We start from the raw sequence: 115343 nt of genomic DNA, 5'->3' as shown, positions 1-115343 counted from the left end.
CTTACGCCGAACTGCTCCCCCAACTCCATTTCGCCGGGAAGAATGCTTTCCGGCTGATATTCGCCAGTCAGTATTTTTTGGGCGAGCTTTTCGGCCAGTACCCAGGAGATGTTCTTTTGTGCCGCCAGTTGCTGTGCGCTTAAAGACATAAATGCCGTTCCTTTCTTTCCTCTACTCTAACAGTATGCCACCAGGCGCCCCGTTTCGTCGGTTAAAACGGCAAAACGGCGGTTTTTTGCGACATTCCTCGCCGCATTGTTGAAAAAAGAGACGGTTGAAAACTTTTTTTGCATTTCCCCTTGTCACCTCAGAATTACTCCCTATAATGCGCCTCCACTGACACGGAACAACGGCAAACAAGCCGCCGGGTCAGCGGGGTTCCGGTGAGAACCTCGCAGAGAAAAGCAAAAATAAATGCTTGACTCTGCAGCGGGAAAGCGTAATATGCACACCCCGCGCCGCAGCGAAAACGAAGCGGCACTGCTCTTTAACAATTTATCAGACAATCTGTGTGGGCACTCAAAGTGACATGGATTCTTAACGTCCTCGGACGAAAAATGAATACCAAGTCTCAAGAGTGAACACGTAATTCATTACGAAGTTTAATTCTTTGAGCATCAAACTTAAATTGAAGAGTTTGATCATGGCTCAGATTGAACGCTGGCGGCAGGCCTAACACATGCAAGTCGAGCGGTAGCACAGAGAGCTTGCTCTCGGGTGACGAGCGGCGGACGGGTGAGTAATGTCTGGGAAACTGCCTGATGGAGGGGGATAACTACTGGAAACGGTAGCTAATACCGCATAACGTCGCAAGACCAAAGTGGGGGACCTTCGGGCCTCATGCCATCAGATGTGCCCAGATGGGATTAGCTAGTAGGTGGGGTAACGGCTCACCTAGGCGACGATCCCTAGCTGGTCTGAGAGGATGACCAGCCACACTGGAACTGAGACACGGTCCAGACTCCTACGGGAGGCAGCAGTGGGGAATATTGCACAATGGGCGCAAGCCTGATGCAGCCATGCCGCGTGTGTGAAGAAGGCCTTCGGGTTGTAAAGCACTTTCAGCGGGGAGGAAGGCGGTGAGGTTAATAACCTCACCGATTGACGTTACCCGCAGAAGAAGCACCGGCTAACTCCGTGCCAGCAGCCGCGGTAATACGGAGGGTGCAAGCGTTAATCGGAATTACTGGGCGTAAAGCGCACGCAGGCGGTCTGTCAAGTCGGATGTGAAATCCCCGGGCTCAACCTGGGAACTGCATTCGAAACTGGCAGGCTAGAGTCTTGTAGAGGGGGGTAGAATTCCAGGTGTAGCGGTGAAATGCGTAGAGATCTGGAGGAATACCGGTGGCGAAGGCGGCCCCTGGACAAAGACTGACGCTCAGGTGCGAAAGCGTGGGGAGCAAACAGGATTAGATACCCTGGTAGTCCACGCCGTAAACGATGTCGATTTGGAGGTTGTGCCCTTGAGGCGTGGCTTCCGGAGCTAACGCGTTAAATCGACCGCCTGGGGAGTACGGCCGCAAGGTTAAAACTCAAATGAATTGACGGGGCCCGCACAAGCGGTGGAGCATGTGGTTTAATTCGATGCAACGCGAAGAACCTTACCTGGTCTTGACATCCACAGAACTTTCCAGAGATGGATTGGTGCCTTCGGGAACTGTGAGACAGGTGCTGCATGGCTGTCGTCAGCTCGTGTTGTGAAATGTTGGGTTAAGTCCCGCAACGAGCGCAACCCTTATCCTTTGTTGCCAGCGGTCCGGCCGGGAACTCAAAGGAGACTGCCAGTGATAAACTGGAGGAAGGTGGGGATGACGTCAAGTCATCATGGCCCTTACGACCAGGGCTACACACGTGCTACAATGGCATATACAAAGAGAAGCGACCTCGCGAGAGCAAGCGGACCTCATAAAGTATGTCGTAGTCCGGATTGGAGTCTGCAACTCGACTCCATGAAGTCGGAATCGCTAGTAATCGTAGATCAGAATGCTACGGTGAATACGTTCCCGGGCCTTGTACACACCGCCCGTCACACCATGGGAGTGGGTTGCAAAAGAAGTAGGTAGCTTAACCTTCGGGAGGGCGCTTACCACTTTGTGATTCATGACTGGGGTGAAGTCGTAACAAGGTAACCGTAGGGGAACCTGCGGTTGGATCACCTCCTTACCTTAAAGAACCTGCCTTTGTAGTGCTCACACAGATTGTCTGATGAACGTAAAGAAGCAAGGCGTCTTGCGATTGAGACTTCAGTGTCCCCTTCGTCTAGAGGCCCAGGACACCGCCCTTTCACGGCGGTAACAGGGGTTCGAATCCCCTAGGGGACGCCACTTGCTGGTTCGTGAGTGAAAGACGCGTGCCGATGTATCTCAAAACTCATCTTCGGGTGACGTTTGAGATATTTGCTCTTTAAAAATCTGGATCAAGCTGAAAATTGAAACGACACACAGTTAATGTGTGTTCGAGTCTCTCAAATTTTCGCAATCTGAAGACATCTTCGGGTTGTGAGGTTAAGCGACTAAGCGTACACGGTGGATGCCCTGGCAGTCAGAGGCGATGAAGGACGTGCTAATCTGCGAAAAGCGTCGGTAAGGTGATATGAACCGTTATAACCGGCGATGTCCGAATGGGGAAACCCAGTGCAATTCGTTGCACTATCGTTAACTGAATACATAGGTTAACGAGGCGAACCGGGGGAACTGAAACATCTAAGTACCCGAGGAAAAGAAATCAACCGAGATTCCCCAGTAGCGGCGAGCGAACGGGGAGCAGCCCAGAGTCTGAATCAGCTTGTGTGTTAGTGGAACGGTCTGGAAAGTCCGACGGTACAGGGTGATAGTCCCGTACACCAAAATGCACAGGTTGTGAACTCGAAGAGTAGGGCGGGACACGTGGTATCCTGTCTGAATATGGGGGGACCATCCTCCAAGGCTAAATACTCCTGACTGACCGATAGTGAACCAGTACCGTGAGGGAAAGGCGAAAAGAACCCCGGCGAGGGGAGTGAAAAAGAACCTGAAACCGTGTACGTACAAGCAGTGGGAGCACCTTCGGGTGTGACTGCGTACCTTTTGTATAATGGGTCAGCGACTTATATTCTGTAGCAAGGTTAACCGTATAGGGGAGCCGCAGGGAAACCGAGTCTTAACTGGGCGTTAAGTTGCAGGGTATAGACCCGAAACCCGGTGATCTAGCCATGGGCAGGTTGAAGGTTGGGTAACACTAACTGGAGGACCGAACCGACTAATGTTGAAAAATTAGCGGATGACTTGTGGCTGGGGGTGAAAGGCCAATCAAACCGGGAGATAGCTGGTTCTCCCCGAAAGCTATTTAGGTAGCGCCTCGTGAATTCATCTTCGGGGTAGAGCACTGTTTCGGCTAGGGGTCATCCCGACTTACCAACCCGATGCAAACTACGAATACCGAAGAATGTTATCACGGGAGACACACGGCGGGTGCTAACGTCCGTCGTGAAGAGGGAAACAACCCAGACCGCCAGCTAAGGTCCCAAAGTCATGGTTAAGTGGGAAACGATGTGGGAAGGCACAGACAGCCAGGATGTTGGCTTAGAAGCAGCCATCATTTAAAGAAAGCGTAATAGCTCACTGGTCGAGTCGGCCTGCGCGGAAGATGTAACGGGGCTAAACCATGCACCGAAGCTGCGGCAGCGACACTATGTGTTGTTGGGTAGGGGAGCGTTCTGTAAGCCTGCGAAGGTGTGCTGTGAGGCATGCTGGAGGTATCAGAAGTGCGAATGCTGACATAAGTAACGATAAAGCGGGTGAAAAGCCCGCTCGCCGGAAGACCAAGGGTTCCTGTCCAACGTTAATCGGGCAGGGTGAGTCGACCCCTAAGGCGAGGCCGAAAGGCGTAGTCGATGGGAAACAGGTTAATATTCCTGTACTTGGTGTTACTGCGAAGGGGGACGGAGAAGGCTATGTTAGCCGGGCGACGGTTGTCCCGGTTTAAGCATGTAGGCTGGTTGTCCAGGCAAATCCGGATAATCAAGGCTGAGGTGTGATGACGAGGCACTACGGTGCTGAAGTAACAAATGCCCTGCTTCCAGGAAAAGCCTCTAAGCATCAGGTAACATTAAATCGTACCCCAAACCGACACAGGTGGTCAGGTAGAGAATACCAAGGCGCTTGAGAGAACTCGGGTGAAGGAACTAGGCAAAATGGTGCCGTAACTTCGGGAGAAGGCACGCTGGTGTGTAGGTGAAGTCCCTGCGGATGGAGCTGAGACCAGTCGAAGATACCAGCTGGCTGCAACTGTTTATTAAAAACACAGCACTGTGCAAACACGAAAGTGGACGTATACGGTGTGACGCCTGCCCGGTGCCGGAAGGTTAATTGATGGGGTTATCCGTAAGGAGAAGCTCTTGATCGAAGCCCCGGTAAACGGCGGCCGTAACTATAACGGTCCTAAGGTAGCGAAATTCCTTGTCGGGTAAGTTCCGACCTGCACGAATGGCGTAATGATGGCCAGGCTGTCTCCACCCGAGACTCAGTGAAATTGAACTCGCTGTGAAGATGCAGTGTACCCGCGGCAAGACGGAAAGACCCGTGAACCTTTACTATAGCTTGACACTGAACATTGAGCCTTGATGTGTAGGATAGGTGGGAGGCTTTGAAGCGTGGACGCCAGTCTGCGTGGAGCCAACCTTGAAATACCACCCTTTAATGTTTGATGTTCTAACGTTGGCCCTTACCGGGGTTGCGGACAGTGTCTGGTGGGTAGTTTGACTGGGGCGGTCTCCTCCCAAAGCGTAACGGAGGAGCACGAAGGTTAGCTAATCCTGGTCGGACATCAGGAGGTTAGTGCAATGGCATAAGCTAGCTTGACTGCGAGCGTGACGGCGCGAGCAGGTGCGAAAGCAGGTCATAGTGATCCGGTGGTTCTGAATGGAAGGGCCATCGCTCAACGGATAAAAGGTACTCCGGGGATAACAGGCTGATACCGCCCAAGAGTTCATATCGACGGCGGTGTTTGGCACCTCGATGTCGGCTCATCACATCCTGGGGCTGAAGTAGGTCCAAGGGTATGGCTGTTCGCCATTTAAAGTGGTACGCGAGCTGGGTTTAGAACGTCGTGAGACAGTTCGGTCCCTATCTGCCGTGGGCGCTGGAGAATTGAGGGGGCTGCTCCTAGTACGAGAGGACCGGAGTGGACGCATCACTGGTGTTCGGGTTGTCATGCCAATGGCACTGCCCGGTAGCTAAATGCGGAAGAGATAAGTGCTGAAAGCATCTAAGCACGAAACTTGCCCCGAGATGAGTTCTCCCTGAGACTTTAAGTCTCCTGAAGGAACGTTAAAGACGATGACGTTGATAGGCCGGGTGTGTAAGCGCAGCGATGCGTTGAGCTAACCGGTACTAATGAACCGTGAGGCTTAACCTTACAACGCCGAAGATGTTTTGGCGGATTGAGAGAATTTTCAGCTCTGATACAGATTAATCGATACGTCGGTGAGACGTGTTGATAAAACAGAATTTGCCTGGCGGCACTAGCGCGGTGGTCCCACCTGACCCCATGCCGAACTCAGAAGTGAAACGCCGTAGCGCCGATGGTAGTGTGGGGTCTCCCCATGTGAGAGTAGGGAACTGCCAGGCATCAAACAAGTGAAGAGCCCATCCTGCCGGATGGGCTTTTTGCGTTTCTGTCGTCCGGCCAGCGTGCCGGTATGCCTCCCCGGTGGCGCTGCGCTTGCCGGGGCTACGGATCCGACACGGGGCTACGTCCCTGTGGCCGGACAAGGTGCGCAGCACCGCCTCCGGGAAAATCCCTCCTATATCACCGTCGATAAATGACTATTGCCTCTCTAACCAACTCACAATAAATGTCGCGATCTGTGGTACATCATTTAAATCCAGCAGCGGAAGTGAGGTCGCGATCGATACATCGCTGGCCACGGCGATGGTATGCTCATCAATTACCAGCTCTTCTACACGATGGCCGCTGTTTTGCCGAAAAAGCAGGATCTTCGGCACGGGTTCATGTTTGAACCCCTCCACTAAAACCAGATCCAGTTTGCTGGCATCCATTCGACTGACCAGCCACGTGAGATCTAATTCCGGCTTCTCTGGCGTCTCGGTCATCAATGCCCACCGCTGTTCGCTGGCGACAATAGTTTGCGCAGCGCCCGCCTTACGCAGTTCATAGCTATCTTTGCCCGGCTTATCCACGTCCATATCATGATGGGTGTGCTTTATCAGTCCCGGGCGTAATCCTAGAGCGCAAAGCTCAGGGATAAGACGCTTTAATAATGTTGTTTTTCCGGTACCGCTCCATGCGGCGATCGCCAGTAATGGGATCATGATGGCTCCTGCATCTGCTGCAAATCTTCGAGCGTATTTACATTAATGAAAGCTGTTTTCACATCGCTGAAATTCACCGGGCGCCCATCCATTTGCCGCATAAAAACCATCACCCTGCGCTCTCCATGAGCCAGATAAGCCTCCAGTTCCGGAATGATTTGACGATGAACTAATGCAACGGCAGGATGATCCCGTTCGCCGTCATGGGCCCAAACGACCGGTGCGTCCCCTCTCTGCTGGATAAAGCGCTCCACCAAAAAGGACGGAATGAACGGCGTGTCGCAGGGGCAAAAAACAAACCATGGGCTCGCGACCTGCTGCATCACAGCAAGCATTCCGGCCAGCGGCCCCTGATAACCCTCCTGTATGTCTCGAAAGACCGGATATCCGCTGGCACGCCACTGTTCAAGATGACGATTGGCGCTAATGACTAACTCATCTACCTGCGGGGCTAATGCTTCCGCGACGTGTCGCCAGAGAGGGCGACCATTTAGCGCCTGTAATCCTTTATCAATGCCGCCCATCCGCGTGGCCCTGCCGCCCGCCAGCACGACGCCGGTTATCGCCTCGCTTTGCATATGAATATCGCCTCTTTCATTGTGGGATTGACCCTGTTAACTTGTCCCTATCAAGAGTAAGGAGCATGACCATGAAATGTAAACGTCTGAATGAAGTAATTGAACTCCTCCAGCCAGCCTGGCAAAAAGAGCCTGAACTGAACCTGATGCAATTTTTGCAGAAGCTGGCGAAAGAGGCCGGCTATGATGGCGAACTGAGCGATCTTTCCGACGATATTCTGATCTATCACCTGAAGATGCGCGACTCTTCCAAAGATGCTGTCATCCCGGGTATTCAGAAGGATTATGAAGAGGACTTTAAAACCGCGCTGCTGCGCGCCCGCGGGGTAATAAAAGAGTAAAAGGTTGTAAGCGCTACCGCGTAAAGTGCAATGAGATGATATCCTGAACTATTCGTACGATTATCGGATGTCAGGATGCACGATAAGGCTTTTACTTTTCAGACGCTTCGCCCGGATACCATTATCGATGGGTTATTCGATCTGGGTATGCGGGTGGACTCCGGTCTCACCCCGCTAAACAGCTATGAGAACCGCGTTTATCAGTTCCAGGACGAAGAGCGCCATCGCTATGTGGTAAAGTTCTATCGTCCTGAGCGCTGGTCCGCAGAACAGATCCTTGAAGAACACCAGTTTGCGCTTCAGCTTGTAGAAGATGAAGTGCCCGTTGCTGCGCCGCTCTTATTTAATGACAGCACGCTTCATCAGCATCAGGGATTCTACTTTGCCGTTTTCCCAAGCCTTGGCGGTCGTCAGTTCGAAGCGGATAACCTTGATCAGATGGAATGGGTTGGCCGCTACCTGGGGCGCCTGCACCAGACTGGCCGCAAACAGCGCTTTACTGCCCGCCCGGAAATTGGCGTGCAGGAGTACCTGCTGGAACCGCGTCAGGTGTTTGAGCAGGCGACGCTGATCCCCTCTGGCCTGAAGGCCGATTTCCTGAAGGCGACCGATAAACTCATTGCTGCCGTCATGGAGCAATGGCACGGCCGCGGGAACACGTTGCGCCTGCACGGTGACTGCCATGCCGGTAATATCCTCTGGCGCGACGGACCACTGTTTGTCGACTTAGACGATGCGCGCACCGGCCCGGCGATTCAGGATCTGTGGATGCTGCTCAACGGCGATAAGGCTGAACAGCGTATGCAGCTGGAGACTATTGTCGAGGCCTATGAGGAATTCAGCCCCTTTAACAGCGATGAAATCGCGCTGATTGAACCTTTACGCGCTATGCGACTGGTTTATTATCTGGCGTGGTTGCTCAGACGCTGGGACGATCCCGCTTTCCCGGTCAATTTCCCCTGGTTAACCGGGGAGGATTACTGGCGGGGGCAGACGTCGACTTTTCTTGAGCAGGTGAAGGTTCTACAGGAACCCCCGCTTCAGTTAACGCCAATGTATTAATGTGATATATCCAGGAGAGAGTAAATCATGAAAAAAGTTTGGCTGGCGCTGGCTGGTATGATTCTGGCTTTTAGTGCATCCGCTGCCCAGATCACCGACGGCAAGCAGTACATCACCCTTGATAAGCCGATTGCTGGCGAGCCGCAGGTGCTCGAGTTCTTTTCGTTCTACTGCCCGCACTGCTACCAGTTTGAAGAAGTGCTGCATGTCTCTGACAATGTGCGTCAGAAACTGCCGGAAGGCACTAAAATGACCAAATACCACGTTGAGTTCCTGGGTCCGCTGGGCAAGGATCTGACGCAGGCATGGGCGGTGGCCATCGCGCTGGGCGTTGAAGACAAAATTACTGCGCCGATGTTCGAAGCCGTGCAGAAAAACCAGACTGTGCAGAGTGTGGCTGACATTCGTAAAGTGTTTGTCGACGCTGGCGTGAAAGGGGAAGACTACGATGCCGCATGGAATAGCTTCGTGGTGAAATCTCTGGTCGCTCAGCAAGAGAAAGCGGCAGCCGATCTGCAGCTGCAGGGCGTACCGGCTATGTATGTTAATGGTAAATACCAGCTGAATCCGCAGGGGATGGACACCAGCAATATGGATGTCTTCGTCGCTCAGTATGCGGATACCGTGAAGCAACTGGTAGAGAAGAAATAAAAAAACGCCGGTCACTGACCGGCGTTACTTTATCTGTTTTGCAATAGCTACCGTTCTTTGTCCCGCATGATGTCAGTCAACTGACGGTCTTTCTCTTCCCATAGGCCATTCAGCCAGCGCTGGAAGCCGCGCTTAAAGTTCTTATCGTTAACGTAATCGCCGTGCAGCTCTTCGCCAATAGGGACCAGATTGATACGGACCACGATGCGCGTCAGGCGGCCGCTTAACATATCGTAAAATGGTCTTGTATGATTATCCGGGTAGCACAGCGTGACGTTCAGCAGTTTATCGAACTGCGAACCGAGTACGTTGAGCGCCATGGCGATACCAGCGGCTTTCGGCGGTAACAGGTTGTGGTAAGGAGAGCGCGTTTCGCGCTTTTTTTCTTCGGTAAAACGCGAGCCTTCCACAAAATTGACGATAGTCGTCGGATGCGCGCGAAATTTTTCACACGAACGGCGGGTGGTTTCGACATCTTTACCGCGGCGCTCCGGGTGACGAATAAGATAGCTGCGCGAGTAGCGGCGCATAAAAGGCATATCCAGCGCCCAGCAGGCGAGGCCAATGAAGGGTACCCACGCCAGCTGTTGTTTAAGGAAGTACTTATTCATCGGAATATGCTTGCGGAACAGCACGCACAGCACCACGATGTCTGCCCAGCTGTGGTGGTTGCTGATCAGCAGATACCAGTTCTTTTTGTTCAGGCCTTCCAGACCCTGGACGTCCCATTTTAGCCAGGGATTGAGATGCAACAGCAGCGCCAGCCCTTCGCACCAGCAGTACATCATAAAATTGCAAAAAACGGATATAGAGCGCCATACCGCTGGAATGGGGACCAGCAGTTTAATCAGCCCGGCGACGATGATCGGTACAGAGCAGATAATGGTGACTAAGATGGTTAAGGCGATACTCAGCGGAAGTGTTATCGCAGCGAGTAATCTCGACATAGTTAGTTTATTCAGAAAGTTAGGCTGACAAAGAGCGCCTTTAAGCTGCGCAAGAGGCTGATTTTACCAGAAAACGCGGCAAATGACGGGTCTTACCAGAACAGAAAAAAACAAGGATCTTCTATCCACATGGAAGATTAGGTCATCAAATTAATGCCAGGATCGTTGATCTGTTTTTAAGTGGTTGATAAATAGTAAATAATACTATTTATTCATTTATTTTCAGGGGCGGATAAGCTGACGTTGTAAAACTATGCACAAAGTTATCCACAAGCTAAGTTGTCGCGCGATCGCGACGATCGTTGAATCTTTTCCGCGAATTGCGGGAAAAATTCAGGATTTCATGCCCGTCTGTGGCATCCTTTATCCATAATCTGATAAACAGGCACGGAAATTATGGTTCAGATCCCAGAAAACCCTCTCATCCTCGTTGACGGCTCCTCCTATCTTTATCGGGCGTATCATGCGTTTCCGCCGCTGACTAACAGCGCAGGGGAGCCCACCGGGGCTATGTACGGCGTACTGAATATGCTGCGCAGTTTGATACTGCAGTATCAACCGACTCATGCCGTCGTGGTCTTTGATGCGAAAGGGAAAACCTTCCGTGATGAATTGTTCGAGCATTACAAATCTCACCGCCCGCCGATGCCGGACGATCTGCGCGCGCAGATTGAGCCGTTGCATAAGATGGTGAAAGCGATGGGGCTGCCGCTGATGGCTGTCCCGGGCGTCGAAGCTGACGATGTGATTGGCACCCTGGCGCGGGAAGCGGAAAGGGCAGGTCGCCCAGTCCTGATCAGCACCGGCGATAAAGACATGGCCCAGCTGGTGACGCCGGGCATCACCCTGATCAATACCATGACCAACACTATCCTCGGACCGGATGAGGTGGTTACTAAGTACGGCGTCCCGCCGGAGCTGATTATTGATTTCCTGGCGCTGATGGGCGACTCCTCGGATAACATTCCCGGCGTGCCGGGCGTGGGCGAAAAGACCGCCCAGGCGCTGCTGCAAGGCCTCGGCGGCCTTGATACGCTGTATGCGGAACCGGAGAAGATCGCTGAACTGAGCTTCCGCGGCGCGAAAACGATGGCGGCGAAGCTCGAGCAGAACAAGGACGTGGCTTATCTCTCTTATCAGCTGGCGACCATCAAAACCGACGTCGAGCTGGAGCTCACCTGCGAAGAGCTGGAGGTGCAGCCGCCGGCGGCAGACGATCTGCTGGCGCTGTTCAGACAGTATGAATTTAAGCGCTGGACCACCGACGTTGAGGCCGGAAAATGGCTGCAGGCTAAGGGGGGCAAACCGGCTGCGAAACCTGCAGTGCCTGCAGCAGCGGCAGAAGCGGAAGAAGAGGTTGAAGCCGCTACTGCACTTTCAGCAGAGCATTATGTCACTATCCTTGATGAGGCTACGCTGCTCACCTGGATCGATAAGCTGAAGCAGGCGCCGCTCTTTGCCTTTGATACGGAAACCGACAGCCTGGATAACATCTCCGCCAACATGGTTGGTCTTTCATTCGCTGTTGAGCCGGGCGTGGCCGCCTATGTCCCGGTAGCGCATGATTATCTTGATGCGCCGGATCAGATCCCGCGCGAGCGCGTGCTGACGCTGCTTAAACCGCTGCTGGAGGATGAGAAGGTGCTCAAGGTCGGGCAAAATCTCAAATACGATCGCGGCATTTTGGCTAATTACGACATTGAGCTGCGCGGGATTGCGTTCGATACCATGCTCGAGTCTTACATTCTCGACAGCGTGGCGGGCCGCCACGATATGGACAGTCTTTCCGACCGCTGGCTGAAACATAAAACCATTACCTTCGAAGAGATCGCTGGCAAGGGTAAGAATCAGCTCACCTTTAATCAGATTGCGCTGGAAGAGGCTGGTCGCTACGCGGCGGAAGATGCCGACGTTACGCTCCAGCTGCATCTGAAGATGTGGCCGAAGCTACAGCAGCATGAAGGCCCGCTGAATATCTTCCAGCATATTGAAATGCCGCTGGTGCCGGTGCTGTCTCGCGTTGAGCGCAACGGCGTTAAAATCGACCCCGCCGTGCTGCATGCGCACTCGCAGGAAATTGCCCAGCGCCTGGTTGAGCTGGAGCAGCGAGCACATGAGATCGCCGGGGAAGCGTTTAATCTCTCCTCCACCAAACAGCTGCAAACGATCCTGTTTGAAAAACAGGGTATCAAGCCGCTGAAGAAGACGCCGGGCGGTGCGCCGTCCACCTCTGAAGAGGTGCTGGAAGAGCTGGCGCTCGATTATCCGTTGCCGAAAGTGATTCTGGAGTATCGTGGGCTGGCGAAGCTGAAGTCGACCTATACCGATAAGCTGCCGCTGATGATTAACCCCAAAACGGGCCGCGTGCATACCTCCTATCATCAGGCGGTCACCGCCACCGGCCGTTTGTCGTCTACCGATCCAAACCTGCAAAACATTCCGGTGCGTAACGAAGAAGGGCGCCGTATTCGCCAGGCGTTTATCGCGCCGGAAGATTACGTCATTGTCTCGGCGGACTACTCGCAAATCGAGCTGCGCATTATGGCGCACCTGTCGCGGGATAAAGGCCTGCTGACCGCCTTCGCGGAAGGGAAGGATATTCACCGGGCGACGGCGGCTGAAGTATTTGGCTTACCGCTGGACAGCGTCAGCAGCGAACAGCGGCGCAGTGCGAAAGCCATCAACTTCGGTCTGATCTACGGCATGAGCGCCTTTGGCCTGGCCCGCCAGCTGAACATCCCGCGTAAAGAAGCGCAGAAGTACATGGATCTTTATTTCGAACGTTATCCGGGCGTCCTGGAGTATATGGAGCGCACCCGCGCACAGGCGAAGGAGCAAGGGTATGTTGAAACGCTGGATGGCCGTCGACTCTATTTGCCGGATATCAAGTCCAGCAATGGCGCTCGTCGTGCCGGCGCGGAGCGTGCGGCGATTAACGCCCCGATGCAGGGGACGGCTGCGGATATTATCAAGCGGGCGATGATTGCCGTTGATGAATGGCTGCGGAGCGAGAAACCTCGCGTGCGGATGATCATGCAGGTTCACGATGAACTGGTCTTTGAAGTGCATAAGGATGAGCTCGATGCCGTATCGAAAAAGATCCACGAACTGATGGAGAACAGCACTACGCTGGCGGTACCGTTGCTGGTGGAAGTGGGCAGCGGCGAAAACTGGGATCAAGCGCACTAAGTATACAAAGCGCAACGCGATTTTCTGTAAGTAAGCAACATAACTTATAGAGTTTTGTGAGGATCATTTGAATTTGCTATGTAAATAGTGAAAAAAAACTACAAAAAATGCTTTATCCGTGAGCGAAAGAAGAGTAAAGTTATTCGCGTAGGGTACAGAGGTAAGATGTTCTATCTTTCAGACCTTTTACTTCACGTAATCGGATTTGGCTGAATATTTTAGCCGCCCCGGTCATTTATGACCGGGGCGTTTTTTATTGCGCGAAAGAAAAGTTTTAGGCTGTGAAAACAACGTAGTATGAACGTCCGGATAGGGCGCTACGCGCCGTTATCCGGAAAAAGCGGGGGTTACTCGGCGTCTTCGACGGCTTCTTGCGGCGGGATTTCGTTAAACCAGCTATCCAGCTTCTGTCGCAGCTTATCGACGCCAGATTTTTTCAGCGAAGAGAAGGGTTCAACCTGGACATCGCCATTGAAGGCCAGTACCGCTTCACGCACCATATTCACTTGCGCTTTACGCGCGCCGCTGGCGAGTTTATCGGCTTTGGTGAGCAGTACCAGCACCTGAATATCGCTCTCTACCGCCCATTCGATCATCTGCTGATCGAGATCTTTAAGCGGATGACGTATGTCCATCAGCACCACGAGACCCTTCAGGCACAGACGTTTTTCCAGGTATTCCCCCAGCGCGCGCTGCCACTTGATCTTCATCTCTTCGGGTACTTGCGCATAACCATAGCCGGGCAGGTCGACAAGGCGCTTGCCCTCAGCGACTTCGAACAGGTTAATCAGCTGCGTACGCCCCGGGGTTTTGGAGGTACGCGCCAGGTTCTTCTGATTAGTCAGCGTATTCAGCGCGCTGGATTTTCCCGCGTTGGAGCGGCCGGCGAACGCCACTTCAATACCGGTATCGGCAGGAAGATGGCGGATATCTGGCGCGCTAGTGACAAAGTGCGTCAGTTGATAATTCCAGTTGGTCAAGACGGTCGTCTCCGTTAAAACAGGCTATGGCAGGGATTATACCTGAACAGCAGAAAAAGGCTGTTTTTACCGCACGCCGTTCCTGTAAGTAAAAACCATATGGTTTGTGAGACATTGACTATTCTTTGTATAGGACATACCTGAGGAAAATAAGACAAAACATATTTAAAGTGTTGAAAATTAATTAATTATAGAAATAGAGAATTCTGAAAATAGATTTTTAACTGCCAGACTGGTTGTCGATTTTTGTCAACAAGGTAAAGTAATACACAACGGCGGGGATGCTGAAAGGATTAGGACTCAGGACGAGGAGTCAGGAAGCGCCAGGAGGCGAAGACCACAGGATAGTCAGGATGACGCGCGTCTTGGAGACGTTTTACAGGGAAAAGGAAGAAACAGGGACCGTTGGACGCTAAGGGAAAGACAGGGTGAGTCGTTAGCGAACAGGGAAAGAAGAGCCCGTTAAGGGTGGTCAGTGAGGAAAAAGGCGACAGAGTAATCTGTCGCCTTTTTTCTTTGCTTGCTTTCTGCTAGATTCCGCCTCAATTCTATACTGAATACTACTGTCTGAAGATTACACATCATGAAAAAACCGACATCCGCCACCCGTGGCAAATCCGGCCGCAAGTCGCGTGAAGAGTTAAATCAGGAAGCTCGCGATCGCAAACGGCAGAAGAAACATCGTGGCCACGCGGCAGGCAGTCGCGCGAACGGCGGCGATGCGGCTTCAGCGGGTAAAAAACAGCGTCAGGCGCAAGATCCGCGCGTGGGTAGCAAAAAACCGATCCCGCTGGGCGTGAGCGAAAGCAGCGTTCCAGCTCCCAAGCAGCATAAACCAAAGAGCGAGAAACCTATGCTTTCACCGCAGGCTGAGCTGGAGTTGCTGGAGAATGATGAGCGCCTGGACGCGCTGCTGGAACGTCTGGAAGAGGGCGGCACCCTGAATGCTGAAGAGCAGAGCTGGGTGGACGCCAAACTGGATCGCATTGATGAGCTGATGCAGCAGCTCGGCCTCTCTTACGATGATGAAGATGAAGAAGAGGAAGAGCGTCAGGAAGATATGATGCGTCTGCTGAAGGGTGGAAACTAACATTTGCATCCCATCGGATTCCCGGTACTCCTTATAACCCTTCTGGTTATATGTTATCTGCTGTGGTTATTCGTTAAACTACGACGGTTGTCGCGGCGTCAGAAATGGCTGCGCAACCGGCTCATGACCCGCGGTGCGGTGGGGCCGGGACGGCGTACCCGTCGGCGGCACCATCGGAAGGAGTGAGCATGTCTGAGCAGATAATCGACTGGGATCTGGCCCTGATCCAGAAATATAACTATTCCGGGCCGCGCTATACCTCGTATCCCACCGCGCTGGAGTTTTCACCGCAATTTGGCGCGGCGGAATTCGATGCCGCTGTGGCCCGTTACCCACAGCGTCCCCTGTCGCTGTACGTGCATATCCCGTTTTGCCATAAGCTGTGTTATTTCTGCGGCTGCAATAAGATAGTCACCCGCCAGCAGCATAAGGCCGATCAATATCTCGATGTCCTTGAACAGGAGATCATCCACCGCGCGCCGCTGTTTGCCACTCGCCAGGTGAAGCAACTGCACTGGGGGGGCGGCACGCCAACTTATCTCAATAAGGCGCAAATCAGTCGCCTGATGGATCTGTTGCGCAGCCATTTTCATTTCAGCGCGGAAGCCGAGATCTCCATTGAGGTCGATCCGCGTGAGATCGAGCTGGATGTCCTCGATCATTTACGCGCTGAGGGTTTCAACCGCCTGAGTATGGGCGTACAGGACTTCAATAAAGAGGTTCAGCGTCTGGTTAACCGTGAGCAGGACGAAGCGTTCATCTTTGATTTGCTCAACCATGCGCGGGAGATTGGTTTTACCTCGACCAATATCGACCTCATTTATGGCCTGCCGAAGCAAACGCCGGAGAGCTTCGCCTTTACCCTGCAAAAGGTCGCCGAGCTCAATCCTGACCGCCTGAGCGTGTTTAACTATGCGCATCTGCCCACGCTCTTTGCCGCTCAGCGGAAGATTAAAGATGCCGATCTGCCCTCCGCTGAGCAGAAGCTGGAGATCCTGCAGGAAACCATCGGCTCGCTGACGACGGCAGGCTATCAGTTTATCGGCATGGACCATTTCGCCCGTCCCGATGATGAATTAGCGGTCGCGCAACGTCACGGCGTACTGCATCGTAATTTCCAGGGCTACACCACTCAGGGCGATACCGATCTGCTGGGGATGGGCGTTTCGGCGATCAGCATGATTGGCGACAGCTACGCCCAGAACCAAAAAGAGCTCAAGCAGTACTACCAGCAGGTAGCAGAGCAAGGGAACGCCCTGTGGCGCGGGATCGCGTTAACTCGCGATGACTGTCTGCGTCGCGACGTGATTAAAGCGTTGATCTGTAACTTCCAGCTGGATATCGCGGCGGTCGAGGCGCAGTGGGATGTGGATTTTGCGTCTTATTTCGCCGAGGATCTGAAGCTGCTGGCGCCGCTGGCGCATGACGGGCTGGTGGCTGTGGATGATAAGGTCATTCAGGTGACGGCGAAAGGCCGCCTGCTGATCCGCAACATCTGTATGTGCTTTGATGCCTACCTACGGCAAAAGGCCCGAATGCAGCAGTTCTCACGGGTTATTTAATATTTTCCCCCTCTCCCGCAGGAGAGGGGGAACAATTAGCTGAACAGCCCGACCAGCGCAGCGCACAGCACGGCAGCGACTGCCGTTTGTGGCGTGTGACTCGCAGCGGCGCCGCTCGATATCATACTCACCAGTGATTCAAACATGATGCTCTCCCCTAATGCCGGGCACGATCATACTCAACTCATCGGAACAGTAAAGTACAAAATAGCAGCACTTTGCGCCGATCGGCTATTTTTCATCATGCTGTTGAACCCTACTCCATACCCAACTCTTTTAGCTTACGCGTCAGGGTATTACGTCCCCATCCCAGCAGGCGCGCAGCCTCCTGTTTGTGCCCCTGAGTATGGCGCAGGGCGGTCGTTAGCAGCGTGCGCTCCATTTCGGGTTGCGCTTCTGAGAGCAGGTTTTGATGACCGGATCGCAACGCCCGATCGGCCCACTGACCCAGCAGCGTCGCCCAGCTGTCAGGCTGCATCTGCGTTGGGCTATCAGGAATCGTGGTCTCAAACAGTTCGCTCGGCAGATCCTGCGTCAGCACCTCCTGGCCGGCGGCCATGACGGTGAGCCAGCGACAGGTGTTTTCCAGCTGACGGACGTTGCCTGGCCACGCCAAGCGGGTCAGCGCTGTCTCCGTTTCCGGATGCAGCTGTTTGGCTTCAACGCCGAGCTCGCGGGCGGCTATCTGCAGAAAATGGCGGGCCAGGCGTGGAATATCTTCCCGGCGCTCACGCAGCGGTGGTAAATGCACCCGGATGACGTTCAGGCGGTGGAACAAATCTTCACGAAATTTCCCCTCCTGCACGCGCTGTTCCAGGTTCTGGTGGGTAGCGGCGATGATCCGCACATCGACCTTGACCGGCGCGTAACCGCCCACGCGATAAAACTGACCATCCGCCAGCACGCGCAGCAGACGAGTCTGGACATCAAGCGGCATATCGCCAATTTCATCCAGGAACAGCGTACCGCCGTCAGCCTGTTCAAAGCGACCCTGACGGACGGTATTTGCGCCGGTAAAGGCTCCTTTTTCATGGCCGAACAGCTCGGACTCAATCAGGTCCTTGGGGATCGCCGCCATATTCAGCGCGATAAACGGCGCTTTTGAGCGTGGACTATGGCGATGCAGGGCATGTGCGACAAGCTCTTTACCGGTACCGGATTCGCCATTGATCAGCACGCTGATGGATGAGCGCGACAGGCGGCCAATAATGCGAAAGACATCCTGCATAGCTGGCGCTTCGCCGATGATGTCGGCAGTTGGGCTACTTATCGGCGCATTTCGCGGCTGCTGCTGCTCTTGATAGTGGCTTATCGCCCGGTCGACGAGGGCGACGGCTTCATCGATATCAAAAGGTTTGGGCAAATAATCAAACGCGCCCTGCTGATAAGCGCTGACCGCGGCGTCCAGATCGGAATGCGCGGTCATTATGATGACCGGAAGCATTGGATGGCGCTGCTTAATCTGTTTGAGCAGCGCCAGACCATCCATTCCGGGCATACGGATATCTGACAGCAGTACATCCGGGGTTTTGGTGGTGAGGGCATCTAGCACCTCATTGCCGCTTTCGAACGTTGTGCAGCTCAAGCCGGCTCCGGTGAGCGCGCGTTCAAGCACCCAGCGGATGGAGCTATCGTCATCAACGATCCAGGCTATCCCTCGTTGCATAAACACCTCTACTTCCGAATAGGCAGGTATACCGAAAATTCGGTATGACCCGGCCAGCTGGTGAATTCAATTTTGCCGGAGTGCTGATCGATAAGGCTACGGGCGATAGATAAGCCCAGGCCGGTACCGCCTTCGCGGCCGCTGACCATCGGATAGAACAGCGTATCCTGGAGATGGGGCGGAATACCCGGGCCATTATCTTCAACGTCGATGCGGGCGGCGAGGCGATAACGCACCCCGTGCAGCGTCAGCTGGAAAGCGGTGCGGGTGCGAAGAATAATTTCGCCCCCTTCCGGCCCCAGAGCCTGCAGCGCATTACGGACGATGTTCAGCAACACCTGTTCAATTTGATCCGGGTCGTGGGGTAGCTCTGGTAGGCTGGGGTCGTAATCGCGGATCAACTTCACGTTGTCCGGCAACTCCATGGAAACCAGTTTAACTACCCGTTCGGCGACTTTGTGGATGCTTTCGGTAACGTGCATGCCCGGATGCTGTGGTCCGAGCAGGCGGTCGACCAGATTTCTTAGCCGGTCGGCCTGCTCAATGATCACTTTGGTATATTCCGTTAGCGCCGGGTCGGGCAGCGCTTTGCTGAGCAGCTGGGCCGCGCCGCGCAGGCCGCCTAACGGGTTTTTTATCTCATGCGCCAGGCCGCGGACGAGGTCGCGAGCGGCGACCTGCTGCGCATGCTGCAGCTGCTCCTGGCTCAGGCGGCGCTGATTATCCATCGGCGCCATTTCCAGCAGAATAAAGCCTTCCGGCAGCCGCTGGGCGGTCAACGACAGGATGTGCGAACGGCCATCGATAACCAGGGTCACTTCGTTATCGGTAAACCCCTGGCCCGCCTGCAGGCTCTCCTGCATCAGCCCGATATTCAACGAAAAATAGCTCAACAGCTCAGGTAATGGGGTGCCAAACAGTTTGCGCGAGCTCTGCGCCAGCAGCTGCTGCGCCGCAGGGTTGGCAAAGTGCACAGCCAGGTCATCATCGACCAGTAAAATACTGTTGATAAGGGAGTTAAGGATCTGCCCAGCATCGGGCAGTGTGCCTGTTGCCATTCGACAGTCTCCTGAAAATGAGTGCACCAATTTAGTGCAGTATAGCTTTTTATCGGTAAAAAGCTCGCGAGATCAGCGTGTTGGTGGAGAAAAAAGCCCATCCTGAGATGGGCTGAAAGTTTCCACGGCAACAAAATATCCCGGGCATCTCGCGCCACAACACGACATACCCTGGATTTACAGCAAAATTAGACGCTGTAGTACAGTTCGAACTCAACCGGATGCGGAGTCATGCGTACGCGGTCGTTCTCTTCCATACGCAGGGCGATGTAGGCATCGATAGCGTCATTGGTGAACACGCCGCCAGCGGTCAGGAACTCGCGGTCAGCATCCAGGGCCTGCAGGGCTTCTTCCAGAGAACCGGCAACCTGCGGGATCTCTTTCGCTTCTTCCGGCGGCAGGTCATACAGGTTTTTATCCATTGCTTCGCCCGGATGGATTTTGTTCTTGATACCATCAAGGCCAGCCATCAGCAGCGCCGCAAAGCACAGGTACGGGTTGGCAGCCGGGTCCGGGAAGCGCACTTCGATACGACGCGCTTTCGGAGAGGTCACCACCGGAATACGGATAGAGGCAGAGCGGTTACGGGCAGAGTAAGCCAGCATAACCGGCGCTTCGTAACCCGGGACCAGACGCTTGTAGGAGTTGGTGGTCGGGTTCGCCAGGGCGTTGATGGCTTTAGCGTGTTTGATTACGCCGCCGATGTAGAACAGCGCCTGCTCAGACAGACCGGCGTATTTGTCGCCGGAGAACAGGTTGGTACCGTTTTTCGCCAGAGACATATGGCAGTGCATGCCGGAGCCGTTGTCGCCGAACATCGGTTTCGGCATAAAGGTCGCGGTTTTACCAAAGCGGTGAGCGACGTTGTGAACAACGTATTTGTAAATCTGAATTTCATCCGCTTTTTTGGTCATGGTATTGAAGCGGGTTGCCACTTCGTTCTGACCTGCGGTTGCTACTTCATGGTGATGGGCTTCAACAACCAGACCCATCTCTTCCATGATCATACACATGGTGGAACGGATGTCCTGAGAAGAGTCTACTGGCGGAACCGGGAAGTAACCCCCTTTCACGCCCGGACGGTGACCTTTGTTACCGCCTTCGTATTTGGTGGAGGAGTTCCACGCACCTTCAATGTCATCGATCGCGACATGGGAGCCGGAGATAGAGGCGCCAAAACGGATGTCGTCGAACAGGAAGAATTCTGGTTCTGGCCCGAACAGGACGGTATCAGCGATGCCGGTGGCGCGCAGGTACTCTTCAGCGCGTTTCGCGATGGAGCGCGGGTCACGGTCATAGCCCTGCAGGGTGCCTGGCTCGAGGATATCGCAGCGGATGATCAGGGTCGGTTCTTCGTAGAACGGGTCAATGACCGCGGTGGACGCGTCCGGCATCAGGACCATGTCAGATTCGTTGATACCTTTCCAGCCACCAATCGAGGAGCCATCAAACATTTTGCCTTCTTCGAAGAATTCGGCATTTACCTGATGAGACGGAATCGTGACGTGCTGTTCTTTACCTTTGGTATCGGTGAAGCGCAGATCGACAAACTTCACTTCGTGCTCGTTCAGCATCGTCAAAACGTGTTCAGCGGACATACTTAAACTCTCCCGGATTGGTCATTGTCGTCGTGGTAACGAAAACTTCATACTGCTTAAAAGTGGCGTTGTTGCCTTAAAAAATATAAAGCGAAATCTGTGCCAACTTTTAAATGCCCCATAAAACGCTGTATCATGCGCACCATAGTGCAAAAGGACTGCACCATGATGGAGATAATGCACCAAAATAGTGCTTCAGTGTGAACATTGAGCACCATTTTGGTGCAATTTTTGTTACGGTGCCCTTTTATCGCTCCGTGAAAGCGGTCACAAAGAAACTCTGCAATACTTGTTTGCGGAGGATGTTTGTGATCCTGTTCAGTCCTTCGCTTAATACGTGTACAATAACGCGCTATTTCTAATGCCTGAGGCAAAGTTGTGATCGAAAATCTGCGTAATATCGCCATCATCGCGCACGTTGACCATGGTAAAACTACCCTGGTTGACAAGCTGCTACAGCAATCCGGTACGTTCGACGCACGTACTGAAGCACAAGAACGTGTGATGGACTCCAACGATTTGGAGAAAGAGCGTGGGATTACCATCCTCGCGAAAAACACCGCAATCAAATGGAATGATTACCGTATCAACATCGTTGATACCCCAGGGCACGCCGACTTCGGAGGTGAAGTTGAGCGTGTTATGTCCATGGTTGACTCTGTGCTGCTGGTGGTAGATGCCTTTGATGGCCCGATGCCGCAAACGCGCTTCGTGACCAAAAAAGCTTTTGCCCACGGTCTGAAGCCGATCGTGGTCATCAACAAAGTTGACCGCCCGGGCGCGCGTCCGGACTGGGTTGTCGATCAGGTGTTCGACCTGTTCGTTAACCTCGATGCGACCGACGAACAGCTGGACTTCCCGATCGTTTACGCGTCCGCGCTGAACGGTATCGCGGGTCTGGATCACGAAGACATGGCTGACGACATGACCCCGCTGTACCAGGCGATTGTCGATCGCGTGCCGGCGCCGGACGTTGATCTTGACGGTCCGCTGCAGATGCAGATCTCCCAGCTGGACTACAACAACTACGTTGGTGTTATCGGCATCGGCCGCATCAAGCGCGGTAAAGTGAAGCCGAACCAGCAGGTCACTATCATCGATAGCGAAGGCAAAACCCGTAACGGTAAAGTCGGTAAGGTGCTGACTCACCTGGGTCTGGAGCGAATTGAGAGCGACGTAGCTGAAGCTGGCGACATCATCGCGATCACCGGTCTGGGCGAGCTGAACATCTCCGACACCATCTGCGACCCGCAGAATGTCGAAGCGCTGCCGGCCCTGTCCGTTGATGAGCCGACCGTTTCCATGTTCTTCAACGTCAACACCTCTCCGTTCTGCGGTAAAGAAGGTAAGTTCGTTACCTCTCGCCAGATCCTGGACCGTCTGAATAAAGAGCTGGTGCACAACGTGGCGCTGCGCGTTGAAGAAACCGAAGACGCTGATGCGTTCCGCGTTTCCGGCCGTGGTGAACTGCACCTGTCCGTTCTGATTGAAAACATGCGTCGTGAAGGTTTCGAGATGGCGGTTTCCCGTCCGAAAGTTATCTTCCGCGAAATCGACGGCCGTAAACAAGAGCCGTTCGAGAACGTGACGCTGGACGTCGAAGAGCAGCACCAGGGTTCTGTCATGCAGGCGCTGGGCGAGCGTAAAGGCGACCTGAAAAACATGAATCCGGACGGTAAAGGCCGCGTACGTCTCGACTACGTGATCCCAAGCCGCGGTCTGATCGGCTTCCGTTCAGAGTTCATGACCATGACCTCCGGTACCGGTCTGCTGTACTCCACCTTCAGCCACTACGACGACGTTCGTCCGGGCGAAGTGGGCCAGCGTAACAACGGCGTACTGATCTCCAACGGTCAGGGTAAAGCGGTAGCGTTCGCGCTGTTCGGTCTGCAGGATCGCGGTAAGCTATTCCTCGGCCACGGCGCTGAAGTTTACGAAGGCCAGATCATCGGTATTCACAGCCGTTCCAACGACCTGACGGTAAACTGCCTGACCGGTAAGAAACTGACCAACATGCGTGCGTCTGGTACTGACGAAGCCACGGTTCTGGTTCCGCCGGTTAAGATGACCCTGGAGCAGGCTCTGGAGTTCATCGATGACGACGAACTGGTAGAAGTTACTCCGACCTCTATCCGTATCCGTAAACGTCACCTGACCGAGAACGACCGTAAACGCGCGATGCGCGGTGCAAAAGAAGAGTAATTTTTTCTTCTTGTTGTTCGCTAAACCCCGCCTCTCCGGCGGGGTTTCTTTTTTTCATTCCTGCATCACACGCCAATAGTCAAATCCAGCCTTTCCCGCTAAAGTTAATTTTCCACGGCGCGGAAGGAGACAAAAATGCTCTATATCTTTGATTTAGGTAATGTGATTGTCGACATTGACTTCAACCGGGTATTGGGAGCCTGGAGCGATTTAACCCGCATCCCGCTGGCGACGCTGAAGCAGCATTTCACCATGGGTGAGGCTTTCCATCAGCATGAGCGCGGCGAGCTCAGCGATGAAGACTTTGCCGCCGCCATGTGCCATGAAATGAATATGCCCCTCAGCTATGAACAGTTTGCTCACGGCTGGCAGGCGGTGTTTGTCGCGCTGCGCCCGGAGGTGATTACCATCATGCATAAACTTCGTGCCCAGGGGCATCGGGTGGTGGTGCTCTCCAATACCAATCGTCTGCACACCACGTTCTGGCCCGATGAATACCCGGAAGTGCGCGCGGCCGCCGATCGCATTTATCTGTCGCAGGAGATGGGATTGCGTAAGCCTGAAGCGCAAATTTATCTGCGAGTACTGGAAGAAGAGGGGTTTTCCGCCGCGGATACGGTCTTTTTTGATGATAACGTCGATAATATAGCAGGGGCCAACCGGTTGGGGATCACCAGTATCCTGGTGACTGGTAAGGAGACCATCCCTGACTATTTCGCGAAACAGCTATGCTAAAAACCGTTCATCAAAAATTACTCCACCATACCCGGCCGCTGCTGGCGTGGCTAAAGCTGCTGTGGCGGCGCATTGATGAAGATCATATGACCACCCTGGCGGGGAACCTCGCCTATGTGTCATTACTGTCCCTGGTGCCGCTGATTGCCGTCGTGTTCGCGCTGTTTGCGGCCTTTCCTATGTTCTCCGAAGTCAGCGTGCAGATCCGTCATTTTATCTTCGCCAATTTTATTCCGGCGACCGGGGATGTAATCCAGGGATATATCGAGCAGTTCGTGGCCAACTCCAGCCGCATGACCGCCGTAGGCGCCTTTGGCCTGATCGTCACCTCGCTGCTGCTGATGTACTCGATCGACAGCGCGCTAAACACCATCTGGCGCAGCACGCGCAGCCGCCCCAAAGTTTATTCCTTTGCCGTTTACTGGATGATCCTGACCCTCGGCCCGCTGCTGGCGGGCGCCAGCCTGGCGATCAGTTCCTATCTGCTGTCGCTGCGCTGGGCAAGCGACCTGGACGGCGTAATTGATAATCTGCTCCGCCTATTTCCGCTGATCCTCTCCTGGGCAGCGTTCTGGCTGCTCTATAGTATTGTACCGACTACCCAGGTACGTAACCGCGACGCGGTGATCGGGGCGCTGGTGGCGGCGCTGCTGTTTGAGGCAGGTAAAAAGGCGTTTGCCCTCTATATCACCACCTTTCCGTCCTATCAGCTAATTTATGGCGTGATTTCGGTGGTGCCGATTTTGTTCGTCTGGGTGTACTGGACCTGGTGTATCGTCTTGCTTGGCGCTGAAATTACTGTCACTCTCGGTGAATACCGCAAACTTAAAACAGAAGAAACAGAACAACCATGATTGCATTAATTCAACGCGTATCCCGTGCAAGCGTTACCGTGGCGGACGAGGTGACGGGCGAAATTGGCCCGGGGCTTCTGGTGCTGCTGGGCGTCGAGAAAGACGATGATGAACAAAAGGCGAATCGCCTTTGTGAACGCGTGCTGGGCTACCGCATCTTCAGTGATGCGGAAGGGAAAATGAACCTGAATGTCCAGCAGGCGGGCGGCAGCGTGCTGGTGGTTTCGCAATTTACGCTGGCGGCCGATACCGAGCGGGGGATGCGACCGAGCTTCTCGAAAGGCGCTGCCCCTGACCGCGCTGAGGCGCTGTATGAGTATTTCGTCGCCCGCTGTCGCCAGCAGGAAATGCACACCCAGACCGGAAGATTCGCTGCGGATATGCAGGTTTCTTTGGTCAATGATGGTCCCGTGACCTTTTGGTTGCAGGTATGACCCAGCTTCCGGGCAGGCTGCGGGTAACAAAAGAGAGTACGACTATGTATCACCTTCGTGTACCGCAAACAGCAGAAGAGTTAGAGAGCTACTACCAGTTCCGCTGGGAGATGCTGCGTAAGCCGCTGCATCAGCCTAAGGGATCGGAACGTGACGCCTGGGACGCGATGGCGCATCATCAGATGGTAGTTGATGAAGAGGGCAACCTGGTTGCCGTCGGCCGGCTATATATCAATGCGGAGAATGAAGCCTCCATCCGCTTTATGGCTGTGCATCCCTCGGTGCAGGATAAAGGGCTGGGTACGCTGATGGCGATGACCCTGGAGTCCGTCGCGCGTCAGGAAGGGGTTAAGCGGGTTACCTGCAGCGCGCGCGAAGATGCGGTGGAATTTTTCGCCAAGCTCGGATTTGTCAATCAGGGTGAGATCACCACCCCGACCACCACGCCGATCCGTCATTTTCTGATGATCAAACCGGTCGCGTCGCTGGACGATATTTTGCACCGCGGCGACTGGTGCGCACAGCTCCAGCAGGCGTGGTATCAGCATATTCCGCTGAGTGAAAAAATGGGCGTACGTATTCAGCAGTACACCGGGCAGAAATTTATTACCACCATGCCGGAGGCGGGGAACCAGAATCCGCACCATACGCTGTTCGCCGGCAGCCTGTTTTCGCTCGCTACCTTAACCGGATGGGGGCTTATCTGGCTGATGCTGCGCGAGCGGCACCTGGGAGGCACCATTATTCTGGCGGATGCGCATATCCGCTACAGCCAGCCTATTAGCGGCCGCCCCAGCGCCATCGCCGACCTCGGTTCTCTGAGCGGCGATCTCGACCGACTGGCGCGCGGGCGTAAAGCCCGCGTGCAAATGCAGGTGGAGCTTTTTGGCGACGATAAACAGGGCGCCGTTTTCGAGGGGATCTACATCGTGCTGCCGGCGAAGCCCTTTGGCTCGTACGAAGAGGGCGGCAACGAGGAAGAGTAAGCGCCTGCGGCAGTTATCGTCCTGGCGATGCCACACGCCAGGCGATATCCCGCATGGCATCACGCGCGGCGTTGCTGACGCCTCCCAGCTGAAAGAAGCCGTGGATCACCCCCAGATAGCGCTGACAGGAACTCTCCACCCCTTGCTCCGTCAGCCTTCGGTACAGCACTTCGCCCTCATCACGTAAAGGATCGAACTCCGCCGTCAGAATGTGTACCGGTGGCAGCCCGTTAAAATCTTCGCGCCACAGCGGACAGGCATCCGGATGGTTTGCCGGCGTCGAGGCGAGGTACATTTCGTAGCCGCTCAGTAGCGTGTCCCGGGTAATCACATAGTCATCGCCATTGCTGAGGTAGCTCGCCATGCTGGCGGTGGGGTCAAGCATCGGATAAATCAGGATCAGTTGCGCGGGTTGCCACGCCGCTTTCGCTTTCAGGCGCAGGGCCGTGACCAGAGCGAGGTGCCCGCCGGCACTGTCGCCAGCCAGGGTGATACGTGATGCGTCAACGCCAAGCTGCTCCGCGTGCCGGTGGATAATCATGACACCTTGTTCTGCGTCATCGTGCGCCGCCGGAAAGGTATGCTCCGGCGCCAGGCGGTACTGTACAGCGATCACCCGGCAACCGCTGAACATGGCTAACTGACGGAGTTGGTTATCGTGGGTGGTAAAGCCGCCGCTGACAAAACAGCCGCCGTGGTAGTAGATAAGCGTGGGTAGCAGGCCGTCGGCAGTGGGCGGTGAAACGACGCGGAAGTGCATACCCTCCAGGGTGATATCCTCCACCCGCACTCGCGTTTCCGTCTCCCCGGCGAGTACCGCACTGGCGATATAGCCGGCCCTCCGATCATCAATATGCTGATCGCGTGATGACGGACGACCTGCCGCAATAAATGCCTCAACCAGCGAAGCAATCCCTTTTTCCAGCGCCATATGAAGTTCCTTATACTGTTTTAATATCCAGTGTTATAGCCTGGATTATGGCGAAAAGACAGGCCTATTGAGGTCGCCTGTGCATTATGGAAAGCGGCTCGCAAAAAAGAGTTTACCTGACAAAATCCTGTTTGTTTCCGATTCCAAAAGCTATAGATTGCTCATAACTTCATCACTGGTGATATACTTGAGGTATATATGAGCATGATGGCTGAAAGGGATATGGGCAGAATTCTTCTCGATTTATCAGACGATGTCATTCAACGTCTCGATGACCTCAAAGTGCAGCGTAACATTCCGCGAGCGGAACTGTTACGTGAAGCGGTTGAACAATATCTGGAGAAACAAGATCGAGCTAAAGATACCATCTCCAGTGCGCTGGGTCTGTGGCAAGACTGCGAAGAAGACGGCATGGAATATCAACGTCAGCTACGCAAGGAGTGGTAATGACCTCCGGATCTGCGCTTTTTGATACCAATATTCTTATTGATTTATTTAGCGGGCGTTGCGAAGCCAAACAGGCGCTGGAGGCCTGGCCACCGCAGAATGCGATCAGTCTGATTACCTGGATGGAGGTGATGGTTGGCGCTAAAAAATATCACCAGGAGCAGCGCACGCGAATGGCGCTGAGCACCTTTAATATCATTAACATCTCACAGGATATTGCAGAGCGAAGCGTTGCGCTGCGGCAGGAGTATAAGCTTAAGCTGCCGGATGCCATCATTCTGGCGACGGCGCAACTCCATCGTCTGGAACTAATTACGCGGAATACGAAGGGTTTTGCCGGTATTCCTGGCGTAGTCACGCCGTACGAAATCCACCCTGAATAATTCGAGTGGCAGGAGGACGACAAGTGAGCGACAGACTCGTCTGAAACGAATATCTCCAGCCAAAGGTTGGCCTCTGATAACGGTCAGTGACGCGTGTGAATAATCCCTGCGCACGTTCGTGTCACAAGAAGGAAAACGGGCGACAAGAGCCGCCCGAAATCATACTGCAGAACTTACTCCCCTTCGCCGGGGAACATGAACGGGTTAATTGAGCTTCTGGCGAAGCCCTCCTGTTCCATGCGGGCGTCGAGCACCAGGGAGGCCAAATCGTCGGCGACGGCTTCGACTTTCGGATCCTTTTCCTGATACATAATCTTCAGGTAGGTTCCGCAGTCGCCGCAGCTTTCGGCTTTCACCGCCGCCTGCTCGTTGTCCAGCGACCAGTAGTGCAGGTCGCGGCTCTGCTCGCAGTTGCTGCACTTGACGCGTACTACGTGCCACTCAGTTTCGCACAGGTTGCAGTGCAGATAGCGCAGCCCCTGAGTGGTGCCGATTTGCACGATGCTGGAGACCGGCATCGAGCCGCACACCGGGCAGAACTGGCGCTGTTCGCCGTATTCGGCGCGCGCTTTTCCTGGGATCAGACTGGCCATCTGCGCCCAGTAGAGCGACAGCGCAGCCCAGATAAACGGCGCTTTGTCGCTACTGACGGAGGCGAAATCGGAAACAAACAGCGCGCTGGCCATCTGCTCCAGCTCCTGCTCAGAGGCTTTTTCCAGATTCTCAATGACCGCCAGCGCCGGGCCGCTCATCTCCGGCTTCAGCTCGGCAATCAGCGAGTGCAACAGCTTGTGCCAGTGCTTGTCGCGCGGCAGGACGTGGATATCCAGCGGCGGCTTGCCCTGTTCGCTGGCCGCTTTAATGCGGGCGGTGAGATCCATCTGCAGCGGATGGTCGTACAGCACTACTTCCTGGGCATGGGCAATCAGCGCGGCAAAGCGCAGGTAATCGCCTAGCGGGTTATTAGCGGCCAGCTCGCGCAAGCGTTCAGCGCGGCGGTTATACAGATTTTTCAGCCTGGGGAACAGTAACGGCGGAATTGCTTCCGCCGTGCGTTTCTCGCTCGAACCCAGCTCGTCTTGCGGGATTATGCGAATACTCATTCAGATGACTTTTCCTGTTTCTGGCGGACCTCTCGGTACCAGCGCGGGTGATGTTTCTTCGCCCACGTTTTGGTAACCCAGCCTTCCACCATCGCGGTAATGGTGCCTTTCACCCAGAGGGCGGCGTAGATATGCACCATGATAACCACAATTAACGCCACTGCGGCAAATGAATGCAGCATCAGCGCAAATCGGATCACCGGGATTGAGAAAGCCGGCGCAAAATACGGACGCCAGATGATCACACCGCTCACCAGCAGCAGTACCAGGAAGATAATCGCCGCCCAGAATACGCATTTCTGGCCGAAGTTATAGCGCCCGGTATCGCCCACCTCCTCGTTGACGACGATCTTACGAATATTCTTCGCCCAAAAGATATCATCCCGATTGATTAGGTTGTGATGCCAGTAACGGAAAAACATGATGATAAACGACGCGAACATCACCACCCCGACGAACGGGTGGAGAATTCGCGCCAGCTGCGGCGTGCCGAGGATATGCATCAGCCAGTTAAAGGACGGGAAGAAAAAGCCTAACCCGCTCACCGCCGCCAGGACGAAGCAGAAGGCGGTGACCCAGTGGTTGATGCGTTCCGGCGCCGTGTAGCGCACGATGGTGTCACGTCTTTTCATTTGCGCACCTCGTCTTTCTCTTCATGCAGATTGTCCTCTTCCTCTTCCGCGCGGTTCGGACCGACGCCGACGTAGTGGAAGATACTGGCTGCGAAGGTCGCGGCGAAGCCGACGGCCGCCAGCGGTTTCCAGATGCCTTTCCAGAACTTGACGGTCTGGCTGATCTCCGGGTTTTCCGGCAGGCCGTGGTACAGATTCGGCTTGTCGGCATGGTGCAGCACGTACATGACGTGGGTGCCACCGACGCCGGCCGGATCGTACAGGCCCGCATTGTCATAACCGCGGGTTTTCAGCTCAGCCACGCGTTCGCCGGCCAGCGTTTTCATATCCTCTTTGGAGCCAAAGTGGATTGCGCCGGTCGGACAGGTTTTCACGCAGGCAGGCTCCTGGCCGACGGTCACGCGGTCTACGCACAGGGTACATTTGTAGACGCGGTTGTCTTCCGGGTTCAGACGCGGTACATCGAACGGACAGCCGGCGATACAGTAGCCGCAGCCGATGCACTGCTCGGACTGGAAGTCGACAATGCCGTTGGCGTACTGAATGATCGCGCCTTCTGACGGGCAGGCCTTCAGGCAGCCCGGGTCCGCGCAGTGCATGCAGCCATCCTTGCGGATGAGCCATTCCAGCTTGTCGTTTTGTTCCACCTCCGAGAAGCGCATGACCGTCCATGACTTGGCGGTCAGGTCCGCCGGGTTGTCATACACCCCGACATTGTGACCGACTTCATCACGAATATCGTTCCATTCGGAGCAGGCCACCTGACAGGCTTTACAGCCGATACAGGTGGTGACGTCGATAAGCTTCGCCACCTCCTGCTGGTGGTCCCGCGCCTGAGGCGCGGGGGTGAAACCGTTAGTCGCGGAACGACGAATAATATCTTGCGATTGGTAAGCCATAAGTCGTCTCCGTTACACCTTTTCCACGTTCACAAGGAAAGCTTTGAACTCCGGCGTCTGCGTATTCGCATCACCGACGAACGGCGTCAGGGTATTGGCAATAAAGCCTTTTTTCGCCACGCCCTCATAGCCCCAGTGAATAGGAATGCCGATGGTATCGATATCCTTACCGTCAACTTTCAGCGTGCGAATACGTTTGGTCACCACCGCCTTGGCTTTGATATAGCCGCGGTTGGAGGAAACTTTCACGGTATCGCCGTGGCCGATGCCGAGCTTATTCGCCAGTTTTTCCCCGATCTCCACGAACTGTTCCGGCTGGGCGATGGCGTTAAGTAGCGCATGCTTGGTCCAGTAGTGGAAGTGCTCGGTCAGACGGTAAGTGGTGCCGACGTACGGGAACTTCTCGGCCTTACCCATCTGCTCGAGATCGCCTTTAAAGACGCGAGCGGCCGGGTTAGAGACCACGTTCGGGTGCAGCGGGTTGGTTCCGAGCGGCGTTTCAAACGGCTCGTAGTGTTCCGGGAACGGTCCTTCCGCCATCTTGTCGATAGCGAACAGACGGCCCATCCCTTCCGGCTGCATGATAAACGGACCGACGTCGCTGCCAGGCGCGGCGGCGCTGTAGTCCGGAATATCCACGCCGCCCCATTTGGTGCCGTCCCATTTCAGCAACTGACGCTTCGGATCCCACGGTTTACCCTGCGGGTCCGCGGAGGCGCGGTTATACAGGATGCGGCGGTTGAGCGGCCAGGCCCAGGCCCAGCCCAGGGTATTGCCGAGACCGGATGGATCGGCGTTATCGCGGCGCGCCATCTGGTTACCTTCCGGCGTCCAGCTCCCGGCGAAGATCCAGCAGCCGCTGGAGGTGGTGCCATCATCTCGCAGCTGCGCAAAGGAGCTCAGCTGTTGGCCTTTCTTGACGATCACCGCGCCGGTTGCCGGGTCGGTGATATCCGCCAGCGCTTTACCGTTGCTTTCCATCGCCACTTCTTCCGATGCCGGCTCGTGTGGCGTGGAGTAGTTCCACGTCATGTTGAGCACCGGCTCCGGCGCCGGGCCACCCTCTTCGGCATACATCTTACGCAGGCGAGTGAAGATACCGGCGAGAATTTCACCATCGGTGACGGCGATCCCCGGGGCGTCCGCGCCTTTCCAGTGCCACTGCAGCCAGCGGCCGGAGTTGACGATAGACCCATTCTCTTCGGCGAAGCAGGTGGAGGGCAGACGGAACACTTCGGTCTGGATTTTCGCCGGATCGACATCGTTCGACTCACCATGGTTTTGCCAGAAGGTGGACGTTTCGGTATTGAGCGGGTCGATAGTCACGAGGAACTTCAACTTCGACAGGGAAGCGACGACCTTGTTTTTGTTCGGGAACGAGGCGACCGGGTTAAAGCCCTGGCAAATATAGCCATTCACTTTGCCCTGATTCATCATCTCGAAGTACTGCAGAACGTCGTAGCTCTTATCCCACTTCGGCAGCCAGTCATAGCCCCAGCTGTTTTCCGCGGTGGCTTTGTCGCCGAAGAAGGCTTTCATCATGGAGACGAAGAACTTCGGATAGTTGCCCCAGTAGTTGACCTGGTCTTTCAGCAGCGGCTTCGGCGTGTTAGCCGTCAGGTAGGTCTGCAGGTCGGCCTGTTTTTCGTTCGGCAGCGACATGTAGCCTGGCAGGCTGGTGGAGAGCAGGCCGAGGTCGGTCAGGCCCTGGATATTGGAGTGGCCGCGCAGGGCGTTGACGCCGCCGCCCGCCATCCCCATGTTGCCGAGCAGCAGCTGGATCATCGCCATGGTGCGGATATTCTGCGCACCGATGGAGTGCTGGGTCCAGCCGAGAGCGTACAGGAACGATGCGGTCTTATCCGGCGCGCTGGTTTCAGCAATGTATTCACAGACTTTGAGGAAGTCGGCCTTCGGCGTACCGCAGATGTTTTCGACCACATCCGGGGTATAACGGGAAACATGCTGCTTCAGCAGGTTCCAGACGCAGCGCGGATGTTGCAGCGTAGTATCGCGTTTGGCGAAGCCGTTTTCGTCCAACTCATAGTTCCAGCTGGTTTTGTCGTACTGACGTTTTTCTGCGTTATAGCCGCTGAACAGCCCGTCGTCGAAGCTATAGTCCTCACGCACGATCAGGCTGGCGTTGGTGTAGGCTTCGGTGTATTCGCGGTTGAATTTTTCGTTATTCAGCAGATACAGGATCACGCCCGACAGGAAGGTAATGTCGGTACCGGAACGAATCGGGGTATAGAAATCAGCCACCGACGCCGTACGCGTAAAGCGCGGATCGATAACGATGAGCTTGGCGCCGTTATGAATTTTGGCTTCCATCGCCCAGCGGAACCCCACCGGATGCGCTTCTGCGGCGTTACCGCCCATCACTACGACCAGGTTGGCGTTTTTAATATCAACCCAGTGGTTGGTCATCGCACCGCGACCAAATGTTGGAGCAAGACTTGCTACCGTTGGTCCGTGTCAGACACGCGCCTGGTTATCCACCGCCAGCATCCCGAGGGCGCGGGTGAATTTTTGCGTTAAATAGCCGGTTTCGTTACTGGAGGCGGAGGCGCACAGCATCCCGGTAGTCAACCAGCGGTTGACGGTGGTGCCGGCGTCGTTTTGCGCGATAAAGTTGGCGTCGCGGTCCTCTTTCATCAGCTTGGCGATGCGATCGAACGCTTCGTCCCAACTGATTTGCTGCCATTTATCGGAGCCTGGCGCGCGATATTCCGGGAATTTCAGGCGGCTTTCAGAATGGATAAAGTCCACCAGACCAGCCCCTTTCGGACAGAGCGCACCACGGTTGACCGGATGATCCGGATCGCCTTCGATATGGAAAATGGATGCTTTGGCGTTTTTCGCGCCGTCGCCGAGGCTATACATCAACAGCCCACAGCCGACAGAACAGTATGTGCAGGTGTTACGGGTTTCGCGCGTGCGCAGCAATTTGTACTGCCGTGTCTCCGCGAGCGCAGTTGCCGGGGCAAAGCCCAGCGCTGCTGCCGTGGTTCCCGCCATACCGCCAGCGCAGATCTTAAAGAACTGCCTTCTGCTGACCTGCATGGTTCGCTCCTTGTTTCGACATTGTCACATGTAGTTATTTGCTTTGCGGTGAAGGCCGCAAAGGTTCAGAATTAGGGCAAATTTCCCTCATTCCTGAAGGGATAAAAACAGAATACCACATTGTGTGTATGCCTGTTCCAATACGGTTAAAGCAAAGTGAACAAGAAGCCTCTCGAACAAATCAAAAATGTGACGAATGTCACAGGATATCGCCAGGTCTCCCTCTGGAAACGCGAGGATCTGCAACACCCTCAGCCAGATGAGTTAGCGGAAGAGGTGCCCGTCGCGCTGGTCTACAACGGTATCTCTCACGTGGTGATGATGGCCTCCCCGAAAGATCTGGAGCAATTCGCCGTCGGCTTCTCCTTATCCGAAGGGATTATCGAGCACCGGCGGGAGATTTTCGGCATGGACGTGGTAGCGGTGTGCAACGGCCTTGAGGTGCAGATTGAGCTCTCCAGCCGGCGTTTTATGGGCCTCAAAGCCCGGCGTCGCGCGCTGGCCGGGCGCACCGGCTGCGGCGTATGCGGCGTCGAGCAGCTCAATGATATTGGTAAGCCGGTCCAGCCGCTGCCGTTCACTCAGTCGTTCGATTTAGCCAATCTCGATCAGGCCCTGGCGCATCTTAACGACTTTCAACCGGTTGGCCGGCTCACCGGCTGTACTCACGCGGCCGCGTGGGTCCGGTTGACGGGCGAACTGGCGGGGGGGTTTGAAGACGTTGGCCGGCATGTCGCCCTGGATAAATTGCTGGGCCGGCGGGCGGAAGTCGGCGAGGGGTGGCAGCATGGCGCCGCGCTGGTCTCCAGCCGCGCCAGCTATGAAATGGTGCAGAAGGCCGCGATGTGCGGCGTCGAGATCCTGTTCGCGGTCTCGGCGGCCACCACCTTAGCAGTGGAAGTTGCCGAGCGCTGCAATCTGACGCTGGTGGGCTTTTGCAAGCCGGGCAGGGCGACAGTTTACACCCATCCGCAGCGTTTAATTGCGGGTTAAATATTGGTCAATAAATTTGAACAATGACAGCAAATCCTTCCGCTTTTTGTTTAGCGATGTGCGGGCTACTATTTAACACATCAAGGCACAGCGCCTTATCTAAACAACTAAATGAAAGGGTTTATATCATGAAAAGCATCAAAACTTTTGTCGCAGTAATCGCTATGGCCGCCTCTTTCGCTTCCTTCGCTGCTGAAACCGTGACCGCAACCGCCTCCACAATGGACGGCGCGGAAGCGAAAATCGCCGCACAGGCGCAGGCTGCCGGCGCTTCGTCTTACAAAATCACCGAAGCGTTTACCGGCAACCGCGTGCATATGACTGCCGAACTGAACAAATAAGCGTATAGCAACTGTCGAAAGAGCGCCTCAGGGCGCTTTTTTTGTTTTCGTTTTCCGCTTCCCGTCTCTGCGAAATTTGCCAATATTTTCCTCTGCTACGAAAAAAATGTGGCACTAATCACGTTTCCGTTCTTTTCTTAAATCCTCCTTTTTATGGCAAAGGAAAGGTCAGCACGCCTGAATATCTCGATTTTTTAACGCCATGAAATTTAAAGATATTAAAAACAGAAAGCGATGGAGATCACTCTATTTAAATGGGATATGTATCACAAAAATAGGTGTTTCGCCGTACCTGTCAACTATTCACTGCGGTAATTTAATACGCATTATGTGATCTTCATTGCAAATAGAAGGCTTGTACTCAGGGAAAAATGTTGTCAGGCAAATGAGCGAGGATGCGTCATGAAAATTGGTATCGTTATTAGCGGCGGGGATGTTTCTGGAATGAATAATTTTATATTCCAGATAGCCAGGCAGGCTAATGCTGATATCACGCTGTTTAATGGCGGTATTCCAGGGCTACTGGAGAAAAGTCATCAGGATATGGCGTGGCGCGATCTGGTTGATTATTCAATTACCGCGGTGCCGATCATTACCTCGGGGCGAACCAGTCGCAAACTGCAGCGCAGTGAATATGAAAGCATTGCTAAAAAACTTAAATCTCTGCGTATTGATGTGCTCATTATGGCCGGGGGGGATGGCAGCCTGCAGTTTCTGAATACCCTTAGTGAATTTGAGATTAATTGCTTTGGTGTGGGAATGACTATCGATAATGATGTGTATGGCAGTGATTATACGATTGGTTTTTCCACGGCCTGTGAGCAAATTATTAAAGAAGTCTCTCGTTTAAGAAATACCGGAAGAGCGCTGCCCGGTCGGGTTTTTATGGTTGAGATATTAGGAGGCTATTGTGGAGAACTAACGTTGCAGTCCGCCATTAAATGTAATGCGGATATTGCCCTGATCCCGGAGGCACAGATGCCGTTGGCCGTGCTCGCGGAACGGATTACCCGGAAGCTGAGTACGCAGAATAGCGTCGTTATCCTCTGCTCAGAAGGCTATACCAAAGAGTACTCTCCCGGCTTTCAGGGGGCGATTGATACCATGATTAAACAGCTGGAACCACAAATAGGTGTCCGTATCCGTAAAACGATCGTCGGCTATGGTTTACGCAGCGGTGATCCAACCTGCGAAGAGATTTATCAGGGCACTATTATGGCCAGTGAAGTGGTTCGCTGTATTCAGTCAGGTATGAAAAATAAAGCCATAATAATTAATTCCAGTAACAAACCTATTCCGATTGATTTAGTCAGTATGAAAAAACGTCTGGTCGATACTGAAGGACATCATTATAAACTTGCCAAGCAACTCAATATTATTTGAGGAGACCCTCCATGCTGAAAATTTTATGCGTATGTGGCTGCGGCCTCGGTTCAAGCTTTGCCATTGAAATGACGGCGAAGGCAGTTTTAAAGAAGCTGGAAATTCCCGCTCATATTGAACACACCACCGTTTCCGAAGCTGGGGCTTTTAAATCGGATATGATTCTGACGCAAAAAACCTTTGCCGACATCTTAACCGCCGATGCCAGTGAAGAAGAAATTAAACGTGTCGTGGTATTGAATAAACTTACTGATAAAGAGGAGATTGAAACTAAGATCGTCGCATTCTTAAAAGAACGTCATCTGAAGGTGGCTGATTATGAATAGCTTCGTTGCGTTTATCGTTAAGGATTTACTCGGTCAGGCATCCATTCTTATTGCTTTTATTGCCATGCTTGGCCTGATCCTGCAAAAGAAATCGCCAGGCAAAACCGCGGAAGGGACATTTAAAACGCTGCTCGGTTTCTTAATTATGATGGCCGGGATAAACATCATTGTCGCCACGCTGACCTTCCTGAATGATATCTTCACCCAGGGATTTGGCATGAAAGGCTATATTACCGATGTGGCCGCCATCGCCGGGTTAGCGAATCGGGAATTAGGTTCGGAGGTGGCGCTGACGCTGCTGGTGATCTTTGCCGTCAATATTATTATCGCCCGGCTGACGCCGCTGAAATATATTTTTCTGACCGGCCAGGCGCTGCTGTGGATGGCGACAATCGGCGCCGTGATTGGCTATAAGTCCGGGCTCACCGGCGTACCGCTGATTTTAACCGGGGGCATCTTCGGCGGCGTGATGGCGGTGTTAATGCCGGCCCTGGCGCAGCCGGTGGTCAGGCGCATTACCGGGTCTGACGATGTGGCCCTGGGGCACTTCTGTACTATCGGCTATCTGGTGCAGGCTGCGGTCGCTAAAGTTGTCGGAAAAGGCTCTCGCTCCACGGAAGATCTCGAACTGCCTGATAACTTTAAGTTTCTGCAGGATACCTATCTGGCCATGGCGGTGGTGATGGTGCCGATGTATCTCATCCCGGCTATCGCGGCGGGGCCGCAGTACATCGCGCAGTTCTCCGGCGGCATTAATTACCTGATGTATGCCTTCATGCAGTCCATTCAGTTTGTCGCCGGGGTATTTGTCCTCTATAGCGGCGTGCGTTTATTGCTCAATGAGCTGGTGCCGGCCTTTCGCGGTATCGCGATGCGTATTGTCCCGGATGCGAAGCCGGCTCTAGATTGCCCGGTGCTGTTTCCTTATGCGCCGAATGCGGTGATTGTCGGATTTCTGGCGACGACCGTCGGCTCGATTATCGGCATGCTGGTTTTCCCGATGTTCGGTCTGGCGATGATCCTCCCCGGACTGTTAACCAACTTTTTCGCCGGCGGCACGGCAGGGGTATTTGGCAACGCGCTGGGCGGACGCCGCGGGGCGATGATCGGCGGGGTTATTCACGGCCTGTTTATCACGTTTCTGCCGGCCATTCTGGTGCCCATGCTGGAGAGCTACGGCTTTACGGGCGTCACCTTCAGCGACTCTGACGTCATCAGCTCCGGTCTGGTATTAGGCCACGCCTTCCAGAATAACTGGCTCTTTGTCGCCTTATTTATTGTGTTTGTCGCCGCACTGGCATGGTTTGTCAACGGGAAATCCGCTAAGCCGAAAGGGGAAAGTGTTCATGAGTCTGTATAATTTTAATGAGATTTTAAAAATCGCTCAGGAAAGAGATTTTAAAGCGATTGGCTCGTTTAACTTGCACTGTATTGAGATGTTACCGGCTTTTTTCAAAGCCGCGCAAAACAGCCGCAGCCCATTAATGATCCAAATATCAACCGGTACCGCAGAGTATCTGGGGTATCGGTTACTGGTCGATGCCGTGCGTTCATTAGCAGACAGTGAAAATATCCCGACCTGCCTGCATCTCGATCACTGCTCCGATATTAAAGCCATCGAGACGGCAATGAATGCGGGCTTTTCTTCGGTGATGTACGACGGGTCTCACTTAAGCCTCGAGGAAAATATCGGTAACACGCGGATTGTGGTGGAAATGGCACGGCCGCGGAATATTACGGTAGAAGGTGAGCTGGGGGCGATCGGCGGGTCAGAGGATGGAAAAGCGGTGGCTGCCGAAGATATCTGTTTTACTACCGTCGAAGACGCGACGCGTTTTGTGAAGGAGACACAGGTCGATATGCTGGCCGTCTCGGTGGGCACTGTGCATGGCCTGTACACCGGTAAAGCGCAGATACAGCATGCGCGGCTGAAGGCGATAAGCGAAGCGACGGGCGTGCCGCTGGTGCTGCATGGCGGCACAGGTGTCAGCGATGAGGATATGCGGCTGGCCGTCACCGAAGGGATTAATAAAGTGAACGTCGGAACGGAAATGAACGTGCAGTGGGTCGATCGCTGTAAATCAACGTTTGAGAAAGGAAAAGTAAATGACAGCGTACGGAAATTTTTAATTCCCGCCAACCAGGCAGTGACTGCCGTATTAATGGAAAAAATGGCGCTATTTAAATAGCGTTGTTACCGACACATATCTTTTGTTGCCCTGTCTTCCGCCAGGGAGGGAGCTTGCTATGTTTGAATCATTGAAAACGCTGTGGAAAAAAGAGCAAAACCCGCTGCAGGATTATGATCAACAGTCCCGTCAGCTGGCGGAAGAGATCGCCAGACTGGAAGGCGAATTACAGCGCCAGCCCGATAATAGCGACGTGCAAAAAACATTGATGTTGACTTACAACCGGGCATTATCGGTATATGCCAAAAGTAAGAGCCACCGGCAGGATATCGATGCGCTGTTTCTGCAGATTGATAATTTACGCAATATTATTCGCCGCAATATCTAGGAACAGAGAATGACCATAAAAGAACTGCTTATTGAGGCCGATGCCATTCAGGTTGGCGTTGTGGAGTCCGACTGGCAGCGGGTAATAAAGCTGGCTGCCCGCCCGCTGGAGGCAAAAGGCTTTATTTCGACGGAATATAGCCAGGCGGTGATCGACAATACTTTAAATCATGGCGCTTATTACGTTTTTGATGAAGGGATTGCCATCCCCCATGCCCGCCCCGAATGCGGCGTCAGACGCAACTGCTTTAGCCTGGTGGTGCTGGAAAAGCCTATTCCCTTTGCGGACAGTGAAAAAGCGGACATTGTTATTATGTTTGGCGCCCGGGACAGCAATGCGCATATCGAGGAGGGCATCCGTTCCATCGTCGCGCTGCTGGATAATAATGACACCATGGCCAAACTGCGGACGGCCCGCAGCCGGGAGGAGGTTGTCGCATTACTATGAACAGACATCTGACCCCAGGCTGCAAAACGGCCATTTTAATCAACGGCATTCCGGCGTCGGGGAAGAGCACCATTACCCGTTTGCTGGCGGAGACCTTTAGCCTGCCGGTATTGACGATCGACGGCATCAAAGAGCCGTTTATGGCGCGCCTGGCCCCTGTCGACCGGCCGATGAATCGCCAGCTGGGCTGCGCGGCGTATGAGGTGATCTGGTCGATTGTCGGCGCATCGCCTGCCAGCATGGTCTGGTTGATCGACGCCTGGTTCGGCTTTCAGCCGCGGGAGACCTTGCAGAGACTGCTACAGCAGGCGGGCGTGGAGCAGGTGATTGAGGTCTGGAACCATATCTCTCCGGAGCTGGCCGTCGCGCGCTATGCCTCGCGGCTGGCGACGCGGCCGCCGGGCCACCCCGGAGAAGAGTATTTGCCGGAGCTGGCCCAGCTGGCCGGGCGGGCGCAGCCCATGTCGTTAGGACCTGTACTGACGATAGACCAGCGGCACCCGCTGCAAATCGAACCGGTTATTCAGTGGCTTGAAGGCACGATCGCCGGACAGCACAGCGGTTTTACAGATTACGCTTACTCGTCCTAGGGCATACCCGCCAGGCGCAGCAGCGCGGTCACCACGGCGGCGGCGATAATCACGCCGATCAGCGGGACCTTGCGCCAGGCGAGGAACACAGCGAAAGCAACGCCCAGAACGCGCGCCATGCCGGCGAAATGCGCGCCTTCATAGAAAGTGGTGGCCAGGGCGACGGAAAAAAGCAGCACCGTCGCCGCATCGGAAAGCAGCGCCTGCGAGCGCTCGGAAAATGCCAGCCGATTGCCGAGCTTCGCGCCGCCGAGACGCATCAGATAGGTTCCCAGCGACAGGATGGCGATACCGGCGATAAACAGCGTCATATTGCCCATTATTTTTTCCTCGACAGTAAACCGAACAGCGAAAGCAGCACCGGCAGCCCGGTGGGCACAAACGGTACGGCGGCAAGCGCCAGTGCGGCGCCGCTGACGGCGCGGATCAGCGTAGTGCGGTTTTTAAAGGCCGGGATCACCAGCGCCAGCAGGATCGCCGGGAAGACCGCATCAAGCCCGATGGTTTCCGGCGCTGGCAGCAGTTTGCCGACGGCCGCGCCGGTTAGCGTACCGAGGGGCCAGATCAGCGCGACGCCAGCGCCGCACAGCCAGTAGGCCGCTTTGCGCTGCGCGGGGGTGGGCTGCGACAAGCCAAAGACCACGCTCTCGTCGTTCATAATGTGGCATCCGATAAAGCTTAAGGCGCGCCGACCAACCAGTTCGCGTACGGTCACCCCGAACGGGATATGACGCGCATTGACTAACAGGCCGGCGGCGGCGGCGGCCAGCGGACTACCGCCGCTGGCGACAATGCCGATAAACATGAATTCAGAAGCGCCTGCCAGCACGGACACCGAAAGCAAGAGCGGCACCCATAAAGGGAAGCCGTAAGCCACCGCCAGCGACCCATAGGACATGCCCACCACCCCGACGGCAAGGCAGACCAAAACAATCGCTTTTATCGTGTCTCCGCTGAGACTGGAGAGAGTTTGTTTCATATCACTTAGCCATATCGAACGAATTTCCATTATAATGAACACATAATGATCGTTTTTCAAGGCGAACGAATTGTTCGATATAAAAAACAAGGGGCGGGTATGACACAGCCAATCAGCGTTATCGCCAAAAGTCTGGTGCGGGAGCGGGCGCGGACCGGGCTTTCGCTGGCGGAAGTCGCGCGTCGGGCGGGTATCGCAAAATCCACGCTATCGCAACTGGAGTCCGGCAACGGCAACCCGAGTCTGGAAACGCTGTGGTCGCTCTGCGTAGCGCTGGATATTCCATTTGCCAGGCTGCTTGAGCCGCAGGTGAACAAAACGCAGGTGATCCGCCGCGGCGAGGGGACCAAAGTGGTGGCAGAGCAGGCGAACTATCAGGCCATTTTGCTGGCCGCCTGTCCGCCCGGCGCGCGTCGGGACATCTATTTGCTGCTCACCCAGCCCGGCGCCGACCGCATTTCGCATCCGCATCCGCCAGGCTCGGTGGAACATATTATCGTCACCCAGGGGCGGGCGCGGGTAGGGCTGACGTCGGCGCCGGAAGAGCTCGGCGAGGGCGACTATATCTGCTACCCGGCGGATCAGGAGCATGTTTTTCAGGCGCTGGAGCCGGATACGCAGGCCCTGCTGATCGCTGAGCAAAACTGACATCGCGTCGGCGGGGGACGCGCGCTCGCTGGACGTCATAGCCATATTGCGGGAAACTAGCTTTCCTATGCGAAAACAGGGATTTTTATGTCGCTGAAAGCCATTGCCAAACAACTTGGGATCTCCGTCACGACCGTCAGCCGGGCGTTGAACGGCTACGACGATGTGTCGCAGGAGACCCGCGCCCGGGTTGAGGCTGAAGCGCAGCGCCGGGGCTATCGCCCCAACACTTTCGCCCGCCGTCTGAAAATGGGCACCATCGATGCCGTTGGTCTCGTCTTTCCTGTCCGCCCCGCGCCGCTCAACAATAACGTTTTTCTCGAGATGGTCGGGGAGATCAGCCATGAGCTGGCGCGCCATGACATTGATTTGTTGCTGATCGCCGATGATGAGCAGGCGGATAAACATGGCTATATGCGCATGGTGCAGGGCCGTCGCGTCGATGCATTAATCGTGGCCCATACTCTGGATGACGATCCGCGGCTGGCGCAGCTGCAGGCCTCCGGCTTTCCGTTTCTGGCGCTCGGCCGTAGCCGCCTGGCGCAGCCCTACGCCTGGTTTGATTTCGATAACTATGCCGGCACCTGCCGTGCCACCCGCCATCTGATTCAACAGGGCCACCAGCGTATCGCTCTGCTGGGCGAGAACAACAATCAGGCGTTTATTTTGCAAAGGCGTAACGGCTACCTCGATGCCCTGCGCGAGGCGGGGTTATCCGATGCATGGCTGCGTAGCGTGCCGGCGACGCGCCGCGGCGGCTATCAGGCCACGCTGGAGCTGCTGCGTCTGCCTGAGCCGCCTACCGCGATTATCACCGACTGCAACACCCATGGCGATGGCGCCGCGATGGCGCTCGCCCACCTGGGGCGTTTAACCGGCGACAACCGTGTCGCCCTGGTGGTATACGACGGGCTGCCGCAGGACAGCATCATTGAGACCGATGTCGCCGCGGTGATCCAGTCCACGCGCCAGGGCGTGGGAAGGCAGATTGCCGATATGGTGCGTCGCTTAATCGCCGGGGAGGATCTCGCCACGCTGCAGGTGCTATGGCAGCCGGAATTTATCCCGGGTGAAACCGCCTGATCTTACCCCTTTTTAACCCGTAATTCTGAAGCCGATCACGGATCCGAAACGTTTTGGTTGGCATCCGAAACGTTTCGGATCAACAGTAAGACATTCCTTGTGATGGAGATGTCTGATGTCTGATTCGCTGATTCACCTGCAAAGCGCCGGTGCCGATGTTGTGATTAAAACCCGCCCTTTCGCCGAAATTGTCTACTGGGGACCGCATTTAAGCCACTTTTCGCCGCAGGATGCCGACAGCCTGACGCGCCCGGTCGCCAACGGCAGACTGGATGTCGATTCGCCAGTGACCTTAATGGCGGAGCTGGGCCATGGTCTGTTTGGCGCGCCGGGCATTGAAGGCCATCGTCAGGGGCTGGATGCCTCTCCGCTGTTCACCACCAGCGAAGTGCGGCACAAGGGCCAGACGCTGACCCTGGTCAGCGAAGATCCGCAGGCCGGCCTGCGCCTGCAGAGCGAGATCGCGTTGGATGCCAGCGGCGTGCTGAGCGTGCGCCATGGCGTGACCAATCTGCGCGCCAGCCCATGGCAGGTGGATCGCCTGGCGGTCACGCTGCCGGTCGCCGAACGCGCTCGCGAGGTGATGGCTTTCCATGGCCGCTGGATCCGCGAGTTTCAGCCTCATCGCCTGACGCTGGAGCACGACAGCTTTGTGCTGGAGAACCGCCGCGGGCGCACCTCTCACGAACATTTCCCGGCCCTGATCACCGGCAGCCGCGCCTTTAGCGAGATGCAGGGTGAAGTCTGGGGCGTGCATCTGGCCTGGAGCGGTAACCATCGCCTGCGGGCGGAGGTGAAAACCGATGGCCGTCGCTATCTGCAGGCCGAGGCGCTCTATCTGCCGGGTGAAATGGCGCTGGCGGAAGGGGAAACCTTGTGGACGCCGTACCTGTATGCCAGCTACTCGGCGAATGGGCTGAACGGCATGAGCCAGCAGTTCCATCGTTATCTGCGCGAACGGATTATTCGTTTCCCGGGCAACAAACCGCGCCCGGTGCATCTCAACACCTGGGAGGGGATCTATTTCGACCACGACCCGGACTACATCATGCGTATGGCCGACGAAGCGGCGGCCCTGGGCGTCGAGCGCTTTATTATCGATGACGGCTGGTTTAAAGGGCGCAACGACGACTGGGCGGCGCTTGGCGACTGGTATCTCGATGAGAAAAAATACCCCTACGGCCTGACGCCGGTTATCGATCACGTGAAGTCTCTGGGTATGGAATTCGGTATCTGGGTGGAGCCGGAAATGATTAACCCGGATTCCGATCTGTACCGGGCGCACCCGGACTGGGTGCTGGCGCTGCCGGGCTATACCCCGCTGACCGGCCGCCATCAGTTTGTCCTGAACCTCAACATTCCCGAAGCGTTTGATTATCTGCTGGAGCGGATGAGCTGGCTGCTGGGCGAGCATGCGGTGGACTACGTGAAGTGGGATATGAACCGCGAGTTGGTGCAGCCTGGGCATCAGGGACGCGCCGCTGCAGACGCGCAAACGCGCCAGTTTTACCGCCTGCTGGATACGCTGGTGGCCCGTTTCCCGCACATTGAATTTGAATCCTGCTCCTCCGGCGGCGGACGGATCGATTATGAAGTCCTCAAACGCAGCCATCGCTTCTGGGCTTCTGACAACAATGACGCCCTTGAGCGCAACACCATCCAGCGCGGCATGAGCTACTTCTTTCCACCCGAGGTAATGGGCGCGCATATTGGCAATCGCCACTGTCATGCCACCTTCCGCCAGCATAGTATCGCCTTCCGCGGCCTGACGGCGCTGTTCGGTCATATGGGCCTTGAGCTGGATCCGGTGAGCGCCGATGAAGAAGAGCGCGCCGGATACCGAAAATATGCGGCCCTGCATAAACAGTGGCGCGACGTGATCCATCACGGCGTGCAGTGGCGAATAGATATGCCGGACGCCACCACCCTTGCCCATGGCGTCGTCAGCCCGGATGAAGCGCAGGCGATCTTCCTCGTTAGCCAGCTGGCGATGCCGGACTACACCCTGATGGCGCCCCTGCGCCTGGCGGGCCTGGAGGCGAGCGCCCGCTATCAGGTGACGCTCCTCGATCATCCGAACATTCAGATCACCGGTGAGGGCGGCCACACCATGCGGAAGCTGCCGGCATGGATGACGACGCCGCAGACGGTGAGCGGTGAGTGGCTGCAGCAGGCGGGGCTGGCGCTACCCATCCTCGACCCGGAAAGCGCCATTCTGATTGGTCTGCAACGCGTGTGATGGTATCGGGCTGCGCTGCGGCCCTTCTTGAGGAAAATATAATGAACCCGACCGTCTGTACCCACAAAAACAACCCCAACTTCTGGATTTTCGGGCTGTTCTTCTTTCTCTACTTCTTCATCATGGCCACCTGCTTTCCGTTTCTGCCGATCTGGCTGTCGGACGTCATCGGCCTGAATAAAACCGAAACCGGCCTCGTTTTCTCCAGCCTGTCGCTGTTCGCCATCTGTTTCCAGCCGATCCTCGGAGTGATCTCTGACAAGCTGGGGCTGAAAAAACACCTGATGTGGATCGTGACCGTTCTGCTGGTGCTGATTGCTCCCTTCTTCCTTTATGTTTTCGCTCCGCTGCTGAAAACCAATATCTGGCTCGGGGCGCTGAGCGGCGGCGCCTATATCGGCTTTGCATTCTCCGCAGGCGCCGGCGCGATGGAGGCCTATATCGAACGGGTAAGCCGCAACAGCGGGTTTGAATACGGCAAGGCGCGCACCTTTGGCTGCCTGGGATGGGCGCTGTGCGCGACTACCGCCGGAATGCTGTTCAGCATTAATCCCGAATGGGTGTTCTGGATGGGGTCAGCCGCCGCGCTGCTGCTGGTGGTGCTGGTGGCCATCGCCAAACCGCAGGCCAGTCAGTCCGCGCAGGTGATGGATTCGCTCGGCGCCAATCGCCCGGCGATCGATTTAAAAACGGCGGTGCGCATGTTCCGCCAGCGTAAGATGTGGATGTTTATTCTGTATGTTATCGGCGTGGCCTGCGTGTATGACGTTTTCGATCAGCAGTTCGCCACCTTCTTCAAATCGTTCTTCGCGACCCCGGAAGCGGGCACCCGCGCCTTTGGTTTCGCCACCACCGCGGGAGAAATATGTAACGCCATCATTATGTTCAGCTCGCCGTGGATTATTAACCGTATCGGAGCGAAGAATACCCTGCTGATCGCCGGGATGGTGATGGCGGCAAGAATGATTGGCTCTTCCTTCGCCACCACCGCCGCGGAAGTCGTAGCGTTGAAAATGCTCCATGCGCTGGAGGTGCCGTTCCTGCTGGTGGGCGCCTTTAAATACATCACCGGCGTGTTTGACGTCCGGCTGTCGGCGACCATTTATCTGGTGGGCTTCCAGTTCGCCAAGCAGGTGGCGGCGATCTTTCTCTCCGCTTTCGCCGGCAATATGTACGATCGGATCGGCTTTCAGGATACCTATATGATCCTCGGCGGTATTGCCCTGACCGTCACCTTAATCTCCGCGTTTACGTTAGCGGGTAAGATGAAAACCGAGCCGCTGCGCGATAATGCAATGACCGTTTAATCGACCGGCCTCCCGTCTGGAGGGAGGCCAGTTATTTTTACGCCAGATAAAACACTTCTTTGAGCTCCGCGCTCAGCGGGCTGTTGTCCGAGTTGCTGGGCATCACCTCGCGCATGTATTTCCACCAACGCTGGCATACTTCCGTGCTGGCGACCGCTTCCCAGCGGGCTTCCGATTCAATCTCCACCGTCGCGAACAGGAGATGGCGTTCTTTATCGAGATAGATGGCGTAGTGGTGCGCGCCGTGATCCTTCAACACTGCCTCCAGCTCCGGCCAGATGGGGTTATGGCGGCGCTGGTACTCCTCGTGCGCGTCGGGGTTCACCTGCATGACGAAGGCTTTACGGATCATAAGGCCTCCAGATAGAGCTCGCGAACCTCATCGCGGCTGGCGGGGCGCGGGTTACACGGCGCGCATGGGTCGGCCAGCGCTTTATCCAGCCAGCCTTCGATATCGGCTTTGCTGACGCCAAGCTGGCTAAAACCCTGGGGGATCCCTACGCGTTTGCTCAGCGTGCGGATGGCATTGATGGCCTCCATGCTGGCAGCTTCATCGCTCATGCCGCGAGTATCGACGCCCATCGCCTGCGCCACGCGGGCAAAGCGCGCCACCGCGTTCGGGCGGTTAAAGTTTTCGATGATCGGCAGCAGGATGGCGTTGCATACCCCGTGCGGCAGGTTGTGGGTGGCGCCAGGCTGATGGGCCAGGGCATGTACCAGCCCGAGACCGGCGCTGTTGAACGCCATGCCTGCCAGATACTGGCCAAAGGCCATCTGCTCGCGGGCCTGCAGATCGTGCCCATCGTCTACCGCTTTCGGCAGCCACAGGTTAATCAGACGAATGGCCTCGAGGGCGTTGGCGTCGGTCAGCGGATGGGCGCCAACGGAGACAAAGGCCTCGATGGCGTGGGTCAGGGCATCCATGCCGGTGGCGGCGGTAACGGCTGGCGGAATGTCGAGCATCACGCTGGCGTCGTCGACGGCGATATCCGGGATCAGGTTCGGGTCGATAATCACCTCTTTCACCTGCCGCTCGCTATCGATAATTACCGCGTTGCTGGTCATCTCCGCCGCCGTGCCGGCGGTGGTATTGATGGCCACCAGCGGCACGCCAGCGTTTTTCACTTTGCCGACGCCGGAGTAGGCGGTGGAGAGGCCTGGGTTGGCGGTGAGGATTTTTATCGCTTTGGCGGTATCAATCGGGCTACCGCCGCCGAAGGCGATCAGGTAATCGCAGCGGGCCGCCTGGTAAGCCGCATAGCCTTGCTGCACCAGCGCTTCGGTGGGGTTGGGGAATACCTCGTCAAATAGCTGATAAGCCATCTGCTGTTCATCCAGCGCGGCGAACAGGCTGTCCAGCAGGCCCAGCTTCACCAGCTGACCGTCGGTGACGATCAGCGCCTTGCCCCACTGTTTGCCCGCTACCAGCTTGACCATATCACCGATCGCGCCTGCGCCGTGGAGGCTGATTTTAGGTAGTGCCAACATAAAACTCATGATAATTCTCCTTAATGTTGATTTTGGGAAATCCGTTTCCCCTCACCCCGACCTTCTCCCGCAGGGAGGGGGCCAGGGTGAGGGGGAAATTAACATCGTCTTCGCTGCATCATCCGCCGGGTAATAATCGGCAGGGAGATCACCACGATCAGCATGGCGCCGATAATCACCGACATCACGATGCCGGGGACGTTCAGCAGGCTCAGGCCGAAGGTCACCAGCCCCATCAGAAAGGCGGCGATGATCACCCCGGGCATGCTGCCGGAGCCGCCGAGAATATTGACGCCGCCGAGCACCGCCATGGTGACAACCGCCAGCTCCCAGCCCATCGCCAGGGTGGGGCGGGTACTGCCGAGCCGTGAGGTCAGCAGGACCGCCGCCAGCCCGGCCATCAGCCCAACCAGCGCGAACAGCACCAGGTTATGACGCTTAACGTTGATCCCAGAGAACCAGGCGCCGGTCGGGTTATTGCCGATGGCGTAGGTCCGGCGACCAAAGTTGGTTTTATGCAGCAGGAAGGTGAAGGCGGCCGCGAGGAGGATAAACAGCGCAAACTCAAAAGAGAGCGCCCCCCACACGTACCCCTGGCCGAACCAGGCAAAGCTCTCCGGATAGTGATTGAGTGCCTGATCGCCCAGCAGGATATAGGTGATGCCGCGATACAGGCTCATGGTGCCGATGGTGATCACAATGGACGACAGGTTAAAGCGGGTCACCAGCAAGCCGTTGAACAGGCCGCACAGCAGACCTACGCCCAGGCCGATGACCACCAGCAGCGGAGTGTCCATCCCCGCTGCCGCGCAGAAGCCCATCACCGTTGAGCTGAGCGCCATCGTCGAGGCTACCGACAGATCGATTTCCCGGGCGATAATCAGCATCGCCATCGGCAGGACGACGATCGCCTTCTCGGTAAAGGTAAAGGTGGCGTCCGACAGGTTCCAGATATTGAGGAAGTACGGGGAAGCCACGGCGTTGCCGATAAATACCGCCAGGGTGACCGCCAGTAAAAACCCTTCCCAGCACAGCAGGCGGCGCAGCGGCGACGGCGCGGCCGGGGCGTTTTTCATCTCTTCAGATACCATCATTTTGCTCATGATTTCACCGCCTGTTTCTGTCGGGCTAACGCCGCGTTGCGCAGGATTAACCGCCCGTGACCGCGATTGCCGCGCTCGTTGAGCAGCACCGCCATGACGATCACCGCCCCGGAAATCGCCATCTGCCAGAAGGGCGAGATGCCGATCACTGGCAGGGCGTTATTAATGACCCCGAGGAACAGCGCGCCGCACAGGCAGCCCAGCACCCGTCCGCTTCCGCCCATGGTGCTGATACCGCCGATCACGCAGGCGGCGACCACCTGGAGTTCAAAACCGTTGGCGACGTCGACATAGGCGACGGCGAAGCGCGAGATCCACAGATAGCCGCAGAAGCCGGCCAGCGCGCCGGAGAGACAGAAGCTGACGAACTGCATTTTTCCGGCGTTAATGCCGGTGTAGTATGCCGCCGTCGCGTTGCCGCCCGCGGTGTATAAGGCCCGGCCGGTGCGGCTGTAGCGCAGGAAATAACCCACCAGCAGCAGCGCGGCGATGGCGCACCAGCTCAGTAGCGGCAGCCCAAGGAGGGGGCTGCGCGGCAGACTGAGAAAATCAGCACTCATCTGATGTGAGTTAACCCAGCCGCCGTCAGTCAGCAGGAAGATAATGCCGCGATAAATGCTCATGGTGCCCAGGGTCACCACAATGGCGGGAATGCCGAGGCGCCAGACCAGCAGGCCGTTAATTACTCCCATCAGCAGGCCCAGCAGAGTCGCCAGCGCCAGCAGCGCCACCACCGGAATACCCGGATAGTGGGCGTTAAGCAGGGCGACGATCATCCCGGTCAGCGCCAGGTTGGCAGCCATCGACAGATCAATGCCTTTGGTGAGCAACACCATCATCTGGCCGAGGGCGAGGATGATAAGGATGGCGGTATCGTTAAACATCTCCACCAGATTGCCCGGTGAAACGAACGACGGCGCCCGGCTGCCGATGGCGCCGATCATCAAAATGATGACCACCGCCAGCAGCGCTTCGCGATGTTTCAGCCATGCGTGTCCCATCATGCCGCCTCCTGGCCGATGCCGCTGGCGGCGCTAACGATGGTTTCCGCCGTCGCTTCCCCGGCCCGGTACTCGGCGACCATCAGCCCTTCGTGCATTACGATAATCCGGTCGGCCATGCCCATCACTTCCGGCAGCTCTGACGACACCATAATCACCGCCAGCCCCTGGCTGACCAACTCGGACATAAACTGATGCACGGCGGCCTTTGAGCCGATATCGATGCCTTTGGTCGGCTCATCGAGAATGATCACCTCGGGCTGGGTCGCCAGCCATTTGCCAATCACCACTTTCTGCTGGTTGCCGCCGGAGAGGGTCTCCACCGGCTGCCGCCAGCTGAAGGCTTTTACCTGCAGGCGCGAGGCGTACTCGTCGGCCAGCCGCCATTCCCGGGCGTCGTTCAGGACGCCGTTAGGGTTGAGCTTGCTGAGCTGCGGTAAACTGATGTTCTGGGCGATAGGCAGGGCGATGATCGCTCCCTGTTTCTGCCGCTCTTCCGGCACGCAGACGATGCCCGCGCGGATGGCGTCGGCGGGCTGGTGAAAGCGCATGGTTCTGCCGTTCAGGCGGATCTCGCCGGAGGAGGGGCGCGAGACACCGGAGAGCGCCTGCATCAGCTCGGTGCGTCCGGCGCCCACCAGGCCGTAAAAGCCGAGAATTTCTCCCTTGCGCAGGCGGAAGCTGATATGGGCAAACTCGGTAGGATGACAGAGATCGGTCACCTCCAGCACCGTTTCTCCGGGTGTGCAGTCGACTTTCGGGTAGGTTTGGCTGATCGCCCGGCCCACCATCATCGACACCATCCGCTCTTCGGTGATGTCGCTTATCGCCCCGGAGCTGACGTACACCCCATCGCGCAGGATGGTGTAATAATCGGCCAGCTCGAAGATTTCATCGAACTTATGCGAGATAAACAGGATCGCTTTGCCGTCCTGCTTCAGACGCTCAACGATGTGATAAAACTCGAGGATTTCATGCTGGGAAAGCGCGGCGGTCGGCTCATCGAGGATCACCACCTGGGCGTCGAAAGCCAGCGCCCGGGCAATCGCCACCATGTGACGCTGGGCGATGCTGAGGGTTTTCAGCGTGGCTCGCGGGTCGATCTGGACTTCCAGCCGGGTGAGGATCTCGTTGGCTCTGCGGTGCATCGCCGGCCAGTCGAGCGTTTTGAGCAGTCCCTTATACAGATACTGGCCGACGAAAATGTTTTCGCTGACCGAGAGTTCGTCAAACAGCACGGTTTCCTGGTGAATGGCGGTGATCCCTACCTTATGCGCCGACTCCGGCGTTGGCAGATGAATGGGGATCGCTTTATAGAGGATCTCGCCCTCTTCGGGCTGATAAATACCGGTCATCACTTTGACCAGCGTGGATTTCCCCGCGCCGTTTTCGCCAATTAAGGCGGTCACTTTGCCGGGCCAGAGATCAAGCTGCACGTTCTCAAGGGCGCGCACACCGGGAAAAATCTTGGTGATCCCTTCAGCGACAGCAGTGGCGTTGATGCTGACATGATAGTTCTCCACAAAAATCACCCCTCACCCTAACCCTCCCCACAGGGGCGAGGGAACGGTCCGGCGTCCGCTGGCCGCATCGCGCAGAGGGCCAGCCGTTCCCCTCTCCCTCCGGGAGAGGGCCGGGGTGAGGGAACAAGGATTAGAAAATTTTCGAGAACTTATCGATGTTGTTCGCATCGTAGACAAACGGCTTGGCCATCGCGCCATTCCCCTCGGCGTCCAGCTTCACTTTGCCCAGCTTGCCCATACTGGCTTCGGTTTTGGTCGCCGTGCCTTTGACTAAATCGTCGGCCAGATAGGTGGCGGCGTAACCCAGGTCAATCGGGTTCCAGATGGCGAAGCTTTTGCTGGCGCCGGACTTGATCGCGCCGGCCATTTCCGACGGCAGCCCCAGCCCGGTGACATACACTTTGCCGATTTTGCCCTGGTCCTTCACCGCCTGCGCGGCGGCAACAATCCCCACCGACGACGGCGAGACAATGACTTTCAGGTCCGGATATGATTTCAGCAGACCCACCGCTTCGCGGTAGCTTTTATCCGACAGATCGTCACCGTAGGCGACGGTGACCAGCTGCACCGACGGATACTGCGGTAGCACCTTTTTCATCTCCTCAATCCAGATGTTCTGGTTCGTGGAGGTTGGGGTGGCGCTTAACACGGCCACCTCGCCTTTCTCAACGTTCAGCGCCTGCAGCGCATCGGCGGCAAGCTTGACGTTGGTTTCGCCAATTAAGGCGTTATTTGAGGGGTTAAGATGGATCTGACGGCCTGCCGGCGCCACGCCGGAGTCCCATGAGACCACCTTGATGCCGCGCTGCATCGCTTTTTTCAGCACCGGCACCACCGCGTCCGGATCGTTGGCGGAAATGGCGATCGCATCCACCCCCTGGGCGATCAACCCGTTCAGCACGTCGATCTGCGCCTCGGCGGTGGTAGTGGTCGGGCCGGTGTAGATCACTTTGACATCACCTAACTCCTTGGCTGCCTGTTGGGCGCCAACGTTGGCGGCTTCGAAGAAGCCATTTCCCAGCGATTTCGCCACAAGGGCGATTTTAACTTCGGCTAAGGCGGAACCGGACAACGCCAGGGCGGCAACGGTGAGGATCAAGCTTGTCTTTGTTTTCATTGCTTTTACTCCACATGAGTTAGTTTTGTAGGGTTTGCAGGTGATATTTCGCCCCGTCTCGGTGAGCGGGGCGCGATGTTGTTATGGATAAAGATCTAAAGCGGACTGCAGCGGCTGCACGTTGAAGCGTTTGCCAAGGGCGATAAGCTCGTCGCGGGTGATGGTCTGCTTCATCCCGCCCATCGACAAGACTTTCACCAGCACTTCGGCGGACTTCTCGGCGGTATCGATCAGGCCGAAGGTCTCATCCAGCGTGGGGCCGCTGCCGAAGACGCCGTGGAACGGCCACAGCACAAGCGAGTGTTTTTGCATGGTTTCGGCGGTTGCCTGGCCGATTTCATCGGTGCCCGGCACCATCCACGGCAGAATGCCGACGCCATCCGGGAAGACCACCAGACATTCGGTGCTACCTTCCCACAGCTTACGGGTGAAAAGATCGCTGTGGTTCTCCAGAACATAGGTCAGGGCGATCAGGTTGGTGGCATGGCAGTGCATGATCACCCGGTCTTTGCCGCCGGTCAGTTTGATGCGCTCGCTGTGCGACAGGAAGTGTGCCGGCAGCTCGGAGGTCGGGACGGCATCCTCCGTCAGGCCCCACAGGATATGGTATCCCGCGCCGTCGCTGTCGACCTTCACCATGCCGAGGTTAGCGGCCGGGTCGAGCTGGACGTTACGGAAGAATTTGCCGGAGCCGGTGACGATAAACGGCTGGTTGGCCAGGGTTGGCATCGGCTGGCTGAGGGCGATATAGCGCGGTTGGGCGTGGAAATCCGCCGCGTAAGGTTCGATATCCGCTTCATCCAGACGCAGCGTCAGGTTGCCGCCGTTGCGTTCGTCCCAGCCTTTCAGCCAGGCGTCGGAGGTGGCTTTGATCATGCCCTGGACGAACCAGGCGTCGATAATGGTCTGCATAGTCTTGTCTTTCCTGTTGATTCGGTGCGGGGTTGACCCCCTCACCCTAAATATGTGCGTGCCCCCGGATTGCGCCGTAAACGGCTTATCCGGGCTACCGGTTCGTAGCCCGGGTAAGGCGTCAGCCGCGACCCGGGGAAGCTCGTGCATTACCCGCGCTGGCTCAGAACCGCATTCTCATAAGCCCGTACGCTGTCCAGCCACTGGCTGCCCGCCGGCGTGTCGTGACGCTGACAGTACATCTCCCAGATGGCCTGCCACGGCAGCGATTTCTGCTCTTCGAGCAGCGCCAGGCGGGCGGTGTAATCGCCATCGTTCTCCAGCTGGCGCAGCTGGGCGGTCGGTTCCAGCAGGGCGCGCAGCAGCGCTTTTTTCATATTGCGGGTGCCAATCACCCAGGCCGCGATGCGGTTGATGGAGGCATCGAAGAAGTCGAGGCCGATGTGCACGCGGTCAAACAGGTTATGGCGAATGATTTCGCTGGCGATGGCCTGGGTTTCATCATCCAGCAGCACCACGTGGTCGCTGTCCCAGCGCACCGGGCGGCTGACGTGCAGCAGCAGGCGCGGGATGTAGAGCATGGCGGCGGAGATCTTGTCGGAGATCACTTCCGTCGGATGGAAGTGGCCGGCATCGAGGCACAGCGCCGTCTGACGGCTGGTGGCGTAACCCATATAGAACTCGTTGGAGCCGACGGTGTAGCTTTCGGCGCCGATGCCGAACAGCTTGCTCTCCACGGCGTCGATATGGTGCGCCGGGTCGAGCTTCTCGCTGATCACCTCATCCAGGGCGTTCAGCAGCCGCTGGCGCGGGGCGAAGCGGTCAACGGTAATATCCTTCATGCCGTCCGGCACCCAGATATTCATCACCGACGGCGTGCCCAGCTGTTCGCCAAAATAAGCGGATACGCGGCGGCTGGCTTTGCAGTGGTCGATCCAGAACTGGCGGATCTCATCGTTGGCGTGCGACAGGGTAAAGCCGTCGGCGCTCAGCGGATGCGAGAAGCAGGAGGGGTTGAAATCCAGCCCCAGTTTGTTGGCTTTCGCCCACGTAACCCAGTTTTTAAAGTGCTCCGGCTTAATCTCATTGCGGGCTACCGGCGCGTCGGATTCCAGGTAAATAGCGTGCAGATTGAGACGCTTTGGCCCCGGGATCAGGCTCAGCGCCTGCTCAAGGTCGGCGCGGAGTTCTTCTGCATTGCGCGCTTTGCCCGGGTAGTTGCCGGTCGCCTGGATGCCACCGGTCAGGCTTCCCGCCGGGTTTTCGAAACCGGCGACGTCGTCACCCTGCCAGCAGTGCATGGAGACGGGCAGACGGTCCAGCTGGCGCAGGGCCTCCTCGACATCCACGCCGACGGCGGCGTAGCGCTGCTTAGCAATTTCCCAGGCTTGTTCAAGTTGAGTGGTCATGCGCAAAGCTCCTTGGTCTGTTGTGGCTGAAACTGCGCCACGAAACGGGCAATTTCACTATCAGGATTGGGGGTAAAAGTGGTGAGCGCCGCGTTGCCGCGCACTACCTGACGAAACTCATCGACATTGGCCAGCTCGTCGAGGGTCATTAACTGGATGCCGATATTGCCGAGGGTGGAGGCCTCTATCGGGCCGGCCACGACGGCGATCCCGCAGGCGTCAGCGCACAGCTGGTTGAGCAGCGTGTTCTGACAGCCGCCGCCGACGATATGCAGCTGGCTGAAGGGGTGGCCGCGCAGCGCCGCCAGCTCGTTAAGCACCCGGGCGTAGAGCAGCGCCAGGCTGTCGAAAATGCAGCGCGCCAGTTCGGCATCGCTTTCAGGAACCGGCTGCCCGGCGTCGCGACAGGCGGCCTGGATCTCGGCGCTCATACTGGCCGGGTTGATAAAGCGGTCATCGTTGCAGTCAATTATGAAGCGGCACGCCGGTAGCGCGGCGGTGCGGGCGATCAGCCCCTGCAGATCGCTGACGTTTTGCTCTTTTAGCACCCGCTGCAGCAGCCACAGGCCCATGATATTTTTCAGCACCCGATAGCGGCCTTCGGCTCCGCCTTCGTTGGTGATATTGGCCTGCAGCGCCGCGTCGCAGGTGTACGGCGTCAGGCTTTCAAACCCCATCAGCGACCAGGTGCCGGAGGAGAGATAGGCGGCATGGCGGTCGGCCAGCGGGGAGGCGATCACCGCGCTGGCGGTGTCGTGGCTGGCGACAGCGACTACCGGAATTCGGTTACCCTGCGGGCAGATCCAGTGGCCTATCACATTGCCGGGGTGGGTCGGCTTTCCGAACCACGCCAACGGCGCGCCGGTCCAGTTCAGCAACGTCTCATCCCAGCTATCGCTGTTAATGTTGACCAGCTGGGTGGTGGTGGCGTTGGTATATTCCCAGTTCAGATTGCCGGTCAGGCGGAAGCTGAAATAGTCGGGGATCAGCAGGGCATGGGCAGCCTGACTGACCAGCTCCGGCTGCTGCTCCACCAGCGCGCGCAGCTGATAAAGCGTGTTAAACGGCAAAAACTGAATGCCGCTGCGGCGATAGATTTCCGCCCGGCCCAGCTGCGCTTCAGCGTGACGCAGCAGGCCCTGGGTGCGGTCGTCACGATAGGAAATCGGCAGCCCGACGCGCTGGCCCTGCTTATCCAGCAGGACATAATCTACCCCCCAGGTATCGATGCCGATACTGTCTATCAGAATGCCCTGCTCACACACTTTCTCCAGCCCGCGGCGGATCTCGCCTTCCAGGCTATCTACATCCCAGCAGTCGAAGCCGTCTACTTTCTGCAGACTATTGGTGAAGCGATGAATTTCGCGCAGCGTCAGGGCGCGCGGCCCGGGCTGATAGCTGGCGAGCATCACCCGCCCGCTGGAGGCGCCTAAATCGACAGCGACACAATGACGAATACTCATGAAACGATCCTTCTTAAAATCATTGTCCGCAGTCTAAAAAAGGCCGTTTACTGACACCTTCTCGCTACGGACAGCCAAAACTGGCCGCTGGCAAGAAAGCAAAGGTGACCGTGAGGGACATCACAGTTTGCGGTTTTAGGGGATGGCGAGGGGGATGTGATGGCCTCCGCAGTTCCGCATCTTTCCGGCTGATTCTTGAAAAAGCGGCAGGATTTACGAATTTCGCGGTCAAAAATTGAAGGCCGGATAGCCAACCCTTCATTACTATCAGCCGGTGACTGATAATTTTTCTCATTACGAGGGTGGCATCATGACCATATTGCACAGTACGGATTTCTTTAAGGCCGGGATCTCGACGGTGGCTATTGAACCCCGCCTCCCTCAGTCGGCCTTTCCGGAACATCACCATGATTTCCATGAAATAGTTATCGTGGAGCAGGGATCGGGTATTCACGTCTTCAATGGCCAGCCCTACACCATTGGCGGCGGTTCGGTCTGTTTTATCCGCGATCACGACCGCCATCTTTACGAGCACACGGATAATCTGTGTCTGACCAATGTGCTCTATCGCGCGCCGGATGCGTTTCGCTTTCTCGCCGGGGTCAGTCAACTATTGCCCCAGGAACAGGAAGGAAACTACCCCTCGCACTGGCGGGTGAATCAAACCGTCCTGCAACAGGTGCGGCATATCGTGGCGCAGATCGAGGCCGTGGGGAGCGATACGGATACTCATGCCGTCGCCAGCCGTGAGATCCTGTTTATGCAGCTGCTGGTGCTGTTACGTAAAAGCAGCCTTGCGGAAGAGGCCACCAACAACGATGCGCGGCTGAATCAGCTGTTGGCCTGGCTCGAAGACCATTTTGCGCAGGAGATCTGCTGGGAGGAGGTGGCGGCGCAGTTTTCGCTGTCGCTGCGTACGCTGCACCGCCAGCTGAAGCAGCAGACCGGTCTGACGCCACAGCGCTATCTTAATCGGGTGCGCCTGATGAAAGCCCGCCATCTGCTGCGCCACAGCGATGAAAGCGTGACTGATATCGCTTATCGCTGCGGCTTCGGCGACAGTAACCACTTTTCGACGCTTTTTCGCCGGGAGTTCGACTGGTCGCCGCGCGATATCCGTCAGGGGCGCGACGCCATTCTTCAGTAACGCGAGAAGAGTCAACGTATTGCAGACTAAAAACGCGAATAATGCGCCGTTATCCGCGTTTGGAGTGTGAGCCGTGGCCGGTCTGATTTTACGTAAAGAGGAGTTTTTCCCTTCCGCCACACAGGCAGTGGCGGTGGCAGACCGCTACCCGCAAAATGTCTTTGCCGAACATACCCATGAGTTCTGCGAGCTGGTGCTGGTGTGGCGAGGCAACGGGCTGCACGTCCTTAACGATCGTCCCTGGCGCATTACCCGCGGCGATCTGTTCTACATTCGCGCCGAAGATAAACACTCCTATGCTTCCGTTAACGATCTGGTTCTGCAGAACATCATCTATTGCCCGGAGCGGCTGCAGCTCAATTTTGACTGGGCCGGGGCGATCCCTGGCCTCTTCGGCACGCCGTGGAAGCCCCACTGGCGCATGGGCAGCACAGGTATGGCGCAGGCGCGCCAGGTGATTAGCCAGCTTGAGCATGAGTGCGCCCGGCGCGACGCGCAGGGAAATGCGATGGCCGAACTGCTTTTTGCCCAGCTGGCGCTGACGTTGCAGCGCCATCGCTACGCGACGGATGATCCCGCGGCGACGCAGCGCGAAGCGCTGCTGGACAAACTGCTGGCCGCGCTGGCGGCCAGCCTTAGCCGCCCCTTTGTTCTGGAGCGTTTCTGCGAGCAGGAGGGCGGCAGCGAGCGGGCGCTTCGCCAGCAGTTTCGCCAGCAAACCGGGATGACCATCAATCACTATTTACGCCAGCTGCGGATCTGCCATGCGCAGTATCTGCTGCAGCATACCGAGCGCTTAATCGGCGATATCGCCATGCAGTGCGGCTTTGAGGACAGTAACTACTTTTCGGTGGTTTTTAGCCGGGAAATCGGCATGTCACCGGGGCAATGGCGGCAGCGCAGTCGCGCCGCCGCCTGAAGAGCGTCGTTGTCAGGCAGATGATCCGGTGATTAACTGGCCATTCCCAGACCGACGATATTGGCGGCGATGATAATCACCACGCAGCCGAGGCTCAGTACGCTCACCGGACGACGGCCGGCGTTGTTCCACTCCTTCAGCACCAGACCCACCACACCGCCGCACAGCACGTAGAAACTCATGTGCAGCATCCAGCTCATATAATCATACTGCGCCGGAATGCTGGCGTGGCCCCAGGCATAGAAGAAGAACTGGAGATACCACATCAGACCGCCGAGGGCGGAGAGCAGAAGGTTGCTGATGATAAGCGGTTTGGCCAGCGAGAAATCGGCTTTGACTGACAGGTTCTTCACTTTCGCCAGACGAATAAAGCAGAAGCCAAGGTTAACCAGCGCCCCGCCGCCCATAATCACCACGTAGCTTGGCAGCGCTGCGTACAGCGGGTCGACGTCGAGCGCCGCGGCGGCATCATGCATCGGTTTGGCGGCGTTCATCGCGAACGACATCCCTGCGGAGAAGATACCGCACATTACCGCCAGCAGAAGCCCTTTCTTCAGATTGAACTCTTCGGCTTTGATGCCCATTTTGCGCTCTTTCAGCTGGCCTGCGCGGGTGACGATGCCGACGCCAATCACCGCCACCAGCACGCCGAGCAGCGTCATTTGACCGCCCTGGGTGTGCATCAGCACTGCAAACTGACCGTTAATAATCGGCGTCATCAGCGTGCCGACAATCAGCGTGATGCCAATGGCGATGCCAATCCCCATCGACATGCCAAGATAGCGCATGGTCAGGCCATAGTTGATATTACCAATGCCCCACATGGCGCCGAACAGAAAGACCGGCAGCAGCGTGGAGGCGCTAAAAGAGCGGTAGTAGGCCCAGAAGTCGGGTAACAGCGTGGCGCTGATGGCCCAGGGCAGAATCAGCCAGGAGACGATCCCCCGACCGACCACATGGTTTCCCACGACCAGTGTTTTACTTTCTTGAACGGGGCATAGAAACAGGCGGCACTGGCGGCCCCTATCAAATGCCAAAAAATACCCATCGTAATCGCGTGGTTCATTGATTTTATCCTCATCTTTTTTTATCGGAGACGGCGGCTTCCGATGGGATGAGTGTAAAAATTGGCCGCTTTGGCCGCCTTCAGGACGTTGCCACAGGATGGCGAACCCTGGCAACCATGGGCTTAATTAGTTGTTCTACATCACAAAACGACGGGTATTTCTTCTGGTTATATCCATATGAAAAATACGGCATTGATAAGCATTTTCAATACCATTTAATTAACTATAATGGACAAACTGCTTACGCGGCGTTAACACTTGAGCCGCTCGACAATAATGGAGATGATTATGAGCTATACCCTGCCATCCCTGCCTTACGCTTACGATGCTCTGGAACCGCACTTCGACAAGCAGACGATGGAGATCCATCACACTAAACACCACCAGACCTACGTGAACAATGCCAACGCCGCGCTGGAAAGCCTGCCGGAGTTCGCTAACCTGTCCGCTGAAGAGCTGATTACCAAGCTGGATCAGCTGCCGGCTGACAAAAAAACCGTACTGCGTAACAACGCCGGCGGCCACGCGAACCACAGCCTGTTCTGGAAAGGCCTGAAAACCGGTACCACCCTGCAGGGCGACCTGAAAGCGGCTATCGAGCGCGATTTCGGTTCCGTGGAGAACTTCAAAGCGGAATTCGAAAAAGCCGCTGCTACCCGTTTCGGCTCCGGCTGGGCGTGGCTGGTCCTGAAAGGTGACAAACTGGCCGTTGTCTCCACCGCCAACCAGGATTCCCCGCTGATGGGCGAAGCCATTTCCGGCGCTTCCGGCTTCCCGATTATCGGCCTGGACGTCTGGGAACACGCTTACTACCTGAAATTCCAGAACCGCCGCCCGGACTACATCAAAGCCTTCTGGGACGTAGTGAACTGGGACGAAGCTGCAGCGCGTTTTGCCGCCAAAAAATAAGGTTGCATTGCGCTAAAAGAGAAGCGAGTCTGATGACTCGCTTTTTTTATATCTGTAGCAAGGAGAGCAGCCATGCATTATCCGGTGAATGTCTTTGTCGGCAAAATCAGGGACTACGCGGGCAGTCGCCCCAGCGCGATCGACAAAATCCAGGTCGACGGAGAATTGCAGCTCGGCGATCTCGGTCTCGATGGGGACCAGCAGGCGGAGAAGAAAATCCACGGCGGGCCGGACCGCGCGCTGTGTCATTATCCGCGCGAACACTATGCCGACTGGATCCGTGACTTCCCCCAGCAGGCCGAGCGGTTCTGCGCGCCGGCGTTCGGCGAAAACCTCTCCACCACCGGGCTTACCGAGCAAAACGTTTATATCGGCGATATCTTTCGCTGGGGCGAGGCGCTGATCCAGGTCACCCAGCCGCGATCGCCGTGCTTCAAGCTCAACTTTCATTTTGCGATCAATGATATGGCGCAGCTGATGCAAAACAGCGGAAAAACCGGCTGGCTGTACCGGGTGATTGCCGGAGGGCAAGTTTCCAGCGATGCGCCGCTCGAGCTGGTTTCCCGGCTGAGTGATGTCAGCGTTCATGAGGCCGGGGCGATTGCCTGGCAGATGCCGTTTGATGATGATCAGTACCACCGCTTATTGTCGGCAGCGGGCCTGTCTGTTAGCTGGAGCCGAACGATGCAGAAACGGCGTTTAAGCGGCAAGATAGAGGATAGTTCGCGGAGATTATGGGGAAATAATCCCCATATTAAGTATTCCCGGGATGCTCCCGGCGCAGCGCCGCACAGCGCAGGCCGGGTCGGCGTCAGGTTCGTTTATACAGCGGCAGCCAGATTGTTAAACGCAGACCACCCAGCGGGCTGTCGTCGGCCTTCACCCAGCCGCGGTGCTGCTGAATAGCGGTTTCGACAATCGCCAGCCCCAGGCCGGTGCCGCCGGACTCGCGGTCGCGCGCCTCGTCGGTCCGGTAGAATGGCCGGAAAATCTGTTCGCGATCCTCCGGGCTGACTCCCGGGCCGTCGTCATCGACGTTAACCGTAATCCCGTCTTTATCCACCGAGAAGCTGACGGAAATTTTCGTATGCGAGTAGCGCAGGGCGTTGCGCACGATATTCTCCAGCGCGCTTTCCAGCGCATTGGGGTTACCGTACAGCGGCCATGGGCCCGGCGGATACTCAACGGTGAAAGATTTCCCCATCTGCTCAGCTTCAAACGCCGCATTGTCCAACACTTCGTTCCATAGCTGATTGGCTTTCACCGTCTCGCTGACCAGGGCGTTTTTCGCCTGATTGCGCGACATCACCAGCAGGTCGTTGATCATGCTGTCCAGCCGGTGCGCTTCAGTTTCGATACGCTCCAGCTCCTTGCTCTCTCCGCTGCGGCGACGCAGCAGGGCGGTACCTAATTGCAGGCGCGTAAGCGGCGTGCGCAGCTCGTGCGAGATATCGGACAGCAGCCGCTGCTGGCTGGTCATCATCCGCTCCAGGGCCGTCACCATCTGGTTAAAACTGGCGCCAGCGGCTAAAAACTCCTGCGGCCCGGCTTCCAGCTCCGGATGCTGGCGCAGGTTGCCCTGGGCGACTTCATCGGCGGCATTTTTCAGCTTACGCGCCGGTTTCGCCAGGCTCCACGCCAGCCACAGCAGCAGCGGGGCGCTGACCAGCATCGTGACGATCAGCAGCAGCAGCGGCCGGTCAAACAGCAGGTTAATAAAGTCGGATTGTGAGGTGCTGGCGGGACGAATCAGATAGAGCTGATAGTTATCCTCCCCGTCCCGGACGGAAAACGGGCCCACCATTTCCAGGCGGCCATAGCGTTTTTTCTGCGGATGATCGGCGTTATCGGCCTGGCCGATAAAGTTACGAATGATCTGCATTTCGTTGCGTTCTGCGCCGATCACGCGGCCTTCGCTGGTCACCAGCAGCAGGCGTTGTCCCGGAGGCGCCCATTTATCGATGGCGCGAAACAAACGACGCCACCACATCAGGTCGTTTGGCGGATCGTTGGCCAGCTCGGCCTCGACGTGCTGCTCGATCATGATGCCCTGACGCTGCTCGCTTTCCAGCAGCTCGGTCATCTGCCGGGAATCCAGTTTGGGCAACATCAGCACCAGCATCAACACCAGCGCCAGCGTGAGCCAGAAGATGGCGAAGATGCGTGCAGTCAAACTTCCAATCATGAAGCGGAAACCATCAGATACCCGCGGCCACGCAGCGTTTTAAACCACGGATGGCCATCTTTGCGCTCCGGCAGCTTACGCCGCAGGTTGGAAATATGCATATCGATGGCGCGGTCGAACGGCGTCAGGCGCTTGCCTAACACTTCCTGGCTTAAATGCTCACGGGAGACTACCTGACCGAGATGCTGCGCTAACAGATAGAGCAGGGTGAACTCGGTGCCGGTGAGCTCCAGCGTCTGGCCATCGAAATTGGCTTCCTGACGGCCCGGATTGAGGCTTAAGGCATCCACTTCCAGGGTTGGTGAGCCGGCTTCGGTCGTCTGCTGCTGCTCGCTCCAGTGGGAACGGCGCAGAATCGCGCGTATACGGGCCACCAGCTCGCGATCGTTGAATGGCTTAGGCAAATAGTCATCCGCGCCCAGCTCGAGGCCGAGAACGCGATCCAGCTCGCTTCCGCGCGCTGTTAGCATGATAACCGGAGTCTGGTGTGTCTGACGCAGCTCTTTCAGCGTATCAATACCGTTTTTCTTCGGCATCATCACGTCGAGCAGCAATAAATCAACGCTGTCGTCCAGAAGGGCCAGCGCCTGTTCCCCATCATGGGCCACCAGCACGTTAAAACCTTCCATATCGAGCAGCTCTTTTAACAGGGAGGTGAGCTCCCGGTCATCATCAACTAACAGGATTTTATTCATTGTTTAAATACCTCCGAGGCAGAAATTACGTCATCAAGGCCCGCTAATCCATGACTTTACGTTGTTTTACACCCCCTGACGCATGTTTGCAGCCTGAATCGTAGACTGTCTCTCGTTGAATCGCGACACAAACGTTTTGGGAGTATGTGATGCGCAATGTTATCGCTGCCGTCATGGCCTCAACGCTGGCGCTAAGTGCATATAGCCAGGCCGCTGAAGTCGTTACCAGCGTTAACTGGCTCCCCGGAGACGACGGGGGACAGCGCGGTAGCCAAAGCCATATGTTTGACGGCATAAGTTTAACCGAGCAGCAACGTCAGCAGTTACGGGATCTTATGCAACGGGCACGCCACGACAGGCTCCCCGTTAATGTTAGCGAAATGGAGACAATGCATCGCCTTGTCACCGCAGAAAATTTTGATGAAAACGCTGTGCGCGCTCAGGCAGAAAAGATGGCGCAGGAACAGGTTGCCCGCCAGGTCGAGATGGCTAAGGTTCGCAACCAGATGTACCACCTGCTTACGCCAGAGCAGCAAGCGGTTTTAAATGCTAAGCACCAGCAGCGTATGGATCAGTTGCGTGAGGTTGCAAGGATGCAGAAAGGCTCAGCGATGATGCTTTCAAGTAGTAGCAACACCCTGCAACCCCAGTAACAAACCCTGTTTTCCTTGCCATAGACACCATCCCTGTCTTCCCCCACATGATGTGGGGGTTTTTTTTGCCCTTTTTACGGTAAATCAACTCCTTCGCCTATCCCGTGAGCGTCACAAGTTCGGGTTATACTAAGCGCATTGCAGGAGAAGGAGCCTATATGAATCAATCTTATGGCCGGTTGGTCAGTCGCGCCGCTATCGCCGCGACGGCTATGGCCTCCGCGTTACTTTTGATCAAAATTTTTGCGTGGTGGTATACCGGTTCTGTCAGTATTCTGGCTGCGCTGGTGGATTCGCTGGTGGACATTGCCGCCTCGCTGACCAACCTGCTGGTGGTTCGCTATTCGCTACAGCCTGCTGATGAAGAACATACCTTTGGTCATGGCAAAGCGGAGTCGCTGGCGGCGCTGGCGCAAAGCATGTTTATCTCCGGCTCGGCGCTGTTCCTGTTTCTCACCGGCATTCAGCACCTGGTGCGTCCGGAGCCGCTGCAGGCCGCCGGCGTCGGGGTCGTCGTCACATTGATCGCCCTCGTTAGTACGCTGGCGCTGGTGACTTTCCAGCGCTGGGTGGTGCGAAAAACCCAGAGCCAGGCGGTGCGGGCGGATATGCTTCATTATCAGTCTGATGTTATGATGAACGGCGCCATTCTGGTGGCGCTGGGCCTATCCTGGTACGGCTGGCATCGCGCCGACGCGTTGTTTGCCCTGGGGATTGGCATCTATATTTTATATAGCGCGCTGCGGATGGGCTATGAGGCGGTTCAGTCACTACTCGACCGCGCCTTGCCTGACGAGGAGCGTCAGGACATTATCACCATCGTGACCGCATGGCCCGGCATCCGCGGGGCGCACGATCTACGAACGCGGCAGTCAGGGCCGACCCGCTTTATTCAGATTCATTTGGAAATGGAAGATAACCTCCCGCTGGTGCAAGCCCACGTGATTGCAGACCAGGTGGAGCAGGCGATTCTGCGCCGTTTCCCGGGGTCCGATGTCATTATCCATCAGGATCCCAGCTCTGTGGTGCCAGCGGCGCAGCAGGGCTTTTTTGAGCGTTAGGTTATAGTCTGTAAACTCGATGTAAAAATGTGGGGCAGATCGGCATTTTTTGTATAAATTACCGCCGTTTGGTCTGACCTGAATCAATTCAGCTTGAGGCGTTTGATATACTATTGTCATTAGCGTCGTGCACTCCTGGTGAGGGAGCGCTTCAGGCAACAGAATTATTTTTTGCTTCCTAAGTTCAGAGGTAGTCATGATTAAGAAAATCGGTGTGTTGACAAGTGGCGGTGATGCGCCGGGCATGAACGCAGCAATTCGTGGCGTTGTGCGCGCGGCATTAACGGAAGGTCTGGAAGTTTTTGGAATCTATGACGGTTACCTCGGATTGTATGAAGACCGTATGGTTCAGCTCGACCGTTACAGCGTTTCCGACATGATCAACCGCGGCGGTACCTTCCTGGGCTCCGCTCGCTTCCCGGAATTCCGCGAAGAACACATCCGCGCTGTGGCTATCGAAAACATGAAGAAGCGCGGCCTGGACGCGCTGGTGGTTATCGGCGGTGACGGTTCCTATATGGGGGCGATGCGCCTGACCGAGATGGGCTTCCCATGCATCGGCCTGCCGGGCACCATCGACAACGATATCAAAGGCACTGACTACACCATCGGCTTCTTTACTGCCCTGAGCACCGTGGTGGAAGCGATTGACCGTTTGCGCGACACCTCCTCTTCGCACCAGCGTATCTCCGTGGTGGAAGTGATGGGCCGTTACTGTGGCGACCTGACCCTGGCGGCGGCGATTGCCGGCGGCTGTGAGTTCATCATGGTGCCTGAAGTGGAATATACCCGTGACGATCTGGTGGCAGAAATCAAAGCCGGTATCGCGAAAGGGAAAAAACACGCTATCGTGGCCATCACCGAGCACATGTGCGACGTTGACGAGCTGGCAAGCTACATCGAGAAAGAGACTGGCCGTGAAACTCGCGCCACCGTCCTCGGCCACATTCAGCGCGGCGGTTCCCCGGTTCCTTACGACCGCATCCTGGCTTCCCGCATGGGCGCCTATGCGATTGAGCTGCTGCTGCAGGGCCATGGCGGCCGTTGCGTCGGCATCCAGAACGAGAAGCTGGTGCACCACGACATCATCGATGCCATCGAGAACATGAAGCGTCCGTTCAAGAACGACTGGCTGGATTGCGCGAAGAAACTGTACTAAGTTACGCGCCGGATAAACAAAAGGCCTTCTCATGGAGAAGGCCTTTTTTATGGCGGAAGGTTTATTCGATATCCAGCGGGTCTTCCGACAGGATCATCCCGGTGTTATCGGCATACAGATGGTCGCCGGAGAAGAAAGTCACCCCGCCGAAATTGACGCGCACGTCGCTTTCGCCGATGCCTTCGCCAGCCGCGCCGACCGGAATAGCCGCCAGCGCCTGAATACCAATGTCCAGTTCCTCAAGGTCGTCAACCTGGCGCACCGCGCCATAGACCACCAACCCTTCCCATTCATTCTGGACGGCCAGACGCGCCAGGTCTGCGTCAATTAACGCGCGTCGTACTGAGCCGCCGCCGTCGATCAGGAGAATATGACCACGGCCATTCTGCTCGAGCAGATCGTAGAGCAACCCGTTATCCTCGAAACATTTAACCGTAATGATCTGTCCACCAAACGACGACCGTCCTCCAAAGTTAGAGAACAGCGGTTCCACGACGTTGACATCTTCCTGGTAGATGTCACAAAGCTCGGAAGTATCGTATTTCATAGGCTTAACGTTCAGTTGCTGCGAGAGTTTTTAGTATATCCCGCGAATCGCATTGTTGGCAAAATCATCAATTGTTAATTGATATTTGTCAGTTAAGCCATCAGCTTACTGGCAATAATTCCGATAACAAACAGCAGGTTGGTCAGTAAGGCCCCTTTGACCGTCTTTTCGAGCATTGGCCGCATCGCCAGCGGATCGGATTCGCGCAGGACGTAGCGCGCCTGTTTCACCAGCAGCGGCGTGGCGAGAATAAACAGCCAGCCCCAGGCTGAATGCAGCGTCAGCAGGTTAAACAGCGCCAGACACAGCAGGGCGCCGAGCAGCAGGCAGGCATGATAGCGGCGGGCATTGACCGGGCCCAGGCGCACGGCGAGGGTGTTCTTCCCGTTCTGCCGGTCGCTGTCGATATCGCGCAGATTATTGATGTTCAGCACGGCGGTCGCCAGCAGACCGCAGGCTGTCGCCGGCAGAAAAATGGCCGCTTCCACATTATGGGCTTGCAGATACCAGCTGCCGAGGACGCTCAGCCAGCCGAAGAAAACGAGTACTGAGATATCACCCAGACCAATATATCCATACGGACGGGTGCCCACCGTGTAGGTGATGGCGGCCACGATAGACAGGCCTCCCAGGGCGAGGAAGCCGATGAAATCGCCGACGCTCTGCCAGGCGGCGCACAGCAGCGCCAGACCAAACAGGCAGATGAGTACGACGGTGACGATCAGAGCGCGCTTCATCTGCTGGGGGGTAATCACCCCTTTCTGCATCCCGCGCAGCGGCCCGATGCGATCCGGTTTATCGCTCCCCTTAACCGCGTCGCCGTAGTCATTGGCGAGGTTGGAAAGAATTTGCAGCAAGCCGGCGGTGATCAGCGCCAGCAGGGCAACCCAGGGATCAAAATGGCCCTGCTCCCAGGCAAGGACGGTGCCAACAATAATCGCGGCAAATGCCAGCGGTAACGTTTTAGGACGCAGGCTTTCCAGCCACGCCTGTGAACGGCTGATATCAGTCATAGTTATTTTAGCCAATAAAAATGGGGGCGATAGCCCCCATCAACAGTGATGAAAATGCATTGCACCGGATTATAGGATAAAACGGCTCAGATCTTCATCTGCCACCAGAACATCCAGGTGTTTACTCACATATTCGGCATCAATAGTGACGGTCTGGCCGTTCATCTCGCTGGCATCATAGGAGATATCTTCCACCAGGCGCTCCAGCACGGTGTGCAGGCGACGCGCACCGATGTTCTCGGTGGTTTCGTTTACCTGCCATGCGGCCTGGGCGATGCGCTTGATGCCGTCTTCGGTGAATTCGATGTTCACCCCTTCGGTCGCCATCAGCGCCTTGTACTGCACGGTGATGGAGGCATTCGGCTCGGTCAGGATGCGCTCGAAGTCGTGGGTGGTCAGCGCCTTCAGCTCAACGCGGATCGGCAGACGCCCCTGCAGTTCCGGGATCAGATCGGATGGGCTGGCCACCTGGAATGCGCCGGAGGCGATAAACAGGATGTGGTCGGTCTTGACCATCCCATGTTTGGTGGAGACGGTGCAGCCTTCCACCAGCGGCAGCAGGTCGCGCTGTACGCCTTCGCGGGAGACGTCCGGGCCGGAGGTATTGCCGCCGCGCTTACAGATTTTGTCGATTTCGTCGATAAAGACGATACCGTGCTGCTCTACAGCGTCGATGGCTTCCTGCTTCAGCTCTTCCGGATTGACCAGTTTGGCCGCTTCTTCTTCAATCAGCAGCTTCATCGCGTCTTTGATTTTCAGCTTACGCGGTTTCTGCTTCTGGCCGCCGAGGTTCTGGAACATAGACTGCAGCTGGCTGGTCATCTCTTCCATGCCAGGAGGGGACATGATTTCAACGCCCATCGGCGCCGCAGCGAGATCGATTTCAATCTCTTTATCGTCCAGCTGGCCTTCACGCAGTTTTTTACGGAACGCCTGGCGCGCTGCAGACGGTTCCTGCGACGGCTCAGTCTGGCCCCAGTTGTTCTTCGCCGGTGGGATCAGCACGTCAAGCACGCGCTCTTCCGCCAGCTCTTCCGCGCGGTAACGGTTCTTATCGATGGACTGCATGCGAACCATTTTGATCGCCGCATCGGTCAAATCGCGGATGATGGAGTCCACTTCTTTACCGACATAGCCCACTTCGGTGAACTTCGTCGCTTCAACTTTGATAAACGGCGCGTTAGCCAGTTTTGCCAGACGACGGGCGATTTCGGTTTTACCGACGCCGGTTGGGCCGATCATCAGAATGTTTTTCGGCGTGACTTCATGACGCAGCTCTTCGTTAAGCTGCATCCGACGCCAGCGGTTACGCAGGGCGATAGCAACAGAACGCTTGGCGGCGTCCTGACCGATAATGTGTTTGTCCAGTTCGCTGACAATTTCGCGTGGGGTCATTTCAGACATGGGAGATCCTTACGCTTTAGAAGGTAATTCTTCGATGGTGTGGAAATGGTTGGTGTAGATGCAGATATCACCTGCAATATCCAACGCTTTCTCGGCGATGTCGCGCGCGCCCATATCGGTATTTTCCAACAGCGCGCGGGCCGCGGCCTGGGCGTAAGGACCGCCGGAGCCGATAGCAATCAAATCGTTTTCCGGCTGTACCACGTCACCGTTACCGGTGATGATAAGCGACGCGTTTTCGTCCGCGACGGCCAGCAGCGCTTCCAGTTTGCGCAACATCCGGTCAGTTCGCCAGTCTTTGGCCAGCTCAACGGCGGCCTTCACCAGATGGCCCTGGTGCATTTCCAGTTTACGTTCAAACAGTTCGAACAGCGTGAAGGCGTCGGCGGTGCCGCCAGCGAAACCGGCAATCACTTTGTCGTTGTACAGACGACGCACTTTCTTCACATTGCCCTTCATCACGGTGTTGCCCAGCGTGGCCTGGCCATCACCGGCAATAACAACATGGCCGTTACGGCGAACACTTACAATTGTAGTCACGAGCAGACCCCTTGGTTGCAAAAGCGGAACAGGGGCCCCGCGCTGTCCGCGGGGCCGAATGCAATTATAGATGGGGGGGATTTTGAGGGTTTCAACCCCTGGCGGCGAGACGAATGCAGTTCGCGTGTCCAGCCATCTTCAGGCGGGTGATCATCTCGTTGGCGCTTTCTTTGCCTTTCAACGGGCCAATAACCACGCGGTTCCAGCCGTTGTTAGTGGTAATGTGCGAAGCAAACCCTTCGAAAGCCAGCTGAGCGCGGACGGTTTCGGCCTGCTCGGCGCCTTTAAAAGAGCCGCACTGGATCATCCAGCTACGATCGTCTTTCTTCTCGGCGGTGGTTTTCGGCGCTTCTTCCACCCGAGTTACCGGCGCCGCGGCCTGGGTACGCGGCTGCGTGGTATTGGTATGCGCTGGCGTCTGCAGCAGATCCTGGTACGGCTGCTGGTTTGACGCGGTCTGCTTCGGCTGTTGCTGCTGAACCGGCTTCGGCTGCTGAACGCGCGGCGGCTGCTGTTGGACGGTCTGCGCCTGAGTCTGCGCCCACTGTTGCTGCTGCGCCTGCTGCTGTTGCTGCGCTAAACGCTGACGCTGAAGCGTCTGCTGGCGCTGCGCCGGCGTTTGTTCGTTCCACGGCACTTCGGTCAGCTGGGTCGGCTGCTGGCGCATATCGGCCTGCATCTGGGCGAGCAGCTGGCGCTGCTCGTCGGTCAGCTGTTCCGGTTTCATGACTTCGCCACCGGCGGTCGGTTCGGTCGGCGCGCGGACGCCAGGCTGGCGGCTTTCCAGCTCTTTAATATAGCGCCAGCGCTCTTCCGGTTTGGGCGGCAAGCCGTTGCCGGCGGCCTGGCGATTTTGCATCGCTTCCGCTTCTTCTTTCTTATGATGCGTAATGAAATAGAGGCCACCGATAAAGGCCACCAGCACAGCCGCCGCGATCGCCACCATCGCCGGTGAAATCGCCGGAAGGCTGCTTTGCTTATTCCTTGAGCTTCGGGTCGTGCTCTTTTTGCGCCGCGAAGAAGCCGGTTGGCTGCGGCGTACATAATCTCGTTGTGCCACTATCGTTTCGCTGTCTTATATTCGTTCGTCAGCCCGCCATGTTACTTAAGCGGCGGGCCTTTGACCAGAAGAGCAGGCCCGAAAGCCTGATGGTTATCGTCTGATTTTTTGCGTACTGCCGCGAACAATCAGTTCGCAATCGAGCAGACGCGAGCCGCTGTTCACGTTATGCCCCTGCATTTGCTCCAGTAATAGCAGCATTCCTTCACGGCCAATATCAAACCGTGGCTGTGAAACCGTGGTCAACGGCGGATCGCAAAATTCAGACAACGCGATGTTATCGAAGCCGACAATTGACAGGTCGTCCGGTACTTTCAGACCGCGACGTTTTGCCAGCGATAAGGCGCCCAGCGCCATCACATCGCTATGGCAAAAGACCGCCGTGGGCGGCACCGGCTGCGCCAGCAGCTGCTCCAGCGCATTGGCGCCGGCTTCGAAGGTAAAGTTGCCGCGAGCAATATAGTGCGGATCGACGGTGATACCGCTGCGGCGCAGCGCCTGCACATAACCCTGCAGGCGATAATGGCACAACGGCATATCTTCCGGGCCGGCGATACAGCCGATACGCTGATGTCCCAGCTCGTGGAGATAATTTACCGCGTTAAAGGCCGCCGTCAGGTTATCGATATGGACGGTGGGCAGCTCCAGCTCCGGCGCAAACTCATTCGACATGACCATTGGCGGCAAATTGCGCTGCTCTTCCACGCTGGCGTCAAACGGCAAGCGCGAGCTGAGCAGCACCATGCCGTCGATCTGCTTGGTGATGATAAGGTCGATAAAGGTTTTTTCTTTCTGATTCTGGTGGGCGCAATCGCCGATTAACACCAGATAGCCGTGCTCGGCGGCAGTGACTTCAATACCGCGGATCACTTCACTAAAGAAGGGATCGCAGATATCCGGGACGATCACGAGGATCGTCCGCGATTCGTTGCGCTTCATATTGCGTCCGAGCGACTGCGGTAAATAGCCGACTTCCAGCGCCGCCTGCTCGACCCGGTTACGGGTGGCTTGCGACACCTTATCAGGGTTCATCAACGCTCGGGACACGGTTGCCGTGGAAACGTTTGCCTTGAGGGCGACGTCTTTCATGGTGGCGGCAACCACTTGTTTTTTGGGCTTCACCTGGTTTCTCCTCGCTGAATGGCGCTGGCATTTCCCTTGGGCGCTAACTGCTGCATCATTTTTATCAGATAGTCGCGGCAGTGAGTTACAGAATTTTCATGAAAAACGTGATGCTTGTTAAATTTTTCGATCCGGCTCGCAAGAGAAGGCTTATCCTTCAATCGGATCGACATCCAGCACCCACTTCACTTTTCTCGCCTCCGGAAGCGTATTGATCAGCGCCAGCGTACCGCTAACGATATGTTGCAGACGCACCCGCGAAGGATGCTGCAGCAATATTTGCCAGCGCCAGCGGCCGCCGCGCTTTGGCGCCAGCGCCGGAACCGGACCGAGCACCCATAGCTTTTCGTCGGCCAGCGGGCTGGCCTGCAGCAGATTGCGCAGCTGTTGTAAAAACAGCGGCGCCTGCTGGTTGTTATGGTCTTCCGCACGAATCAGCACATGGCTGGTCCACGGCGGCAGCTGCATCGTCTGCCGCTCTGCCAGCGCCTGTTCGGCAAAGGCGTCGTAGCCTTTATACAGCAGGGTCTGCAGTAGAGGGTGTTCCGGATGGTGGGTTTGAAGAATGACCTCGCCCTGTTTTCCTGCCCGGCCCGCTCGTCCGGAGACCTGGGTATAAAGCTGAGCGAAACGCTCTGCGGAGCGGAAATCAGCGGAAAACAGCGCCCCGTCGACATCCAGCAGGGAGACGAGGGTGACGTCCGGGAAGTGGTGCCCTTTGGCCAGCATTTGGGTGCCAATCAGAATACGCGCCCCGCCGCGATGGACGGCGGCGAGATGTTCCTCCAGCGCTCCTTTGCGGCTGGTGGTATCGCGGTCGATACGCGAGATAGGCACCTCAGGGAACAGCGGCGCCAGGGCCTGCTCCAGCTGCTCGGTGCCGATCCCTACCGGCACCAGATGCGTGGAGCCGCAGGAAGGACACTGGCGCGGGATCGGGCGCTGGCTGTCGCAATGGTGGCAGCGCAGATGGTGCTGCGCCTGGTGCAACGTATAGTAACTGTCGCAGCGCGGGCATTCCGCTATCCAGCCGCAATCGTGGCACAGCAGCGCTGGCGCAAAGCCGCGGCGGTTAAGAAACAGGATCACCTGGTTATCCGCTTGCAGGTGCTGGCGCATACGGCTAATCAGCGCGGGAGACAGGCCCGCCTGCAGCGGTAGCCCTTTGAGATCGAGCACGTGCTGCTGGGCCGGGCGCGCATTGCCCGCGCGTTTGCTTAAGGTTAACTGGCGGTATTTACCCTGGCGGACGTTATGCAGAGTCTCCAGCGCCGGCGTCGCCGAGCCGAGAATTATCGGGATCTGCTCGCTGTGGGCGCGCCATACCGCCAGGTCGCGGGCATGGTAGCGCCAGCCTTCCTGCTGCTTGTAGGAGCTGTCATGCTCTTCGTCGATGACGATGACGCCGAGATCTTTAAATGGGGTAAACAGCGAGGAGCGGGTGCCGATCACAATGGCCGCTTCGCCATTTTTCGCCTTCAGCCAGGCCGAGAGACGTTCGCTGTCATTGAGCCCGGAGTGCAGCACTTCCACCGGCGCGTTAAAGCGCTGGCGAAATCGGGCGATGGTTTGCGGCGTCAGGCCGATCTCCGGCACCATCACCAGCGCCTGGCGCCCCTGCGCCAGCACATTCTCCAGCACGCTCAAATAGACTTCCGTTTTCCCGGAGCCGGTAATACCCGCCAGCAGCCAGGCGGAGAAACGATCGGCGGCGCTGTGGATCGCCCCGACGGCGGTGGCCTGCTCGGTATTCAGGCGCAGGCGTTCGCCGGCAACCGAATACGCGCTGCGCCAGTCGGTGAGGGCGGGCGCTTCGCAGGCCAGCTCCGCCAGCCCTTTACCGCGCAGCGCCTGCAGCGCCGCTTCATTGAATTCCAGTTCGCCAACCTGATGACGCCAGATTTTACCCTGGCGCAGCGCCGCCAGCGCCTGCTGCTGCTTCCGGGAGCGTTTCAGGCCGTTAAGGTCGACAACCTGCCCCTGCTCGGTGGCGAACCAGTACCACAGCGGCGTGGCGCTGGCGGGTTTGCCCTGGCGCAGCATAACGGGTAATGCATGGAACAGCACATCGCCGATCGGGTGATGGTAATACTCAGCCGCCCACATCAGCAGTCGCCAGACAGTCGTGGAGAAGACCGGCTCGTCGTCCAGCGCTTCGGCGACCGGTTTTAGCTCATCCAGCGGCAGTTCGCTGCGCTCGCTCACCGCCGCGACAATGCCGATCCGCTCCTGTTTGCCGAACGGCACCCGCACCCGACAGCCCGCTTTGACCGCCATGCCTTCAGGCAGCAGGTAGTCAAAAGTGCGCGGTAGCGGAACGGGTAGGGCAACGTGGGCGACGGACATGTCATCTTCCTGACTTGAAATCTGGCGGGATAGTATACACATTACGATAAGGCGGCGCGGATCAGTTTGCATATGCTGGTCAAATTCTGTATGATTCGCCGCCTTTGATGCGCTTTATATCGCATTGAAGATTGACCATTACCGCGTGCTTCACGCTGTCAGCAGCGTAGAAGGCGACGGGAAATTACTAATATCGCGTGGTGTCTGGCGTTAGGGCTGGAAGAGCGACGCGGCCTTAACTGAGGTTCTCCCATGAAAAAAGGTATTCACCCAAATTACGACGAAATTACTGCTACCTGTTCTTGCGGTAATGTCATGAAAATCCGCTCCACCGTTGGTCACGACCTGAACCTCGACGTGTGCGGCAAATGCCACCCGTTCTTCACCGGCAAACAGCGTGATGTTGCTACCGGTGGCCGTGTTGACCGCTTCAACAAGCGCTTCAGCATCCCGGGCAGCAAGTAAGTTGCCAGAAGAAGCCGCCTCAGGGCGGCTTTTTTGTCTCTTCCGCCTGCCTGGGCGGGAAAGAAAAAAGGGCGGAAGATTATTCCGCCCTTTTTATCGTCTCAGTATTCCCACGTATCCGGGTCGATTCCCAGTTCACGCATAATCGCTTTCGCCGCTTCCGGGATCTCATCGCTGCGCTCTTTACGCAGGTCTTCATCGTTAGGCAACGGTTGTCCGGTAAAGGCATGCAGAAACGCTTCGCACAGCAGCTCGCTGTTGGTCGCGTGACGCAGGTTATTCACCTGACGACGCGTGCGTTCATCGGTGAGGATTTTTAACACCTTCAGAGGAATGGAAACCGTAATTTTCTTTACTTGTTCACTCTTCTTACCGTGCTCAGCGTATGGGCTGATATATTCGCCGCTCCATTCAGCCATGAGATACCTTAATCCTCTGTTTATTAGTGAAGGGCCAGAATATTCCGCCCGGGCTATAATTGCGCGTAGTTTACCGTATGCGCGGGCTTTCTGACATGAGATAAGCCGCCGACGACGTGCGCTAATGCATATAATTTTAACGGCTATTTGCACTTTGCTCAATCTATACGCAAAGAAGTTTAGATGTCCAGATGTATTGACGTCTATTGTGACAATGATTACTCTGGAGCCTGACTTTTCACCGATTCAGCCCAGGAACTTCCCAACATGACGCGTAAACAGGCCACCATCGCAGTGCGTAGCGGTTTAAATGACGACGAGCAGTACGGTTGCGTTGTCCCGCCGATTCACCTCTCCAGTACCTATAACTTCACCGGCTTTAATGAACCGCGCGCCCACGACTACTCCCGTCGTGGCAATCCGACGCGCGATGTGGTGCAGCGCGCCTTAGCGGAGCTGGAGGGCGGCGCCGGCGCGGTGCTGACCAATACCGGAATGTCGGCGATCCTGCTGGTGACGACGGTGTTCCTTAAACCGGGCGATCTGCTGGTGGCGCCGCACGACTGCTACGGCGGCAGCTACCGTCTGTTCGACAGCCTGGCGAAGCGCGGCTGCTATCGCGTCCAGTTTGTCGATCAAAGCGATGAGCAGGCGCTGCGGGCGGCGCTGGCGGAAAAACCGAAGCTGGTGTTGGTGGAAAGCCCAAGTAATCCATTGCTGCGGGTGGTGGATATTGCGAAAATCTGTGGTCTGGCGCATGAGGCCGGGGCACTTAGCGTGGTGGACAACACCTTCCTGAGCCCGGCGTTGCAAAACCCGCTGGCGCTGGGCGCCGATCTGGTGCTGCATTCCTGTACCAAATACCTCAATGGTCACTCCGATGTGGTGGCCGGGGTGGTGATTGCCAAAGATCCGGCAACTGTCACCGAACTGGCATGGTGGGCGAATAATATTGGCGTCACCGGCAGCGCCTTCGACAGCTATCTGCTGTTGCGCGGGCTGCGGACGCTGTCTCCACGGATGGAAGTGGCGCAGCGAAATGCCCTGGCGATCGTTGAGTATCTGAAAACCCAGCCGCTGGTGAAAAAGCTGTATCATCCATCGCTGCCGGAAAACCAGGGGCATGAAATTGCGGCGCGTCAGCAAAAAGGTTTTGGCGCAATGTTAAGCTTCGAGCTTGACGGTGACGAGCAGACGCTGCGCCGTTTTCTGAGCGGGCTGTCGCTGTTTACACTGGCGGAATCGCTGGGGGGCGTTGAAAGCCTGATTTCCCATGCGGCAACGATGACGCATGCCGGCATGGCGCCTGAAGCGCGTGCCGCCGCCGGAATTTCAGAAACGCTCCTGCGTATATCGACCGGTATTGAAGATGGTGAAGATTTAATTGCCGACCTGGAAAATGGCTTCCGGGCAGCAAACGAGGAATAAAGATGAGTGTGATTGCGCAGGCAGGGGCGAAGGGTCGTCAGCTGCACAAATTTGGTGGGAGTAGTTTAGCGGATGCGAAATGTTACCTGCGCGTCGCGGGGATCATGAAGGAGTATTCGCAGGCGGGGGATATGATGGTCGTCTCCGCCGCTGGCAGCACCACCAACCAGCTGATCAGCTGGCTTAAGCTTAGCCAGAGCGATCGCCTTGCTGCGCATCAGGTTCAGCAGTCGCTTCGCCGCTATCACACCGAGCTGATTGGCGGTCTGCTGGAGCCTGCGGCGGCGGATACGTTGATAGCCGCCTTTATCCACGACCTTGAGCGTCTGGCTGGTCTGCTGGACGGCGGGGTTTCCGAAGCGGTCTATGCGGAAGTAGTCGGCCATGGGGAAGTGTGGTCCGCGCGCCTGATGGCGGCGGTTCTCAATCAGCTGGGTATGGAAGCCGCCTGGCTGGACGCGCGCGCGTTCCTGCGCGCGGAACGCGCCGCGCAGCCGCAGGTGGATGAAGGATTATCCTATCCGCTGCTGCAGCAGCTGATGGCGCAGCATCCTAACAAACGTCTGGTGGTGACCGGCTTTATCTCCCGTAACCAGGCCGGCGAAACCGTCCTGCTGGGCCGTAACGGGTCTGACTACTCTGCCACCCAGATCGGCGCGCTGGCGGGTGCCTCCCGGGTCACTATCTGGAGCGACGTTGCCGGGGTGTACAGCGCGGATCCGCGCAAGGTGAAAGACGCCTGCCTGCTGCCGCTGCTGCGTCTGGACGAAGCCAGCGAGCTGGCGCGCCTGGCCGCGCCGGTGCTCCATGCCCGCACGCTACAGCCGGTTTCCGCCAGTGATATCGATCTGCAGTTACGCTGCAGCTACACGCCGGAACAGGGTTCCACGCGCATTGAGCGCGTGCTGGCCTCCGGTACCGGCGCACGGATTGTCACCAGCCATGACGACGTCTGCCTGGTGGAGTTCCAGGTGCCGGCCGGTCACGATTTCAAACTGGCGCATAAAGAGCTGGACGCTCTGCTCAAACGCGCCCAGCTGCGCCCGTTAGCCGTTGGCGTCCATGCCGACCGTAAGCTGCTGCAGTTCTGCTATACCTCCGAGGTGGCCGACAGCGCGCTGAAATTGCTCGATGAAGCCGGTCTGCCGGGCGAGCTGCGTCTGCGTCAGAAGCTGGCGCTGGTGGCGATGGTGGGCGCGGGAGTCACCCGTAACCCGCTGCACTGCCACCGTTTCTGGCAGCAGCTCAAAGGGCAGCCGGTGGAGTTCACCTGGCAGTCTGAAGAGGGGATCAGCCTGGTGGCGGTGCTACGCGCCGGGCCGACGGAAAGCCTGATCCAGGGGCTGCATCAGTCCTTGTTTCGCGCCGAAAAGCGTATTGGCCTGATGCTGTTCGGCAAAGGGAACATTGGTTCCCGCTGGCTGGAGCTTTTCGCCCGTGAACAAACTACGCTCTCGGCGCGTACCGGTTTCGAGTTTATTCTCGCCGGCGTAGTCGACAGTAAACGCAGCCTGCTGAATTACGACGGGCTGGATGCCAGCCGGGCGCTGGCTTTCTTCAACGATGAAGCGGTGGAGCAGGATGAAGAGTCGCTGTTCCTGTGGATGCGCGCGCACCCGTATGATGATTTAGTGGTGCTGGACGTCACCGCCAGCGAACAGCTGGCCGACCAGTATCTTGATTTCGCCAGCCATGGCTTCCACGTCATTAGCGCTAACAAGCTGGCGGGTGCCAGCAGCAGTGATAAATATCGTCAGATCCACGACGCGTTTGAGAAGACTGGGCGCCACTGGCTATATAACGCCACCGTGGGCGCCGGCTTGCCGGTGAACCATACGGTGCGCGACCTGATCGACAGCGGCGATACTATTCTCGGCCTGAGCGGTATCTTCTCGGGAACGCTATCCTGGCTGTTCCTGCAGTTCGATGGCACCGTGCCGTTCACCGACCTGGTGGATCAGGCGTGGCAGCAGGGGCTGACCGAGCCGGATCCGCGCGTCGATCTGTCCGGTAAGGATGTGATGCGTAAGCTGGTGATCCTCGCGCGGGAAGCGGGCTATGACATCGAACCGGATCAGGTGCGTGTGGAATCACTGGTGCCGGCGCACTGTGAAGAGGGGTCGGTCGATCACTTCTTTGAGAATGGCGAAGAGCTGAACGAGCAGATGCTGCAGCGTCTGGAAGCGGCCCGCGAGATGGGGCTGGTGCTCCGCTACGTGGCGCGCTTTGATGCCAACGGCAAAGCACGCGTCGGTGTGGAAGCGGTACGCGAAGAGCACCCGCTGGCGGCGCTGCTGCCGTGCGATAACGTGTTTGCCATCGAAAGCCGCTGGTATCGCGATAACCCGCTGGTGATCCGCGGGCCCGGCGCCGGGCGCGATGTGACCGCCGGGGCAATCCAGTCGGATATTAACCGCCTGGCGCAGCTGCTGTAAGCGTCGCGTTATACTCTTGAACCAGTGAGGCCACTATTTGCGTTACGCGCCCTGCGGAATACAGGGCGCTCTGCGCAAACGCGGGTCTGTTTTCCAGCCATATTGTAAACCGTCGGCTGGCCGCAAGGTCTGGTAGAAAGGCGTTCTCTTCTGCAGTGCCGGCAAGCCGGCAGACCATTTTCTGATTCTCTTCCTGCGTCCAACGCTGCCATGAATTTTGCCACCAGCCATGATGGGTTTTCCCCTGTAGCTGCCACGGAGCCGGGCTGGCTGGGTTCCTTATCTCTTCTTCCACATACCATAGATCGCCTTGCCGCTGACGAAAAAGCGGCGCCCAGGCAACGATCGCCGCGCCGCGTAAAAAGCATTCATGCGCAATAACGTGCGTTTTCACCTCTGGAAACTGCTGGCTGAGCAGTTTGAAATGACCGTGCGCGGCGATAACCGGGCGCAATATATTGCCGCGGGCATGGCGCTTTTGCATTGCGCTGCCGTACTGGATTTCATCGAACTGACTGCGTTGTAAAAAGCGCATTTCAGTGAGAGAAATACGTTGAATAATATCGTCAGTCTCCTCCCTGTCGGCTTGTCCGCCGCGCCAGTGATAGCGTAATGATTCGCCTACCGCGAAAGGAGTGAAATTAGAGGTAAGATGAATAACATTACCGCGCACGGCATCAAAGCTTAATAAAAAATAGAGCTTTTGCCCGGCGGCATTACCCTGGAATGGCGCTATCAACGGTACGCTGCAAATACGTCGTGGGGCTTCAATTGGGGCGATGTGTGGGAATTTTGGCGTCCAGACCTTTTTACAGTGGCGGCACTGAAGGCGTTGCGTACCCTGCGGATTGCGGCCGTAGCGAATAATATCCCGCTGATAGCATACCGGGCAAAAATAGCCGTAGCGGCGGGCATGATCCGTCAGATAAGCCGCCAGCCAGGGGCGGAATTCCCGTTCGTTAAACAGGGGGGGATAGCTGCCGCAGGCTGCGCAGTAGAGCGCCGGGTAGCCCAGCCGAAAATTCGGGAAATGATACTCAGCCGCAGACGGTAAACCTAAATTGCGGCAGCCAAAAGTTTTACAGGCATTAATGGTAAAGAGAGTATCCACTGGCAGGTCAATACCAACGATTTTTACAGGTCGTTAATTTTGTCCTGCTCAGGTTGCATACAACTGTGAATGCTCTCACATAAAAAAGTCTTTCAGAACGTAACTTAGCGGTTCTTTATCACTCTGAAAGGAACTCCGATGAAACTAAAAGCAATGAGCGCAGCACTTCTGTTGACTTTGCCTTTCTGGGCCTGCGCCAAAGATGTCACCATAATTTATACCAACGATCTTCATGCCCATGTCGAACCTTATAAAGTGCCATGGATAGCGGATGGTAAACGAGATATTGGCGGTTGGGCGAATATCACGACGATGGTGAAACAGGAAAAAGCGAAAAATAACGCGACCTGGTTTTTTGATGCCGGAGATTATTTTACCGGGCCTTACATCAGTAGCCTGACGAAGGGCAAAGCGATAATCGATATTATGAATACGATGTCCTACGATGCGGTGACTATCGGTAATCATGAGTTCGATCACGGCTGGGATAATACGTTGCTTCAGCTTAGCCAGGCGACATTCCCGATTGTTCAGGGCAATATTTTTTATCAGAACAGCGATAAATCGTTCTGGGATAAGCCCTATACCATTATCGAAAAAGATGGCGTGAAAATTGGCGTGATTGGCCTGCACGGCGTGTTTGCTTTTAATGACACCGTTTCTGCCGCGACGCGAGTGGGTATCGAAGCGCGCGATGAGGTGAAATGGCTACAGCATTATATCGATGAACTTAACGGTAAAGTGGATCTGACCGTGGCCCTGATCCATGAAGGCGTCCCGGCGCGTCAGTCGAGCCAGGGGGGAACCGATGTGCGTCGTGCGCTGGATAAAGATATTCAGACTGCGGGTCAGGTGAAAGGTCTGGACGTTTTAATTACCGGCCATGCTCACGTTGGCACACCGGAGCCCATTAAAGTGGGTAATACGTTGATCCTTTCTACCGATAGCGGCGGCATCGATGTGGGTAAACTGGTGCTGGATTATCAGGAGAAACCGCACCAATTCACGGTGAAGCACTTTGAGCTGAAGACGCTTTATGCCGATGAGTGGAAGCCTGATCCGCAGACAAAACAGGTCATCGACGGCTGGAATAAGCAACTTGATCAACTGGTGCAGCAGGTCATTACACAATCGCCCGTTGAACTGACCCGTGCGTATGGCATCTCTTCGCCGTTGGGCAATCTTGCCGCTGACGCCTTGCTGCTGGCAGCAGGTAGGAGTACGCAGATGGCGTTAACCAACTCGGGCGGGATCCGGAATGAGATCCCCGCCGGGGCGGTGAGCATGGGCGCCGTTATCAGCACCTTCCCGTTTCCCAACGAGCTGGTCACCATGGATCTAACCGGGAAGCAGTTGCGTAGCCTGATGGAGCATGGCGCCGGGTTGAGCAACGGCGTGCTGCAGGTCTCCCGGGGACTGGAAATGAAGTATGACAGCAGCAAACCTGTGGGCCAGCGCGTTGTGTTATTCAGGCTAAACGGTAAACCGATTGACGATACGACGGTTTACCATATTGTCACCAACAGCTTCCTTGCAGATGGCGGCGATGGTTTTGTCGCGTTTACCGAGGGGCAGGCGCGTAATACCTCCGGCGGCTATTACGTTTCAAATGCGGTCGTAGACTATTTCAAAGCCGGGCAAAAGATAACGGATGAGCAGCTTAGCGGGCAGCGCGTTGTCGATGTGAAGAAATAAGTTTTTAAGGCCGGGCAGTCAGCCCGGCCTTAAGCGATCAGTGGGCCGCAAATACCGCCCTGGCGGCAAACAGGCCGTTGAGGGCCGCCGGGAATCCGGCATAGACTGCCATCTGCATGATCGCTTCCGTAATCTCCTCTTGCGTCAGGCCGACGTTTAATCCCGCGGCAATGTGTACTTTCAGCTGTGGCTCGGCGTTACCCAACGCCGTGAGCGCGGCGATGGTGGCGATTTCCCGGCTGCGTAAATCGAGCCCTGGCCTGGCGTAAATATCGCCGAAGGGGAACTCAATCAGATAGCGGGCGAAATCGGGGGCGATATCCCGCAGGCTGTCGATGACGGCTTCCCCGCCCTTACCATCCACCCGCTGAAGCATTTCCTGACCGATGATATAACGTTCGCTGGACATCGTTTTTTCCTCTCTGTGATGGTGCGTTAAGAGGAAGGGTAGGGAAGTGTGCCGGACTTGAGTAATACCCTTTTCGTGATACCTTTTCAGTATGACAACTTCGCGATTACATTCCCTGGATATTCGCCTGCTGCGCGCCTTTGCCGTGGTAGCGGAGGAAAATAACATCAGCCGGGCGGCGCAGCGGTTATTTATCTCGCAGCCGCCGCTGACCCGCCATATCCGCCATCTGGAAGCGCAGCTGGGGGTGACGCTGTTTCAGCGCCATAGCAAAGGCCTGATCCTGACCGACGCGGGTAGAGAGGTGCTGGAGATGATTCAACCTCTGCTGGCGCTCCAGGAACGCACGCTGGCGGCATTGAGTGAGCTCGCCGCCAACTCGCCGCAGGCTCTACGTCTGGGCGTGACGACGGCCTTCGAACAGGGCATTTTCGCCGCCGTTGAGGCTGCGCTGAGCGAACATACCCGCGCGTTGCATATCACCCGCCACGCCTCACCGGCGCTGGCTCAGCAGGTACGCAAAGGCAAACTCGATGCGGCGCTGGTCGCGTTGCCGCTCAATACTGAAGGGCTGCGCCTGCACCCATTGCCGTATCATGAGCCGCTCATTGCGGCATTACCGGCCTCCTGGCCGGAAGCCGCCAGGCCAGGGCTGACGTTAAGCGCGCTCAATCATCGGCCGCTGTTCTGGTTTAAACGCGAGCGTAATCCTGGTTTCTTTGACTACACGCGCCGCATTTTCGACCGGGCTGGCTATGCCCCGACGTATGTGGAAGAGCCGGCCGAGCATGATGTGCTGCTGGCGCGTATTGCGCGCGGCGAAGGCATGATCCTGCTGCCGGCGTCCTTTTCCGCGATTCAGCGTCAGGGGGTGGCGTTCTGCCCGGTGGCTGAGGGCGACGCGATGCCGTTAAGCCTTGGGGTGATTTATCCGCCTTACCAGGCAGAGTCCGTGCAGCAATGGCTTTCTCTGCTGGATGGCATTCTGGCGACTGGCTAGTCTCAGGCTGACTCGCGAGCCACCTTATATTGCCCACCGAGCCGCTTCCTGTGCGTGGCCAGGTGATCGGAAGATGAAATTCTTTCATGTAGGTGACCTATTCCTCACTCTTTACGCAGATTTTTCTATTGACGCCCGCGCGCTTTTCCGTCATTTTTACATCTGGACGTCTAAACGTATAGAAGTTCGCAATATAACAGCCATTACATGCGATTGATGAGGTAAGGTATGAGCTTTTTTCACGCCAATCAGCGGGAAGCCCTGAATCAGAGCCTGGCGGAAGTCCAGGGCCAGATTAATGTGTCCTTTGAATTCTTTCCGCCGCGCACCAGTGAAATGGAGCAAACCCTGTGGAAATCCATCGATCGCCTGAGCAGTCTGAAACCGAAGTTTGTCTCGGTGACCTATGGCGCGAACTCCGGCGAGCGCGATCGCACCCACAGCATCATCAAGGGCATTAAAGAGCGAACCGGTCTGGAAGCGGCGCCGCACCTGACCTGTATCGATGCGACTCGCGATGAGCTGCGCACTATCGCCCAGGATTACTGGAACAACGGCATCCGCCATATCGTCGCGCTGCGCGGCGACCTGCCGCCGGGCAGCGGTAAACCGGAGATGTATGCCGCCGATCTGGTCAGCCTGCTGAAAGAGGTGGGGGATTTCGATATCTCTGTTGCCGCGTATCCGGAAGTGCATCCGGAAGCGAAAAGCGCGCAGGCGGATTTACTGAACCTGAAACGCAAAGTCGAGGCAGGCGCCAACCGCGCGATCACCCAGTTCTTCTTCGATGTGGAAAGCTACCTGCGTTTTCGCGATCGCTGCGTCTCGGCAGGCATCGACGTGGAAATCATTCCCGGTATCCTGCCGGTCTCCAACTTTAAACAGGCGAAAAAGTTTGCGGATATGACCAACGTCCGTATCCCGGTGTGGATGTCAAAAATGTTCGAAGGGCTGGATAACGACGCCGAAACCCGTCAACTGGTGGGGGCGAATATCGCCATGGACATGGTGAAGATCTTAAGCCGGGAAGGGGTCAAGGATTTCCACTTCTACACCCTGAACCGCGCCGAGATGAGCTACGCCATCTGCCATACGCTGGGCGTACGCCCGGCCTGAGTTTTCATTAACGTTTAGTGCGATGGCGAAGCCGGTATTCGCCATCGCTTTTTTTTTGCCCAAAACGCTGATACAGGTCAGGGGAGAGCAGAAGATAAAGCGCGTATAGTGCCAGCCTGATAATTGACAGGGATGGGTTATGCAATGGCAAGGAAGAGCGATCCACTGGCGTTTGGCGGTTTGGCGTTATTAACGCTGATCTGGAGCTTTAGCTGGATCGCGATGAAGCAAGTGACGAGCTATATCGGCGCTTTTGACTTCACGGCGCTGCGCTGTATTTTTGGCGCCGTGGTGCTATGGATAGTGATGTTGATCCGCGGTAAAGCGCTCAAGCCGACGCCTTTCGGCTACACCCTGGCGATCGCGTTATTGCAAACCTGCGGCATGGTCGGTCTGGCACAGTGGGCGCTAATGAGCGGTGGCGCCGGTAAAGTGGCGATCCTGAGTTATACCATGCCATTCTGGGTAGTGGTGATGGCCGCGTTATTCTTAGGTGAGCGCATGCGGCGATGGCAGTATATCGCCATCGGGGTGGCATGCGTGGGCCTGATACTCGTACTTCAGCCTTGGCAACTCGACTTTACTTCCCTGAAAAGCGCCTTGCTGGCGATCCTCTCCGGCGTGAGCTGGGGGGCAGGTGCGATCGTCGCGAAGCGTATGTATACCCGGTATCCGCAGGTTGATTTGCTGGCACTAACGACATGGCAGATGCTATATGCCGCCGTAGTAATGAGCGTAGTGGCCTGGCTCGTCCCGCAACGAGCGGTAGACTGGCAGCCCGACGTTTTCTGGGCCCTGGCTTACAGCGCAATCCTTGCAACGGCGCTGGCCTGGAGTCTGTGGCTTTTTGTACTGCGTAATTTACCGGCAAGTATAGCCGGTCTGAGTACGCTGGCCGTACCGGTCTGTGGCGTGCTATTTTCCTGGTGGCTACTACATGAAAATCCAGGAAAGGTGGAAGGTTGTGGCATTGCGTTGATAGTACTGGCGTTGGCGATGATCAGTATCAAGAGACGAGGGGCATAGCCTGCTCCGGCCTGCAGAGATGCATAAAAAACACCCGGCTGACGCCGGGTGTTTTGCTCTGGTTTATTCCCATTCCTGCAGGAAGCGCTGACCATACTGGTCGGCCACCAGCAGCGCGGCGTAGACCTGGTCGGAATCAACGCCGCCCGGCATATTGTGAATGGTTTCGCCTTCAGCGCAGGCGGCTTCCGCCACCAGACGCATTTTGGTCGGGATATCACCTTTGATATCCAGCTGCGCCAGGGTGATCGGCAGCCCAACGCTGTGGCACAGCGCGGCGACGGTCTCTATTTCGTCCACCGGCGCATTTTCCAGCACCAGCTGCGTCAGGGTTCCGAACGCCACTTTTTCCCCGTGATAATAGTGATGGGCGTCAGGGATGGCCGTCATGCCGTTATGAATCGCGTGCGCCGCCGCGAGACCACCGCTTTCGAAACCCACGCCGCTCAGATAGGTGTTGGCTTCCACCACCCGCTCCAGCGCCGGGGTGACCACGTGCTGTTCGGCGGCCAGCATCGCTTTTTCACCCTCTTCGAGTAAGGTGTTGTAGCATAGCTCGCCCAGCGCCAGCGCCGCCTGGGTGCACTTCCCGCCCGCCATGGTGGTGGCGCCGCTACGGGAGCAGGCGCGGGCTTCGAACCAGGTAGCCAGCGCATCGCCAATCCCGGCGGCCAGCAGGCGGGCCGGCGCGCCGGCAACGATCTGCGTATCGACAATGACCATGTTGGGGTTGCGCGGCAGCATCAGGTAGCTGTCGAATTCCCCTTCGTCGGTGTATATCACCGACAGCGCGCTGCACGGCGCATCGGTGGAGGCGATGGTGGGGGCGATCGCCACCGGCACATTCATAAAGTGGGCCAGCGCTTTCGCGGTATCCAGGGTTTTGCCACCGCCGATCCCCAGCACGGCGGTGCACTTCGCGTTGCCGGCGATATCGCGTAGGCGGTTGATTTCATTATGCGAACACTCACCGCCAAACGGCGCGATTTCGGCCGCCAGGCCAGCGTCGGCCAGGCTTTTACGCAGCATCTCTTCCGCAAACCCCAGGACGAACTTATCACCGACCACCAGCCAGCGCTCGGCCAGCGGTTTCAGATAGTCGCCGAGGCGCTTGATGGCGCCTGCGCCCTGGATATATTTGCCTGGTGATTGAATAATGCGATCCATTTCGATTCCTCCTCGATGACCGTGACGCCGCCCGCAGGCGGCTCGCGGATCCGGTTACAGATTCAGCGTGCCAAAGGCGTTATTCCAGTCTTGTTCAAACTTCTCTATGGCTGACTCTACCGCAGGGGTGCCGAGCATTTGTTGCGCTACATCTAGTGGAAGGGTGATTGCTTCGCAGCCAGCCAGCAGACAATCCAGCGCCTGGCGTGGCGTTTTGAAGCTTGCCGCCAGAACTTTGCTCTCGGGCGCATGCATTTCCAGCAGGGATTGCAGCTCCTGCACCATGCGGATGCCGTCCCCGCCCTGGGCGTCGACGCGGTTAACGTAAGGCGCGACGTACTTTGCGCCGGCCAGCGCGGCCAGCAGGCCTTGCGAAGCGCTGTAGACGGCGGTGCCAAGGGTCGGGATGCCTTCTTTCTTCAGCAGTTTGATAGCGGCGAGCCCTTCGGCGGTGACCGGGATTTTGACCACAATGCCCGGCACGGCATTGCTCAGACGTTTGGCCTCTTCCACCATGCCCTGCGCGTCGCGGCTCATGGTCTGCGCGAAGAGGGTGCCCTCCGGACCGACGGCTTTTTGCAGGCGCGGCAGCACATCCCAGACCGGGACTTTACCGGCGGCGATAATGCTCGGGTTGGTGGTTACCCCGGCCAGCGGGTAGATGCGGGCCAGGCGTTCCACTTCGGCGACGTTGGCGGTATCCAGATAGAGTTCCATTGTGTTTTCCTCAATGCTTAATTCGGTGCTGTCGTTGAGGTAAGCATACGGCTTTCGTTCGAAGGATAGCCAGATGACAAATTTGCCAAAAACTGGATAAATGTACGCATCGTGATTAAGGATGATTTAGATCACATTTATCGGCGCTGGCTGGGATGGGAGGTAACTATAGCGCGCACAAAAGTCAGGTTTAACACACAAAAATCTAGTTTTTTACCGGGGATGCTTTTTCCGTCAGCTGGCTATGGTACTGGCGGCGGTATTCAGACGGCGAGCGTTCCGTAGTTTTGCGGAACAGGCGGCAGAAGTAGTTGCTGTCGGCGAAGCCGCAGGCGTGGGCGATGTCTTTCACTTTCATATCGTGGCCCTTCAGCAGCATACGGGCCTGTTCGAGACGAATATGGTTTAGATATTCATTGAAGCCCATTGGCCCACATTTCTGGAACAGATGGGAAAGATAGTTGGGAGAGAGGTAGAACGCCTGGGCCACCGATTCCCGGCTCAGCGGTTCCGCATAATGGATGTCCATATATTGGCGGATCGCTTCGAACAACGCCTGGCTGCGCGAGGAGGTTTGCGCCTGGCTGCCGAGAAGATCATGGCAGTGGCTGAGCAGGCTGACGACGATGCTGCGGGCGGTTTGCTGCTCCTGCGGTTGCATCCGGAGTTCATTGAGCGCCTGCAGCAGAAATGATCCGACGCGCGGCCCGCGGCGCAGCGCCTGCCGCTTGTCGACAACAGTTATCGCCTTGCCATTCCAGTGCTGCAGCGAGCACTCCAGCTGCTGCTTATCGAACAGGATGCTTAACAGCAGGCAAGGCGCTTGCCACTGCGGGCAGTTCCAGCTATCGCCAGGAATATAGAGCACGTCGTTGGCTTCGAGGGGAGGGGCGTTATCGCCGAGCGCCTGGTCGGGCAACTGCCCATCGAGGAGGATATTCAGACGAGGAAAATCCACCTGCACCACCGGCTCAGCAGGCGAGCGCGTCTCGCCGGCGAAATAAACCCGGCCGAGGCTGGTCTGCTTTTTTAGCAATGCATCAATAAGCTGATTGATATCGTTGTCCATCATTCTTCCGTTCAGCGCATCACCCTTTTCATCATACCGGACATTATTCCAGCGGTAAAAGCGCTTGCCTGTCGCTCTTGCCTCCCAGATAAGATATGTTATATCGTAACAATTTGTCGCCATTGATAGCAAACTCAGGAGAGAGTAATGACCAGAAAGATCCCCCTGCTGGCCTTAGGATTCGGCATGGCTTTAGCCAGCGCCCAGGCGTTCGCCCACGGCAACCATAGCCATGGCCCGGCGTTAACCGAAGTGGAGCGTCAGGCCAGCGAAGGCATTTTTGCGGATAAAGATGTGCAGGACCGCGCGCTGAGCGACTGGGAAGGCGTCTGGCAGTCGGTGAACCCGTATCTGCTCAACGGCGATCTCGATCCGGTGCTGGAGCAGAAGGCGAAAAAGCCCGGCGGCAAGAGCGTGGAGGAGTATCGCGCCTATTATAAGAAGGGCTACGCCACCGATGTGGAGCAGATTGGCATTGAAGATGACGTGATTGAGTTCCACGTTGGCCAGACCGTAAATAGCTGCAAATACCGCTATTCAGGCTATAAAATTCTGCATTACGCCTCCGGTAAGAAGGGCGTGCGTTATCTGTTCGAGTGCCAGCAGGGCGATGCCAACGCGCCGAAATTTGTGCAATTCAGCGACCATATCATTGGCCCGCGTAAATCACAGCATTTCCATATTTTCATGGGCAATGAATCACAGGAGGCGTTGCTGAAAGAGATGGATAACTGGCCGACCTATTATCCGTATGCGCTGCATAAAGAACAGATCGTTGATGAGATGCTGCACCACTAGAACGGGCGGAAAACCCCCGGCCGGGCGGCCGGGGAGAGATAGATTAACCGGTGTTACGCATACCGGCGGCGACGCCGGCGATGGTGACCATCAGCGCTTGTTCAACGCGCGGATCCGGGTCCTTGCCCTCTTCTTCAGCCTGGCGTGAACGGTGCAGCAGTTCCGCCTGCAGGACGTTCAGCGGGTCGGTATAGATATTACGCAGCTGGATAGACTCGGCGATCCACGGCAGGTCGGCCATCAGATGAGAGTCGTTGGCGATGGCCAGCACGACGTTGATATCGGCAGCCAGCAGCTTGCGCAGCTCGGAACCCAGCGCCCACAGCTCCGGCTTCACCAGGCGCTGATCGTAGTACTCCGCCAGCCACAGGTCGGCCTTCGAGTAAACCATCTCCAGCATGCCGAGGCGGGTAGAGAAGAACGGCCAGTCGCGACACATGGCTTCCAGTTCACTCTGTTTTCCACCTTCGACCACCTTCTGCAGCGCAGCGCCAGCGCCCAGCCAGGCTGGCAGCATTAGGCGGTTCTGGGTCCAGGCGAAGATCCACGGAATGGCGCGCAGCGACTCGACGCCGCCGGTTGGACGACGTTTTGCCGGACGCGAACCCAGCGGCAGTTTGCCCAGCTCCTGCTCCGGGGTCGCAGAGCGGAAGTAAGGGACGAAATCTTTGTTTTCACGCACGTAGCCGCGATACATCTTGCACGACACGTCGGACAGCTCGGCCATGATGTCGCGCCATTCTGCTTTCGGCTCCGGCGGCGGCAGCAGGTTGGCTTCCAGAATGGCGCTGGTATACAGCGACAGGCTGCTGATGGTGACTTCCGGCAGGCCGTACTTAAAGCGGATCATCTCGCCCTGCTCGGTAACGCGCAGGCCGCCTTTCAGGCTTCCCGGCGGCTGCGAGAGCAGCGCGGCGTGAGCCGGCGCGCCGCCGCGGCCGATAGAGCCGCCGCGACCGTGGAACAGCGTCAGTTCAATACCGGCTTTTTCGCAGGTTTTGATCAGCGCGTCCTGCGCCTGGTACTGCGCCCAGGAGGCGGCCATCACGCCGGCATCTTTAGCGGAGTCAGAGTAGCCGATCATGACCATCTGCTTGCCCTGGATAAAGCCGCGGTACCAGTCGATATTCAGCAGCTGGGTCATGACGTCGTTGGCGTTGTTGAGGTCATCCAGCGTTTCGAACAGCGGGGCCACCGGAAGAGCAAAGCCAATCCCGGCTTCTTTCAGCAGGAGATGAACCGCCAGCACATCGGACGGCGTTTTCGCCATCGAGATCACGTAGGCGGCGATCGATCCGCGCGGCGCCTCGGCGATCACCTTGCAGGTGTCGAGAACTTCACGCGTCTCTTCGCTTGGCTCCCACTGGCGCGGCAGCAGCGGACGTTTGGAATTCAGTTCGCGGATCAGGAAAGCCTGTTTGTCGGCTTCCGACCAGCTTTCGTAGTCGCCGATCCCGAGGTAACGGGTCATTTCACCCAGCGCTTCGGTATGGCGGGTGCTTTCCTGACGAATATCAATACGCACCAGCGGTACGCCGAAAGACTTCACGCGGCGCAGGGTGTCGAGCAGTTCGCCGTTGGCGATAATGCCCATGCCGCAGGCCTGCAGCGATTTATAGCAGGCGTACAGCGGCTCCCACAGCTGCTCGTTCTGAGTGATCAGTCCCGCCGGTTTCGGCAGCTTCTGACCTTTCAGACGCGCTTCCAGCCAGGCCTGGGTCTCCATCAGCTGAGAGCGCAGTTTTTTCATCAGATAACGGTAAGGTTCCTGAGCGCCCTCGGCGCCAGCCAGGGCGCGCAGCTCGTCGGTACACTCCACCATCGACAGCTCGGAGATCAGCACCTGCACGTCTTTGAGGAACAGGTCGGTCGCTTTCCAGCGGCTGAGCAGCAGCACGTGGCGGGTGATGTCGGCAGTCACGTTCGGGTTGCCGTCGCGGTCGCCGCCCATCCACGAGGTGAAACGCACCGGGACGAAGTCCACCGGCAGCTGATAGCCAAGGTTGGCTTCCAGCTGTTCGTTCAGCTCGCGCAGATAGTTAGGCACCCCTTCCCACAGGCTGTTTTCCACCACCGCGAAGCCCCATTTGGCTTCATCGACCGGGGAAGGGCGGTGCTTACGAATTTCATCGGTATGCCACGACTGGGCGATCAGCTGGCGCAGACGGCGCATTAGCTGATGGTGCTCGTAGTCAGCGATATCTTTGTTGTCCAACTGCTTAAGGCAGTTGTTCACTTCCACCATTTTATGGATCAGCGTCCGGCGGGTGATCTCGGTCGGGTGGGCGGTTAACACCAGCTCCAGAGACAGCGATTCCACCGCTTGTTTGATGGTCTCTTCGTTGAGATTGGGTTGGTCTTTGAGCTTTCTCAGGGTACGCGCAATGACTTCCGGATTGCTGGCCGCTTCGCCATTCGCCGAAATGCTGTGGTACTGCTCAGCGGTGTTGGCCAGATTCAGAAACTGGCTGAAGGCACGGGCCACCGGCAGCAGTTCGTCGTTTGACAAATTCTGCAGCGTGGTCAGCAGCTCCTGGCGGTTAGCTTCGTTGCCGGCGCGTGAAGATTTGGACAACTTACGGATAGTTTCGACACGATCAAGAATATTTTCTCCCAATGCATCCTTGATGGTATCGCCCAGCACCTTGCCGAGCATACTGACATTACTACGCAATGCGGAATATTGTTCGTTCATGTTACCCCAGACACCCCATCTCATTTTATTTTGTTATATCCGCTGCGCTGGAACGTGAGCAACGGATAAGCAACCCGTCTTTTATAAAGCCACGTAAATACCCCCACGTCAATTACTGCGAAATCGCTTCAGCAAACGAGTAAATCGCCGTAATTTGCGAAATTTAATTCAGGGGGCGCTGGATAAGCATCGCTTATGGAAATGTGACGATCGTCACCGTTCCGCCCCGGGGGAACGGGGCGGAAAAAGAGGGCGATTTTAGTGCCAGCAGAAGTGATGAACCACCTGGCTAATCAGCTCCCGGGTCGGCTTGATAAAGCGCGTCTCCAGATACTCGTCAGGCTGATGGGCCTGATTGATGGAGCCCGGGCCGAGAACCAGCGTCGGACACAGCGTCTGGATAAACGGCGCTTCGGTGCAGTAGTTCACCACGTCGGTCTGCGCGCCAAGCAGTTTCTCGACCACCTGCACCAGCTTATGGTCCGGCGGGCACTCGTAGCCGGGGATCGGCGGATGCAGCTCAGAGACCGTCAGGCGGCCCGGCCAGCGTTCGCTGACCGGGGCCAGCGCCTCGCCCAACAGACCATTAAGATCGTTTAGGGTCATCCCCGGCAGCGGGCGGATATCCATATGCAGTTCACAGCAGGCGCAGATACGGTTTGAGGCATCGCCGCCATGGATAGCGCCCAGGTTGAGGGTTGGGTAAGGGACCGTAAACGCTTCGAAGTGATAGCGCTCTTTTAGCAGATCGCGCAACTGCATAATCCGGCCGATGGCGTCGTGCATCAGCTCAATCGCGTTGACCCCGCGCGCCGGATCGCTGGAGTGGCCGGACTGGCCCTGAATACGGATCGCGTTGGACATATGGCCTTTGTGGGCGCGGATCGGCTGCAGGGAGGTGGGCTCGCCGATGATGGCGCAGTCCGGGCGCAGCCGGGTGGTTTCGGCAAAGTAGCGCGCGCCGGCCATGCTGGTCTCTTCGTCGGCAGTGGCCAGAATATATAGCGGCTTTTTCAGCGTGGTGACGTCGACATCGCGCAGGGCGTCGAGAATAAAGGCGAAGAAGCCTTTCATATCGGCCGTGCCGAGGCCGTAGAGCTTGTTATCGTGTTCGGTGAGGGTGAACGGGTCGCGCGTCCAGCGGCCATCATCGAACGGCACGGTATCGGTATGCCCGGCGAGCAGCAGGCCGCCGGCGCCGTGTCCGGTGCTGGCCAGCAGGTTGAATTTATGGCGCGTATCCGGCACCGGCTGTATCTCAACATTGAAGCCGAGATCGCGGAACCAGCCTGCCAGCAAATTGATTAAAGACTCATTGCTTTGATCGAGAGCCTCTTCAGTCGCGCTGATGGATGGTGTGGCGATCAACGCGCGGTAAATCTCGATAAAGGGCGGTAAATTGTTTTTCATTGTTGACACACCTTGGGTCGTGATAGTATCAATATTCATGCATTTATTGTGAATAAAAATACAATATCGTTGAGCGTAAGAAAACCCATCGAATGTAAGGAGATGCGCTTCCAATGTTAAATACGCTGATTGTGGGTGCCAGTGGTTATGCCGGCGCAGAGCTGGTGACCTATATCAATCGTCATCCGCATATGAACATAACCGCTTTGACGGTCTCCGCGCAAAGCAATGATGCGGGAAAATTAATTTCCGACCTGCATCCGCAGCTCAAAGGCATTGTCGATATGCCGCTGCAGCCGATGTCCGATATCAGCGAATTCAGCGCTGGCGTGGACGTGGTGTTTCTCGCCACCGCGCACGAAGTGAGTCACGATCTGGCGCCGCAGTTTCTTGCCGCTGGCTGCGTGGTGTTCGATCTCTCCGGTGCCTTCCGCGTTAACGATGGGGCGTTCTACGAAAAATATTACGGTTTCACTCATCGGCATCCCGACCTGCTCAAACAGGCGGTGTATGGTCTGGCGGAGTGGAGCGCGGATGCGCTTAAAGACGCGCAGTTAATCGCAGTGCCAGGCTGCTATCCGACGGCGGCGCAGCTGTCGCTGAAGCCGCTGATTGAGGCCAATCTGCTGGATCTCAACCAGTGGCCGGTAATCAACGCTACCAGCGGGGTGAGCGGCGCGGGTCGTAAGGTCGCGATCGGCAACAGCTTCTGTGAAGTTAGCCTGCAGCCGTACGGCATATTTAACCATCGCCATCAGCCGGAGATTGCCAGCCACCTCGGGGCAAAGGTAATTTTTACCCCGCACCTGGGTAATTTTAAGCGCGGCATCCTGGAAACCATTACCTGCCGCCTGAAACCGGGCGTCGGCCATACGCAGATCGCGGCGGTTTACCAGCAGGCTTACGCCGATAAACCACTGGTACGTTTATATGATAAAGGCGTGCCCGCTTTGAAAAGCGTCGAAGGCCTGCCATTCTGTGATATCGGTTTTGCCGTGCAGGACGATCATCTCATCGTCGTCGCGGCAGAGGATAACCTGCTGAAAGGCGCCGCAGCGCAGGCGGTGCAGTGCGCGAATATTCGTTTCGGCTTCGCTGAGACGCAGTCTCTTATTTAAGGTGTGATGATGAACCCATTAATTATCAAACTTGGCGGCGTATTACTCGATAGCGAAGAAGCGCTGGAGCGCCTGTTTACCGCGCTGGTTAACTACCGTGAAGCGCACCAGCGTCCGCTGATTATCGTCCACGGCGGCGGCTGCGTGGTGGATGAGCTGATGAAGCAGCTCAACCTGCCGGTGCAGAAGAAAAATGGCCTGCGCGTTACGCCGGCTGAGCAAATCGACATCATCACCGGCGCGCTGGCGGGAACCGCCAACAAGACGCTGCTGGCGTGGGCGAAAAAACATGGTATTTCCTCGGTAGGCCTGTTCCTCGGCGATGGCGATAGCGTGAAGGTCACGCAACTGGATGCTGAGCTGGGCCATGTCGGGCTGGCGCAGCCGGGCTCCCCGGCACTGATCAACACCCTGTTGGCCGGCGGTTACCTGCCGGTGGTGAGCTCTATCGGGGTGACCGATGAAGGCCAGCTGATGAACGTCAACGCTGACCAGGCGGCGACAGCGCTGGCGGCCACCCTGGGGGCGGATCTGATCCTGTTGTCTGACGTTAGCGGTATCCTCGACGGTAAAGGGCAGCGCATTGCCGAGATGACCGCCGAGAAAGCGGAACAGCTGATCGAGCAGGGGATTATCACCGACGGCATGATTGTTAAAGTGAATGCGGCCCTTGACGCCGCACGTGCTCTGGGTCGTCCGGTGGATATCGCCTCCTGGCGTCACGCCGAGCAGCTGCCGGCGTTATTTAACGGCACGCCGATCGGCACACGTATTCTGGCTTAAGATTTCATGCCCGGCGGCGCGTCGTCTGCCGGGCTTACAAGACCGTAGGCCGAGCGGCACAATGCCGCCGGCGGAACTAACGAATAAAGGAAGCATGTTATGGCACTTTGGGGCGGGCGTTTTACACAGGCAGCAGATCAACGGTTCAAACAGTTCAACGACTCGTTGCGCTTCGACTATCGTCTGGCGGAGCAGGATATCGTTGGCTCTGTCGCCTGGTCGAAAGCGCTGGTAACGGTCGGCGTTCTGAGTGCCGCTGAACAGCAGCAGCTTGAAGAAGCGCTGAACGTGCTGCTGGAAGAGGTGCGCGCCAATCCGCAGCAAATCCTCGCCAGCGATGCCGAAGATATTCACAGCTGGGTGGAAGGCAAGCTGATCGATAAAGTGGGCCAGCTGGGCAAGAAACTGCACACCGGGCGCAGCCGTAACGACCAGGTCGCCACCGATCTTAAACTGTGGTGCAAAGATACCGTTGTCGAACTGCTCTCAGCGAACCGCCAGCTGCAGAGCGCGCTGGTGGAGACCGCCCAGCAGAATCAGGACGCGGTAATGCCGGGGTACACCCACCTGCAGCGCGCCCAGCCGGTGACGTTCGCGCACTGGTGTCTGGCCTACGTTGAAATGCTGGCGCGTGACGAAAGCCGTCTGCAGGACGCGCTGAAGCGCCTCGACGTCAGCCCGCTGGGCTGCGGCGCGCTGGCGGGGACGGCGTATGAGATCGACCGCGAGCAGCTGGCCGGCTGGCTGGGCTTTGCCTCCGCCACCCGCAACAGCCTCGACAGCGTGTCCGATCGCGATCATGTGCTGGAGCTGCTTTCCGATGCGGCTATCGGTATGGTGCATCTGTCGCGCTTTGCGGAAGATCTGATTTTCTTTAACTCCGGCGAGGCGAACTTCGTCGAGCTTTCCGACCGCGTGACCTCCGGCTCCTCGCTGATGCCGCAGAAGAAAAACCCGGACGCCCTGGAGCTTATCCGTGGCAAATGCGGCCGCGTGCAGGGTGCGCTGACCGGCATGATGATGACGCTGAAAGGACTGCCGCTGGCCTACAACAAAGACATGCAGGAAGATAAAGAGGGGCTTTTCGACGCCCTGGATACCTGGCTCGACTGCCTGCATATGGCGGCCCTGGTGCTGGACGGCATTCAGGTAAAACGTCCGCGCTGTGCGGAAGCGGCGCAGCAGGGCTATGCCAACGCCACTGAGCTGGCGGATTATCTGGTGGCGAAAGGCGTACCGTTCCGCGAGGCGCACCATATTGTCGGTGAAGCGGTAGTGGAAGCCATTGCGCAAGGGAAACCGCTGGAAGCGCTGACCCTGGCCGATCTGCAGAAATTCAGCCCAGTGATTGCGGACGATGTGTATCCGATCCTGTCGCTGCAGTCCTGCCTCGAGAAACGCGCAGCGAAAGGCGGCGTCTCGCCGCAGCAGGTAGCCCAGGCTATCAACGAGGCGAAGGCTCGTTTAAGCTAATCCTTAGATATCTGCCCTCCCTGACCCGGTCAAGCCCAGCGACGCCGGGTTTTTTATGCAAAAAAAAGCGGACGCAAGGTCCGCAAAAGTTCACGTTGGCTTTAGTTGTTCGGGTAGAGAAACAGTGTGACGGGTCAGTGATTTTCACAGGTAGACCGTCTTTATGGGCGTATTATTGAACAGAAAACTTGATAGGGATAATCGTTCGTTGCTATGCTATCTATCGCCATGGACTATCGTGGCGATGGAGGATGAATAATGAATATTCGCGATCTTGAATACCTGGTAGCGCTCGCCGAACACCGCCACTTCCGGCGGGCGGCTGACTCATGCCATGTGAGCCAACCGACGCTCAGCGGACAGATCCGCAAGCTGGAGGATGAGCTTGGCGTCATGCTGCTGGAGCGCACCAGCCGTAAGGTTCTGTTTACCCAGGCGGGGCTGTTGCTGGTGGATCAGGCGCGTACCGTGTTACGCGAAGTAAAAGTGCTCAAGGAAATGGCAAGCCAACAAGGGGAAACCATGTCCGGGCCGCTGCATATCGGCCTGATCCCGACAATTGGCCCGTACCTGCTGCCGCACATCATTCCGATGCTGCATCAGACCTTCCCGAAGCTGGAAATGTATCTGCACGAAGCGCAGACCCATCAGCTGCTGGCTCAGCTCGACAGCGGTAAGCTCGACTGCGCCATCCTGGCGCTGGTCAAAGAGAGCGAGGCCTTTATCGAGGTGCCGCTGTTCGATGAGCCGATGATGCTGGCTATCTATGAAGATCATCCGTGGGCGAACCGCGATCGGGTGCCGATGTCGGATCTGGCCGGTGAAAAGCTGCTGATGCTAGAGGATGGCCACTGTCTGCGCGATCAGGCGATGGGCTTCTGCTTTGAAGCGGGGGCGGATGAGGATACCCACTTCCGCGCGACCAGCCTGGAAACGCTGCGCAATATGGTGGCGGCAGGCAGCGGCATTACCCTGCTGCCGGCGCTGGCGGTGCCGCAGGAGAGAAAACGCGATGGCGTAGTCTACCTGCCGTGCATTAAGCCAGAGCCAAGACGCACCATCGGTCTGGTTTATCGTCCGGGCTCCCCGCTGCGCAGCCGCTATGAACATCTGGCGGAGGCCATCCGCGGCACGATGGATGGCCATTTCGACAAGGCGTTAAAACAGGCGGTTTAAGCCGTTCAGCGCGGCAACCCGGTACGCTTCCGCCATGGTCGGGTAGTTAAAGGTGGTGTTGACGAAGTACTCAATGGTGTTGCCACCGCCTTTCTGCTCCATGATCGCCTGGCCGATATGAATAATTTCGGCCGCGCGCTCGCCAAAGCAGTGAATGCCAAGGATCTCCTTGGTTTCACGATGGAACAGGATCTTCAGCGTACCAACGCTCATACCGACGATTTGCGCCCGCGCCAGGTGTTTAAACTGGGCGCGGCCCACCTCATACGGCACTTTCATCGCCGTCAGCTGCTGCTCGGTTTTCCCGACGGAGCTGATTTCCGGAATGGTATAGATCCCGGTCGGGATATCTTCAATCAGATGCGCTGAGGCTTCGCCTTTCACCAGCGCCTGGGCGGCAATGCGTCCTTGATCGTAAGCGGCAGAAGCCAGGCTTGGATAGCCGATGACATCGCCAACCGCATAGATGTGCGGGAGGGCGGTCTGATACATGCTGTTGACCTTCAGCTGACCGCGGCTGTCGGTCTGCAGACCGATATTTTCCAGCGCCAGGGTGTCGGTGTTGCCGGTGCGGCCGTTAGCGTACAGCAGGCAATCGGCCTTCAGCTTTTTGCCGGACTTCAGGTGCATGATCACCCCGTCATCCACCCCTTCAATTTTCTCATACTCCTCGTTGTGGCGAATAACCACGCCGCTGTTCCAGAAGTGATAAGAGAGCGAGTCTGACATCTCCTGATCGAGGAAGGCCAGCAGACGATCGCGGGTGTTGATCAGATCGACCTTCACCTCCATGCCGCGGAAGATCGACGCATATTCACAACCGATCACCCCGGCGCCGTAAATGATCACATGGCGCGGCTCATGCTGCAGGCTGAGAATCGAATCGCTGTCATAGATGCGCGGGTGGTGGAAATCGACATCCGCCGGATGGTAGGGGCGCGATCCGCAGGCGATAACGAATTTCTCCGCGGTCACAGTCTCGACCGTGCCGTCATGGCACTCCAGCGCCAGAGTATGCTCATCCACGAAGTGGGCATTGCCCTGCAGAATTTCACAGTGGTTGCGCTCATAGAATCCCTGGCGCATATGAGTCTGCTGGTTGATGACGCTGTCGGCATGGTTAAGGATGTCGGCGAAAGAAGAGCGAAGAAGGCGGGAGTGGTCGCTGTAGAGGGGGTTTTGGTTAAACTCGATAATACGGCTGACGGCATGGCGGAGGGCTTTCGACGGGATGGTGCCCCAGTGGGTGCAACCGCCGCCGACATTATGGTAGCGCTCGATGACGGCAACGCGTGCTCCCTGTTTCACCAGTCCCATGGCGGCGCCTTCCCCGCCAGGACCGGAACCAATCACTATTGCATCATAATCCCAAGAGTGTGACATGGCATTACTCACCTGTTTTATACATAAAATAAACACGATGATAACATTCGCTGCGCTTTAACCCAATTATCGTTGTGCTTTTTTGCAGCATAAAAGCAGAAACGGCTCGTAAACAATCATTCACAATCCAGGGCAAACCGATTAGTTTTAATCTCTGGTATAGTGCCAGCAGGGCTATTGGAAGGATTCATACATCGTGATGGGCGTAAGAGCACAACAAAAAGAAAAAACCCGCCGTTCGCTGGTGGAAGCGGCATTCAGTCAACTTAGCGCTGAGCGGAGTTTCGCCAGCCTGAGCTTGCGTGAAGTGGCCCGGGAAGCAGGGATCGCGCCGACGTCCTTTTATCGTCATTTTCGCGACGTCGATGAACTGGGCCTGACGATGGTCGATGAGAGCGGACTGATGCTGCGCCAGCTGATGCGCCAGGCGCGCCAGCGGATAGCCAAAGGCGGCAGCGTGATCCGCACCTCGGTCTCCACCTTTATGGAATTTATCGGTAACAACCCGAACGCCTTCCGCCTGCTGCTGCGCGAGCGCTCGGGAACTTCTGCGGCGTTTCGCGCCGCCGTCGCACGCGAGATCCAGCACTTTATTGCGGAACTCGCCGACTATTTAGAACTCGAAAACCATATGCCGCGCGCCTTTACCGAAGCGCAGGCTGAAGCTATGGTCACCATCGTTTTTAGCGCTGGCGCGGAAGCGCTGGATGTCGGCCCTGAGCAGCGCCGGCAGCTGGAGGAACGGTTGGTACTGCAGCTTCGAATGATCTCGAAAGGCGCGTATTACTGGTATCGCCGTGAACAAGAAAAAATGTCACATCATTCCGAATAACGTGAAGGACGAGCAATGAAACACTCAGTTCAAGATAAAGGTACGCTGCTGCTGGCGCTGATTGCCGGGTTATCCATTAATGGCGCCTTTGCGGCGCTGTTCAGTTCGATAGTTCCGTTTTCCGTCTTCCCCATTTTATCCCTGCTGCTGACGGTCTACTGTCTGCATCAGCGCTATCAGAATCGCAGTATGCCCGTTGGGCTACCGGGCCTGGCCGCCGCCTTTTTTATTCTCGGGGTGCTGTTGTACAGCACCGTCGTGCGTGCGGAGTACCCGGATATCGGTTCTAACTTCTTCCCGGCCGTTCTGTCCGTCGCGATGGTCTTCTGGATCGGCTACAAGATGCGTAACCGCAAAGATACCGCAGCCGAGTAAGCCGCCAGCGGTAAAAAAACCGGCAATATGACGTTGCCGGTTTTTTTGGGCCTATTTGCGGGTCAGCAGGACGCCGCACTCCATGTGATGGGTATACGGGAACTGGTCGAACAGCGCCAGCCGGGTAACGTTGTGCGTCTGGCTTAGCGTTTCCAGATTGCGACACAGCGTTTCCGGGTTGCACGAAATGTACAAAATACGCGGATAGGCCTGCACCATTTTTTCCGTCTCGCTGTCCAGCCCGCTGCGCGGTGGATCGACGAAGATGGTTTCGCACTGATAGCTATGCAGATCGATACCCTGCAGCCGGTTGAACTGCCGCACCCCGTTCATCGCCTGAGTAAACTCTTCCGCCGCCATGCGGATAATCTGCACGTTGTCGATATGGTTAGCGGCGATGTTGTACTGCGCCGCCGCCACCGACGGTTTGGCGATTTCGGTGGCCAATACGCGATCGAAATTACGCGCCAGCGCCAGCGAGAAGTTACCGTTGCCGCAGTACAATTCCAGCAGGTCGCCAGTCGCCCCTTTGGTGACATCCAGTGCCCACTCCAGCATCTGAATGTTCATGGCCGCGTTCGGTTGGGTAAAGCTGTTTTCCACCTGACGGTAGATCATCTCCCGCCCGCCAACCGGCAGGCGTTCATCTATATAATCCTGATCGAGCTCGATTTTGGTTTTGGTCGCCCGCCCAATCAGATGCACATTGAGCCCCTGGGCTCGCAGGGCGTCACGCAGCGCCTCCGCTTGCTCACGCCAGGCATCGTCCAGCTTTTTATGATACAGCAGCGAAACGACCGCCTGGTTGCTGAGGGTGGTCAGATAGTCAATCTGGAACAGCTTCTGGCGTAGCACGGGATTGTTGCGTACGCCCTCCAGCATGGCGGTCATCAGCTGATTGATCAGCGCGCTGGCGGCCGGGAAGCTGTCAACGCGAATCCGCGACCGGGTCTGCTGATCGAAAATAATATGGTACAGATCGTCGCCATCGTGCCACAGACGAAACTCGGCGCGCATACGGTAGTGGCTGACCGGCGAACGAAACACTTCCGGAACCGGCGCGGCAAAAGGCGCCATCATGGTTTGCAAACGGACGACTTTTTCTGCCAGCTGCGCTTCGTATTGTTCAGTAGGAAGGTGTTCGGGGGTCATGATGTATCCTGAATAAAATAAGTACGCGGGGATTGTAGGGAAAGCGCCGGGGATGTCCAGCCTCGAATGCCGCGGGAAATATAATTAGCAGTCTGGACATCTATATGGTTCTGATTGTAGCATTCGCCTACCGGTCCTGTGAGTTAAAAGGGAACCCAGTGGAAATCTGGGGCTGACGCGCAGCGGTAAGGAAGGTGAGAAATGAGCGCACTCGGTGCAGACACTGCGGCTAGCCGTGGGAAGTCATTATTTCTTGAAACAGCCTCCAAGCCCGAAGACCTGCCGGAATACGTCGCACTGGGTTTTATCGTCGCGAGCAACTGATAAAACCTGCGGCATCCTTTTTCTGTTTCGGATGCTTTTACAATGATTAAAAAAGCTTCGCTGATGACGGCCTTATCCGTCACGGCATTTTCCGGCTGGGCGCAGGATAGCAATTCAGATACGTTGGTGGTGACAGCAAACCGTTTTCAACAGCCGGTCAATACCGTGCTGGCGCCGACCGACATTGTGACGCGCGATGACATCGACCGCTGGCAGTCCAAAGATTTAAACGATGTCATGCGTCGTCTTCCCGGGGTCGATATTGCCCGCAACGGCGGCATGGGGCAGAGCGCTTCGCTGTATGTTCGGGGGACGGAGGCTCGTCACGTGCTGGTGCTGATCGACGGTGTGCCGATGGCGCGTCCGGGGATCTCCAACGGCGTAGATATCAGTCAGATCCCTATCTCACTGGTCCAGCGGGTGGAATACATCCGCGGCCCGCGCTCCGCGGTGTACGGCTCCGGAGCGATCGGCGGGGTGGTGAACATCATCACCATGACCGACGCTGAGCGTTCGCAGATCAACGCCGGCGCGGGTACGAACGGCTATCAGTCCTATGACGGCGCCTTTAACAAGCGGTTTGGCGATACGTTGGTTACCGCTGCTGGCGCCTATCAGACCACCAAAGGGTTTAACGTCCAGCCGAATTCCTCTTACAGCGGCGACAGCGATCGCGACGGCTACCGCAATAAAATGCTGTGGGGCGGGGTACAGCATCAGTTCGATGACAACTTCTCGGGGTTCTTCCGCGGCTATGGTTATTCTGCTAACGCTGACTATGACCAGGGTAACTGGGGCTACGCAGGTGGAAACGATGAAGATCAATCCTATACCCAATCCTGGGATACCGGTCTGCACTACCACTCCGGAATTTACTCCTCCCAGCTGATTGCTAACTATCAGCGCATCAAAGATTACAACTACAGCAGCGACGCTGGCCGCTATGCCGCGGGCACCACCCTGGATGATATGGAACAGCGCTATATCCAGTGGGGAAATAATGTTGTGGTAGGCCATGGGGCAGTGAGCGGCGGCGTTGACTGGAAACAAGAGAAGCTGAAATCCAGCGGAACGACCAGTACCGACGTGTATAAGCGTGACACCACCGGTCTTTATCTGACGGGACAGCAGCAGATTGACAGCGTGACGCTGGAAGCTTCCGGCCGTGAGGATCATGACGAGCAGTTTGGCTGGCACGGTACCTGGCAGACGGCCGCCGGCTGGGAATTTATCGACGGTTATCGGACAACGCTCTCGTACGGCACAGGATTCCTCGCCCCCTCCCTCGGGCAGCAGTACGGCGCAGAACGCTTTGGCATCGCCTCTAACCCGAATCTGAAGCCAGAGGAGTCGAAGCAATGGGAAGCGGGCCTTGAAGGGTTAACGGGGCCGGTCGATTGGCGACTCTCCGCGTATCGCTATGAGATTCAAAACCTCATCGATTACGACAACAACGCCTATTACAACGTCAAGTCGGCGACGATTAAGGGGCTGGAGTGGACGGGGAATATAACCACCGGGCCGGTGGAGCACCATTTGACGCTGCAGTATGTTGACCCTCGCGATGATGAAACCAATAAGATCCTCTATCGCCGGGCGAAGCAGCAGGTGAAATACGAGCTGAACGGCCAGGTCTACGATCTGGGGTGGGATGTGACGTATCACTACATCGGCAAGCGTTACGATTATGACTACGACAACTCGCGTACCGTCAATATGGGTGGGTTGAGCCTCTGGGATGTCGGTTTATCGTATCCCGTCACCTCACACCTGACAGTTCGTGGTAAAATAGCCAACCTGTTCGATAAAGATTACGAGACAGTTTATGGCTACCAATCTGCAGGACGGGAATACACCTTGTCTGGCAGCTACACCTTCTGATCCACGTCCCACCGTGCTGGTGTTTGATTCCGGCGTCGGTGGGTTGTCGGTTTATAATGAGATTCGGCAGCTGCTGCCGAATCTGCATTACATCTATGCTTTCGATAACGTTGCCTTCCCCTATGGCGAGAAGAGCGAGGAGTTTATCGTTGAGCGCGTTGTGGAAATCGTCACTGCTGTCCAGCAGCGTTATCCCCTGGCGCTGGCGGTGATCGCCTGCAATACCGCCAGTACCGTCTCCCTGCCTGCCCTGCGTGAAAAGTTCGCTTTCCCCGTCGTTGGCGTGGTGCCGGCGATCAAGCCCGCCGCCCGTTTAACGGCGAACGGCATTGTTGGCCTGCTGGCGACGCGCGGTACCGTAAAGCGTCCTTATACCCGTGAGCTGATCGACCGCTTTGCCAATGAATGTCGGATTGAAATGCTGGGGTCGGCGGAGCTGGTGGAGCTGGCGGAAGCGAAGCTGCACGGCGAGCCTGTGCCGTTAGAAGAGCTGCGCCGTATCCTGCGCCCATGGCTGCGGATGCAGGAGCCGCCGGATACGGTGGTGCTGGGCTGCACCCACTTTCCTCTTTTACAGGAGGAGCTGCAGCGCGTTCTGCCGGAAGGCACACGGCTGATCGATTCCGGCGCGGCGATTGCCCGTCGCACCGCCTGGCTGTTAGAGCATGAAGCGCCGGATGCGAAGTCCAGCGACGAGAATAAAGCATTCTGCATGGCGCTGACGGCAGAAACAGAACAGCTTTTACCCGTTCTGCGTCGCTATGGCTTCTCGACGCTGGAAAAATTACCGCTCTAAGGGCGTTTTGCACAAAAAAGAGACGGTTGAATAATTTTTTGAAAACAGGGCTTGTCAACGTCTCAGAACTCCCTATAATGCGCCTCCACTGACACGGAACAACGGCAAGCAAGCCGCCGGGTCAGCAGGGTTTTAGCGGTGAAGTTCAGCGCTAAAAACTGACAGAGAAAAGCAAAATAAGGGCTTGACTCTGAATGAGGAAAACGTATTATACGGGACCTCGCAACGGTGAGCTGAAAGCCGCGTTGCAACTGCTCTTTAACAATTTATCAGACAATCTGTGTGGGCACTCAAAGTGACATGGATTCTTAACGTCCTCGGACGAAAAATGAATACCAAGTCTCAAGAGTGAACACGTAATTCATTACGAAGTTTAATTCTTTGAGCATCAAACTTAAATTGAAGAGTTTGATCATGGCTCAGATTGAACGCTGGCGGCAGGCCTAACACATGCAAGTCGAGCGGTAGCACAGAGAGCTTGCTCTCGGGTGACGAGCGGCGGACGGGTGAGTAATGTCTGGGAAACTGCCTGATGGAGGGGGATAACTACTGGAAACGGTAGCTAATACCGCATAATGTCGTAAGACCAAAGTGGGGGACCTTCGGGCCTCATGCCATCAGATGTGCCCAGATGGGATTAGCTAGTAGGTGGGGTAACGGCTCACCTAGGCGACGATCCCTAGCTGGTCTGAGAGGATGACCAGCCACACTGGAACTGAGACACGGTCCAGACTCCTACGGGAGGCAGCAGTGGGGAATATTGCACAATGGGCGCAAGCCTGATGCAGCCATGCCGCGTGTGTGAAGAAGGCCTTCGGGTTGTAAAGCACTTTCAGCGGGGAGGAAGGCGATAAGGTTAATAACCTTGTCGATTGACGTTACCCGCAGAAGAAGCACCGGCTAACTCCGTGCCAGCAGCCGCGGTAATACGGAGGGTGCAAGCGTTAATCGGAATTACTGGGCGTAAAGCGCACGCAGGCGGTCTGTCAAGTCGGATGTGAAATCCCCGGGCTCAACCTGGGAACTGCATTCGAAACTGGCAGGCTAGAGTCTTGTAGAGGGGGGTAGAATTCCAGGTGTAGCGGTGAAATGCGTAGAGATCTGGAGGAATACCGGTGGCGAAGGCGGCCCCCTGGACAAAGACTGACGCTCAGGTGCGAAAGCGTGGGGAGCAAACAGGATTAGATACCCTGGTAGTCCACGCCGTAAACGATGTCGATTTGGAGGTTGTGCCCTTGAGGCGTGGCTTCCGGAGCTAACGCGTTAAATCGACCGCCTGGGGAGTACGGCCGCAAGGTTAAAACTCAAATGAATTGACGGGGCCCGCACAAGCGGTGGAGCATGTGGTTTAATTCGATGCAACGCGAAGAACCTTACCTGGTCTTGACATCCACAGAACTTTCCAGAGATGGATTGGTGCCTTCGGGAACTGTGAGACAGGTGCTGCATGGCTGTCGTCAGCTCGTGTTGTGAAATGTTGGGTTAAGTCCCGCAACGAGCGCAACCCTTATCCTTTGTTGCCAGCGGTCCGGCCGGGAACTCAAAGGAGACTGCCAGTGATAAACTGGAGGAAGGTGGGGATGACGTCAAGTCATCATGGCCCTTACGACCAGGGCTACACACGTGCTACAATGGCATATACAAAGAGAAGCGACCTCGCGAGAGCAAGCGGACCTCATAAAGTATGTCGTAGTCCGGATTGGAGTCTGCAACTCGACTCCATGAAGTCGGAATCGCTAGTAATCGTAGATCAGAATGCTACGGTGAATACGTTCCCGGGCCTTGTACACACCGCCCGTCACACCATGGGAGTGGGTTGCAAAAGAAGTAGGTAGCTTAACCTTCGGGAGGGCGCTTACCACTTTGTGATTCATGACTGGGGTGAAGTCGTAACAAGGTAACCGTAGGGGAACCTGCGGTTGGATCACCTCCTTACCTTAAAGAACCTGCCTTTGTAGTGCTCACACAGATTGTCTGATGAAAATAGAGCAGTAAGTAATCTCTGCAGGCTTGTAGCTCAGGTGGTTAGAGCGCACCCCTGATAAGGGTGAGGTCGGTGGTTCAAGTCCACTCAGGCCTACCAAATTTGCGAAGCAAATTTGAAGAGGTTGCAAACGATGGGGCTATAGCTCAGCTGGGAGAGCGCCTGCTTTGCACGCAGGAGGTCTGCGGTTCGATCCCGCATAGCTCCACCATCTTTACTGCGAACACAAGAAAACTTCAGAGTGAACCTGAAAAGGTGCACTGCGAAGTTTTGCTCTTTAAAAATCTGGATCAAGCTGAAAATTGAAACGACACACAGTTAATGTGTGTTCGAGTCTCTCAAATTTTCGCAATCAGAAGTGAAACATCTTCGGGTTGTGAGGTTAAGCGACTAAGCGTACACGGTGGATGCCCTGGCAGTCAGAGGCGATGAAGGACGTGCTAATCTGCGAAAAGCGTCGGTAAGGTGATATGAACCGTTACAGCCGGCGATGTCCGAATGGGGAAACCCAGTGTGATTCGTCACACTATCGTTAACTGAATACATAGGTTAACGAGGCGAACCGGGGGAACTGAAACATCTAAGTACCCCGAGGAAAAGAAATCAACCGAGATTCCCCAGTAGCGGCGAGCGAACGGGGAGCAGCCCAGAGTCTGAATCAGCTTGTGTGTTAGTGGAACGGTCTGGAAAGTCCGACGGTACAGGGTGATAGTCCCGTACACCAAAATGCACAGGCTGTGAACTCGAAGAGTAGGGCGGGACACGTGGTATCCTGTCTGAATATGGGGGGACCATCCTCCAAGGCTAAATACTCCTGACTGACCGATAGTGAACCAGTACCGTGAGGGAAAGGCGAAAAGAACCCCGGCGAGGGAGTGAAAAAGAACCTGAAACCGTGTACGTACAAGCAGTGGGAGCACCTTCGGGTGTGACTGCGTACCTTTTGTATAATGGGTCAGCGACTTATATTCTGTAGCAAGGTTAACCGTATAGGGGAGCCGCAGGGAAACCGAGTCTTAACTGGGCGTTAAGTTGCAGGGTATAGACCCGAAACCCGGTGATCTAGCCATGGGCAGGTTGAAGGTTGGGTAACACTAACTGGAGGACCGAACCGACTAATGTTGAAAAATTAGCGGATGACTTGTGGCTGGGGTGAAAGGCCAATCAAACCGGGAGATAGCTGGTTCTCCCCGAAAGCTATTTAGGTAGCGCCTCGTGAATTCATCTTCGGGGTAGAGCACTGTTTCGGCTAGGGGGTCATCCCGACTTACCAACCCGATGCAAACTACGAATACCGAAGAATGTTATCACGGGAGACACACGGCGGGTGCTAACGTCCGTCGTGAAGAGGGAAACAACCCAGACCGCCAGCTAAGGTCCCAAAGTCATGGTTAAGTGGGAAACGATGTGGGAAGGCACAGACAGCCAGGATGTTGGCTTAGAAGCAGCCATCATTTAAAGAAAGCGTAATAGCTCACTGGTCGAGTCGGCCTGCGCGGAAGATGTAACGGGGCTAAACCATGCACCGAAGCTGCGGCAGCGACACTATGTGTTGTTGGGTAGGGGAGCGTTCTGTAAGCCTGCGAAGGTGACCTGTGAGGGTTGCTGGAGGTATCAGAAGTGCGAATGCTGACATAAGTAACGATAAAGCGGGTGAAAAGCCCGCTCGCCGGAAGACCAAGGGTTCCTGTCCAACGTTAATCGGGGCAGGGTGAGTCGACCCCTAAGGCGAGGCCGAAAGGCGTAGTCGATGGGAAACAGGTTAATATTCCTGTACTTGGTGTTACTGCGAAGGGGGGACGGAGAAGGCTATGTTAGCCGGGCGACGGTTGTCCCGGTTTAAGCATGTAGGCTGGTTGTCCAGGCAAATCCGGATAATCAAGGCTGAGGTGTGATGACGAGGCACTACGGTGCTGAAGTAACAAATGCCCTGCTTCCAGGAAAAGCCTCTAAGCATCAGGTAACATTAAATCGTACCCCAAACCGACACAGGTGGTCAGGTAGAGAATACCAAGGCGCTTGAGAGAACTCGGGTGAAGGAACTAGGCAAAATGGTGCCGTAACTTCGGGAGAAGGCACGCTGGTGTGTAGGTGAAGTCCCTGCGGATGGAGCTGAGACCAGTCGAAGATACCAGCTGGCTGCAACTGTTTATTAAAAACACAGCACTGTGCAAACACGAAAGTGGACGTATACGGTGTGACGCCTGCCCGGTGCCGGAAGGTTAATTGATGGGGTTATCCGTAAGGAGAAGCTCTTGATCGAAGCCCCGGTAAACGGCGGCCGTAACTATAACGGTCCTAAGGTAGCGAAATTCCTTGTCGGGTAAGTTCCGACCTGCACGAATGGCGTAATGATGGCCAGGCTGTCTCCACCCGAGACTCAGTGAAATTGAACTCGCTGTGAAGATGCAGTGTACCCGCGGCAAGACGGAAAGACCCCGTGAACCTTTACTATAGCTTGACACTGAACATTGAGCCTTGATGTGTAGGATAGGTGGGAGGCTTTGAAGCGTGGACGCCAGTCTGCGTGGAGCCAACCTTGAAATACCACCCTTTAATGTTTGATGTTCTAACGTTGGCCCCTTACCGGGGTTGCGGACAGTGTCTGGTGGGTAGTTTGACTGGGGCGGTCTCCTCCCAAAGCGTAACGGAGGAGCACGAAGGTTAGCTAATCCTGGTCGGACATCAGGAGGTTAGTGCAATGGCATAAGCTAGCTTGACTGCGAGCGTGACGGCGCGAGCAGGTGCGAAAGCAGGTCATAGTGATCCGGTGGTTCTGAATGGAAGGGCCATCGCTCAACGGATAAAAGGTACTCCGGGGATAACAGGCTGATACCGCCCAAGAGTTCATATCGACGGCGGTGTTTGGCACCTCGATGTCGGCTCATCACATCCTGGGGCTGAAGTAGGTCCCAAGGGTATGGCTGTTCGCCATTTAAAGTGGTACGCGAGCTGGGTTTAGAACGTCGTGAGACAGTTCGGTCCCTATCTGCCGTGGGCGCTGGAGAATTGAGGGGGGCTGCTCCTAGTACGAGAGGACCGGAGTGGACGCATCACTGGTGTTCGGGTTGTCATGCCAATGGCACTGCCCGGTAGCTAAATGCGGAAGAGATAAGTGCTGAAAGCATCTAAGCACGAAACTTGCCCCGAGATGAGTTCTCCCTGAGACTTTAAGTCTCCTGAAGGAACGTTAAAGACGATGACGTTGATAGGCCGGGTGTGTAAGCGCAGCGATGCGTTGAGCTAACCGGTACTAATGAACCGTGAGGCTTAACCTTACAACGCCGAAGATGTTTTGGCGATTTGAGAGAATTTTCAGCTCTGATACAGATTAATCGATACGTCGGTGAGACGTGTTGATAAAACAGAATTTGCCTGGCGGCACTAGCGCGGTGGTCCCACCTGACCCCATGCCGAACTCAGAAGTGAAACGCCGTAGCGCCGATGGTAGTGTGGGGTCTCCCCATGTGAGAGTAGGGAACTGCCAGGCATCAAATTGCAGTAAGCCGGGGTGACAACCGGTGGTAATAAAGCGAAGAAATTCGGTGGAGCGGTAGTTCAGTCGGTTAGAATACCTGCCTGTCACGCAGGGGGTCGCGGGTTCGAGTCCCGTCCGTTCCGCCACTTATTTAACATTAAGCCTGCTCAAATAGCAGGCTTAGTGGTAAGAAAATTTTAGGGGCGTAGTTCAATTGGTAGAGCACCGGTCTCCAAAACCGGGTGTTGGGAGTTCGAGTCTCTCCGCCCCTGCCATTTATAAGAATCCTTTGCTCAGGCAAAGGATTTTTTTTTATCTCTAATCTCCATTGGTAATATCCCCGACGAAAATACCTTGCTGATCTCCGTCCATGGAGAGTAGCGTTTATTCCAGAATAGGGTTTTTCAGGATCTCATGGATCTGCGCCTGCTTATCGCTATTTTGTAACCAGATCGCATAAAGTGGACGGGATAACGTAGCGCTGTCCATGACCGTATGTAACCCATGCTTCTCTTTCGCCCAGCGAGCAGGTAGCCAACAGCAGCCGTTCAGGCGCGATAATTGCTGATAGATCAGTTCAGCTGAAGAGGTAGTGAGCAGCGGAACATCATCGCTTCCTATCAGTCCCACTTCGTTTTGCTGAAAATCAGGCCCCCATTCAAGGCGCAAGTAATTCAATTCATTTCTGTTTTTTGCAGGCGATGCGCAATACAGGGCAAGAGTAAAATTACCCAACAGCTGGCTGCTTAATTCATCCATCTTCGGCGATTCGGTGGTGATCAGCAGATCCAACTGGCGTTCGTGAAGCTGTTTAACCAACGACTGCCGCTGCGCGATACGGGCTTCAAACTGGAGATTGTAAGGTGCGCTGTAGAGGGTACCGAGCCAGCTGTTAAGCATACATTCCCACAGGGAGGCGCTGGCCCCAATGGAGAATTCATTATGTCGCGAAGAGTGTGCCACCTCCTTGCGCGCAGCCTGCCAGGTATTCATGAGCGTTTCGGCATAGGGGAGGAGCTTTTCGCCGGCGGTCGTCAGGCGGATGTTATTACGATGACGGGTGAACAGATTCACACCAAGTTGATTTTCCAGCTGACGAATACGAAAGCTGACTGCTGACTGTGTCAGGTAAAGCGCCTCAGCTGCTCGCCCAAAGTGACGAGTTCTACTCACTTCCAGGAAAGTTTTGAGCAATTCCGTATCCACACCGTTCTCCACAAAATTATTTGTCGTGATGATTTAAATGTTTTGTTTGACGCTCTGTCAAGCGTAACTAATACTCCGCGCCATAAATAGCTCGGCCAAAGAATCAGGAGCGTGTAGGATGGCGGAAAGCTTTACGACGACTAATCGTTTTTTCGACAATAAAAATTATCCACGCGGGTTCTCCCGTCACGGTGATTTCACCATCAAAGAGGCGCAACTGCTGGAACGTCATGGTTATGCCTTTAACGAACTGGAACTGGGTAAGCGCGAACCTGTTACCGAAGATGAAAAACAATTTGTCTCGGTGTGCCGTGGTGAACGTGAGCCGGTGACGGAAGCAGAACGCGTATGGATTAAGTATATGGCGCGTATCAAGCGGCCGAAGCGTTTCCATACTCTGTCCGGCGGCAAACCGCAGATGGAAGGCGCTGACGATTACACCGAAAGCGATGACTAAGAAAAAAGGGCGTAAGCCCTTTTTTTACGCCATCATTTTCTGCAGATGGTTGAGCATCCGATCTATTGCCCGATAGCTGAGCGCCTCCTGCAAATGACAGCGTTCAATCTCTTCAACCTCTGCCAGATCGGCAATGGTTCTCGCAACCTTTAACAGACGCTGCCAGGCGCGAATAGAAAGCCCCAGCTGCGTTAGCGTCTGTTCCAGCCAGACAGCATCCTCCCGCCTTAAGCGGCAGCAGTTCTTCATTTCACGATTCTCAAGATGGGCATTGAGTTTATTTTGCCTGAGCATTTGTCGTTCACGCGCCGCCAGCACCCGCTGCCGGACCGTTGCGCTCGATTCTTCGCCCTGCGAGCCCTGACTCAGTATTCCTGGCGGTGGCAATGGGATCTCTAAGGAAAGATCGAAGCGGTCGAGGAAGGGGCCTGACAGGCGTCCAAGGTAGCGCAATGTCTGCTCCGGCGATGCACGATTATGTTTACCCTGATAATGTCCTGTCGGGCTTGGATTCATCGCTGCAATAAGCTGAAAGCGCGCCGGATAGTCAATTTTGGCGCGCGAGCGTGATATGTGGATCTTGCCTGACTCAATGGGTTCGCGTAGCGCATCCAGTACCCGCCGCTCAAACTCCGGCAGTTCATCAAGAAACAGCACGCCATTATGGGCCAGGGAAATCTCACCGGGGACCGGTATCGAGCCGCCGCCCACCATCGCTGCCAGCGAGGCGCTATGGTGGGGGGCGCGGAACGGCCTCTGACGCCACCGCGTCTTTGCGGTGTGGAGGTTGACCAGACTCTGTATGGCCGCGCTCTCCAGCGCTTCCTGATTGCTTAATGGCGGCAGGAGACCGGGGAGTCGGCTGGCTAGCATGGTTTTCCCGGTCCCGGGCGGGCCTATCAGGAGCAGATTGTGACCACCGGCGGCCACAATCTCCAGCGCTCGTTTGCCCTGCTGCTGGCCGATAACATCGAGCAGATCTTCGTAGCGTTCATCCCGAGCAGGCGCCTCGGCGAGAGGCGGCGAAAGCGATGTCTGCCCCGCAAGAAATGCGCAAACCTCCTGCAGATGGTCGGCGACCAGACAATCGCTGCCGCCGATCAGGCCGACCTCCGCCGCATTGTCAGAGGAGACGACAATGCGCCGGCCGGCTTTGATGGCCTCCATTGCGCTGGGGATCGCCCCTGGAACGCCTCGTAACCCACCTGTAAGGGCGAGTTCGCCCACAAACTCATATTGATTCAGTCGCGTCGTGTTGAGCTGCTCTGAGGCAACGAGAAGCGCGAGAGCGATGGGCAGATCGTATCGTCCGCCTTCTTTGGGCAGATCCGCTGGCGCCAGGTTAATGGTTATCTTCTTCGCAGGAAAAGCGTAGCCGCTGTTGATCAGGGCGCTGCGGACCCGGTCGCGGGCCTCTTTCACGGTGGTTTCCGGCAGCCCGACCATAGTTAGACCAGGAAGACCGTTGCTGAGATGAACCTCAACGGTAATCAATGGCGCTTCGATACCGAGCGCCGCGCGAGTATAGACGATAGCGAGCGACATAAAACCTCCTGGACAGAGAAGAATTATGGTTGGCATGACGTAAAGCGAGAATGGAAAAAGTGCGAATTTAGAACTGCGTATCCATACTTTTCGCGGCATATCGTTACATTTAGCCGAAAATGGACGTTTGATCGCAAAACAGAGCTATGTTGGCAAAGAGGGCGCCGAAGAGCGCGGCAGGCGTGAGAAAACTGAATTTTTTTCATTTTTGATTTTTTTCATATAAAACAATTATTTTTATTGAAACCGTTAGGCTGATCAGCAACAAAGATATAAAAAAATCTTGTGCTTTATGTGATGTCTGTGGTAACTCTTTAGGTATTCCTTCGAACAAGAAGCCAGAAAGTATAGAAAATGACAGCCCTTCTACGAGTGATTAGCCTGGTCGTGATTAGCGTGGTGGTGATTATTATCCCACCGTGCGGGGCTGCACTTGGACAAGGAAAGGCTTAGAAATCAAGCCTTAACGAACTAAGACCCCCGCACCGAAAGGTCCGGGGGTTTTTTTATAACTGAAATAACCTAAGCGAGGAGCAGATGATGACTTTTAGCATAAAATTCTGTTTCTCCCGATTTATGACGGGGAACTAACTATGAATGGCGCGCAGTGGGTGGTACATGCTTTGCGGACACAGGGAGTCGACACAGTTTTTGGCTATCCGGGTGGCGCAATTATGCCGGTTTACGATGCACTGTATGACGGCGGCGTGGAGCACCTGCTGTGCCGGCATGAGCAAGGGGCAGCCATGGCGGCCATTGGTTATGCGCGAGCAACCGGTAAAACCGGGGTGTGTATCGCGACGTCCGGCCCGGGCGCGACCAATCTGATCACCGGCCTGGCGGACGCCCTGCTTGACTCTATTCCCATCGTAGCTATCACCGGCCAGGTGGCCGCACCCTTCATCGGCACGGATGCGTTCCAGGAAGTAGACGTTCTCGGTTTGTCACTGGCCTGTACTAAGCACAGTTTCCTTGTGCAGTCTCTGGACGAACTGCCGCGGGTTATTGCTGAGGCTTTCCAGGTGGCAAACTCAGGCCGTCCAGGTCCGGTGCTGGTTGATATCCCTAAGGATATTCAGATGGCGCAGGGCGACCTCGATCCCCATTTCTCTACCGTCGCCGATGAGATGGCATTTCCGCAGGCGGAAGTGGCGCAGGCTCTGCAGATGCTGGCCCAATCGCAGCAACCGATGCTGTATGTTGGCGGCGGGGTCGGCATGGCGCAGGCGGTACCGGCTTTGCGCGAATTCCTGGCGGTGACCAGGATGCCGGCAACCTGCACCCTGAAAGGGCTGGGCGTGGTGGATGCTGATTATCCCTATTATCTCGGCATGCTGGGAATGCACGGCACTAAGGCGGCCAACCTGGCAGTACAGGAGTGCGATCTGCTGATCGCCGTCGGCGCGCGCTTTGACGATCGCGTGACCGGTAAGCTCAATACCTTCGCACCGCATGCCAAAGTGATCCACATGGACATCGATCCGGCGGAGCTGAACAAGCTGCGTCAGGCGCATATCGGTCTGACAGGCGATCTGAACTGCCTGCTGCCGGCGCTGCAGCAGCCGTTAGCTATCGATGGCTGGCGCGAGCGGAGTGCCGCACTGCGTGCCGAGCATGCCTGGCGTTACGATCATCCCGGTGAGGCAATCTACGCGCCGCTGCTGCTGAAGCAGCTTTCCGACCGCAAGCCGGCGGACAGTGTGGTGACCACCGACGTTGGCCAGCACCAGATGTGGTCGGCTCAGCATATGAGCTATACCCGCCCGGAAAACTTTATCACCTCCAGCGGCTTAGGCACCATGGGCTTTGGCCTGCCGGCCGCCGTTGGCGCCCAGGTGGCGCGCCCTAACGATACGGTGATCTGTATCTCCGGTGACGGCTCCTTCATGATGAATGTACAGGAGCTGGGCACCGTTAAACGCAAGCAGTTACCGCTGAAGATCGTGTTACTCGACAACCAGCGGTTAGGGATGGTTCGACAATGGCAGCAGCTGTTTTTCCAGGAACGTTATAGCGAAACCA

Annotated in this window: 98 protein-coding genes, 5 tRNA genes, 6 rRNA genes, 3 pseudogenes and 1 riboswitch (2 of these 113 cut by a window edge); of the genes and pseudogenes, 65 read left to right on the top strand and 47 right to left on the bottom strand. The window is 56.4% G+C overall.

Translation table 11 applies throughout. The features are described 5' to 3' along the window. Positions 1-149 carry the 5' end (the start) of a FadR/GntR family transcriptional regulator gene (locus tag LPQ25_RS25740; protein ID WP_002882540.1) on the bottom strand. The gene continues 553 nt to the left of window position 1, outside the view, so 149 of the gene's 702 nt are visible here — the first part of the coding sequence; its start codon is at positions 147-149; the stop codon falls past the left edge of the window. A 476-nt stretch (positions 150-625) separates the two neighbouring features. On the opposite strand from LPQ25_RS25740, the gene LPQ25_RS25735 reads away from it, so the two are divergent. From LPQ25_RS25735 to rrf (LPQ25_RS25720), 4 genes are all read left to right on the top strand, one after another. Then, a 16S ribosomal RNA gene (locus tag LPQ25_RS25735) occupies positions 626-2163 on the top strand. 85 nt (positions 2164-2248) lie between these two features. Continuing rightward, positions 2249-2324 (top strand) — tRNA-Glu (locus tag LPQ25_RS25730). Positions 2325-2502: 178 nt separating this feature from the next. Next, positions 2503-5394 (top strand): 23S ribosomal RNA (locus tag LPQ25_RS25725). A 96-nt stretch (positions 5395-5490) separates the two neighbouring features. Beyond that, positions 5491-5606: ribosomal RNA gene (rrf, locus tag LPQ25_RS25720) — 5S ribosomal RNA — on the top strand. Together the 16S, 23S and 5S rRNA genes with 1 tRNA gene alongside form the textbook arrangement of a ribosomal RNA operon. 198 nt (positions 5607-5804) lie before the next feature. On the opposite strand, the gene mobB is transcribed toward rrf (LPQ25_RS25720), so the two are convergent. Both mobB and mobA read right to left on the bottom strand, forming a co-directional pair. After that, positions 5805-6311 (bottom strand): molybdopterin-guanine dinucleotide biosynthesis protein MobB, encoded by a 507-nt coding sequence (gene mobB, locus LPQ25_RS25715; RefSeq protein WP_002882596.1) that lies wholly within the window; start codon positions 6309-6311, stop codon positions 5805-5807. Beyond that, positions 6308-6889 (bottom strand): molybdenum cofactor guanylyltransferase MobA, encoded by a 582-nt coding sequence (mobA, locus tag LPQ25_RS25710; protein ID WP_012737088.1) that lies wholly within the window; start codon positions 6887-6889, stop codon positions 6308-6310. Before mobA ends, mobB begins: the two co-directional genes overlap by 4 nt. Positions 6890-6960: 71 nt before the next feature. Here mobA and LPQ25_RS25705 point away from each other — a divergent pair, with 71 nt between their 5' ends. The 3 genes from LPQ25_RS25705 (at position 6961) to dsbA (ending at position 8943) form a co-directional block, all read left to right on the top strand. Next, positions 6961-7230 (top strand): YihD family protein, encoded by a 270-nt coding sequence (locus LPQ25_RS25705; protein ID WP_002882612.1) that lies wholly within the window; start codon positions 6961-6963, stop codon positions 7228-7230. A 75-nt stretch (positions 7231-7305) separates the two neighbouring features. Then, the gene (locus tag LPQ25_RS25700) at positions 7306-8292 is read left to right on the top strand and encodes a serine/threonine protein kinase (RefSeq protein WP_004187940.1); all 987 of its coding nucleotides are present in this window, start codon (positions 7306-7308) and stop codon (positions 8290-8292) included. A gap of 27 nt (positions 8293-8319) precedes the next feature. Beyond that, entirely contained in the window at positions 8320-8943 is a 624-nt protein-coding gene (gene dsbA, locus LPQ25_RS25695) for a thiol:disulfide interchange protein DsbA (protein ID WP_004146224.1), read from the top strand. 47 nt (positions 8944-8990) lie between these two features. On the opposite strand, the gene LPQ25_RS25690 is transcribed toward dsbA, so the two are convergent. Next, a complete protein-coding gene (locus LPQ25_RS25690) occupies positions 8991-9890 on the bottom strand; it encodes an acyltransferase (protein WP_002882728.1) in 900 nt (299 codons plus the stop codon). Positions 9891-10286: 396 nt separating this feature from the next. Between LPQ25_RS25690 and polA the strand changes: the two genes are divergently transcribed. Both polA and LPQ25_RS27480 read left to right on the top strand, forming a co-directional pair. Next, a complete protein-coding gene (gene polA / locus LPQ25_RS25685) occupies positions 10287-13079 on the top strand; it encodes a DNA polymerase I (protein WP_004187937.1) in 2793 nt (930 codons plus the stop codon). Positions 13080-13244: 165 nt separating this feature from the next. Further along, positions 13245-13292 carry a small protein SpfP gene (locus LPQ25_RS27480; protein WP_071892919.1) on the top strand — a complete coding sequence of 16 codons (48 nt, stop codon included), beginning with the start codon at positions 13245-13247 and terminating at the stop codon, positions 13290-13292. A gap of 134 nt (positions 13293-13426) precedes the next feature. On the opposite strand, the gene yihA is transcribed toward LPQ25_RS27480, so the two are convergent. Beyond that, positions 13427-14059, bottom strand: a complete 633-nt coding sequence (yihA, locus tag LPQ25_RS25680; RefSeq protein WP_002882734.1) for a ribosome biogenesis GTP-binding protein YihA/YsxC — start codon at positions 14057-14059, stop codon at positions 13427-13429. Between the two features lie 583 nt (positions 14060-14642). Here yihA and yihI point away from each other — a divergent pair. After that, positions 14643-15149, top strand: coding sequence for a Der GTPase-activating protein YihI (gene yihI, locus LPQ25_RS25675; protein ID WP_009309723.1), 507 nt, complete (start codon positions 14643-14645; stop codon positions 15147-15149). A gap of 188 nt (positions 15150-15337) precedes the next feature. Continuing rightward, positions 15338-16711, top strand: coding sequence for an oxygen-independent coproporphyrinogen III oxidase (gene hemN / locus LPQ25_RS25670; RefSeq protein ID WP_002882745.1), 1374 nt, complete (start codon positions 15338-15340; stop codon positions 16709-16711). Between the two features lie 35 nt (positions 16712-16746). On the opposite strand, the gene LPQ25_RS25665 is transcribed toward hemN, so the two are convergent. The 4 genes from LPQ25_RS25665 to glnA all read right to left on the bottom strand — a co-directional run bounded on the left by LPQ25_RS25665 (position 16747) and on the right by glnA (position 21033). Next, positions 16747-16857: a YshB family small membrane protein gene (locus LPQ25_RS25665; RefSeq protein WP_004152951.1), complete on the bottom strand. Its 111-nt coding sequence runs from the start codon at positions 16855-16857 to the stop codon at positions 16747-16749. A 110-nt stretch (positions 16858-16967) separates the two neighbouring features. Continuing rightward, on the bottom strand, positions 16968-18377 hold the full coding sequence (glnG, locus tag LPQ25_RS25660; protein WP_002882749.1) for a nitrogen regulation protein NR(I): 1410 nt from the start codon (positions 18375-18377) through the stop codon (positions 16968-16970). Between the two features lie 8 nt (positions 18378-18385). Further along, complete coding sequence (gene glnL, locus LPQ25_RS25655; protein ID WP_004146229.1) at positions 18386-19435, bottom strand: nitrogen regulation protein NR(II); 1050 nt, start codon at positions 19433-19435, stop codon at positions 18386-18388. Positions 19436-19623: 188 nt separating this feature from the next. Then, positions 19624-21033, bottom strand: coding sequence for a glutamate--ammonia ligase (gene glnA, locus LPQ25_RS25650; protein ID WP_002882753.1), 1410 nt, complete (start codon positions 21031-21033; stop codon positions 19624-19626). A gap of 378 nt (positions 21034-21411) precedes the next feature. On the opposite strand from glnA, the gene typA reads away from it, so the two are divergent. The 5 genes from typA (at position 21412) to fabY (ending at position 26244) form a co-directional block, all read left to right on the top strand. Next, positions 21412-23235 (top strand): ribosome-dependent GTPase TypA, encoded by a 1824-nt coding sequence (typA, locus tag LPQ25_RS25645; protein ID WP_002882755.1) that lies wholly within the window; start codon positions 21412-21414, stop codon positions 23233-23235. A 135-nt stretch (positions 23236-23370) separates the two neighbouring features. Continuing rightward, positions 23371-23970 carry a glucose-1-phosphatase gene (gene yihX / locus LPQ25_RS25640; RefSeq protein WP_004151865.1) on the top strand — a complete coding sequence of 200 codons (600 nt, stop codon included), beginning with the start codon at positions 23371-23373 and terminating at the stop codon, positions 23968-23970. Then, on the top strand, positions 23964-24824 hold the full coding sequence (locus tag LPQ25_RS25635; RefSeq protein WP_004146232.1) for a virulence factor BrkB family protein: 861 nt from the start codon (positions 23964-23966) through the stop codon (positions 24822-24824). The genes yihX and LPQ25_RS25635 overlap by 7 nt, the downstream gene beginning before the upstream one ends. Continuing rightward, on the top strand, positions 24821-25258 hold the full coding sequence (dtd, locus tag LPQ25_RS25630) for a D-aminoacyl-tRNA deacylase (protein WP_002882809.1): 438 nt from the start codon (positions 24821-24823) through the stop codon (positions 25256-25258). Before LPQ25_RS25635 ends, dtd begins: the two co-directional genes overlap by 4 nt. A gap of 44 nt (positions 25259-25302) precedes the next feature. Continuing rightward, on the top strand, positions 25303-26244 hold the full coding sequence (fabY, locus tag LPQ25_RS25625; protein ID WP_004178031.1) for a fatty acid biosynthesis protein FabY: 942 nt from the start codon (positions 25303-25305) through the stop codon (positions 26242-26244). A gap of 13 nt (positions 26245-26257) precedes the next feature. Here fabY and LPQ25_RS25620 read toward each other — a convergent pair whose 3' ends face one another. Beyond that, on the bottom strand, positions 26258-27175 hold the full coding sequence (locus LPQ25_RS25620; protein WP_012737090.1) for an alpha/beta hydrolase: 918 nt from the start codon (positions 27173-27175) through the stop codon (positions 26258-26260). Between the two features lie 204 nt (positions 27176-27379). On the opposite strand from LPQ25_RS25620, the gene LPQ25_RS25615 reads away from it, so the two are divergent. Both LPQ25_RS25615 and LPQ25_RS25610 read left to right on the top strand, forming a co-directional pair. Further along, positions 27380-27622 (top strand): ribbon-helix-helix domain-containing protein, encoded by a 243-nt coding sequence (locus tag LPQ25_RS25615; RefSeq protein WP_004150355.1) that lies wholly within the window; start codon positions 27380-27382, stop codon positions 27620-27622. Next, complete coding sequence (locus tag LPQ25_RS25610; RefSeq protein WP_012737091.1) at positions 27622-28005, top strand: type II toxin-antitoxin system VapC family toxin; 384 nt, start codon at positions 27622-27624, stop codon at positions 28003-28005. The genes LPQ25_RS25615 and LPQ25_RS25610 overlap by 1 nt, the downstream gene beginning before the upstream one ends. A 173-nt stretch (positions 28006-28178) precedes the next feature. Here the strand turns inward: LPQ25_RS25610 and fdhE are convergent, their stop codons facing one another. From fdhE to fdnG, 4 genes are read right to left on the bottom strand one after another with little or no spacing between them, the layout of a single operon-like run. Further along, a complete protein-coding gene (fdhE, locus tag LPQ25_RS25605; RefSeq protein ID WP_004150358.1) occupies positions 28179-29108 on the bottom strand; it encodes a formate dehydrogenase accessory protein FdhE in 930 nt (309 codons plus the stop codon). Continuing rightward, complete coding sequence (gene fdoI, locus LPQ25_RS25600) at positions 29105-29740, bottom strand: formate dehydrogenase cytochrome b556 subunit (RefSeq protein ID WP_002882818.1); 636 nt, start codon at positions 29738-29740, stop codon at positions 29105-29107. Before fdoI ends, fdhE begins: the two co-directional genes overlap by 4 nt. Continuing rightward, positions 29737-30639, bottom strand: a complete 903-nt coding sequence (gene fdxH, locus LPQ25_RS25595) for a formate dehydrogenase subunit beta (RefSeq protein WP_002882822.1) — start codon at positions 30637-30639, stop codon at positions 29737-29739. The genes fdoI and fdxH overlap by 4 nt, the downstream gene beginning before the upstream one ends. 12 nt (positions 30640-30651) lie before the next feature. Next, a complete protein-coding gene (fdnG, locus tag LPQ25_RS25590) occupies positions 30652-33702 on the bottom strand; it encodes a formate dehydrogenase-N subunit alpha (RefSeq protein WP_012737092.1) in 3051 nt (1016 codons plus the stop codon). 156 nt (positions 33703-33858) lie between these two features. Here fdnG and fdhD point away from each other — a divergent pair, with 156 nt between their 5' ends. The 9 genes from fdhD to LPQ25_RS25545 all read left to right on the top strand — a co-directional run bounded on the left by fdhD (position 33859) and on the right by LPQ25_RS25545 (position 40299). Next, positions 33859-34695 carry a formate dehydrogenase accessory sulfurtransferase FdhD gene (gene fdhD, locus LPQ25_RS25585; RefSeq protein WP_002882828.1) on the top strand — a complete coding sequence of 279 codons (837 nt, stop codon included), beginning with the start codon at positions 33859-33861 and terminating at the stop codon, positions 34693-34695. A gap of 128 nt (positions 34696-34823) precedes the next feature. Further along, positions 34824-35036: a YdgH/BhsA/McbA-like domain containing protein gene (locus tag LPQ25_RS25580; protein ID WP_002882830.1), complete on the top strand. Its 213-nt coding sequence runs from the start codon at positions 34824-34826 to the stop codon at positions 35034-35036. Between the two features lie 402 nt (positions 35037-35438). Next, a complete protein-coding gene (locus LPQ25_RS25575; RefSeq protein WP_002882831.1) occupies positions 35439-36419 on the top strand; it encodes a 6-phosphofructokinase in 981 nt (326 codons plus the stop codon). 11 nt (positions 36420-36430) lie between these two features. Continuing rightward, entirely contained in the window at positions 36431-36745 is a 315-nt protein-coding gene (locus LPQ25_RS25570) for a PTS sugar transporter subunit IIB (protein WP_004151864.1), read from the top strand. Further along, positions 36738-38105 carry a PTS sugar transporter subunit IIC gene (locus LPQ25_RS25565; RefSeq protein WP_004150366.1) on the top strand — a complete coding sequence of 456 codons (1368 nt, stop codon included), beginning with the start codon at positions 36738-36740 and terminating at the stop codon, positions 38103-38105. Before LPQ25_RS25570 ends, LPQ25_RS25565 begins: the two co-directional genes overlap by 8 nt. Beyond that, a complete protein-coding gene (locus LPQ25_RS25560) occupies positions 38092-38934 on the top strand; it encodes a class II fructose-bisphosphate aldolase (protein WP_002882856.1) in 843 nt (280 codons plus the stop codon). The genes LPQ25_RS25565 and LPQ25_RS25560 overlap by 14 nt, the downstream gene beginning before the upstream one ends. A 58-nt stretch (positions 38935-38992) precedes the next feature. Continuing rightward, on the top strand, positions 38993-39262 hold the full coding sequence (locus tag LPQ25_RS25555) for a hypothetical protein (RefSeq protein ID WP_002882858.1): 270 nt from the start codon (positions 38993-38995) through the stop codon (positions 39260-39262). A gap of 9 nt (positions 39263-39271) precedes the next feature. Beyond that, positions 39272-39709, top strand: coding sequence for a PTS sugar transporter subunit IIA (locus tag LPQ25_RS25550; RefSeq protein WP_002882861.1), 438 nt, complete (start codon positions 39272-39274; stop codon positions 39707-39709). Further along, on the top strand, positions 39706-40299 hold the full coding sequence (locus tag LPQ25_RS25545) for a P-loop nucleotide/nucleoside kinase family protein (RefSeq protein ID WP_002882862.1): 594 nt from the start codon (positions 39706-39708) through the stop codon (positions 40297-40299). The genes LPQ25_RS25550 and LPQ25_RS25545 overlap by 4 nt, the downstream gene beginning before the upstream one ends. On the opposite strand, the gene LPQ25_RS25540 is transcribed toward LPQ25_RS25545, so the two are convergent. Together LPQ25_RS25540 and LPQ25_RS25535 are read right to left on the bottom strand one after the other, a co-directional pair. Continuing rightward, complete coding sequence (locus LPQ25_RS25540; RefSeq protein WP_002882863.1) at positions 40296-40619, bottom strand: AzlD domain-containing protein; 324 nt, start codon at positions 40617-40619, stop codon at positions 40296-40298. The genes LPQ25_RS25545 and LPQ25_RS25540 overlap by 4 nt on opposite strands. Next, positions 40619-41278: an AzlC family ABC transporter permease gene (locus tag LPQ25_RS25535; RefSeq protein ID WP_012737095.1), complete on the bottom strand. Its 660-nt coding sequence runs from the start codon at positions 41276-41278 to the stop codon at positions 40619-40621. Before LPQ25_RS25535 ends, LPQ25_RS25540 begins: the two co-directional genes overlap by 1 nt. 99 nt (positions 41279-41377) lie before the next feature. Here LPQ25_RS25535 and LPQ25_RS25530 point away from each other — a divergent pair, with 99 nt between their 5' ends. The 4 genes from LPQ25_RS25530 (at position 41378) to LPQ25_RS25515 (ending at position 46555) form a co-directional block, all read left to right on the top strand. Then, positions 41378-41926, top strand: coding sequence for a helix-turn-helix domain-containing protein (locus tag LPQ25_RS25530; RefSeq protein WP_002882865.1), 549 nt, complete (start codon positions 41378-41380; stop codon positions 41924-41926). 87 nt (positions 41927-42013) lie between these two features. Continuing rightward, complete coding sequence (locus LPQ25_RS25525; RefSeq protein WP_002882866.1) at positions 42014-43009, top strand: substrate-binding domain-containing protein; 996 nt, start codon at positions 42014-42016, stop codon at positions 43007-43009. Positions 43010-43124: 115 nt separating this feature from the next. Continuing rightward, positions 43125-45248 (top strand): alpha-galactosidase, encoded by a 2124-nt coding sequence (locus LPQ25_RS25520; protein ID WP_048336822.1) that lies wholly within the window; start codon positions 43125-43127, stop codon positions 45246-45248. Positions 45249-45289: 41 nt separating this feature from the next. After that, positions 45290-46555, top strand: coding sequence for an MFS transporter (locus LPQ25_RS25515; protein WP_014908121.1), 1266 nt, complete (start codon positions 45290-45292; stop codon positions 46553-46555). Positions 46556-46592: 37 nt separating this feature from the next. Here the strand turns inward: LPQ25_RS25515 and rhaM are convergent, their stop codons facing one another. From rhaM to rhaB, 9 genes and pseudogenes are all read right to left on the bottom strand, one after another. After that, complete coding sequence (rhaM, locus tag LPQ25_RS25510) at positions 46593-46907, bottom strand: L-rhamnose mutarotase (protein ID WP_012737098.1); 315 nt, start codon at positions 46905-46907, stop codon at positions 46593-46595. Then, entirely contained in the window at positions 46904-48052 is a 1149-nt protein-coding gene (gene fucO / locus LPQ25_RS25505; RefSeq protein WP_012737099.1) for a lactaldehyde reductase, read from the bottom strand. The genes rhaM and fucO overlap by 4 nt, the downstream gene beginning before the upstream one ends. 89 nt (positions 48053-48141) lie before the next feature. Further along, complete coding sequence (locus LPQ25_RS25500; RefSeq protein ID WP_002882873.1) at positions 48142-49146, bottom strand: ABC transporter permease; 1005 nt, start codon at positions 49144-49146, stop codon at positions 48142-48144. Continuing rightward, a complete protein-coding gene (locus LPQ25_RS25495; RefSeq protein WP_004220853.1) occupies positions 49143-50150 on the bottom strand; it encodes an ABC transporter permease in 1008 nt (335 codons plus the stop codon). Before LPQ25_RS25495 ends, LPQ25_RS25500 begins: the two co-directional genes overlap by 4 nt. Then, positions 50147-51657, bottom strand: a pseudogene (locus LPQ25_RS25490) (sugar ABC transporter ATP-binding protein). The gene LPQ25_RS25495 and the pseudogene LPQ25_RS25490 overlap by 4 nt, the downstream one beginning before the upstream one ends. 143 nt (positions 51658-51800) lie before the next feature. Beyond that, on the bottom strand, positions 51801-52787 hold the full coding sequence (gene rhaS / locus LPQ25_RS25485; protein WP_012737100.1) for a rhamnose ABC transporter substrate-binding protein: 987 nt from the start codon (positions 52785-52787) through the stop codon (positions 51801-51803). Positions 52788-52868: 81 nt separating this feature from the next. Continuing rightward, positions 52869-53699 (bottom strand): rhamnulose-1-phosphate aldolase, encoded by an 831-nt coding sequence (gene rhaD, locus LPQ25_RS25480; protein ID WP_012737101.1) that lies wholly within the window; start codon positions 53697-53699, stop codon positions 52869-52871. A gap of 149 nt (positions 53700-53848) precedes the next feature. Beyond that, positions 53849-55108: an L-rhamnose isomerase gene (rhaA, locus tag LPQ25_RS25475; protein WP_004150375.1), complete on the bottom strand. Its 1260-nt coding sequence runs from the start codon at positions 55106-55108 to the stop codon at positions 53849-53851. Continuing rightward, on the bottom strand, positions 55105-56571 hold the full coding sequence (gene rhaB / locus LPQ25_RS25470; RefSeq protein WP_002882885.1) for a rhamnulokinase: 1467 nt from the start codon (positions 56569-56571) through the stop codon (positions 55105-55107). Before rhaB ends, rhaA begins: the two co-directional genes overlap by 4 nt. A gap of 310 nt (positions 56572-56881) precedes the next feature. Here rhaB and rhaS (LPQ25_RS25465) point away from each other — a divergent pair, with 310 nt between their 5' ends. Both rhaS (LPQ25_RS25465) and rhaR read left to right on the top strand, forming a co-directional pair. Next, positions 56882-57718, top strand: coding sequence for an HTH-type transcriptional activator RhaS (gene rhaS / locus LPQ25_RS25465; protein WP_002882888.1), 837 nt, complete (start codon positions 56882-56884; stop codon positions 57716-57718). A 73-nt stretch (positions 57719-57791) separates the two neighbouring features. Next, on the top strand, positions 57792-58637 hold the full coding sequence (rhaR, locus tag LPQ25_RS25460) for an HTH-type transcriptional activator RhaR (protein ID WP_002882891.1): 846 nt from the start codon (positions 57792-57794) through the stop codon (positions 58635-58637). Between the two features lie 32 nt (positions 58638-58669). On the opposite strand, the pseudogene rhaT reads toward rhaR, so the two are convergent. Then, a pseudogene (gene rhaT / locus LPQ25_RS25455) lies at positions 58670-59685 on the bottom strand (L-rhamnose/proton symporter RhaT). 307 nt (positions 59686-59992) lie between these two features. Between rhaT and sodA the strand changes: the two are divergent. Both sodA and yiiM read left to right on the top strand, forming a co-directional pair. Then, positions 59993-60613, top strand: coding sequence for a superoxide dismutase [Mn] (gene sodA / locus LPQ25_RS25450; protein ID WP_002882894.1), 621 nt, complete (start codon positions 59993-59995; stop codon positions 60611-60613). Between the two features lie 72 nt (positions 60614-60685). Continuing rightward, positions 60686-61354: pseudogene (gene yiiM / locus LPQ25_RS25445) on the top strand (6-hydroxyaminopurine reductase); the annotation flags it as partial. 70 nt (positions 61355-61424) lie between these two features. Here yiiM and cpxA read toward each other — a convergent pair. Both cpxA and cpxR read right to left on the bottom strand, forming a co-directional pair. Then, on the bottom strand, positions 61425-62798 hold the full coding sequence (gene cpxA / locus LPQ25_RS25440; protein WP_002882898.1) for an envelope stress sensor histidine kinase CpxA: 1374 nt from the start codon (positions 62796-62798) through the stop codon (positions 61425-61427). Further along, on the bottom strand, positions 62795-63493 hold the full coding sequence (gene cpxR, locus LPQ25_RS25435; RefSeq protein ID WP_002882901.1) for an envelope stress response regulator transcription factor CpxR: 699 nt from the start codon (positions 63491-63493) through the stop codon (positions 62795-62797). The genes cpxA and cpxR overlap by 4 nt, the downstream gene beginning before the upstream one ends. A gap of 149 nt (positions 63494-63642) precedes the next feature. Between cpxR and cpxP the strand changes: the two genes are divergently transcribed. The 3 genes from cpxP to pfkA all read left to right on the top strand — a co-directional run bounded on the left by cpxP (position 63643) and on the right by pfkA (position 66366). Continuing rightward, the gene (gene cpxP, locus LPQ25_RS25430; protein ID WP_002882903.1) at positions 63643-64146 is read left to right on the top strand and encodes a cell-envelope stress modulator CpxP; all 504 of its coding nucleotides are present in this window, start codon (positions 63643-63645) and stop codon (positions 64144-64146) included. 158 nt (positions 64147-64304) lie between these two features. After that, a complete protein-coding gene (gene fieF / locus LPQ25_RS25425; RefSeq protein WP_002882907.1) occupies positions 64305-65207 on the top strand; it encodes a CDF family cation-efflux transporter FieF in 903 nt (300 codons plus the stop codon). Between the two features lie 196 nt (positions 65208-65403). Continuing rightward, entirely contained in the window at positions 65404-66366 is a 963-nt protein-coding gene (gene pfkA, locus LPQ25_RS25420; RefSeq protein ID WP_002882911.1) for a 6-phosphofructokinase, read from the top strand. Positions 66367-66427: 61 nt separating this feature from the next. Here pfkA and rraA read toward each other — a convergent pair whose 3' ends face one another. The 7 genes from rraA to priA all read right to left on the bottom strand — a co-directional run bounded on the left by rraA (position 66428) and on the right by priA (position 74398). Then, positions 66428-66913: a ribonuclease E activity regulator RraA gene (gene rraA, locus LPQ25_RS25415; protein WP_002882913.1), complete on the bottom strand. Its 486-nt coding sequence runs from the start codon at positions 66911-66913 to the stop codon at positions 66428-66430. A 92-nt stretch (positions 66914-67005) separates the two neighbouring features. Further along, entirely contained in the window at positions 67006-67926 is a 921-nt protein-coding gene (menA, locus tag LPQ25_RS25410) for a 1,4-dihydroxy-2-naphthoate polyprenyltransferase (protein WP_009309732.1), read from the bottom strand. Between the two features lie 69 nt (positions 67927-67995). Then, positions 67996-69330, bottom strand: a complete 1335-nt coding sequence (hslU, locus tag LPQ25_RS25405; RefSeq protein WP_002882917.1) for an HslU--HslV peptidase ATPase subunit — start codon at positions 69328-69330, stop codon at positions 67996-67998. 9 nt (positions 69331-69339) lie between these two features. Continuing rightward, positions 69340-69870 (bottom strand): ATP-dependent protease subunit HslV, encoded by a 531-nt coding sequence (hslV, locus tag LPQ25_RS25400; RefSeq protein ID WP_002882918.1) that lies wholly within the window; start codon positions 69868-69870, stop codon positions 69340-69342. A gap of 91 nt (positions 69871-69961) precedes the next feature. Beyond that, positions 69962-70930: a cell division protein FtsN gene (ftsN, locus tag LPQ25_RS25395; protein ID WP_002882919.1), complete on the bottom strand. Its 969-nt coding sequence runs from the start codon at positions 70928-70930 to the stop codon at positions 69962-69964. 93 nt (positions 70931-71023) lie between these two features. After that, a complete protein-coding gene (gene cytR, locus LPQ25_RS25390) occupies positions 71024-72052 on the bottom strand; it encodes a DNA-binding transcriptional regulator CytR (protein ID WP_002882921.1) in 1029 nt (342 codons plus the stop codon). 150 nt (positions 72053-72202) lie between these two features. Beyond that, positions 72203-74398, bottom strand: a complete 2196-nt coding sequence (gene priA / locus LPQ25_RS25385; RefSeq protein WP_009309733.1) for a primosomal protein N' — start codon at positions 74396-74398, stop codon at positions 72203-72205. Between the two features lie 252 nt (positions 74399-74650). On the opposite strand from priA, the gene rpmE reads away from it, so the two are divergent. Beyond that, a complete protein-coding gene (rpmE, locus tag LPQ25_RS25380; RefSeq protein WP_002882922.1) occupies positions 74651-74863 on the top strand; it encodes a 50S ribosomal protein L31 in 213 nt (70 codons plus the stop codon). 101 nt (positions 74864-74964) lie between these two features. Here the strand turns inward: rpmE and metJ are convergent, their stop codons facing one another. After that, positions 74965-75282 (bottom strand): met regulon transcriptional regulator MetJ, encoded by a 318-nt coding sequence (gene metJ, locus LPQ25_RS25375; RefSeq protein ID WP_002882924.1) that lies wholly within the window; start codon positions 75280-75282, stop codon positions 74965-74967. Positions 75283-75549: 267 nt separating this feature from the next. Between metJ and metB the strand changes: the two genes are divergently transcribed. Together metB and LPQ25_RS25365 are read left to right on the top strand one after the other, a co-directional pair. Then, positions 75550-76710, top strand: a complete 1161-nt coding sequence (gene metB, locus LPQ25_RS25370) for a cystathionine gamma-synthase (protein WP_012737107.1) — start codon at positions 75550-75552, stop codon at positions 76708-76710. Positions 76711-76712: 2 nt separating this feature from the next. Further along, complete coding sequence (locus tag LPQ25_RS25365) at positions 76713-79145, top strand: bifunctional aspartate kinase/homoserine dehydrogenase II (protein WP_002882944.1); 2433 nt, start codon at positions 76713-76715, stop codon at positions 79143-79145. On the opposite strand, the gene LPQ25_RS25360 is transcribed toward LPQ25_RS25365, so the two are convergent. Beyond that, positions 79120-80256 carry an IS1/IS1595 family N-terminal zinc-binding domain-containing protein gene (locus LPQ25_RS25360; RefSeq protein ID WP_012737108.1) on the bottom strand — a complete coding sequence of 379 codons (1137 nt, stop codon included), beginning with the start codon at positions 80254-80256 and terminating at the stop codon, positions 79120-79122. The genes LPQ25_RS25365 and LPQ25_RS25360 overlap by 26 nt on opposite strands. Positions 80257-80394: 138 nt before the next feature. On the opposite strand from LPQ25_RS25360, the gene LPQ25_RS25355 reads away from it, so the two are divergent. After that, a complete protein-coding gene (locus LPQ25_RS25355) occupies positions 80395-81951 on the top strand; it encodes a bifunctional metallophosphatase/5'-nucleotidase (RefSeq protein ID WP_012737109.1) in 1557 nt (518 codons plus the stop codon). A 37-nt stretch (positions 81952-81988) separates the two neighbouring features. On the opposite strand, the gene LPQ25_RS25350 is transcribed toward LPQ25_RS25355, so the two are convergent. Continuing rightward, entirely contained in the window at positions 81989-82360 is a 372-nt protein-coding gene (locus LPQ25_RS25350; protein ID WP_048336823.1) for a carboxymuconolactone decarboxylase family protein, read from the bottom strand. A 91-nt stretch (positions 82361-82451) separates the two neighbouring features. Here LPQ25_RS25350 and LPQ25_RS25345 point away from each other — a divergent pair, with 91 nt between their 5' ends. The 3 genes from LPQ25_RS25345 to LPQ25_RS25335 all read left to right on the top strand — a co-directional run bounded on the left by LPQ25_RS25345 (position 82452) and on the right by LPQ25_RS25335 (position 85502). Then, positions 82452-83360, top strand: coding sequence for a LysR family transcriptional regulator (locus tag LPQ25_RS25345; protein ID WP_012737110.1), 909 nt, complete (start codon positions 82452-82454; stop codon positions 83358-83360). A 228-nt stretch (positions 83361-83588) separates the two neighbouring features. Continuing rightward, a complete protein-coding gene (metF, locus tag LPQ25_RS25340; RefSeq protein WP_004203682.1) occupies positions 83589-84476 on the top strand; it encodes a methylenetetrahydrofolate reductase in 888 nt (295 codons plus the stop codon). A gap of 144 nt (positions 84477-84620) precedes the next feature. After that, positions 84621-85502, top strand: a complete 882-nt coding sequence (locus LPQ25_RS25335) for a DMT family transporter (RefSeq protein ID WP_004177983.1) — start codon at positions 84621-84623, stop codon at positions 85500-85502. 63 nt (positions 85503-85565) lie between these two features. Here LPQ25_RS25335 and gldA read toward each other — a convergent pair whose 3' ends face one another. The 3 genes from gldA to LPQ25_RS25320 all read right to left on the bottom strand — a co-directional run bounded on the left by gldA (position 85566) and on the right by LPQ25_RS25320 (position 88578). Continuing rightward, positions 85566-86669, bottom strand: coding sequence for a bifunctional L-1,2-propanediol dehydrogenase/glycerol dehydrogenase (gene gldA, locus LPQ25_RS25330; RefSeq protein ID WP_012737111.1), 1104 nt, complete (start codon positions 86667-86669; stop codon positions 85566-85568). Between the two features lie 54 nt (positions 86670-86723). After that, a complete protein-coding gene (gene fsa, locus LPQ25_RS25325) occupies positions 86724-87386 on the bottom strand; it encodes a fructose-6-phosphate aldolase (protein WP_004177977.1) in 663 nt (220 codons plus the stop codon). A 205-nt stretch (positions 87387-87591) separates the two neighbouring features. Then, positions 87592-88578, bottom strand: a complete 987-nt coding sequence (locus tag LPQ25_RS25320) for an AraC family transcriptional regulator (protein ID WP_014908120.1) — start codon at positions 88576-88578, stop codon at positions 87592-87594. A 24-nt stretch (positions 88579-88602) separates the two neighbouring features. On the opposite strand from LPQ25_RS25320, the gene zinT reads away from it, so the two are divergent. Beyond that, positions 88603-89253 carry a metal-binding protein ZinT gene (gene zinT / locus LPQ25_RS25315; protein ID WP_004187297.1) on the top strand — a complete coding sequence of 217 codons (651 nt, stop codon included), beginning with the start codon at positions 88603-88605 and terminating at the stop codon, positions 89251-89253. 43 nt (positions 89254-89296) lie between these two features. Here zinT and ppc read toward each other — a convergent pair whose 3' ends face one another. Together ppc and argE are read right to left on the bottom strand one after the other, a co-directional pair. Beyond that, positions 89297-91948 (bottom strand): phosphoenolpyruvate carboxylase, encoded by a 2652-nt coding sequence (gene ppc / locus LPQ25_RS25310; RefSeq protein ID WP_004181636.1) that lies wholly within the window; start codon positions 91946-91948, stop codon positions 89297-89299. Positions 91949-92206: 258 nt separating this feature from the next. After that, on the bottom strand, positions 92207-93358 hold the full coding sequence (gene argE, locus LPQ25_RS25305) for an acetylornithine deacetylase (protein WP_004177969.1): 1152 nt from the start codon (positions 93356-93358) through the stop codon (positions 92207-92209). Between the two features lie 113 nt (positions 93359-93471). On the opposite strand from argE, the gene argC reads away from it, so the two are divergent. The 4 genes from argC to oxyR all read left to right on the top strand — a co-directional run bounded on the left by argC (position 93472) and on the right by oxyR (position 97908). Further along, complete coding sequence (gene argC, locus LPQ25_RS25300; RefSeq protein WP_012737114.1) at positions 93472-94476, top strand: N-acetyl-gamma-glutamyl-phosphate reductase; 1005 nt, start codon at positions 93472-93474, stop codon at positions 94474-94476. 6 nt (positions 94477-94482) lie between these two features. Further along, complete coding sequence (gene argB / locus LPQ25_RS25295; RefSeq protein WP_004187843.1) at positions 94483-95259, top strand: acetylglutamate kinase; 777 nt, start codon at positions 94483-94485, stop codon at positions 95257-95259. Positions 95260-95358: 99 nt separating this feature from the next. Then, entirely contained in the window at positions 95359-96732 is a 1374-nt protein-coding gene (gene argH, locus LPQ25_RS25290; protein WP_004146283.1) for an argininosuccinate lyase, read from the top strand. A 258-nt stretch (positions 96733-96990) separates the two neighbouring features. Continuing rightward, positions 96991-97908 carry a DNA-binding transcriptional regulator OxyR gene (oxyR, locus tag LPQ25_RS25285; RefSeq protein WP_002883015.1) on the top strand — a complete coding sequence of 306 codons (918 nt, stop codon included), beginning with the start codon at positions 96991-96993 and terminating at the stop codon, positions 97906-97908. On the opposite strand, the gene sthA is transcribed toward oxyR, so the two are convergent. Continuing rightward, positions 97891-99291 (bottom strand): Si-specific NAD(P)(+) transhydrogenase, encoded by a 1401-nt coding sequence (gene sthA, locus LPQ25_RS25280; protein WP_002883016.1) that lies wholly within the window; start codon positions 99289-99291, stop codon positions 97891-97893. The genes oxyR and sthA overlap by 18 nt on opposite strands. A gap of 196 nt (positions 99292-99487) precedes the next feature. On the opposite strand from sthA, the gene fabR reads away from it, so the two are divergent. Both fabR and LPQ25_RS25270 read left to right on the top strand, forming a co-directional pair. Then, entirely contained in the window at positions 99488-100123 is a 636-nt protein-coding gene (gene fabR / locus LPQ25_RS25275) for an HTH-type transcriptional repressor FabR (RefSeq protein ID WP_004151856.1), read from the top strand. A gap of 15 nt (positions 100124-100138) precedes the next feature. Further along, entirely contained in the window at positions 100139-100498 is a 360-nt protein-coding gene (locus LPQ25_RS25270; protein WP_002883021.1) for a YijD family membrane protein, read from the top strand. A 51-nt stretch (positions 100499-100549) separates the two neighbouring features. Here LPQ25_RS25270 and trmA read toward each other — a convergent pair whose 3' ends face one another. Then, the gene (trmA, locus tag LPQ25_RS25265; protein WP_002883023.1) at positions 100550-101650 is read right to left on the bottom strand and encodes a tRNA (uridine(54)-C5)-methyltransferase TrmA; all 1101 of its coding nucleotides are present in this window, start codon (positions 101648-101650) and stop codon (positions 100550-100552) included. A gap of 114 nt (positions 101651-101764) precedes the next feature. Then, a riboswitch (cobalamin riboswitch) is annotated at positions 101765-101951 on the top strand. Positions 101952-102016: 65 nt separating this feature from the next. Here trmA and btuB point away from each other — a divergent pair. The 9 genes from btuB to LPQ25_RS25220 all read left to right on the top strand — a co-directional run bounded on the left by btuB (position 102017) and on the right by LPQ25_RS25220 (position 110388). Then, positions 102017-103855, top strand: a complete 1839-nt coding sequence (btuB, locus tag LPQ25_RS25260) for a TonB-dependent vitamin B12 receptor BtuB (RefSeq protein WP_004146288.1) — start codon at positions 102017-102019, stop codon at positions 103853-103855. After that, a complete protein-coding gene (murI, locus tag LPQ25_RS25255) occupies positions 103800-104651 on the top strand; it encodes a glutamate racemase (RefSeq protein ID WP_002883026.1) in 852 nt (283 codons plus the stop codon). Before btuB ends, murI begins: the two co-directional genes overlap by 56 nt. 396 nt (positions 104652-105047) lie before the next feature. Further along, positions 105048-106586: ribosomal RNA gene (locus LPQ25_RS25250) — 16S ribosomal RNA — on the top strand. Between the two features lie 71 nt (positions 106587-106657). After that, positions 106658-106734 (top strand) — tRNA-Ile (locus tag LPQ25_RS25245). 36 nt (positions 106735-106770) lie between these two features. After that, a tRNA-Ala gene (locus tag LPQ25_RS25240) sits at positions 106771-106846 on the top strand. A 169-nt stretch (positions 106847-107015) separates the two neighbouring features. Then, positions 107016-109913: ribosomal RNA gene (locus LPQ25_RS25235) — 23S ribosomal RNA — on the top strand. Between the two features lie 96 nt (positions 109914-110009). Continuing rightward, positions 110010-110125: ribosomal RNA gene (rrf, locus tag LPQ25_RS25230) — 5S ribosomal RNA — on the top strand. 57 nt (positions 110126-110182) lie between these two features. Beyond that, positions 110183-110259: transfer RNA gene (locus LPQ25_RS25225), tRNA-Asp, on the top strand. 53 nt (positions 110260-110312) lie between these two features. Then, positions 110313-110388: transfer RNA gene (locus LPQ25_RS25220), tRNA-Trp, on the top strand. A gap of 109 nt (positions 110389-110497) precedes the next feature. On the opposite strand, the gene hdfR is transcribed toward LPQ25_RS25220, so the two are convergent. Next, the gene (gene hdfR, locus LPQ25_RS25215) at positions 110498-111319 is read right to left on the bottom strand and encodes an HTH-type transcriptional regulator HdfR (RefSeq protein WP_002883081.1); all 822 of its coding nucleotides are present in this window, start codon (positions 111317-111319) and stop codon (positions 110498-110500) included. Positions 111320-111437: 118 nt separating this feature from the next. Between hdfR and LPQ25_RS25210 the strand changes: the two genes are divergently transcribed. Next, complete coding sequence (locus LPQ25_RS25210; RefSeq protein ID WP_004146520.1) at positions 111438-111776, top strand: MaoP family protein; 339 nt, start codon at positions 111438-111440, stop codon at positions 111774-111776. A gap of 24 nt (positions 111777-111800) precedes the next feature. Here LPQ25_RS25210 and LPQ25_RS25205 read toward each other — a convergent pair whose 3' ends face one another. Further along, complete coding sequence (locus LPQ25_RS25205; RefSeq protein ID WP_002883134.1) at positions 111801-113321, bottom strand: YifB family Mg chelatase-like AAA ATPase; 1521 nt, start codon at positions 113319-113321, stop codon at positions 111801-111803. Positions 113322-113675: 354 nt separating this feature from the next. On the opposite strand from LPQ25_RS25205, the gene ilvL reads away from it, so the two are divergent. From ilvL to ilvG, 3 genes are all read left to right on the top strand, one after another. After that, positions 113676-113774: an ilv operon leader peptide gene (ilvL, locus tag LPQ25_RS25200; RefSeq protein ID WP_071824223.1), complete on the top strand. Its 99-nt coding sequence runs from the start codon at positions 113676-113678 to the stop codon at positions 113772-113774. Positions 113775-113858: 84 nt separating this feature from the next. Beyond that, positions 113859-113912 carry a peptide IlvX gene (ilvX, locus tag LPQ25_RS27475; protein ID WP_201281575.1) on the top strand — a complete coding sequence of 18 codons (54 nt, stop codon included), beginning with the start codon at positions 113859-113861 and terminating at the stop codon, positions 113910-113912. 2 nt (positions 113913-113914) lie between these two features. After that, on the top strand, positions 113915-115343 hold the 5' portion of the coding sequence (gene ilvG / locus LPQ25_RS25195; protein ID WP_012737117.1) for an acetolactate synthase 2 catalytic subunit. The gene runs 218 nt beyond the window's last position; only the first 1429 of its 1647 coding nucleotides appear in the window; its start codon is at positions 113915-113917; the stop codon falls past the right edge of the window.

It is taken from the genome of Klebsiella sp. KPN54798, from assembly GCF_021184225.1.
Taxonomy (GTDB): Bacteria; Pseudomonadota; Gammaproteobacteria; order Enterobacterales; family Enterobacteriaceae; genus Klebsiella; species Klebsiella pneumoniae.
This window is presented reverse-complemented; position numbering and strand designations above follow the sequence as displayed.

Bases quoted from the DNA above. Each gene is read 5' to 3' on its own strand.
- mobB (WP_002882596.1), bottom strand. From the start codon at position 6,311: ATGATCCCATTACTGGCGATCGCCGCATGGAGCGGTACCGGAAAAACA.
- mobA (WP_012737088.1), bottom strand. From the start codon at position 6,889: ATGCAAAGCGAGGCGATAACCGGCGTCGTGCTGGCGGGCGGCAGGGCC.
- LPQ25_RS25705 (WP_002882612.1), top strand. From the start codon at position 6,961: ATGAAATGTAAACGTCTGAATGAAGTAATTGAACTCCTCCAGCCAGCC.
- LPQ25_RS25700 (WP_004187940.1), top strand. From the start codon at position 7,306: ATGCACGATAAGGCTTTTACTTTTCAGACGCTTCGCCCGGATACCATT.
- dsbA (WP_004146224.1), top strand. From the start codon at position 8,320: ATGAAAAAAGTTTGGCTGGCGCTGGCTGGTATGATTCTGGCTTTTAGT.
- LPQ25_RS25690 (WP_002882728.1), bottom strand. From the start codon at position 9,890: ATGTCGAGATTACTCGCTGCGATAACACTTCCGCTGAGTATCGCCTTA.
- polA (WP_004187937.1), top strand. From the start codon at position 10,287: ATGGTTCAGATCCCAGAAAACCCTCTCATCCTCGTTGACGGCTCCTCC.
- yihI (WP_009309723.1), top strand. From the start codon at position 14,643: ATGAAAAAACCGACATCCGCCACCCGTGGCAAATCCGGCCGCAAGTCG.
- hemN (WP_002882745.1), top strand. From the start codon at position 15,338: ATGTCTGAGCAGATAATCGACTGGGATCTGGCCCTGATCCAGAAATAT.
- LPQ25_RS25665 (WP_004152951.1), bottom strand. From the start codon at position 16,857: ATGTTTGAATCACTGGTGAGTATGATATCGAGCGGCGCCGCTGCGAGT.
- glnG (WP_002882749.1), bottom strand. From the start codon at position 18,377: ATGCAACGAGGGATAGCCTGGATCGTTGATGACGATAGCTCCATCCGC.
- glnL (WP_004146229.1), bottom strand. From the start codon at position 19,435: ATGGCAACAGGCACACTGCCCGATGCTGGGCAGATCCTTAACTCCCTT.
- glnA (WP_002882753.1), bottom strand. From the start codon at position 21,033: ATGTCCGCTGAACACGTTTTGACGATGCTGAACGAGCACGAAGTGAAG.
- yihX (WP_004151865.1), top strand. From the start codon at position 23,371: ATGCTCTATATCTTTGATTTAGGTAATGTGATTGTCGACATTGACTTC.
- LPQ25_RS25635 (WP_004146232.1), top strand. From the start codon at position 23,964: ATGCTAAAAACCGTTCATCAAAAATTACTCCACCATACCCGGCCGCTG.
- dtd (WP_002882809.1), top strand. From the start codon at position 24,821: ATGATTGCATTAATTCAACGCGTATCCCGTGCAAGCGTTACCGTGGCG.
- fabY (WP_004178031.1), top strand. From the start codon at position 25,303: ATGTATCACCTTCGTGTACCGCAAACAGCAGAAGAGTTAGAGAGCTAC.
- LPQ25_RS25620 (WP_012737090.1), bottom strand. From the start codon at position 27,175: ATGGCGCTGGAAAAAGGGATTGCTTCGCTGGTTGAGGCATTTATTGCG.
- LPQ25_RS25615 (WP_004150355.1), top strand. From the start codon at position 27,380: ATGATGGCTGAAAGGGATATGGGCAGAATTCTTCTCGATTTATCAGAC.
- LPQ25_RS25610 (WP_012737091.1), top strand. From the start codon at position 27,622: ATGACCTCCGGATCTGCGCTTTTTGATACCAATATTCTTATTGATTTA.
- fdhE (WP_004150358.1), bottom strand. From the start codon at position 29,108: ATGAGTATTCGCATAATCCCGCAAGACGAGCTGGGTTCGAGCGAGAAA.
- fdoI (WP_002882818.1), bottom strand. From the start codon at position 29,740: ATGAAAAGACGTGACACCATCGTGCGCTACACGGCGCCGGAACGCATC.
- fdxH (WP_002882822.1), bottom strand. From the start codon at position 30,639: ATGGCTTACCAATCGCAAGATATTATTCGTCGTTCCGCGACTAACGGT.
- LPQ25_RS25580 (WP_002882830.1), top strand. From the start codon at position 34,824: ATGAAAAGCATCAAAACTTTTGTCGCAGTAATCGCTATGGCCGCCTCT.
- LPQ25_RS25575 (WP_002882831.1), top strand. From the start codon at position 35,439: ATGAAAATTGGTATCGTTATTAGCGGCGGGGATGTTTCTGGAATGAAT.
- LPQ25_RS25570 (WP_004151864.1), top strand. From the start codon at position 36,431: ATGCTGAAAATTTTATGCGTATGTGGCTGCGGCCTCGGTTCAAGCTTT.
- LPQ25_RS25565 (WP_004150366.1), top strand. From the start codon at position 36,738: ATGAATAGCTTCGTTGCGTTTATCGTTAAGGATTTACTCGGTCAGGCA.
- LPQ25_RS25560 (WP_002882856.1), top strand. From the start codon at position 38,092: ATGAGTCTGTATAATTTTAATGAGATTTTAAAAATCGCTCAGGAAAGA.
- LPQ25_RS25555 (WP_002882858.1), top strand. From the start codon at position 38,993: ATGTTTGAATCATTGAAAACGCTGTGGAAAAAAGAGCAAAACCCGCTG.
- LPQ25_RS25550 (WP_002882861.1), top strand. From the start codon at position 39,272: ATGACCATAAAAGAACTGCTTATTGAGGCCGATGCCATTCAGGTTGGC.
- LPQ25_RS25545 (WP_002882862.1), top strand. From the start codon at position 39,706: ATGAACAGACATCTGACCCCAGGCTGCAAAACGGCCATTTTAATCAAC.
- LPQ25_RS25540 (WP_002882863.1), bottom strand. From the start codon at position 40,619: ATGGGCAATATGACGCTGTTTATCGCCGGTATCGCCATCCTGTCGCTG.
- LPQ25_RS25535 (WP_012737095.1), bottom strand. From the start codon at position 41,278: ATGAAACAAACTCTCTCCAGTCTCAGCGGAGACACGATAAAAGCGATT.
- LPQ25_RS25530 (WP_002882865.1), top strand. From the start codon at position 41,378: ATGACACAGCCAATCAGCGTTATCGCCAAAAGTCTGGTGCGGGAGCGG.
- LPQ25_RS25525 (WP_002882866.1), top strand. From the start codon at position 42,014: ATGTCGCTGAAAGCCATTGCCAAACAACTTGGGATCTCCGTCACGACC.
- LPQ25_RS25520 (WP_048336822.1), top strand. From the start codon at position 43,125: ATGTCTGATTCGCTGATTCACCTGCAAAGCGCCGGTGCCGATGTTGTG.
- LPQ25_RS25515 (WP_014908121.1), top strand. From the start codon at position 45,290: ATGAACCCGACCGTCTGTACCCACAAAAACAACCCCAACTTCTGGATT.
- rhaM (WP_012737098.1), bottom strand. From the start codon at position 46,907: ATGATCCGTAAAGCCTTCGTCATGCAGGTGAACCCCGACGCGCACGAG.
- fucO (WP_012737099.1), bottom strand. From the start codon at position 48,052: ATGAGTTTTATGTTGGCACTACCTAAAATCAGCCTCCACGGCGCAGGC.
- LPQ25_RS25500 (WP_002882873.1), bottom strand. From the start codon at position 49,146: ATGAGCAAAATGATGGTATCTGAAGAGATGAAAAACGCCCCGGCCGCG.
- LPQ25_RS25495 (WP_004220853.1), bottom strand. From the start codon at position 50,150: ATGATGGGACACGCATGGCTGAAACATCGCGAAGCGCTGCTGGCGGTG.
- rhaS (WP_012737100.1), bottom strand. From the start codon at position 52,787: ATGAAAACAAAGACAAGCTTGATCCTCACCGTTGCCGCCCTGGCGTTG.
- rhaD (WP_012737101.1), bottom strand. From the start codon at position 53,699: ATGCAGACCATTATCGACGCCTGGTTCGTCCAGGGCATGATCAAAGCC.
- rhaA (WP_004150375.1), bottom strand. From the start codon at position 55,108: ATGACCACTCAACTTGAACAAGCCTGGGAAATTGCTAAGCAGCGCTAC.
- rhaB (WP_002882885.1), bottom strand. From the start codon at position 56,571: ATGAGTATTCGTCATTGTGTCGCTGTCGATTTAGGCGCCTCCAGCGGG.
- rhaS (WP_002882888.1), top strand. From the start codon at position 56,882: ATGACCATATTGCACAGTACGGATTTCTTTAAGGCCGGGATCTCGACG.
- sodA (WP_002882894.1), top strand. From the start codon at position 59,993: ATGAGCTATACCCTGCCATCCCTGCCTTACGCTTACGATGCTCTGGAA.
- cpxA (WP_002882898.1), bottom strand. From the start codon at position 62,798: ATGATTGGAAGTTTGACTGCACGCATCTTCGCCATCTTCTGGCTCACG.
- cpxR (WP_002882901.1), bottom strand. From the start codon at position 63,493: ATGAATAAAATCCTGTTAGTTGATGATGACCGGGAGCTCACCTCCCTG.
- cpxP (WP_002882903.1), top strand. From the start codon at position 63,643: ATGCGCAATGTTATCGCTGCCGTCATGGCCTCAACGCTGGCGCTAAGT.
- fieF (WP_002882907.1), top strand. From the start codon at position 64,305: ATGAATCAATCTTATGGCCGGTTGGTCAGTCGCGCCGCTATCGCCGCG.
- pfkA (WP_002882911.1), top strand. From the start codon at position 65,404: ATGATTAAGAAAATCGGTGTGTTGACAAGTGGCGGTGATGCGCCGGGC.
- rraA (WP_002882913.1), bottom strand. From the start codon at position 66,913: ATGAAATACGATACTTCCGAGCTTTGTGACATCTACCAGGAAGATGTC.
- menA (WP_009309732.1), bottom strand. From the start codon at position 67,926: ATGACTGATATCAGCCGTTCACAGGCGTGGCTGGAAAGCCTGCGTCCT.
- hslU (WP_002882917.1), bottom strand. From the start codon at position 69,330: ATGTCTGAAATGACCCCACGCGAAATTGTCAGCGAACTGGACAAACAC.
- priA (WP_009309733.1), bottom strand. From the start codon at position 74,398: ATGTCCGTCGCCCACGTTGCCCTACCCGTTCCGCTACCGCGCACTTTT.
- rpmE (WP_002882922.1), top strand. From the start codon at position 74,651: ATGAAAAAAGGTATTCACCCAAATTACGACGAAATTACTGCTACCTGT.
- metJ (WP_002882924.1), bottom strand. From the start codon at position 75,282: ATGGCTGAATGGAGCGGCGAATATATCAGCCCATACGCTGAGCACGGT.
- metB (WP_012737107.1), top strand. From the start codon at position 75,550: ATGACGCGTAAACAGGCCACCATCGCAGTGCGTAGCGGTTTAAATGAC.
- LPQ25_RS25365 (WP_002882944.1), top strand. From the start codon at position 76,713: ATGAGTGTGATTGCGCAGGCAGGGGCGAAGGGTCGTCAGCTGCACAAA.
- LPQ25_RS25355 (WP_012737109.1), top strand. From the start codon at position 80,395: ATGAAACTAAAAGCAATGAGCGCAGCACTTCTGTTGACTTTGCCTTTC.
- LPQ25_RS25350 (WP_048336823.1), bottom strand. From the start codon at position 82,360: ATGTCCAGCGAACGTTATATCATCGGTCAGGAAATGCTTCAGCGGGTG.
- LPQ25_RS25345 (WP_012737110.1), top strand. From the start codon at position 82,452: ATGACAACTTCGCGATTACATTCCCTGGATATTCGCCTGCTGCGCGCC.
- metF (WP_004203682.1), top strand. From the start codon at position 83,589: ATGAGCTTTTTTCACGCCAATCAGCGGGAAGCCCTGAATCAGAGCCTG.
- LPQ25_RS25335 (WP_004177983.1), top strand. From the start codon at position 84,621: ATGGCAAGGAAGAGCGATCCACTGGCGTTTGGCGGTTTGGCGTTATTA.
- gldA (WP_012737111.1), bottom strand. From the start codon at position 86,669: ATGGATCGCATTATTCAATCACCAGGCAAATATATCCAGGGCGCAGGC.
- fsa (WP_004177977.1), bottom strand. From the start codon at position 87,386: ATGGAACTCTATCTGGATACCGCCAACGTCGCCGAAGTGGAACGCCTG.
- LPQ25_RS25320 (WP_014908120.1), bottom strand. From the start codon at position 88,578: ATGGCGACAAATTGTTACGATATAACATATCTTATCTGGGAGGCAAGA.
- zinT (WP_004187297.1), top strand. From the start codon at position 88,603: ATGACCAGAAAGATCCCCCTGCTGGCCTTAGGATTCGGCATGGCTTTA.
- ppc (WP_004181636.1), bottom strand. From the start codon at position 91,948: ATGAACGAACAATATTCCGCATTGCGTAGTAATGTCAGTATGCTCGGC.
- argE (WP_004177969.1), bottom strand. From the start codon at position 93,358: ATGAAAAACAATTTACCGCCCTTTATCGAGATTTACCGCGCGTTGATC.
- argC (WP_012737114.1), top strand. From the start codon at position 93,472: ATGTTAAATACGCTGATTGTGGGTGCCAGTGGTTATGCCGGCGCAGAG.
- argB (WP_004187843.1), top strand. From the start codon at position 94,483: ATGATGAACCCATTAATTATCAAACTTGGCGGCGTATTACTCGATAGC.
- argH (WP_004146283.1), top strand. From the start codon at position 95,359: ATGGCACTTTGGGGCGGGCGTTTTACACAGGCAGCAGATCAACGGTTC.
- oxyR (WP_002883015.1), top strand. From the start codon at position 96,991: ATGAATATTCGCGATCTTGAATACCTGGTAGCGCTCGCCGAACACCGC.
- sthA (WP_002883016.1), bottom strand. From the start codon at position 99,291: ATGTCACACTCTTGGGATTATGATGCAATAGTGATTGGTTCCGGTCCT.
- LPQ25_RS25270 (WP_002883021.1), top strand. From the start codon at position 100,139: ATGAAACACTCAGTTCAAGATAAAGGTACGCTGCTGCTGGCGCTGATT.
- trmA (WP_002883023.1), bottom strand. From the start codon at position 101,650: ATGACCCCCGAACACCTTCCTACTGAACAATACGAAGCGCAGCTGGCA.
- btuB (WP_004146288.1), top strand. From the start codon at position 102,017: ATGATTAAAAAAGCTTCGCTGATGACGGCCTTATCCGTCACGGCATTT.
- murI (WP_002883026.1), top strand. From the start codon at position 103,800: ATGGCTACCAATCTGCAGGACGGGAATACACCTTGTCTGGCAGCTACA.
- LPQ25_RS25210 (WP_004146520.1), top strand. From the start codon at position 111,438: ATGGCGGAAAGCTTTACGACGACTAATCGTTTTTTCGACAATAAAAAT.
- LPQ25_RS25205 (WP_002883134.1), bottom strand. From the start codon at position 113,321: ATGTCGCTCGCTATCGTCTATACTCGCGCGGCGCTCGGTATCGAAGCG.
- ilvL (WP_071824223.1), top strand. From the start codon at position 113,676: ATGACAGCCCTTCTACGAGTGATTAGCCTGGTCGTGATTAGCGTGGTG.